Genomic DNA, 115,343 nt, shown 5'->3' with positions numbered 1-115,343 from the left:
GAGCCTGCTGCCGGCGATGTCGGACAGCACCGGCCCGTTCCACAGCGACAAGGCCTCGCTGAGCAGGCGCGACCGTTCGGCCGGCTCGAGCCCGTGCGCGCGGGTGATGAGGGTGCGGGCCCGGTGCGCGTCGATGCGGTCGCCGTCGACGCGCAGCAGGTACCCGGGCGAGCGGGTGATGATCTCGGGACCGCTGGTGCCGAAGAACTTGCGCAGCCGGGACACGTAGCCCTGGATGATGGTGCGCGCGCTGGCCGGCGGGTCGTCGTCCCACAAGGTGTCGATCAACCGGTCCATCGGGACGACCTGGTTCGGTTCGAGCAGCAAGCAGGCCAGCAGCGCCCGGACCGGCGCGCGGCCCACCTCCAGCGCGACGCCGTCGAGGTGCACCTCGAGCGGACCGAGCAGGCGGAACTCGAACCCCGCGGTCCCCTCCGAGCTGCGCTGCGACGACATGCTCACACCTGTTCCTGGACTCGTTCCTGCTCGGCGGTGCGGGCGGCGGGACCTGGCACGCCTCCTGGGCTTCCGCGCATCACCCCCCGGTGCGCGCCGCTGCGCGGCGCATTCGCCGGCAGGCGTGCAGGGCGCGCGACGGGCGAACTGCGGGGTCGCGCTCACGACGCGCGGTCAGACCGCTCGCATCCGCTCCTCCCGATCACGACTCGTTCGCCTCTGACGCCTGCGCCCGCCACACGGTAGCGATCAGACGTGCGGCCGAGACCGACGCGTTCCACACGCTCACACCAACGGAGTATGCCCGGAATGTCAGACGGGTGATCGACTCGTCCTCCTCGTCTCCGATGAACGCCTCCCGACTGGGAGAGCGGGCAAGTAAAGTCTGAGGGCGTCGATCACCCGAACGAGTGGCGTAGCAGGACGCCGCGGAAGGAGCACCACCCGTGCCGACGACGTCCGCAGTGGTCGATCGGGCGGTGGGCTGCCTGCTGGGCGGCGCCCTCGGCGACTCGCTCGGCACTCTGGTGGAGTACGCGCCGCTGGAGGACATCCGGGCCGAGTTCGGGCCGGACGGGCTCACCGAACCCGCGCCCCAGGCCCTGCTGGGGGACGCCACGCAGATGGCGCTGTTCGCCGGCGAGGGCTACCTGCACGCGTGGACGACGGGCAACAGCGGCGGACCGTGGCGACCGGTGGAGTCCACCGCCGCGGCGCTGCGCCGCTGGCTGCTGACCCAGCAGGAGGACAAGCCCGCTCCCGGTGCCACCGGGCTGCTCGCCGAACCCGAGCTCTACGTCAGCCGCGCACCCGGCCTGACCAGCCTCCGCGCGCTCCAGGAACCCGAGCTCGGCACACCGGACCGGCCGCGCAACAGCTCCAAGGGCTGTGGCGGCCTGGACCGCAGCAGCCCGATCGGCTTCTCCCCCACCGCCGAGATGGCGTACCAGCTGGCGTGCCAGTGCGCGGCGCTGACGCACGGCGGCGTCGGCGGCTGGTCCTCGGCGGGAGCGATGGCGCTGATCGTGCACCTGGTCGCGGTGCAGCAGCGCCGGTTGCCCGCTGCTGTCGACCAGGCCGCCGGTCGCGTGCTGCGCGAGGACTTCGAAACCGCCAACGCCCTCGCCGAGGCCGCCACGCTGGCCCGGCTCGGGGCCAGCGTCGGGCACATCGAACGGCTCGGCCAGGGCTGGGTCGGGCCGGAAGCGCTGGCCATCGGCGTCTACTGCGCGCTGGCGCTGCCCAAGCCGGAGCAGTTCGCCGACGCGGTCCGGCTGGCGGTCAACCACTCCGGCCACAGCGATTCCACCGCCGCGGTCACCGGCAGCATCCTCGGCGCCCGCCACGGCACGGCCGTGCTGCCCCGGAGCTGGCTCGCCCGACTGGAACTCGCCGACGTCGTCGAACGCATCGGCCACGACCTCGGCGCCTCCTGCTCCGGGGAACCGTTCAACGAACGGCGCTACCTGGGCATCGCCCAGGGTCCGGCGCAGGTGCCCTGACGGTTCAGGCCGGGACCGGCGCGCGCGACGCGTGCGCGAGCCGGCGGCTCCCGATGGCGCGGCACGCCAGGTAGATCACGAACGAGATGACGGTGACGAAGGCGCTCACCGGGGCACCTGGGGCCAGCGACAGCAGGATCCCGCCCAGCACCGCGACTTCGGCGAACACGACGGCCAGCACGGTCGCGCGGACCGGGCTCGCCGTCACCCGCGCGGCGGCCGCGCCCGGCGTCACCATCAGCGCCAGGACCAGCAGCGCACCCACGGTGTAGACGCCCAGCGCCGTCGCCACGCCGACCAGCACCGCGAACAGCGGGGTCAGCACGCGGGTCGGCACGCCGCGCGCGGTGGCGACGTCGGGGTCGACGCTGGCGAACAGCAGCGGCCGGTAGACGACGGCCAGCACCAGCAGCACGACCACGGCGCAGCCGCTGAGCAGCAGCACGTCGGAGGAGTCGACCCCGACGATCTGCCCGACGAGCAGGCTGAACTTGTTCGCGGTGCGCTCCGGGTTCAGCCACAGCAGGAACACGCCCACGCCCAGGCCGAACGAGAGGATCGCGCCGATCACCGAGTCGCGCTCGGTGTTCTTCTGCCCCAGCAGGCCGAGCAGCAGCGCGGCCACCACAGCACCGGCCAGCGCACCGACTCCCACGCTCGCGCCGACCAGCAGCGCCGCGGCGGCGCCGGTGAAGGCGAGCTCGGCCGTGCCGTGCACGGCGAAGGACATCTTGCGGGCGACCACCAGCGGCGCCAAGCACCCGGACACGAGGCCGAGCGCGGCCGCCGCCAGCAACGCCTGCTGCACGAACGGGTAACCGAGCAGGCTGATCATGGTGTCGAAGTCGAACACCCTGCTCAACGACTCACCGACGTCGCTCACGCTTCTCCCGCCCCCAGCACGTGGTGGTCGTCGTCCTCGGCTCCGGCCACGACCAGCCGTCCGCCGACGCGGGCGACCTCGATGTCGGTCCGGTAGAGCTCCGAGAGGGTCCCGGAGTTCATCACCTCGTCCGGCGTGCCGATCCGGAACCGGCCGTCGACGAGGTAGAGCACCCGGTCGACCAGCGGCAGCACCGGGTTGATCTCGTGCGTCACGAACAGCACGCCCGCGCCGCTCCGGCGGGCCTGCTCAGCGATCAGCCGGGAGACCTTGCGCTGGTGCGCGAGGTCCAGCGACAGCAGCGGTTCGTCGCACAGCAGCACCGACGGGTCGCCGACCAGCGCCTGCGCCACCCGCAGGCGTTGCTGCTCACCACCGGAGAGCAACCCGACGGGCATCGCCGCGTACTCGGTCGCCTCGACCGCGCGCAGCGCGTCGGCGACCCGGCGCTTGCGCTCCCGGCGACCGCTGAAACCCAGGCCCCAGCGGTGCCCGTCGAGGCCGAGGCCGACGAGGTCGCGGCCGCGCACCGTGACGTTGGCGTCCAGCGCCCGCTGCTGCGGGATGTAGCCGATCCGGTCGCTGCCGCGCCGCGCCGGGCCCCCTCCGATGTGGACGGAGCCAGCGTTGAGCTCCTGCAACCCGAGCAGCACGCGCAGCAGGCTGGTCTTGCCCGAGCCGTTCGGGCCGAGCACGGCCACGAACTCGCCGGGAGCGACGTCGAGGTCCAGCCCGGACCACAGGGTCCGCTCGCCGTAGGCCAGCGTCGCGTCGCGCAGCGACACGGCCGGCGACCCGGTACCGGCCTCGACGGCGGGTGCGGTGTCCGCGAGTTGTTCCGGCGTCATCCGAGGGCCCCTTGCAGAGCGGTGATCTGGGCGTCCATCCACTGCACGTAGTTCGTGCCCGGCGGCAGCGTCTCGGTCAGCTCGACGACCGGGATGCGCTGGGCTTCGGCGGCGGTGCGCACGTTGCGGGTCACCGGCGATTCGGTTTGCGGGTTGTAGACCACGGCGGCGGCCTGGCGGGCGTTGACCGCGTTCTGGACGTCGGCCACGGCGGCGGCAGACGGGTCGGTCTCGGCCTCGATGGCGTTGACGAACGACGGCGGGGTCACGTCCCGGAGACCGGCGGCCTCGATCACGTAGTGCGCGACCGGCTCGGTGACGATCACCGGCGCCCCCCGGTGCGCTGCGGCGATCTCGCCGACGCGACCTTCCAGCCCGGCGACCTGCTGCTCGAACGCAGCGGCGTTGGCCTCGAACTGCTCGGCCTTGGCGGGCTGGATCCTGCCGAGCTCGGCGGCGACCTCGTGGGCGACCTCGCGCACCACCTGCAGGTCGTACCAGACGTGCTCGTTGACCGAGTGGTCGTGCCCGGCGTGCTCGCCCTGCGCCTGCGGCTCCGCGGCGTGCGCTCCCCCGGCGTGCTCCCCGCCCTGCGGGGAAGCGCCGGCGTGCTGGTGCTGGGCGTCGACCGATCGCACGGTCGGCGTGCCGGTCTGGCCGAGCACCTGGTTCATGAACTCGTCGTAGCCGCCCCCGTTGACCACCACCAGGTGCGCGTCGCTGATCTTCGCGGCGTCCTGCGGGCTGCTCTCGTAGGAGTGCGGGTCGGCCCCGGCCTGGCTGATGATCGGTTGGACCTCGACGCCGTCGCCTCCGACGGCCTGCGCGACGCTGCCCCACACGCTCGTGGAGGCCACGACGTGGACCTTGTCATCAGGCCCCGGCGCGGCGGGCTGACCCGAGGAGCAGCCGCTCAGCGCCACGGCGCCCACGGTCAGTCCGGCTAAGGCGGTCACAGCGGTGCGGCTGCGGACGGTCATGGATGGCACTCCCGGGTGATCAAGTGAGGGCGCTGCCGGGCGACCCCAGATGCGAACGGTAACGGGAACCGTTGTCATCTTCAGTCTAAGCACCCTCCACCGGAACGCTCCAGCCCCTGGCGTACTTCCGCCGTCGAGGTGCCTCGCACGCAGCAACAACGCCCCCGCCCGGGAACCGGACGAGGGCGTTGACGCGATCACCGCCCGCAGGGGGCGGCGGCGGTCGAGTCGAGATCAGGCAGCCAGGCGGGCACCCGTTCCGGGGTGGAACAGGTGGACGTCACCCGCGTCGCGGAGGGCGACCTTCACCTTCTGGCCGAGCGCCGGAGGCGTGCGCCCGTCGGCGCGGACGACGAAGCGCTCCGAGGAGCCGCCGACCGTGATCGAGCCGTGGATCAGCGCGTCCGCACCCAGCTCCTCGACCAGCTCGACGGTCATGTCCATGCCGTCGCCCGAGGTGAGCTCCAGGGCCTCCGGACGGACGCCGAAGGTGACCTCCTCAAGATCGCCGGCCGCGGACAGCACGTCGCGGGACAGCGGGACCGTGGTGCCGTCGAGCACCGCACCGTCGCTGCTCAGCGGCACCGTCTTGAGGTTCATCGCGGGCGAGCCGATGAAGCCGGCGACGAAGGCGTTGGCCGGGTTCTCGTAGAGCTCGCGCGGAGTGGCCACCTGCTGCAGCAGACCGTCCTTGAGCACCGCCACGCGGTGGCCCATCGTCATCGCCTCGACCTGGTCGTGGGTGACGTAGATGGTCGTGGTGCCCAGGCGCTTCTGCAGCGCGGCGATGTTGGCGCGGGTCTCCACGCGCAGCTTCGCATCCAAGTTGGACAGCGGCTCGTCCATCAGGAACACGCTGGGTTCGCGGACGATCGCACGCCCCATGGCGACCCGCTGGCGCTGACCACCGGAGAGCGCCTTGGGCTTGCGGTCGAGGTACTTCTCGAGGTCGAGCATCCGCGCGGCCTCGGTCACCTTCTCGTTGATGACCGACTTGGGCGTCTTGCGCAGCTTCAGCGCGAAGCCCATGTTCTCGGCGACCGTCATGTGCGGGTACAGCGCGTAGGACTGGAACACCATCGCGATGTCGCGCGCCTTCGGCGCAGTGTTGGTGACATCGTTGCCACCGATGGAAATGCCGCCTTCGTCGACGTCCTCGAGCCCGGCGAGCATCCGCAGCGCCGTGGACTTCCCGGAGCCCGACGGCCCCACCAGGACCAAGAACTCGCCGTCGGCGACGTCCAGCTCCAGCTGGTCAACCGCCTTCACCGGCGGACTGCCCGGGTAGACCCGGGAGGCGTTGACGTACGCGACCTCAGCCATAAGTGACACCCTTCACTACAATCGGTCCAGGAGAAAGTAACCTGTTGACGGCGTGGCGTCACCCCTCTGAACGTTCAAACCTCGGAGAGTGATCACCCCGCGTCGCTCCGTGTTCGCGGTTCGAACATCAGTGGGACGTAAGTCATGCTCGCTTCACCCTCGGGTTCTGAACCGTTACGGTTCCTCCATGGCGCGGTCAACGAATGCCCGGCGGCCTGCGACTCTTGCGTCGCTCGCTGCGGAACTCGGGGTTTCCCGGACGACGGTGTCGAACGCCTACAACCGTCCGGACCAGCTGTCCCCTGAGCTGCGCAAGCGCGTCCTGGAGACAGCGCGGCGGCTCGGCTACCCGGGACCCGACCCGGTCGCACGCTCGCTGCGGACCCGCAAAGCGGGCGCGGTCGGCCTGTTGCTCACCGAGAACCTCTCCTACGCCTTCCGCGACCCGGGTGCCGTCGGCTTCCTCGAAGGACTCGCGCTGGCCTGCGAGGACGCCGGACAGGGCCTCACCCTCATACCGGCCAGCCCGGAGCGCGAGGACGTCGCGGCCGTGCACCGCGCCGGTGTCGACGGCTTCGTCGTGTACTCCGTGCCCGAGGACGACCCGCACCTGGCGGCCGTGCTGGAACGCCCCGTGCCCGTGGTGGTCTGCGACCAGCCGCGACTGGACAACCTGGACTGGGTCGGCCCGGACGACCGCAGGGCCATCAAGACCGTCGCCGATCACCTGATCGGGCTCGGCCACCGGCGCATCGGCGTGCTGTGCATGCGCCTGGCGCGCGGCCGCAACGACGGTCCCGCCAGCGTGCAGCGCCAGGCCAACGCCAGCTTCCACGTGCAGAAGGCCCGCTTGACCGCGCTCGCCGAGGAGTTCAGCGAGGCCGGGGTCGACTGGACGACGGTGCCCGTCGTCGAGCGCTTCGACCACACCCTGGAGTCCGGCGCCTCCGCCGCAGCGCAGGCGCTGGAGATCGACCCGGAGATCACCGCGCTGGTGTGCACCTCGGACATCCTGGCGCTGGGTGCGCTTCGCGAGGCCCGCAACCGCGGGCTGCGCGTGCCGGAAGACCTCACGATCACCGGCTTCGACGGCATCCCGGACGCCGAACGCGCCGGCCTCACCACGGTCCGCCAGCCGTGGCTGGAGAAGGGCCGCGCAGCAGGTCGGCTGCTGCTGGAGACCAGCGAGCCGAGCCGTCCGCGCCACATCCAGCTCGAGACCCAGCTCATCGCCGGTTCCACGTCGGGACCGCCGCGCTCCGGCGAGGAGTTCTGGTTCGGCCCGTGACGCGGTGTGACCCGAGCGCGGTGGAGATCAGGTTCCCGATCGCCACCGCGCTCGCGCCGGGTCAGTAGTTGGTCCACTCGCCCTGGGCGTAGTCGAGGATCGTCGGGTGCACCAGGGTCGAGGGCTGCAGGTCCGGGAGGCGGCCGCGGTCCGGCGGGAACGTCTGGGCCGCCCGGAGCGTGGCCGCGTCCAAGGAGCGCAGCGGTGGGGCGTCGGCGGGCAGCCGGGGTTCCGGGGGCGTCGATCCTCCGGTGACCAGGTGGAACCCCCACTCGCCGAAGGCCGGGACGGAGACCTCGTAGGGCGTGGTGGCCAGGCCCAGCGAGCGCAGCGTCGCCTCGACGCACCAGTAGGCCTTCGGCGCGAAGTACGGCGACCCGGCCTGCACCACCATCCGCGCCCGGTCGGTCATGGCCTGGTGGACCAGGCCGTAGAACTCGGCGGAGTACAGCTTCGCGGTCGCGGTGGAGTCGGCGTCGGGCATGTCGACGAACACCACGTCGTAGCGGTCGCGGTTCTCCCGCAGCCAGCTGAACGCGTCGGCCGGGATCGCGCGCACCCTCGGGTCCCGCAACGCGTCGTGGTTCAGCGACGAGACGCGCTCGTCGTCGCGGGCCAGCGCCAGCACCGCCGGGTCGAGGTCGACCAGCGTCACCTCGTGAACGTCCGGGTAGCGCAGGACCTCCCGCAGCGCCAGGCCGTCGCCGCCGCCGAGCACCAGCACCCGCCCGCGCGGCCCGCTCATCGCCGGGTGCACCAGCGCCTCGTGGTACCGGTACTCGTCGATCGAGCTGAACTGCAGGTCCCCGTTGAGGAACAGCCGCGTGTCCCGCACCCCGCTCAGCGACACCGACTCGGTGAGCACCACGTCCTGGTAGGGCGTGCGCTCGGCGTGCACCACGGGTGCGGAGTACAACGCCTGACGGGCGGTGACCTCGAAGTCGTCGGCGTAGGCGTAGGCGGCCAGCAACAGCCCCGCGACCAGCGTCGACGCGCCGATCAGCAGCAACCGGGCCCGCTTGGACAGCTCGCGGCGGAACACCGTGAGCACCAAGCCCAACCCGGCGGCGGCGTTGAGCATCCCGACCAGCAGCGCCCCCTGCACCTGCCCGAACAGCGGCAGCAGCAGGAACGGGAAGGCCAGGCCGCCGACCAGGCCACCCACGTAGTCGGCGGCGAACAGGTCGGCCACCGCCGAGCCCGCGTCCTGGCTGCGGATGCGCTGCAGCAGCACCATCAGCAGCGGGATCTCGGCGCCGATGAGCAGGCCCAGCACGAGCGCGGTCGCGATCAGCGCGGGCAGGTACAGGCTGAGCCACGCGAACGCCGCGTAGAGCCCGAGCACGCTGAGCCCGCCGAGCAGCGCCAGCACCAGCTCGATCCCGGCGAAAGACGCCGCCGCCCACGGCTGCAGGGGTTTCGCGGCCAGCGCCCCGACGCCCATCGCGAACACCATCAGCGACAGCACGATCGAGGCCTGCCCGATGGTGTCGCCGATCAGGTAGCTGCCGAGCGCGACCAGCGCGAGCTCGTAGACCAGTCCGCAGGCGGCGCAGACGAACACCGCCACCAGCACCGCGAACCGCGCCGTGCGGTGGCGCCGCGCCGGAGGCGAACCCTCCTGCGCCGGGGCGGTTTCGGTCGTCGTCACCGGAGCATCAGTAGATCGCGGCGGCGATCAGGACCGCGATCACCAGGTGCGCGGACGCCGACACCCAGGTCGCCGGGTGCATGTCCGGCGAGGACAGCTCGTCGCCGAGCTTGCCGGGCGTGATGGTGTCGACGAGCAGGAACGACAGGCTCATCAGGACCAGCCCGAGCAGCCCGTAGGCGAGCGTGCCGACCAGGCCGAGCAGCAGGTCGTTGGAGCTCGCCATGATCGCGGTGGTGAGGATGATGCCGACGCCGAGCAGCCCGGAGACCAGCAGCAGCGCGGCGTTCGGGTTGCGGCTGACCCAGATCAGGTCGCGCAGCTTGCCGGGCGTGGCGAGGTCGACGAGCACGTAGCCGAGGGCCATCATCGCCACGCCGATCACCCCGTAGGCGACCGCGGCGAACAGGCCGGCGAGCAGTTCGTTGAGCAAGGTGGTGTGCCCTTCCGTGTCGTGAGTGCGTCAGCGCGGCGGCCCGGCCGGAGCCGCGCGCGGAGGTCGAGGTGCTGTGGCGGGACCGCGCGTCACTTGCCGACTCCCGGCCCGCCGCCCCGGAAGGTCTCGCCGCGCGTGGAGCTCCAGCCCCACACGTGCGCGACGTGGCTGTGGTAGCGGCGGTAGGCGCGGTCGGCGTCCATCACGTGGATGACCGATCCGGTCCGCTGCGGCTGGATGATCACCGCGTCGTCGGAGTAGCGCAGGTAGACGCCCGAGGAGTCGGTGGTCTGGGCCTGCGGCCGCCACTTGGCGGTGATCTCGGCGGCGACGGTCCGCGGCGGCTTCGGGCTGGTGTAGGCCTCGTTGTCGTCGTCGCCGGCGATGTCGAGGTGCGCGGCGCGGGTGTAGTTCTGCTGGACGTAGCCGCGCGGCCCGCCGCCACCGGCGAAGATCATCACCAGTCCCACGATCAGGGCGATCACCACGGCCGCGCCCGCGATGACGAACCAGTACCTGGATTTCATCGATCAATCCGCCGTCGGGTAGATGAACACGTCGTAGCGGCCGAGCTTCTCGCCCGCGGTGGCCTCCCACGCGGCGCCGCCGTAGGACTCGAAGCCCAGCAGCGCGCCGTCGGAGGACTCGTAGTCGTGGTAGCGCACGGTGCCCTCGGCATCCAGGCCCGTGGTCGCCTCGCTCCGGAAGCTCGCCGAACCCGACTCACCCGAGCGGTAGGTGCGGCCCTCGTGCTCGAGGGTCGGGGCGCCCGGGGCCCCGACGCCGGTCACCGGAGTCCACATCGTCAGGACCAGGTCCGGGTCCTCCTCGACCCCCAGCCACACCTGGGCGCCCTTGGAGTCGTCGAGCAGGTGCTCCGACCAGCTCCAGCCGCCCTCGTCGAGGCGCAGGCTCCCGCGCACGGTGTAGGTCGTCGAGCGGATCTCCACGATGTCCCCGGCCTTGAGCCCGCGAGGATCGCCGCGCAGCGAGTCCTGGTCACCCGTCCCGAAGGGGTCCTGCGGCGCTGCAGCGCCCGACTCCCCCTGCCGCTCCGCGCCCCGTGCCCGCATCCCGAGCACCACGGCGACGACCGCGACCGCGATCAGCAGCAGCACCAGCACGACCAGCAACGCCGTCATCGCGCCCCCTCTCCACGTGATGTCGCGCTGAGGCTAACCGCAGCAGATCACCCGAGTGGCCCAAAAACTCCGAAACGTGACCAACAGAAAGCGTAGAGGGCCGCCCACCGGGTGGTGGGCGGCCCTCGTCCGGAGGTGGATCAGGCGGACAGCAGCTGGGCGCAGCGGATGAGACCCAGGTGCGAGTACGCCTGCGGGTGGTTGCCCAGCGAGCGCTCCGCGATCGGGTCGTACTCCTCGGACAGCAGGCCGGTCGGGCCCGCGGTGTCCACGATCTGCTGGAACAGCTCCTCCGCCTCGGTGCGGCGACCGGTGAGCAGGTACGCCTCGATCAGCCACGCCGCGCACAGGTGGAAACCACCCTCGTCACCGGGCAGGCCGTCGTCACGCCGGTAGCGGTAGACGGTCGAGCCGCTGCGCAGCTCCGCCTCGATGGCGGTGACCGTGGCGCGGAACCGCTCGTCGGCCGGGTCGATCAGACCCGACAGTCCGACGTAGAGCGACGCCGCGTCCAGGTCGGACCCCTCGTAGGCGGTGGTGAAGGCCTGCACGTCGGGGTGCCAGCCGTTCTTCACCACGTCCTCGGCGATCTGGTCGCGCAGCGAGAGCCAGCCGTCCTCGACGTCGCGGCCGTAGGCCTCGGCGATCTTGATGGCGCGGTCCAAGGTCACCCAGCACATCACCTTGGAGTAGACGTGGTGCCGCGGCGCGTCGCGCTCCTCCCAGATGCCGTGGTCGGGCTCGAACCAGCGCTTGCTGACCGCGTCGGCCATCGCCGTGACCAGTTCCCAGTCGTTGTCCCGGACCGTGCCGGTGGCCTGCGCGAGGTGTGCGATGAGCTCCACGACCGGACCGAACACGTCGAGCTGGACCTGCTGGTCGGCGAGGTTGCCGACGCGCACCGGACGCGAACCGGCGTAACCCGGCAGGCTGTCGATGACCGCCTCCGGGCCCAGGCCCGCTCCCTGCAGCGAGTACAGCGGGTGCAACCGCTCCGGACCGGGAACGGTCTCCAGCACCCGGTGCAGCCAGTCCAGGAACGCTTCCGCTTCGGCGTTCGAACCCAGCGTGACGAGCGCTTGGGCGGTCATCGCGCCGTCCCGCAGCCAGCAGTAGCGGTAGTCCCAGTTGCGGACGCCGCCGATCTCCTCGGGCAAGGAGGTGGTGGCGGCGGCCATGATCGCTCCGGTGTCGGAGTAGATGAGGCCGCGCAGCGTCAGCGCCGAACGGGCCACCAGGTCGCGCTCGACCTCCGGCAGCGACAGCTTCTCCATCCAGTCCGACCAGTACGCCTCGGCCTCGGCCCGGCGAGCGCCCTCGTCGGTGGGCGTGAGGTCTTCGGTGCCGCCGCGCATCTCCAGCACCACCGGCTCACCTTCGGTGAGCTCGATGACGGCCTTCGCCGACTGGTGCATGCCGTCGGAGGTGATCTCCCAGTTCACGCCGGGCGAGTAGAGCACCATCGGTTCGGAGGTGCCCTGCACGCGCAGACCCCCGGCCTCCGGGGTGATCCGCACCGGCACCTGCCCGAACTCGGGACGTGGCGCGAACTCCACCGAGACCGTGGTGCTGCCGCTGATGACGCGCACCAGGTCGGTGCGGTGGCTGTCGGTGCCGTGCGCGAGGTAGTCGCTCACCAGGAGCCGCGACCAGCGGGTTTCCACCGTCATGGTGTTCGGCACGTAGCGCTGGCCCAGCGGCAGCGGGCTGCGCTGACCGCTGTTGCCCACGGCGTGCGGGCGGATGCTGAAGTGACCGGCCGCGGGACCGCCGAGCAGGTCGGCGAACACCGCCGCCGAGTCCGGGCCGGGGTGGCACATCCAGGTGACCCGCGCGTCCGGCGTCAGCAGCGCGATGTTGCGCTCGTTGGACAGCATGGTCAGCCGCTCGATGGGCGGGGCCTGCTCGCCGTAGAGCCAGGTGCGCCGCTCCTCCATCAAGAACGCCAGCACGGTGGCCACGTCGGTGGTGCTGTTGATCCGGTGCGCGGCCAGCGATTCCCCGTCACCCACCTTGATGCCCAGGTCAGGCCCCTGCAGCCGGGCGAAGGCCTTCTCGTCGGTGACGTCGTCGCCGAGGAAGATCGCGGCGGTGGCGCCGACCTGGTGGCGCAGCGCGTCGAGCGCGTTGCCCTTGTCGGTCTGCACGACGGCCAGCTCGATGACGGCCTTGCCTTCGGTGACCTCCACCCCGTCCCACGTGGCCGGTCCGGTGCGGACGGCGTCAATGACGTCGTCGGCCACCTCCTGCTCGGCGCGGCGGACGTGCACGGCGACGCTGGCCGGCTTGGCCTCCAGCGTCACGCCCGTCTTGCCGCGCACGATGTCCTGCACGGCGACCTGCAGTTCGGTGCGCAGCTGGGTGGCTTCGGGTTCGAGGCCGTGCACGAAGCCGACGTCGAACTCCGAGCCGTGGCTGCCGACGAGGTGGACCTCGGCGGGCAGGCGGGACAGGGTCGCCAGGTCGCGCAGCGCGCGGCCGGAGATCACCGCCGTGGTGGTGGCGGGCAGCGCTGCGAGCGACCGCAGCGCGTGCACCGATTCGGGCAGAGGTTTGGCCTGGCTCGGATCGGCCACGATCGGTGCGAGCGTGCCGTCGTAGTCGCAGGCGACCAGAAGTCGAGGTGTCCGCGCGAGCTGCACGATCACGCGGCGCAGCTCCGCAGGCAGGGCTTCGGCGGTCAACGCCAACTCCTCAGGGGCGGGTCAAGTCTGGATGGATCGATCCGGTTCGCCGCGGCGATGACCGTGTGCTGGCGACCGGTTCTGCTCAGTATCTCCGACGTCGCCCGATCCGTGTTCTGGACCGGAGACCGTCAGCTCTCCACGGAGGGAGCGCCCAACGCCTCGAGGAACGACCGCGCCCAGCGGTCGACGTCGTGCGTGAGCACTTGCCTTCGCAGAGCGCGCATCCTACGGCGACCCTCCGCCTCGTCGATCTCCAGGGCGGCGAGCAGCGCGTCCTTCACCCCATCAAGGTTATGAGGATTCACCAAGAACGCACTAGTGAGCTCGGCGGCGGCCCCGGCGAACTCGCTGAGCACGAGTGCACCGCCCAGGTCGTGGCGGCAGGCGACGTACTCCTTGCACACCAGGTTCATCCCATCGCGCACCGGCGTGACCACCATGACGTCGGCCGCGGCGTACAAGGCGACGAGGTCCTTCTTGTCCACCGAGGTGTGCAGGTAGTGCACGGCCGGGTGACCGACCCGTCCGAACAGGCCGTTGATCCGGCCCACTTCGCGCTCGATGTCCTCGCGCATCTGCTTGTAGTGCTCGACGCGCTCCCGGCTCGGCGTCGCGACCTGGATCATCGTGACGTCCTCGGCCTTGATGTGGCCTTCGGACAGCAGCTCGTGCATGGCGTGCAGCCGCACGTCGATGCCCTTGGTGTAGTCCAGGCGGTCCACCCCGAGCATGATCTTGCGCGGGTTGCCGAGGTCCGCGCGCAGCTTCTTGACCCGCTGCTGGACCTCCTTGCTGCGCGCGAGCCGGTCCAGCTCGGTGGAGGCGATGGAGATCGGGAACGCGCCGACCCGCACCGTCCGGTCGCCGACCTGCACGACACCGGGCCGGTTGCGCACGCCGACCTGACCGCGGCTGGGTTCGAACCCGGCGAGCCTGCGGGCCAGCCAGAGGAAGTTCTGCGCGCCGCCGGGCCGGTGGAACCCGACCAGGTCCGCGCCGAGCAGACCGCGCACGATCTCGGTCCGCCACGGCAGCTGCATGAACAGCTCGACCGGCGGGAACGGGATGTGCAGGAAGAAGCCGATGCGCAGGTCGGGCCGGAGCTCGCGCAGCATCGCCGGGACCAGCTGCAGCTGGTAGTCCTGCACCCAGACGGTCGCGCCCTCGGCGCTGACCTCGGCGGCGGCCTCGGCGAACCGGCGGTTCACGCGCTGGTACGTGTACCACCAGGAGCGGTCGAACACCGGCGGCACGACCACGTCGTGGTAGAGCGGCCACAGCGTGGCGTTGGAGAAGCCCTCGTAGTACTCCGCGAACTCGTCCGCCGACAACCGGACCGGGTAGAGCTGCATCTCCTCGTCGTCGAAGGGATCGACGTCGACGTCGGCAACGCCCGGCCAGCCGACCCACGCGCCGCGGCGGGCGCGCAAGAACGGCTCCAGCGCGGAGACCAGCCCACCGGGGCTGTGCTTCCACCGCTCGGTGCCGTCCTCCAACCTCTCCAGGTCGACCGGAAGCCGGTTGGCGACCACGACGAAGTCCGCCCGGTTGCTGCTCCTGATGGGCCCGTCGCCCTTGCTCACCGGAAACCCTCCCGCCGTGTACCACGTGTTGTTGCGAGGCTACTCAACCGACCGCGTCGTCGCGTGCTTCGAGTGGACCAAACACACCTGCGTGTTGCGGTCCGGACGGGGCCCGGCGCCCCGCTGCGGTCACCGTCGCCGCAGGTCGGCGATCAGTCCAGCCGACGTCTGCTGGGGCGCAACGGCCCGGACAACCTCGGCCCGGAGATCCTGCGCTCCAGCCGGCCGAGCCGGCTGCGCACCGGCTGCGCCAGGTACTCACCGAGCACCACGCCCGCGCCGAGCGCGAGCCCGGTGGCCACCGCCAGCATCAGCGTCGCCACACCGGTCGGGCTGCTCAGCACCGACAGTTCGAACAGGCCTCGGTAGGTCGCCAGGCCCGGCAGCAGCGGAGCCACCGCGGAGACCGCGATGACCAGCGCCGGGATCCGCAGACGGCGGGCGACGATGCCGCCCGCGAAACCGACGACCGTGGTGGCCACGGCCCCGGCCAGCACCGGGTTCACCTCGACGCCGCCGGGCACGGTCAGCGTCGCGTGCACCCCGGCGGCCAGACCACCGCCGATGCCCGCGATCAGCAGCGGGCGCGGTGGCGCGTAACTGGCGAGCGCGAAGCACGCGGAGGTGGAGGCACCGGCGAGGATCTGAACCGACAGCAGCAGCGCGGGCGTGCTCACCTGCGCTCGCCCTAGCGATTGCGCGTCGAGCCCGGCGACGCTGTCGCCGCCGATGCGCAGTCCGATGTAGAGCGCGAACACCACGCCCGCGATCAGCCCGGCGGTCATCATCGCCAGCTCGGCGATCCGCCCCGCCGCGGTGACGTTGTAGCCGGTGATGGCGTCCTGCATGGAACCGACGACGGTCATCCCGGAGAGCAGGACGATGATGCTCGCGGCGATCGCCAGCGGCGGATCGTGCAGCATCCCGGCCGCGTAGGCGCCGAGCGCGAGGCTGGTGGCGATCGCGCCGCCGACCGCCTGCTGGAAGAAGAACGGCAGGGCCCGCCGGTTCAGCAGCCGCCCGATGCGGTCGACCAGCGCGGTCGTGCCTGCGGCCACCATGGGCAGGTACGGGTCCTCGCCGCCTCCGAGCAGCACGGCCAGCGAGGCGGCCATGCCCGCCCAGGCGAGCGTGGCGACCCAGCGCGGGAAGGGGTGCGGGGCGGTGGTGATCCGGTCCAGCTCGGCGTAGGCGTCGTTGGCGCTGATCTCGCCGCCGGTGATCCGCCGCAGCAGCTTCTCGACGTCGGCGAGGCGGGTGTAGTCGATGGAGCGGTTGCGCACCACGCGCAGCGAGGTGATCGGCGGCTGCTCGGTGCCGCGGTAGCAGGAGACGGTGATCGACGTGTAGATCACGTCGACCTCGCAGTGCGGCAAACCGTAGGCGCTGACCACGCCGATGATGGTCGCGGTGACGTCGGAGGCACCGGCGCCGCTGGCCATCTGCACCTCACCGATGCGCAGGCCGAGGTCCAGGACCAGGTGGACGGTTGATTCCTCGGGAAGCGAAGGCCCGTAGACGACGTTGCGAGAACCCGGGACGATCGTCTGCTCGGGGTCGCGCCGCCGCAGCACACCACGCGCGCGCTGCGTGATTCCCACCGCGGTCTTTCCTTCCTGCCGCACCCCGCGGACGGGGCGCCGCCGTGGCTGATCTTCCCCTCGGGCATCGCCTGTCATGAGCGGACCGTTGCACTCGGCATCTGTGGCTTCCATCACTGGTCGTGGGCGCACGCCGCGGCCGCTTCCCCAGGCGAGCGCGGCGACGCTTACGATGTTCGCGCACGCCACGTTCGTGCGTCGCCGCTGTAGCTCAGCCGGTAGAGCGCCCGCCTTGTAAGCGGATGGTCAGGGGTTCGAATCCCCTCAGCGGCTCCGAGCGTACCTGACCAGGACTTTTGAACGTCCAGGTACGCCTGTGCCTGTTCCGCCACAGCCATCCGGGTGAATTCTGGTCCCGAGACCAGCAAAAATGTAACGCCAGACCGACAACATGCGATTATGTTCGTCCTTTCGTTGCGCTGAAGATCGCGCGCGAAGGCGTGGCTGGACACCGGACTACCCCGACCTATACCGTCCGTGCGATGTCGATCGTGAATTCTGGTGGGGTTGCTGTGCGCATTGTCGTTGACGATCTGACAGGTCCGGAGATCGAGGCTTTCCTGCAGGGCCACATCAGCGAGATGCGCGCCGTGTCCCCACCGGGGAGCACCCACGCGCTGGAGCTGAAATCCCTGCGACGACCTGGGGTGACGTTCTGGTCCGCGCGCGAGGGGGGCGTCGTGCTCGGCTGCGGCGCGATCAAGGAAATCGATCTTGAGCACGCCGAGGTCAAATCAATGCGGACGGATCCCTCCCACAAGAATCGCGGAATCGCGTCGCAACTCCTGAACCACATCATCGCCGAATCGAAACTCATGGGCTACACCCGTCTGAGCCTCGAAACCGGCGCCTCCGACTTCTTCGAACCGGCCCGGCGGCTCTACCTCAAACACGGCTTCAGCTACTGCGAACCCTTCGCCGAATACCGGGAGGACCCGCACAGCCTCTTCATGACCCGCACCCTCTGACCGGCCCGCACCCCAGCGCTCTCACCCGACCGGCCTAGAAGCCCCCGGCCCCGGCGTGGGACTCGGCTCAGGATCACCGCACGTTCGAGGCGAGGCTGCTCACGCGGCAGACGCTGCTCCAGGTGCAGGACTCAGCCCGCACCGCCGCAGGTTCTGAGCGGCGTCGTGGCGAGCACACCGCGCGCCGCGTGGCACCGTGCACCAGAAGCGGCGCACGGAGGCGCTGAGCCGCCGCGACCCCCCTTCCGTGGGTCCCCGCTACCCACATCGCCACGGGGAGCACTCCGGCACAGGATCCACGGTGTTCCAGACGCGGTTGGTGCTCGTGCGGCGCATGATGGGTCCCGTGCGTGGCGAGGTGACGCTGACCGACCGGTTGTTCCGGGTGGCCATGTGGCTCAAGGGGCTGGACGCCGTGAGCCAGTTGCTCGGCGGCGTGCTGCTGATCTTCCTCCCACCGCGAGCGCTCACCCGGATCGCGCACGGCATCGTGACCCGCGACCTGCTCGGCCCGCCGGCCGGTCCGCTCGCCGGGCACTTCGAGGAGGCGGTGCAGCACTTCGTCGGCGGCGCCCGCGCCTTCGTGATCTGCTACCTGCTGATCCACGGCGTGATCAAGCTCGGCCTGGTCATCGCGCTGCTGCGGAGGGAGGTCCGCTGGTACCCGGTGGCCATCACCGCGCTGGGCCTGTTCGTGGTCTTCGAACTGCTGCGCGGCGTGCAGACGGGCTCGCTGGTGCTGCCGCTGCTGACGATCATGGACATCGTGATCATCGTGCTGGTGGTCAAGGAGTACCGCGAGATCCGCCGAGAACCCACCTGACGCACTGGAGTCCGCGCGCGATGAGATCCGCGTGCGCCGAATTCCGCTGGGAAGTACTGGGAACCGCCCTCTCGCACATTTCCCACCGAATGGCGAGTTGTGCTCAAGCAATGGACAGCTTCACTCGGTGGAGTGAAGGTCGATTTCGGTCCTCGCCCATCCGCGAACCGAAGGAGACCCACGTGTCGCTCGTCCGCACTCTCGCCGGACTCGCCGGTGCCGTGATCGCAGGCGGCCTGCTGGCGGTGCCCGCGCAGGCAGATACCGCTCCGCAGGACGTCCAGCCGTACATCATCGACGGCCGTGAGGTGGACAGCGCGCCGTGGGCGGCCCGGCTGTTCGTCGACGACCAGGAGACCTGCACCGCGTCGATCATCGCGCCGGAGTGGGTCCTCACCGCTGAGCACTGCGTGGCCGACGCCGCCGACGGCAACGGCCTGAGCTTCAACATCGGTGACGTCGACCAGACCAAGGGCGAGCACGCCAGCGCCATCCCCGGTGAGGTGCACGTCCACGACACCGCCGACATCGCGCTGGTCAAGATCGACCACGCGGTCCAGACCTCCTACGCGCCGTTGGGCGACCCCGGCGCGGTCAACGTCGGCGACACGGTCCAGACCTACGGCTGGGGCGCGACCTGCACCGACAAGCCCGAGATCGAGTGCCAGGCGCCCATCCTCAAGGTGGCGGACGTCAACGTGACCGCCGTCAACGGCGAGTGCACCGACTACCGCGGCGGCCAGGCCGTGTGCGCCTCGCGCGGCGACGGCATCCCGGCTGGCGGCGACTCCGGCGGCCCCATGTTCGCGGGTGACGTGCAGGTCGGCGTGGCCTCCACCAGCGACCGCGCGACCTCGACGGCCTACGTCAACATCACCGAGTACCGCGACTGGATCTCCGGCCTGGCCGGCGTCTGATCGACCACCCGGAGGGGCCCGGACGCAGGCGCGGGCCCCACACCGAGCGGGCGCACCCGCCGGGGAGTGACGACCCCGACAGGTGCGCCCGTTCGCTTGCCTTTTCGATCGGGTCCGAGCAGTATTCACGACACCGGAAGATTTCCTGTCGAACACCGATCAACCCCCGACAAGTTCGACGTTTCCGCAGGTCAGGTCGAGCCGAAAATTGTCCTGCAAATCCCCGGCGATGCGGGCTAGCACCGGCTCTGACGGCCAATCAACGTTTCTGTAGTGCTTCTCACGTGTAAAATCCTGAATCGCCTGGTAGATGCAGGAAGAAAGGCCTGAGAACCTGACGCGTTACGGATGTTCTGTTAAGTTGGCAAAACATGACCGGCGATAAACCGAGCCATAAACACGAAGATCGAAATGGCGGAAGCGGTTCAGCCGGACGGTTGGAGATCGACGCTCCGGTCGTCGCGGACGGCCCTGAGCTCTACCGGATCACTCGCGATTCGGCAGTGCTCGATGTGAACTCGTCCTACGCATATCTCCTGTGGTGTAGGGACTTCTCGCAGACCTCCGCGGTGGCGCGTGTCGACGGTGCGGTCGTGGGGTTCGTGACCGGGTTCATCCGGCCCGACGCCCCGGACACCCTCGTGGTGTGGCAGGTCGCCGTCGATGCCTCCCAGCGCGGTGGTGGCGTGGCGGGCAAGCTGCTGAACCACCTGGTGGACCGCGTGGTGGCGCGGGGCGTTCGCTTCCTGGAGACGACGATCACACCGGACAACACCGCATCGATCAAGCTTTTCAGCGCACTGGCGCGCGACCGAGCAGCAGAGATTCACAGCAGCGAATTGTTCACCGCTGACCTGTTCCCCGACTCCCATCTCGGGGAAGACCTGTACCGCATCGGGCCGTTCGACGCCGCCTGAGGCTGCCACCCCACCTTTGCTCGTCCTGAAGCGCCGGGCGCCAGTCGCGCCACGGCGGAACGGAGGATCCGTGAACGACATCTTCGCCAGCCTCGAATCCGAGGTCCGCAGCTACAGCAGAACCTGGCCGACCACGTTCGACCGCGCGGTCGGCAGCTACCTCTACGACGAGGACGGCACCGGGTACCTGGACTTCTTCGCCGGGGCAGGTGCGCTCAACTACGGGCACAACAACCCGCTGCTGAAGCAGAAGCTGCTGGACTACATCGCCCGCGACGGCGTGACCCACGGTCTCGACCAGGCCACCTTGGCCAAGGCCGAGTTCCTCGAGACCTTCAACGCCAACGTGCTGCAGCCGCGTGGACTGAACTACAAGGTCCAGTTCCCCGGCCCGACGGGCACCAACTCGGTCGAGTCGGCGCTGAAGCTGGCCCGGAAGATCACCGGCCGCGAGTCGATCATCAGCTTCACCAACGCCTTCCACGGCATGACGCTGGGCTCGCTGTCGGTCACCGGCAACTCGATGAAGCGCGGCGGCGCCGGCATCCCGCTGGTGCACGCCACGCCGATGCCCTACGACGACTACTTCGACGGCCAGGTGCCCGACTTCCTGTACTTCGAGCGGATGCTCGAGGACAGCGGCTCGGGCCTGAACGAGCCGGCGGCGGTCATCGTGGAGACGCTGCAGGGTGAGGGCGGCATCAACTCCTCCCGCCCGGAGTGGCTGCGCGGCCTCTCCGAGCTGTGCCAGAAGCACGGCATGCTCCTCATCGTCGACGACGTGCAGATGGGCTGCGGCCGGACCGGTCCGTTCTTCTCCTTCGAGGAGGCCGGCATCCAGCCCGACATCGTCTGCCTGTCGAAGTCCATCGGCGGCTACGGCATGCCGCTGGCCGTGACGCTCATCAAACCGGAGCACGACGTGTGGGAGCCGGGTGAGCACAACGGCACCTTCCGCGGCAACAACCCCGCGTTCGTGACCGCGAGCGAGGCCTTCCGCCAGTACTGGGCCGACGACTCGCTGGAGAAGTCGACCATCGCCAAGGGCGAGCGGGTCGGCCAGGTCCTCGACGAGATCGTCGCCGAGCACGGCGGGGCGATGGCCAAGGGCCGCGGCCTGGCCCGTGGCCTGGGCTTCGAGGACACCAACGTGGCAGGCAAGATCTCCAAGGCCGCCTTCGACCGGAAGCTCATCCTGGAGACCTCCGGTCCGTCGAGCGAGGTCGTCAAGATCATGCCGCCGCTGACCGTCTCCGACGAGGAGCTCGAGAAGGGCCTGGACATCATCCGCGACTCCGTGCGCGCGGTCTTGGCCTGATTTGACGGAACCCCCGCGGGTCGGGAGGGTGAGAAGGGGCCGTGGTGAACGGCTCTCACCCCCCGACCCCGCACGTCGTGCGCCCCGCCGCGCCCGAGTGGCGCGGCCTCGCGCGATGCACCAACCGAAGACCTACTGGAGGAAAAACGTGATCGTCCGGCACCTCTCGGAGATCGAGGACACCGAAGCCGACATCAAGACGGAGAACTGGCGCAGCAAGCGCATCTGCCTGGCCAAGGACAAGCTCGGCTTCTCGGTCCACGAGACCACGCTGTACGCCGGCACGGTGAACGACTTCTGGTACGCCAACCACATCGAAGCCGTGTTCATCACCGAAGGCGAGGGCGAGGTCGAGGACAAGGCGACCGGTGAGGTCCACAAGCTCGCGCCGGGTTCGATCTACGTGCTGAACAACTCGGACAAGCACCAGGTCCGTCCGAAGACGACCATGAAGACCGTGTGCGTGTTCAACCCGCCGGTCACGGGTCGAGAGGTGCACGACGAGAACGGGGTCTACCCGCTCATCGTCGAGGACGACGAAGAAGTCGCCAGCTAGAGTTAGGTGACGCGCGCGGCGGGTACCCGGTATCAGGGCACCCGCCGCGTTGTCTGCACCACCAGGGATTTCCCCGCGCGTGGACGTGGGGGACGCGGGCACTGGACGTGTGCCGCTTCTCAACGAGGAACCGAGAAATGGCGGGCGGTGCCAACCAGGCATCGACCCGCTCCGGCGGGAATTCGCGAAGGAGGCGCATCCCATGACCGTCGCTGATCTGAGCACCACGGACCGCTACCCGACGCGTGGCTCCGATTCGGCGTTGATCGATCGGACGGATCCGACCGTGTGGCCTGGTGTTTCCACCGGCCCGGCGACGCGCGAGGAGCTCGCCGCTCACGACGCCAAGGGCTTCCACGTGGTCGAGGGGCTGCTGTCCCCGGCGGAGGTGCAGACCTACTGGCAGGAGCTGGAGCGGCTGACGCGCGACGAGGACGTCCGCAACGACGAGCGCACCATCGTCGAGCGTACGTCCGACGAGGTCCGCTCCATCTTCGAGGTGCACCGGATCAGCCCCCTGATCGGTGAGCTGGCCCGCGATCCGCGGGTGCTCGACCGCGCCCGGCAGATCCTCGGCTCGGACGTCTACGTCCACCAGAGCCGGATCAACTACATGCCCGGGTACCGGGGCACCGGCTTCTACTGGCACTCGGACTTCGAGACCTGGCACGCCGAGGACGGCATGCCGGCCATGCGCGCGGTGAGCATCTCCATCGCGCTGACCGACAACTACCCGTTCAACGGCGGCCTGATGATCATGCCAGGTGCGCACCGCACCTTCGTCTCGTGCGCCGGCGAGACGCCCGAGGACAACTACAAGTCCTCTCTGAAGAGCCAGGAAGTGGGCGTTCCGTCCGAGGACGACATCACCAAGCTCGCCTACGAGCACGGGATCGAGCAGTTCACGGGCCCGGCGGGCTCGGCGCTGTGGTTCGACTCCAACTGCATGCACGGGTCGGGCAACAACATCACGCCCTACCCGCGGTCGAACATCTTCATCGTGTTCAACAGCGTCGAGAACGCCCTGGTCGAGCCCTACGCGGCCAAGTCGCCGCGGCCGAGCCACATCGCCTCGAGGGACTTCACCCCCTTGACGCGGTGATCGGATCAGCGCAGAACGCCCGGGCGGTTCGAGCCGCCCGGGCGTTCTCGTCCCAGCACCAGGACCGTCCGACGTGACCGGTCACCCGGGACGCCGCTGCCCTCACCGCACGGGGTGTGCTGCGAGGACCGCGCCGACCTGCGCCGCCACCTCCGGCTCGAGCAGCGGGTAGCGGCCGCCCGCCACGAAGCGCTCGGAGAGTTCGAAGGTGATGACCTCGCCCTCCGCCAGGAGGTTCGCCGTGCCCTGCGGGTTCGTGGCGACGTTGTCCGGGTGCGTGATGGTGATGTCGGAGTGCGTGGCCGCGAAGTACGGGCTGGCGAACTGGCTGAAGGAGTCGCCGACCAGGCGCACCGGTGCGGTGATCATGCCGGGCTTGGGCGGCGAGGTCAGCCGCAGCGGTTCGTGGAAGTCGCTGGGCTTGAACCGCGTGCCGTCCTCCCCCCCGTCGGGCGCGAGCGCGTAGGCCTGGATCTGGACCTCGCGGTCCTGCCCCAGCAGGTCCGGGATGTCCGCGCTGTGCGGGTACTGCCGCGACGGCCGCATCTCCCAGGTTCCGGTGATGCCCGGCGACAGCCGTTCGGCGAGCTGGTAGACCATCGTCGCGCCGCCCTCGTGGGTCCAGTGCGTGTCGATGTCGTGGTAGACCGGGTGCCCGATGCGCTCCGCCGTGCGCCGCAGCGGTCCGCGCAGGTCGATCGCACCGGTGGCCTTCGGGACCTCGCGCCAGAACTCCTCGCGCGCCGCCACCGAGCAGTCCTCGCCAGGGTAGTCCTCCGGCAGGTGCTCCGGGTGCACGGTCGACTTGTCCGGGGCGATGACCAGCTGGAACGTCCGCCCAGACGACTCGACCACCTTCCGCCAGGCGCGCAACCCGGCGATGACCTCGTCGGTCGTGCGGGTCGGCACGCAGCGGTAGGACACGTCGTGGCCGAGGTACAGCCACCCGTCGCGGCCCTCGATGACCGGCGGGAACACGCTCTCGTCGATCGGCGGCTTGGCGTCCCGCTGTCCCGCTCCCACCGGCGAGCCGTGCGAACCGCCGGCCAGCGGCGCCGGTTCGCCGAACACTCCCCTGCTGATCCCGCTGACCGCCTGCACCGCGGCCTTGCGGAACGGGAGGTGGTCGGTGGCCCAGCCGCTCAGCCCGGTGAAGAACCCGAAATCCGCCGTGACGCTGGGGAGTTCGGCCAGCGGCCGGTTCTCCAGCTGCTCCGGGCGCGCGCCGAACAACCAGCTGCTCACCGGAGCGCTGAAGAACGCCAGCGCGCAGATCAACGCCAACAGCTGGCGACGGCCGTGGCGAGGCCGGTGCAACGGGTGTTCCCGCGGCAACCACGCCTCGTGCACCGGCGGCAGCTCAGGTGACCTCACGTCGCTCACGTCCTCCTAGAACTGGTAGTACAGGAACGGGCTGAACGTGCCGGTGGCGACCAGCAGGCCGGAGTAGCCCAGGCCCGCCGTCAGCACCGCGGCGCGCAGGGCGTAGGCCTCGCGGGTGCGGACCGACTCCAGGAACGGGCCGGTCCCCGATCCCGCCGGAAGCAGCACCACGACCAGCGCGACCAGCAGGAAGAAGGTGCGCTGGTGGGTCACCGACGCGGCGACGACGTCGGTCAGCCCGGCCAGGTCCGGCACCAGCATGTGCCCCAGCATCCCCAGCGCGCTGCCGAGGTCCGGCGCGCGGAAGAACACCCAGCCGACCACCACCAGCAGCATCGTCAGCGCCCGACGGCCGAGCCGGGTCCGCCAGTCCGCCGGCGACACCGACCAGCCGAAGCGGCGTTCCAGGACCAGCAGCGCACCGTGGAAGAGCCCCCACACCAGGTAGGTCCACGCGGCACCGTGCCAAAACCCGGTCAGCACGAAGATGATCGTCAGGTTCCGGTAGGTCGTCGCCGTCCCGGCCCGGTTCCCGCCGAGCGGGATGTAGACGTAGTCGCGGAACCAGCGCGACAGCGACATGTGCCAGCGCCGCCAGAACTCGGTGATCGTCACCGACGAGTAGGGCCGCGCGAAGTTCTCCGGCAGCCGGAAACCCAGCATCCGCCCCACACCGATGGCCATGTCCGAGTAGCCGGAGAAGTCGAAGTACAGCTGCGCGGTGTAGCCGATCGCGCCCAGCCAGGCGATCGCGAACGTCATCTCGTGCGCGGGGGTCGCGAAGCACGCGTCGACCATCGGGGCCACCGTGTCGGCGATGACGACCTTCTTCGTCAGGCCCCAGGCGAAGCGCGGGAACCCGGCCGCGATGTCGTCGAGGCGGTGCGTGCGGCGCTGCGGCAGCTGGTCGGCGATCTCCCGGTAGCGCACGATCGGCCCCGCCACCAGCTGCGGGAACATCGCGATGTAGGTGACGAACGAGACCGGGTCGCGCAGCGCCGGGCGTTCGCCCCGGTAGATGTCCACCACGTACGAGATGTGGTGGAAGGTGTAGAAGGAGATCCCGATCGGCAGCGCCAGCTGCAGCACCGGGTAGTCGCCGCCGAACCAGCGCGCCAGCACGGCCAGCTGCTCGGTGGCGAAACCCGCGTACTTCCAGACCAGCAGGACCGCCAGGTCGAACGCGATCACGCCCACCAGCAGCCACTTCCGGCGTTCCCGCTGGCCCGGCCACTCGTGGCCCGGTTCCAGGCGAGGACCTGCCAGGAAGTTCACCGCGATGCACGCGAGCAGCAGCACCGTCGTGCCGCCCGCGCCGCTGGCGTAGAAGACGAGGCTCGCGATCGCGACGACGAGGTTGCGCCCGCTGCGGGGTGCCACCAGGACGACCGCGAGCACGGCCGGCAGGAAGTACCACAGGAACAGCGGTGAAGCGAACGACATCGACGGGCCTCGGTTGCGGGAGGCCCACGCCTCCTCGGTTCAGGTTGCCGGAGGAGGAGCCTAGCCGAGGTCAGCGCGCCACAGGCCCCGAACGGGCCCGGCTCTCAGGTACTGCGCCGCGAGAACCCGCGGAACGGGCCGGAGCACAGCGGTGCCCCGGCCCGAGGTCGGCGGGTGGGTGAGGTTCCCGAACCCGTCAGCGGATCCGGCGGCGCCGGGCGACCTCGGCGAGCACGACACCGGCCGCGACCGAGGCGTTGAGCGACTCGACGTCGGTGGCCATCGGGATCGACACCGTCTGGTCGCACGTGTCGCGCACCAGCCGTGACAGGCCCCGGCCCTCCGATCCGACGACGACCACCAGCGGGCCGGTGGCCAGCTCAAGCTCGTCGGAGGTGATGTCGGAGTCGGCGTCCAGGCCGACGACCATCAGTCCGGCTTCCTTGTAGTCCTTCAGCGTGCGCGTCAGGTTGACGGCCTTGGCGACCGGCAGCTTCGCCGCCGTGCCCGCGCTGGTCCGCCACGTCACCGCCGTGATCCCCGCACTGCGCCGCTGCGGAACGACCACGCCGTGCGCGCCGAACGCGGCCGCCGAGCGGATCACCGCGCCCAGGTTGCGCGGATCGGTGACGCCGTCCAGCGCCACGATCAGCGGTGGCAGGCCCGTGTCCTGCGCGGCCCGGAGCACCTCGTCGGGGTGCGCGTAGTCGAACGGCGGTACTTGCAGGGCCAAGCCCTGGTGCACCGCGCCGCTGGTCATGCGGTCGAGCTCGACGCGCGGCACGTCGACCACCGGGATGCCGCGGTTCTCGGCCTCGCGGACCGCCTCGCCGACCCGGTCGTCGACGTCGATGCCCTGCGCGACGTACATGCCGGTGGCCGGAACACCTGCGCGGACGCACTCGACCACCGGGTTGCGACCGGCGACGAGCTCAGGCGCGTTCTCGGCCGCGGCCTGGCGCTTGGCGCGCTGCTGCTCGGCCTTGGCACGTTGCTCGGCGCGCTTCTTCGCCGGGTGCGAGACGCGGTCCTCCGCCTTCGGCGTGGGCCCCTTGCCCTTGAGACCGCGGCGCCGCTGCCCGCCGGACCCGACGACCATGCCCTTCTTGTTGGTCTTGCGCACGCCTCCGCGACGCTTGTCGTTGCCGGCCACGAGTTACCCGTCTTTCAATGTCCACGTCGGACCGTCGGGGGTGTCCTCGACGGCGATCCCGCCTTCCTGCAGGCGGTCCCGCAGCAGGTCGGCGGTGGCGAAGTCGCGCTCCGCACGCGCCTTCTGGCGCTGTTCGAGCACCAGGCGCACGGCCTCGCCGAGCGCCTCGTGCACAGCGTTGCCGCTGCCCTCGGCCCACTGCGACGACAGCGGGTCCAGGCCCAGCACGCCGGTCATCGCGCGCACCGACGCGGCGGCGGCGCGGGCCGCCTCGTCGTCACCGCGGTCCAGCGCGGCGTTGCCCTCGCGGACCGCCGCGTGCACGGCGGCGGTGGCCTGCGGGGTACCCAGGTCGTCGTCGAGCGCCTCGGCGAACTCGGCGGAAACCGCACCCGGCTCGACCGAACCGGTGCGGTCGGCGACCTTGCGGACGAAGTTCTCGATGCGGCCGTAGGCGGCGGCCGCTTCCTTCAACCCCGCCTCGGAGAACTCGAGCGTGGACCGGTAGTGCGGGGTGACCAGGTAGTAGCGCAGCTCGACGGCACGCGCGCGCTCCAGCACCGACGGGATGGACAGCACGTTGCCGAGCGACTTCGACATCTTCTCGCCGCTCATGGTGACCCACGCGTTGTGCATCCAGTACTGGGCGAACCCGTCACCTGCCGCGTTGGACTGCGCCAGCTCGTTCTCGTGGTGCGGGAACACCAGGTCCAGGCCGCCGCCGTGGATGTCGAACTCGCCGCCCAGGTAGAAGGTCGCCATCGCCGAGCACTCCAGGTGCCAGCCCGGCCTGCCGTGGCCCCACGGCGTCGGCCAGCTCGGTTCGCCCGGCTTCGCGGCCTTCCAGAGGGTGAAGTCGCGCGGGTCGCGCTTGCCGGAGGCCAGCGACTCGCCCTGCTGCACCTCGTCGAGGCGCTGCCCGGACAGCCGTCCGTACTCCTCGCCGTAGGAGGCGACGTCGAAGTAGACGTCACCACCGGAGGCGTAGGCGTGCCCTTTGTCGATGAGGCGCTGGACGAGGTCGATCATCTGCGTGACGTGCCCGGTCGCGCGCGGCAGCGCCGACGGCGGCAGGCAGCCGAGCCGGTCGTAGGCCGACTCGAAGGCGCGCTCGTGCGTGGCCGCCCACTCCCACCACGGCCGGCCCGCTTCGGCCGCCTTGGTGAGGATCTTGTCGTCGATGTCGGTGACGTTGCGCACCAAGAGCACGTCGTAGCCCTTGTGCAGCAGCCAGCGACGCAGCACGTCGAAGTTCAGCCCGCTGCGGACGTGGCCAACGTGCGGAACACCCTGGACGGTGGCACCACAGACATAGATCGACGCCACTCCGTCGCAGCGCGGGTGGAACTCGCGCGTCGTGCGGGTCGCTGTGTCATGCAGGTGCAGGCTCACGCCCCTGATGGTACGGGGAAGCACTTCAGGGCAATCACGACAGGCCGGTTGTCGTCAAGGCCGGTCCGGAGCCGGCGAGGTCAGCGCAGCAGGTCCCCGACCGCGTCGATCAGGCCGGTCGGCCGCTCGCTGGTGGGGACGGGGTCGACGATCGCGACCTGGCACCCGACCGCCGCCGCACCGCCGTCGGCCTCCACGCTGTCCCCGACCATCAGCGCCTCCTCCGGCGCGACGCCGAGGCGCTCGCAGGCCCGCAGGAAGATCTTCGGATCGGGCTTGATCACCTCTTCGAGGTACGACAGCAGGAACTCGTCGACGTGCTCGGTGATGTCGAGCCGGTCGAACGCCGGACGGATGTCGAAGGCGATGTTGCTGATCACGCCCACCTTCACGCCCTGCTCCGACAGCCGGCGCAGCACCTCGGCGGTGTCCGGGTACGGCGTCCACTGGTCGGGGTCGATCAACCGGGCGTACAGGCCGTCCGCCTGCGGGTCCGGGACACCGGAGCTGCGCAGCACCTCGACGTAGACCTTGCGGTGCAGCTCGGGGTCGAGGTCGCGCTTCTCCCAGGCCTCGACGAACTCCGCGCCGAGCTCGACCACCTGGCCGGACGGGGCAGTCATCCGGCGCATGACCTCGGCCTGCGCCGCGAGGTCGAAGCGGCCCCCGTCGGCGTCGGTGAGGTCGGCGTACCAGGACGCGTTCTCCTCCAACCGGAAGAGGGTGCCGGAGAAGTCGAAGATCACCGCGCGCAGAGTCACACGAGCAACGGTATGCGGGCGGGACGCGCCCGACACGCGCCTGCGGTCAAGGTCACGACCGCCGAGGGCGAATTCCCCCGTTCGCCGCCCTGCGCGAGCCGGAGCCGCTGCTCCTTCCGCCGCGCGAGCCGACCGGACTCAACCGCAGCGCGGGTTCCGCTTCATCGGGACGACGATGGCCGCGACGCTCGCCGCAGCGCTCAGCCACAGCAGCAGGACCGCCAGCGCGAGGTCGAGCTCGCCGCCCAGCGACCAGAGCACCACCGACACCGGCCACAGCACCACCGGCTGCGCGACGAGCAGCCGACGCAACCACCGGTTCCGCTCGATCACCATGGTCCGAGCATCCCGCGCCGGGGCCCGGTTCAGAAGGGGGCGGCCCCCGAGTTCACCCCGATTCCGGGTCAGTGACACCCCTGTGCCGCTGCTGCGTCGGTCAGCGGAAGACCAACGCCGTCGCCACGGCCGCGACACCCTCACCGCGCCCGGTCAGACCGAGCCCGTCGGAGGTCGTGCCGGACACCGACACCGGCGCACCGATCGCCTTCGACAGCACCTCCTGCGCTTCCTCACGGCGCTTGCCGATGCGCGGGGCGTTGCCGATGACCTGCACGGTCGCGTTGCCGATGGCGTGTCCGGCGGCGGCGATGCGGTTCCGGACCTCCGCCAGCAGCTCGGCACCGTGCGCGCCTGCCCAGCGGTCGTCGCCGGTGCCGAACACCGCGCCCAGGTCACCCAGGCCCGCGGCCGACAGCAGCGCGTCGCACAGCGCGTGGGAGGCCACGTCACCGTCGGAGTGGCCGGCGCAGCCGTCCACACCCGGCCACTGCAGCCCGGCGATCCAGCAGTCGCGCCCGGCCTGCACCGGGTGCACGTCCACGCCCTGCCCGACGAACGGCAGACGATCACTCACTTCGCGGAACTCTCCTCGGCGGCCAGGACGGCCTCGGCGACCGCCAGGTCGAAGGCGGTCGTGATCTTCAGGGCATCGGGGTGGCCGTCGACGGTGTGGACCTTGCCGCCGACGCGCTCGACCAGCCCGGCGTCGTCGGTGGCGATGTCGCCCGCGGCGGCGTAGGCCTGCCGCAGGACGTCGATGTTGAAGCCCTGGGGGGTTTGCACCGCGCGCAGCGGTGCGCGGTCGACGGTCTTGACGACCGTGCTCGACCCGTCGACCTCCTTGATGGTGTCCGTGACGGGGAGCACGGGGACCACGGCGGGCGCACCGGCCTCCACCGCGGACACGACGTCGCGGATCACGCTCGCCGGGGTGAAGCACCGCGCGGCGTCGTGCACCAGCACGACGTGCGCGTCCGGCGCCACCTCGCCGGCCGCACCGAGCGCCAGGCGCACGGAGTCCGTGCGCTCGGCTCCACCCGGCACCACGTGCGCGTGCGGCAGCGCGGCGAGCTCCGCCGCCACGACCTCGACCTGGTCGGGCGGCGCGGCCACCACGACGTGCTGCACGCAGCCCGAGCCCAGCAGGCCTCGAACCGCGCGCAGCAGCAGGGACTCACCTCTCACCGGAACCAACGCCTTGGGCCTGTCCAGCCCCAGCCGCACCCCACGGCCAGCCGCGGGGACCAGCGCGACAACGCTCACGCTACGAAGCCGTTCCGATGATCACACCGCTGTGGCGAGGACTTCGTCCAGCAGCGTCTCCGCCTTGCCCTCGTCAGTGCCCTCCGCCAGCGCCAACTCGCTGACCAGGATCTGACGGGCTTTCGCCAGCATTCGCTTCTCGCCTGCGGACAGGCCACGATCCTTCTCGCGTCGCCAGAGGTCGCGCACCACTTCGGCCACCTTGTTCACGTCGCCGGAGGCGAGCTTCTCCAGGTTGGCCTTGTACCGACGAGACCAGTTCGTGGGCTCTTCGGTGTGCGGGGCCCGCAGCACGTCGAAGACTCGATCCAGACCCTCTTGACCAACGACGTCCCGAACACCGACGATCTCGGCGTTGTCCGCGGGAACGCGCACCGTGAGGTCACCCTGCGCGACCTTGAGGACGAGGTACTGCTTCTCCTCGCCCTTGATCACTCGAGTCTCGATTGCTTCGATGAGCGCGGCACCGTGGTGCGGGTAGACGACGGTCTCTCCGACCTTGAAAACCATGTGTCCTCTGCCCCTTTCGCTACCCCCACTTTAGCACGTAGGGCAACCGGGCCTCGACCGCCTCACCAAACGTAATCGCAGGTCAGAGCGTGGACAGGACTTGACAAGAAGCGCTCCGACGTGCAAGGCAGCACCTTTCGGCCCTGTGAAACCGTCCATGGTGGACCGTCCGGTCGGGTGGTCATCGCGGCCGGTCGGAGGCCCGCGATGCGTAGTTCGGCAAGCCCCTGCGCAGCCCCCGGCAGGCGGGGATTAAGCTCCACGTGGTTGTCCGGCAATCAGGAAGGGACGCTGCAACCGTGAGCCGCCCTCAGCACCTCAAGGCCGTCCGCCTGCGGTTGATCCCGGCCGCACTCGGACTCGGCGCCGTCGTCGCCCTCGCCGGCTGCAGTGCCGGTCAGGTCACCGAGACCGACACGCAGGTTGCCGCCGTCAACGGCGGTAGCGGTGACGCGAAGCAGGTCGCCGTCCGCAACGCCACGCTCGCCTTCCCGCCCCAGGGCGCGTTCTACCGCGCGGGCTCCTCGGCCCCGGTCCAGGTCGTCCTGAGCAACGAAGGCCCGAACGACAAGCTCGTCCAGGTCTCCAGCCCGTACGCGGCATCGGGCCAGGTCAGCGGCACCACGGATCTTCCGAGCAACACCGCCCTGCACGCCACTGGCCCGTCGGCGCAGCCGGCGAGCACCGGCGAGCGCACCGTGCAGATCACGCTGAACGGCCTGAAGCAGGACATCACCCCCGGCGTGACCATCCCGGTGACCTTCGTGTTCGCCCAGGCCGGCCAGGTCACGGTGCAGGTGCCGATCGGCGAGGACCACCACCCGCGTCCCGAGCACGGCAGCCCGGTCCCCGGCGGCGGCCAGCACGCCGGCGGCGGTCACTGACCCAGCAGAACTCGACTGGAGCCCGGGGCGGCCACCGCCCCGGGCTCCAGCGCGTCCAGGCCCCTTCGCGCACCCCCGGACCGGCTCCGGCCATGACGAGCCGGACGTTCTTCGCGGTGGTCCAGGTCACCCGCCGAGGCGCGCCCGCGAGTCCGCAGCCGTGATCGTCGGGGCGGGTGGATAGCCTCCCGGCGTGCCTTCCAAGACCTCCCGTTCTTCGCGCCCCGCCTTCCGCTGCGCCGATTGCGGCCACGAGGTGGCCAAGTGGGTGGGCCGGTGCCCCGGCTGCCAGGCCTGGGGAACGATCGAGGAGGCCGCACCCGCCCGGCCCGCGCTGGCCAAGGTCTCGGCCGGGGCGCCGAGCACTCCGGCGCGGCCGATCGCCGAGGTCGACCTGGACTCCGCGCGCTCGGTCTCGACCGGCATCGGCGAGCTCGACCGGGTGCTGGGCGGCGGGATCGTGCCCGGGGCCGTGGTGCTGCTCGCGGGCGAGCCCGGTGTGGGCAAGAGCACACTCCTGCTGGAGGTCGCGCACCGCTGGGCCTCGGGAGCCTCACCCGGAGCGTCGCTGTACGTCACCGGCGAGGAGTCCGCGGGCCAGGTGCGGCTGCGGGCCGAGCGGACCGACTCGGTGCACCCCGAGCTCTTCCTGGGCGCTGAGAGCGACCTGTCGTCGGTGCTGGGGCACGTCGACGCGGTCAAGCCCGGCCTGCTCATCGTCGACTCCGTGCAGACCGTCCAGTCCCCGGACGCCGAGGGCAGCCCGGGCGGCGTGACCCAGGTGCGGGCGGTGACGACCGCGCTGGTGGCGCTGGCCAAGGAGCGCGGGCTGCCGGTCGTGCTGGTCGGGCACGTCACCAAGGACGGCGCGGTCGCCGGTCCGCGCGTGCTGGAGCACCTGGTGGACGTGGTGCTGCAGTTCGAGGGCGACCGGCACTCCTCGCTGCGCATGCTGCGCGGCGTGAAGAACCGGTTCGGCCCGTCCGACGAGGTCGGCTGCTTCGAGCAGCGCGACGACGGCATCGCCGAGGTCCCGGACCCGTCGGGCTTGTTCATCAACCGCCAGGAAGCGGCCGTGGACGGCACCGCGGTCACGGTCATGGTCGAGGGCAAGCGGCCGCTGCTGGTGGAGATCCAGGCGCTGCTGATGAAGACCGAGATGGCGATGCCGCGCCGGTCGGTGAGCGGCCTGGACTCGGCGCGGGTGTCGATGATGCTCGCGGTGCTCGGCAAGCACGGCCACATCCCGACCGGCTCGCACGACGTGTTCGCCGCGACGGTCGGCGGCACCAAGATCGGCGAGCCGGCCGCGGACCTGGCCATCGCGATGGCGGTCGCGTCCTCGCAGACCGGACGCCCGCTGCCGCCGAACCTCGTGGTGATCGGCGAGGTCGGGCTGGCGGGCGAGATCCGCAGGGTCAACGGCGTCGGACGCCGTCTGGCGGAGGCCGCACGCCTCGGCTTCGACCGGGCGCTGGTGCCGCCGGACCCGGGACCGGTGCCCAAGGGCATCAAGGTCACCGAGGTAGCGACGATCAAGGACGCCCTGAAGCTGGTCCGCCGCCGCAAGCAGGCATCCGGCTGAAGACTCCACGAGCACCGGCGAAGCCGCGTCCGAGCCTCCTGCGCCCGCGCAGCCGCGTTCTGCGTTCGAACTCGCGCGAAGTTCGAGGCCCGGAGTTCCTCGTCGGACTTCGCGCGAAGTTCGAACGTGGGACTCAGTCGGCACCGCCGCAGCTTCGCCAGCGGCTTCGTGGCGAGCACGCGGGGACGTGGACCGAGACGGAGACGCGGAGACGCGGAGACGCGGAGACGCGGAGACGCGGAGACGACGCTCCCAGGAGCGGCGAGGGGCGTCCACGGATCCGGTGTGCTCTCCCCTTCCGTTCCTCCTACCGGCACCGCTGAGCGGGGCGGTTCTGCGAACGCCTCAGGGCACGACCCGGAACGGGACGGGTGCGCTGGTGAGCGAGGTGAGCCTGGCGACGGCCACGTAGTCGCCGGGTGGGACGCGGTCCTGCCGGGCGACGCAGCCGGGCGCGGAGGTCAGGCCGGCCCACAGGACGTCGTTGCGCACTGGTTTCCCGGGTTCGAGGACGGGCTGCTCGTTGGTCGACTCGGCGTAGCAGTCGTTGCTGGACCAGACGTGCCGTCCGGCCGGAGTGGTCACCTCGATCTCACGGAGCATCCGGTTGAGGTCGCGCAGGCACGGGCGCGGGCTGGTGTTGGTGACCACGCCGGCGAGCGCGATCCGCTCGCCCACCCGGAACTCGGGTTGCCCGGCCTCGGCGGCGACGCGCATCGCCTCGTCGGGGCAGGCCTGCGGACTGCTGTCGGCGGCCACCGCCACGGGTTGCCCGGGTGCTCCGGCCGCCTTCCGCTCGACCGCGTCCGGCTCGCCGGAGCGGCCCGCCAGCGCGACCACGCCCCACACGAGCGACGCCACCACGACCACTGACATCGAGATCGCCACCGCGCGGCGACGCCAGTACACCGCGGGCGGCAACGGACCGTTCGGATCAAACACGAAACTGACACTAACCCGCGTACTAGGCCGAACAGGCTTGCCGATGATCGCCCGATGGGGCGTATCCGCTGCTGCGGACGGTGATCACCGGCCTTCTTCCGGGCGATCACCGGCCGCCTGGCAGTATCTGGAGACGCCATGAACAGTCCCACCACCACCGCCGACACCCGGCTCGACCTCGACGCGCTGGCCGACTGGTTCACCGCCACCGCGCGCCCGCTGCCCTGGCGCGCTGCGGGCGTGACCGGCTGGGGTGTGCTGGTCAGCGAGACGATGCTGCAGCAGACACCGGTCAACCGCGTGCAGCCGATCTGGGAGGAGTGGATGCGCCGCTGGCCGCGTCCTTCCGACCTGGCCGCCGAGTCGCAGGGAGAAGTGCTGCGCGCGTGGGGCAAGCTCGGCTACCCGCGCCGCGCGCTGCGGCTGCACGAGGCCGCGGCCACGATCGCCGCCGAGCACGACGACGTCGTTCCGTCCGACGTGGACACCCTGCTCGCGCTGCCCGGCATCGGCTCCTACACCGCCCGCGCGGTGGCGGCCTTCGCCTACGGCAAGCGCGCTCCGGTCGTCGACACCAACGTCCGCCGTGTCGTGGCCCGGGCGGTGCACGGCGCAGGGGACGCGGGCCCGCCCTCGACCAAGCGCGACCTGGCCGACGTGGACGCCCTGCTGCCCGCCGAGGACCGGCCCGCCGCAACGCTGTCGGCGGCGTTGATGGAGCTCGGGCAGGTCGTGTGCACGGTCCGCTCGCCGAGCTGCGAGCGGTGCCCGATCGCCGCCGACTGCGCGTGGCAGCACAACGGGCGCCCGGCCTACGCGGGTCCGCCGAAGAAGGTCCAGAAGTTCGCGGGCACCGACCGCCAGGTGCGCGGCAGGCTGCTCGACGTCCTGCGAGGCGCGACCGGACCGGTCACCCGCGAGCAGCTCGACGCGGCCTGGGACGAGGCCGGTCAGCGCGACCGGTGCCTGGACTCGCTGCTGGTGGACGGCCTGGTCGAGCAGACCGACGACGGGCGGTTCGCGCTTCCCGGGGAGTGCTGATGGCCGACGCGCTGGTGTGCCACTTCGACGAGAAGACCGAGTCGCAGATCCAGGACCTGCGAGAACGCCTCGTCACAGCGGGGATTCCCACTGCCGGCACCCGACCGGGCGTGACGTTGGCGCTCGCCGGCGGCATCCCGGACCGCACGCGCGCGGCGCTGCGCTCGGATCTGGAGCTGCTGTCCGTCCCCGACCTGTGGCTGCACACCTTGGGCACGGTGCCCGGCGACGAGCGGATGCTGCTGCTGAGCGCGGTCGTCGACACCGAGCTGCTGGCGGTGCACTCGGCGGTGCACGACGTGCTGGCCGGCAAGGTCAAGAACCCGTCGGCCTACTACTTCCCCGGCGCCTGGATCCCCTGCTGCGTGCTGGCCAAGAACCTGGACGACGACCAGCTCGCCACTGGGTTCGCGACGCTGCTCCCACCCGAACCGGTGCGAGCAGCGGTCCGCGAGCTCGCGGTCCTCGACACCCGCACCGGCGAATCCGACACCCTCGTGCGGACCGGGTAGTCCTTCGGGCGCACCGCCGGATCGGCTCCACGGCGGGAGTTCGCGCGCCCCGCACGACCGAGCCGGGCTGATGCGAACCCGCCGCTGAAGTTGCCGAGACTGGATCTAGCGGCCACTTTGGACGTGCATCACCTCCACTACGCGAAGGGGAGGGTTCATGTACGTCCTCGGCGCGGGAATCCTCGCCCGCGGGATCGCCGTGAGAGGGCCTCGCGGCGTCGTCTTCGCCAACCTGGACTTCCGCGTCGAACCCGGCTCGCTGACCGTGGTGGCCGGGCCCAGCGGTTCCGGGCGCACGTCGCTGCTGCTGGTGCTGAGCGGGCGGTTGCGGACCATCACCGGCGAGCTGGACGTGGACGGTCTCCCGCTGCCGCGCAAAGCGCGCATGGTGCGCAAGCTGATCCGCCCGGCGCGGATCCGCCCCGGCTGCGAGCTGGAGGAGCGGCACCGGGTGCGGGAGGCGATCACCGAGCGTCGGCTGATCAGCGGCACCAACAAGGCTTCCGTCGAGCTGGGTCTGGAGCTCGTCGGGCTCGACGTGGACCGCTCGCTGCTGATCGGTGAGCTGCCGCCGGAGGAGCGGTTGCTGCTGGCGGTCGGCCTGGCTGCCGCCCCGGCGCCCGCCGGGATCGTGGTGGACGACGTCGAAGCCGGGCTCACCCAGTCCGGCCGGGCCCGGGTGTGGGCGGCGCTGCACGAGGTCTCGCGCATCGGGATGACGGTGATCGCCAGCTCCACCGACCGGCCTGCCGGGGACGTGGACGTGGTGCGGCTGCCCGCGGGCCGGTCCTACGACCCGACCGCGGAGATCCCCCTGCCGGAAAAGGTCGGCAGGTGAAGGCCGTTCGGCTCGCGTGGCTGGAACTGCGGCGCTTCCGCGGACCGCTGCTCCGGCTGGTCCCGCTCGTCCTGGTCCTGGTACCCCTGCTGTACGGGTCGCTGTACCTGTGGTCGAACTGGGACCCCTACGGCAAGCTCGACCGGGTTCCGGTGGCGGTGGTCAACAACGACCTGCCGGTGGACCGGAACGGCGAGCACCTCGACGCGGGCGTGCAGTTCCTCAGGCAGCTCAAGGTCAACGACGTCTTCGACTGGCGGTTCGTGCGCGGCACCGAGGCACGTCGCGGGCTCGCCGAGGGGCGCTACTACTTCATCATCGAGGTGCCGACCGACTTCAGCGCCAAGCTCGCGGCGGCCGCCGACGGAAATCCGCAGCGCGCGGCCGTGCGGCTGACCAAGAACGACGCGAACGGCTTCATCGCCGGGATCATGGCCGACACCGTCAAGGTCGAGCTGCAGAACCAGGTCAACGCCGCCGCGCACGCCAGCTACGCCCGCGCCCTCTACGGCGAGCTCGGCCAGGTGCGGGAGAAGCTGCAGGCCGCGTCGGAGGCGTCGAAGAAGCTTGTGGACGGCACCGCGCTGGGCCAGCAGGGCACGGCAGCGCTCACCCGCGGGCTCGGCGGAGTGCGGGACGGCACGAGCCTGGTCTCCCACGGTGTCCGGGACATCTCGCAGGCGACCGCTCAGCTGGACCGGCAGCTGGGCAGCGTCGCCGACTTCACCTCCGGCCAGCTGCCGGGCGCGGTGAACTCGTTGGTCAACGCCAGCAGCGTGGCCGTCGGTGGCCTGTCCTCGATCTCCACCGCCACGGCCGTGCTGGAACAGCAAGCGGCCGAAGGGTTCTCAGCGGTGCAGCGGCTCGGCGCCGCGCACCCGGGCCTGCGCGGTGATCCGACCTACCAACAGGCGCTGGCCACCTCGGGCCGGGTCGCCACCGGGGTTGCGGCGGCCGACGCGCAGGCGCGCGAGGCGTTGCGCACCGCCGAGGAGGCGAGCCGGCGGGCGCGGGCGCTGCAGGCGAGCATGGGGCCGTTGCAGGAGCGGGTCCGCTCGATCACCGCGCCGGTGGACACGCTGCACTCGGGGACGACGCAGGTCGCGTCGGGCTCGCAGGGCATCACGGGAGGGCTGAACTCCCTGGTGGCGGGCAGCAACGTGCTGCAGACCGGGGCCGGTCAGCTCCACGACGGCTCGCTGGGCCTGAAGGGGGTGGTCGACGACGCGCTGGGCAAGATCCCGCCGACGAACCCGACGGAGGTCGCCCGCGCGGCCGACGTCCTGGGGTCACCGACCGAGATCCGCACGGACAACCTCAACCCCGCCCACGTCTACGGGCGCGGCCTGGCGCCGTTCTTCTTCGGGATCGCCTTGTGGGTGTTCGGGTTGTTCGCGTACCTGCTGCTCAAGCCGGTGAACCAGCGCGCGATGGCGGACCGGGTCAACCCGTTCACCGTCGCCCTGGCCGGGCTGATCCCCGCCGCGGTGCTGGGGGTGGTGGGCGCGCTGGTGCTCTTCGCGGTGGTCAACTTCGGGTTGGGGCTGGACCCGGTGAGCGTGTGGTGGACCCTCGGGCTGCTGTCGCTGTCCGCGGTGACGTTCGTGTCGATCGACCACCTGCTGCGCACCGCGCTGGGCGCGGTCGGCGGTCTGCTGTCGCTGGTGCTGCTGGTCGTGCAGCTCACCGCGTCCGGCGGGCTGTACCCGGTGGAGACCGCGCCCGGGGCGTTCCGGACGATCCACCCGTTCCTGCCGATGACCTACCTGGTCGACGGGTTGCGGGTGACGATCTCGGGTGGCTTGACCGAGCACTTGCACCGCGACCTGGTCGTGCTCGGGAGCGTGCTGCTGGCCGTAGTGCTGCTGACGACGCTGGTCGTGCACCGGCAGCGCACCTGGACCGTGGGGCGGCTGCACCCGCAGATCGAGCTCTGAGCGCGACGGGTGTGCACGCGGACGCGGTGCCTGGTGGCGACACCTCGTAGTCTGGGCCCATGGCTGTTGTGAAGATCAACGCGATCGAGGTCCCCGAAGGTGCCGGCCCGGAGCTGGAGAAGCGTTTCGCGTCCCGGCACGGCTCGGTCGACGACGCGCCCGGTTTCCTGGGCTTCGAGCTGCTGCGCCCGGTGAAGGGCGACAACCGCTACTTCGTCTACACGAAGTGGGAGACCGAGGAGGACTTCCAGAACTGGGCCAACGGCCCGGCCAAGGAGGCGCACGCCGGCGAGCGCAAGAACCCGGTGGCGTCCGGCTCCAGCCTGCTGGAGTTCGAAGTCGTCCTGGGGTCGCAACCGGAGAAGTGAGTCAGCCGGCGACGCGCAGGGTCGTGAACACGGCCCTGTGGTCGCTGCCGGGGACGTCGACGACCTCGTAGTCCGCCGGCAGCACGCCACCCGAGGACAGCACGTGGTCGATGGTCACCGGCGGCGCCGTCCAGCCCGACGGCCACGTCGGGGTCAGCCCCTCGCCCAGCACCCCCGCGGCGTCGACGTAGCCGCGGCCGATGAGGTCCTTCAGCCGCGTGTGGTCGAGGGTCGCGTTGAAGTCGCCCGCCAGCACCCGCGGACGGCCGGCCAGCGACGGTTCCGGCAGCGCGACCATGTCCCGCGCCCACACCGGCGTCGTGTCCGCCCCCATCGGGTAGATCGGGTGCACGGCCACGAACTCGACGTCCCGCCCCACCGGCAGGTCCACCAGCGCCGACGGTTGCGCCAGCGTGGTCCTGGGCACCAGTGCGAGCTCGCGCAGCGGGTAGCGGGAGACGATCCCGGTCCCGTCGGCCAGCGGTCCCGCGTGCAGCACCCGGTTCGGCAGCTCCGCGAACAGACCTGCCCGCTCCAGCTCGGCGACCAGCTCCGGGGTGAGCTCCTGCAGGCTGAGCACGTCCACCCGCCGGTCGCGGACCTGCTCGACGATCGCGGCGGCCTCGGCACGGCCGAAGTAGGCGTTGACCGACAGCACCCGCAGCGGCTCGCCCTGGGCGCTGACCTGGTCCGGAAGCGCCCGCGGCGCGACGGTCCCGGCCAGCGCCGCCGTGGCCAGCAGCGCGACCAGGACGTTCAGCCAGCGCCGCAGCAGCAACGCGACCAGCACCAGCACGGCCCCGACGACCACGGCGTACTGGGCCAGCGCGGTCAGGGCGACCGTGTAGCGGTCGACGTCGAGTTCCACCACCGGCAGTGCCGCCCAGCAGGCGAAGCCCAGCGTGAGCAGCGACAGCACAGCGGTCGCGCACCCGCCCCCGGGCTTTCGCACGACCTCGTCCACAGGCTCCTCGACCACCTCGTCGACCATCCGCGTCATCGCCGCCTCCGCCTTCCACTGGCACCACTCGACCGCCAGGACGTCTGACGACCGGAATGGTTGTGCGACCAGCCTGCCAGGGATCACCGGACACGCCGTGCGTGCGGCAGCTCACAACCGAACCGGGCGAAAGTCCTCGTTCCGCTGGAATCATGGGGTGGAACGGACATTCGACATCGGAGCTCACCCCGCATGGACCTGACGACGGCCGCCACACCCGCCCAGCCCACCGGCTTCACCGCCTGGGTGATCGGGGTGATGGAGACCCTCGGTGGCCCCGGCGCCGGACTGGTCATCGCTCTGGAGAACCTGTTCCCGCCGATCCCCTCCGAGCTCATCCTGCCGCTGGCCGGGTTCACCGCCAGCCAGGGCACCATGACGGTGCTCGGCGCGATCTTGTGGACCACGCTCGGGTCCCTGGTGGGGGCGCTCGCGCTCTACGGCCTCGGCGCATCCCTGGGCCAGGAGCGGACGCGGGCGATCGCGGCGAAGCTGCCGCTGGTGAAGCTCTCCGACATCGACAAGACCGAGGCGTGGTTCGCCAAGCACGGCGTGAAGGCCGTGTTCTTCGGCCGGATGCTCCCGCTGTTCCGCAGCTTCATCTCGCTGCCCGCCGGCGTCGAGCGGATGCGGCTGAGCACGTTCGCCCTGTTCACCACGTTGGGCAGTCTCGTCTGGAACACCCTCTTCGTGCTCGCCGGTTACCTGCTCGGCCAGCACTGGTACCTCGTCGAGGAGTACGCGGGCCTGCTGTCCCGAGCCGTCGTGATCACCTCGGTGCTCACCGTCGCGGTCTTCGTGGCCCTCCGCATCCGGAACAACCGCCGCGAGCAGACCTTCGCCGAAGCCCCCACGGTCCAGTTCGCCCGCGTCACCGCGGAGCAGCCCACAGAGGAGATCCACCGCATCCGCTGAGGTCTCGCTGCTCGGCGCGGGCGCCGCTCAGCGGCGCGAGCGCAGGAACCTGATCGCCTCCCACGCGCAGCTACGCTGGCCGACGCACCGATCACCCCCTGCGTTCCGGCCACGAGTCACAGGGATCGGGCCACGCGGCCGAGCCGCGCCCACTCCCGACACCACCACGCGCTCCCACAGCGGCCACGAGCACGAGCGGCAGCAGGGCGCAGGAGGGCCCATCCCGAGCGCGCGGGACCGCTGACCCGGTCTCGGAGCTCCCGAAGGGGTTCGGAGCTCAGGAGGGTCGGCCTCGCGAAGGCAGCCGGAAGACGCTTCCCGCCGACGGGCGGGCACGCATCACCGCGGTCATCGGCGGCCAGCCGGTGATCGGACGACGGATCAACAGGCCACGCGTCCGAGCCGCGCGTACTCCCGACACCACCACGCAGCTCCCAGAGCTCCCACGAGCACGAGCACGAGCGGCAACAGGGAGCACGAGAAGGGCTCAACGTGGGCGTGCGGGATCGCAGGCCTGGTCTGGCACCTCGCGAACGGCATTGGCTCGCGGAGGGGCTCCGGCCTCGCGAAGGCGGACGGGAGACGCCTGCCGCCGACGGTCGGCAGGCGGACGGACCACTGCGGGGATCGAGCCACGTGAACCCCGGTGATCCGCTTCTGCTCACCGGGCGTTCCGGACCACGAGGGTGCGGTGGCGGCGTGGCTGCACCCTCGTCTCGGATGGACGGCGCCGTTCCAGGGCGGCCGCAGCTCCGGCGGGCGGTGCGGCCACGGCCTCCTGCGGCCGTGGACGCCCGGGCGGAGTCGGCTCACTCCGTCCGGGCGCCGCTTCCGGGCTGGCCGTCGGGGCGTCTGGTGCACGCGAACGGCCCCCGCACTTGAGGTGGTGCGGGGGCCGTTTGCGCGGTCCTGGATCAGGACTCGGTGTTGCCACCGTTGTTCTGCTGGTCCTCACCGTGGGCGGAGACGCCGACCGGCGGGGCGTCCGGGACCTCGGACGGCTTGGTCTCACCGCGGAAGGTGAAGTGGGCCTTGTCGTCGGGCCCTTCGCCGTCCCAGCCTTCGACGTCGACGATGACGATCTGCCCCGGCTCGACCTCGCCGAACAGGATCTTCTCGGACAGCTTGTCCTCGATCTCCCGCTGGATCGTCCGACGCAGCGGCCGCGCACCCAGCACCGGGTCGAACCCGCGCTTGGCCAGCAGCTTCTTCGCCGTGTCGGTGAGCTCCAGGGACATGTCCTTGCCCTTGAGCGCCTTCTCCACGCGGCCCGAGAGCAGGTCGACCATCTGGACGATCTCGTTCTCGGTGAGCTGGTGGAAGACGATCACGTCGTCGATCCGGTTGAGGAACTCAGGCCGGAAGTGCTTCTTCATCTCCTCGTTGACCTTGGACTTCATCCGCTCGTAGTTGGACTCAGCGCCCTGACCACTGGAGAAGCCCAGGCCGACGGCCTTGGAGATGTCCTGCGTGCCGAGGTTCGAGGTGAAGATCAGCACCGTGTTCTTGAAGTCCACCGTGCGGCCCTGGCCGTCGGTGAGGCGGCCGTCCTCCAACACCTGCAGCAGCGTGTTGTAGATCTCCTGGTGGGCCTTCTCGATCTCGTCGAACAGGACCACGGAGAACGGCTTGCGGCGGACCTTCTCGGTGAGCTGGCCGCCCTCCTCGTAGCCGACGTACCCGGGCGGGGCACCGAACAGCCGCGAGGCGGTGTAGCGGTCGTGGAACTCACCCATGTCGATCTGCACGAGCGCGTCGTCGTCGCCGAAGAGGAACTCCGCGAGCGCCTTGGACAGCTCGGTCTTACCGACACCGGACGGGCCGGCGAAGATGAACGAGCCGGACGGGCGCTTCGGGTCCTTCAGACCGGCGCGGGTGCGGCGGATCGCCTGGGACACGGCCTTGACCGCGTCGTCCTGGCCGATGATCCGCCTGTGCAGCTCCTGCTCCATGCGGAGCAGACGCGTGGTCTCCTCCTCGGTGAGCTTGAAGACGGGGATGCCGGTCCAGTTGGCCAGCACCTCGGCGATCTGCTCGTCGTCGACCTCGGCGACGACGTCCAGGTCACCGGCCTTCCACTGCTTCTCGCGCTCCTCCTTCTGGCCGAGGAGCTGCTTCTCCTCGTCCCGCAGGCGGGCGGCCCGCTCGAAGTCCTGCGCGTCGATCGCGGACTCCTTCTCGCGGCGGACCTCGGCGATCTTCTCGTCGAACTCGCGCAGGTCCGGCGGAGCGGTCATCCGGCGGATGCGCATCCGGGCACCGGCCTCGTCGATCAGGTCGATCGCCTTGTCCGGCAGGTACCGGTCGTTGATGTAGCGGTCGGCCAGGCTGGCCGCGGCCACCAGCGCGGAGTCGGTGATCGACACGCGGTGGTGCGCCTCGTAGCGGTCCCGCAGACCCTTGAGGATCTCGACGGTGTGCTCCAGCGACGGCTCGCCGACCTGGATCGGCTGGAAGCGGCGCTCCAGAGCCGGGTCCTTCTCGACGTACTTCCGGTACTCCTCGAGCGTGGTCGCACCGATCGTCTGCAGCTCACCGCGGGCCAGCATCGGCTTGAGGATGCTGGCGGCGTCGATCGCGCCCTCGGCGGCACCCGCACCGACCAGCGTGTGGATCTCGTCGATGAACAGGATGATGTCGCCGCGGGTCTTGATCTCCTTGAGCACCTTCTTCAGGCGCTCTTCGAAGTCACCGCGGTAGCGGGAGCCGGCGACCAGCGAGCCGAGGTCGAGCGTGTAGAGCTGCTTGTCCTTGAGCGTCTCCGGGACCTCGCCCTTGACGACCTGCTGCGACAGGCCCTCGACGACGGCGGTCTTGCCGACACCGGCTTCACCGATGAGAACCGGGTTGTTCTTGGTGCGCCGCGAGAGGACCTGCATGATCCGCTCGATCTCCTTGTCCCGGCCGATGACCGGGTCGAGCTTGCCCTCGCGCGCCGCCTGGGTGAGGTTGCGGCCGAACTGGTCCAGCACGAGCGACGACGACGGGGTGCCCTCCCCGCGACCGCCGGCCTCGGCGGGCTCCTTGCCCTGGTAGCCGGACAGCAGCTGCAGGACCTGCTGGCGAACGCGGTTGAGGTCCGCACCGAGCTTGACGAGCACCTGGGCGGCGACGCCCTCGCCCTCGCGGATCAGGCCGAGCAGGATGTGCTCGGTGCCGATGTAGTTGTGGCCGAGCTGCAGCGCCTCCCGCAGCGACAGCTCCAGCACCTTCTTGGCCCGTGGGGTGAACGGGATGTGTCCGCTGGGGGCCTGCTGGCCCTGGCCGATGATCTCCTCGACCTGCTGGCGCACGCCCTCAAGCGCAATACCCAGCGACTCCAGCGCCTTGGCGGCGACACCCTCACCCTCGTGGATCAAGCCCAGGAGAATGTGCTCGGTGCCGATGTAGTTGTGGTTGAGCATCCGGGCCTCTTCCTGGGCCAGGACAACCACCCGCCTCGCGCGGTCGGTGAACCTCTCGAACATTCGCACTCCCTGACTGCTGCGCCGGCGGTCTAGTTCCGGGACACGGCTTTAGCGCTACGCCGCGATCCACGACGGGTTCAGCACTCTTGGGGACCACTGTAGTAGCCAACCCCGGTCGCGGTCCGTGCCCGCTGCGCCACATTCTTGCGCGGCACACTGCCCAACGGCGCGTTGGCCTGCAGGATTCCTGTTCTCGGGGCCGTTCCGCTCAGCGCGAACAGCTCCGGCCGAGTCGTGACGCACCGTGCTCGAGCTCAGGACTCGACCCCTCCTCCGACTCGCCGTCCCCCGATCGGGACCACCATGGGAGTACCCGCCACCGGGTCCTGAATCACGCGGGCACGGAGGTCGAAGACGTCGGCGAGCAGCTCCTCGGTGAGCACGTCGCCCGGTTCACCCGACGCGACGACGCTGCCGTCCTTCATGGCGACGAGCCGGTCGGCGTAGCGAGCGGCCAGGTTGAGGTCGTGCAGCACCATCACCACGGTCCGGCCGCTCTCCTCGTGCAGCCTGCCGACCAGCTCCAGGACGTCCACCTGGTGGGACAGGTCGAGGTAGGTGGTCGGTTCGTCGAGCAGCAGCAGGTCCGTGCCTTGCGCCAACGCCATGGACAGCCAGGCGCGCTGCCGCTGGCCGCCGGAGAGCTCGTCGAGGGTGCGGTCGGCCAGGTCACCGATGCCCGTCATGGCCAGCGCCTCGGCCACCGTCGACTCGTCGTCGCCGGACCACTGCCGGTACCAGGACTGGTGGGGGTGTCGGCCGCGCGCGACCAGGTCCGCCACCGTCAGGCCCTCCGGCGCCACCGGGGACTGCGGCAGCACGCCGAGCACCCGGGCAACCTCCTTGGTCGACATCTTGTGGATCTTCTTGCCGTCCAGCAGCACCTCGCCGCGCGCCGGTCGCAGCAGGCGACCGAGGGCGCGCAGCAGGGTGGACTTGCCGCACCCGTTCGGGCCGATGACGGCCGTGATCGAGCCGCTGACGGCCTCGAAGTCCAGCCCGTCGGCGACGACCCGGTCGCCGTAGGCCAGCTTGAGGTCCTGTGCCCGCAAGCGGGCGGTGGCGGCCGGTGCCTGCTCGGTGTGGGCAGAGGTGGACGCGGTCATGCTCGGACCTCCCGGTACCGACGGACGAGCAGGTAGATCAGGTACGGGGCGCCCAGGATCGCGGTCACGACACCGACCGGCATCTCCAGGGAGCCGAACGCGGTCCGGGCGATCACGTCCGAACCCACCACCAGCGCCGCACCGAGGACCGCCGAGGTCAGCAGCGGTGGGCGCGAGGTGCGCGCGACCCGCAGCGCGATCTGCGGAGTGGCCAGCGCGACGAACTGGATCGGCCCGGCCGCCGCGGCGGCGATCGAGGCCAGCGACACCGAGGCGAACAGCAGGAAGCCCCGGGCCAGGTCCATCCGCACGCCCAGGCCCCGCACGGTGTCGTCGTCGAACTGCAGCGCACCCAGCACGTGGGCGCCGACCAGCGCCAGCGGGACGAGCACGGCCAGCGCGACGCCGGTGGGCACGACGTGCTCCCAGCCGCGGGCGTTGAGGCTGCCGGTCAGCCACACCATGGCGCGACCGGCGTCGTTGACGTCACCCACGGTCAGCAGCCAGTGGACGGCGTTGCCCGCCAGTGCGCTGACGCCCACGCCGACCAGCACCAGCCGGTAGGAGTCCACGCCGCGCCGGTAAGCCATCAGGTAGACCGCGATGCCCGTGACCAGACCGCCGACGAGCGCCACCACCGGCAGCCCGTAGTCGGACAACGCGCCGGACAGGCTGCCCGCGGTCCCGGCGAACACGATCATCGCGACTGCCGCGCACCCGGCGCCCCAGGTGATGCCGAGCATGTCCGGGCTGGCCAGGGGGTTGCGGACGAGCGCCTGCATGAGCGCGCCCGCCAGGCCGAGCGCGGCGCCGACGAGCAGCGCGGTCAGCCCGCGCGGCATCCGCAGCTCCCAGATGATGATCGACTGCGCGCGGCCGCCGCCGCCGAAGAGCGTGCTGAGCACCTCGGCCGGGCTGATCTGGTACTCGCCGATGCCGACGTCGAGGACGAACACCGCCAGCAGCACCAGCAGCCCTCCGGCCAGCGCCAGCAGCGGTCGCAGCCGGAAGACCCCGGAGAACGGGCCGACCCGGAGCGGTCGCCGCCCGGCGACCCGGTCGACCGGCCGGTCCTGAACGGTCGCCGTCATAGCCGCACCAACTTCCGGCGTCGCACGAGCGCGATGAAGAACGGGGCGCCGACCATCGCCAGCATCACGCCCACCTGCACCTCGGCAGGCCGGGCGACGATGCGGCCGAGCACGTCGGTCAGCAGCACGAGCGAGGAGCCGAGCAGCGCGGCGAAGGGCAGCAGCCAGCGGTAGTCGGCACCGGTGAAGTAGCGGGCGACGTGCGGCACGACCAGACCGACGAAGCCGATCGGCCCGCAGACCGCGACCGCGGCCCCGACCAGCACGCTCACCGCGGCGATGCCGGTCCGCCGCGCCCAGGCCACCCGGTGGCCCAGCGACGCGGCCACGTCCTCGCCCAGGGACAGCGCGTTGAGGCTGGTCGCGTTGGCCAGGCCCAGCGCCAGTCCGAGGGCCAGGAACGGCGCGACCTGGGGCAGCACGGAGGCGTCGGTGATCGCGATCGACCCGATCCGCCAGAAGCGGTAGGTGTCCATCGTCTGCTGGTCGGTGAGCACCAGCACGGAGGTGATCGCGTGCAGCAGCGCGCTGATCGCCGTGCCGGCCAGTGCCAGCGTCACGGGCGTCGCGCCGCCACGGCCGATCGAGCCGATGGCGAACACCGCCACCGCGCCGAGCAGCGCACCGGCGAAGCCGAACCAGATGAAGCCGAACAGGGTGCTGATGCCGAACGTGTAGACGGCGAGCACGACGCCCAGCCCGGCGCCCTGGGTGATGCCGAGGATGCCGGGGTCGGCGAGCGGGTTGCGGGTGTGGCCCTGCATCAGCGCGCCGGCCAGGCCCAGCGCGGCACCGGCGAGCACGCCGGCGAGCGTGCGCGGGATCCGCAGCTCCCGGATGATCAGGTCGTTCTCGGTCCCGGTGGGGGCGAACAGCCCGCTCCAGACGTCGGTGACCGGGATCGTCTTGGCGCCGATCGCCACGCTCAGCACGGCGCTGGTGACGAGCACGGCCAGCAGGACCCCGAGACCGGTGAGCCGGCGGGAGCGCCTGCGCGTGAGGCGCTCGTCAGGTGCGGCGGACGCGGTCTCCGACGTGGGCGGCTCGGCGAGAGCCTCCGTTCGAGCCACGTCCCACTCCCCTTCGGTGTTCACCCGGACGTGCCTAGGTTAGGACAACCTAAGCCGCACCGACAGGGTGGGTGGGATGTTCACCGTCACAGCCGAGGCGGCAGCAGTTCTTCCGCATCGGGCCCGGGAAAAGGTGAACACCTGTGCGCGAACGGCCGCGCGAGCCGTGATGCCTGCGATTCCGCAGTAGTTGATCAATCGGTTCACACGGGAAAATCAGTTGTCCGAACGCGACAAGAGGCGTTTACCGGACCCCGACAGCCCGGCAAACGCCTCTCGAACGCGACTTCAGTTCGCCTGGTGGTACTGCTCGACGATGTCGGCCGGGATACGACCGCGGTCGGAGACCTTCAGGCCGCGCTTGCGCGCCCATTCCCGAATGGCCTGGTTCTGCTCGCGGTCGGCGCTGGTGGATCCGCCGCCGCTGGAACGCGAACCGGAACCCGGGCGCGGACCCGGCTTCTTCCGGCCACCGGCACGCCGCGCGTTGGAGACGTAGTTGGCCAGCGCCTCCCGCAGATCCTCGGCATTGTCGGAGGAAAGGTCGATCTGGTACGAGACCCCGTCCAAACCGAACTCGACGGTTTCGTCGGCCTGACCACCGTCCAGATCGTCGACAAGGGTGACAGTGACCTTCTGCGCCATCTTCGAAGTCCTCCCCGAGCAAAAAACTGTGCATTAGCGGGACAGCAACCATCTGCCGGGAGCGGAAACCCCCTCGCCAGAACGCCAGCCGCACTTGGGCAAGCACGCCAAAAGCCGTCGCCGACACATTCTGAGGTCAGGTTAGCGCAGCAACTCCGATATTGCACTCATCCGGTCCACAAAATTCTGATGAGCCACCCTGATCGGGTCATTCCGGGCGGACCAAGGGGAAGAGGATCGTCTCCCGGATACCGAGGCCGGTCAACGCCATCAACAACCGGTCGATACCCATTCCCACGCCTCCGCTGGGGGGCATTCCGTACTCCAGAGCGCGGAGGAAGTCCTCGTCGACCGGCATGGCCTCGTCATCTCCGGCCGCCCCGAGCTTGGCCTGCTCCTCGAGCCGCTGGCGCTCCACGACCGGATCCACCAGTTCCGAGTAACCGGTCGCCAGCTCGAAGCCGCGGACGTAGAGGTCCCACTTTTCCGCGACGCCCTCCTTCTCGCGGTGCTGCCGCGTGAGGGGCGAGGTCTCGACCGGGAAGTCGCGGACGAAGGTGGGGGCGGTCAAATGGTCACCGACGGCGTGCTCCCACAGCTCTTCCACGAGCTTGCCGTGACCCATCTTCGGATCCACCTGCAATCCGAGCGCGTCCGCGTGCTTGCGCAGCGCCTCGACGGGCGTTTGCGGGACGATCTCGGATTCGAGCGCCTCCGACAACGACTCGTACATCGTGAGCGTCGCCCACTCGCCGGAGAGGTCGTACTCGGTTCCGTCGAACCACGTCACGACCTGCGAACCGGTCACTCGCTCGGCCGCTTCCTGGATGAGCGCCCTGGTCAGATCGGCCATGTCGTTGTAATCGGCATAGGCCTGGTAGAACTCCAGCATCGCGAACTCGGGCGAGTGGGAAGAATCACTGCCCTCGTTGCGGAAGTTCCGGTTGATCTCGAAAACCTTCTCGATCCCACCGACAACACAACGCTTCAGGTACAACTCCGGCGCGATGCGCAGGAACAGGTCGATGTCGAAGGCGTTGGAATGCGTGGTGAACGGGCGTGCGGCAGCACCGCCCTGCAGCGTCTGCAGCATCGGGGTTTCGACCTCGACGTAACCGCGCTGCTCGAACGAAGTGCGCAGGGACCGCTGCACCGCGGCGCGCGTGCGCACCGCTTCGGCCGCCTGCTTGCGCACGATCAGGTCGACGTAGCGCTGCCGGACGCGCATTTCCTCGCCGAGTTCCTTGTGCATGACCGGCAGCGGGCGCAGCGACTTCGCCGCCATCCGCCATTCATCGGCCATCACCGAGAGCTCACCGCGCCGGGAGGTGATGACCTCACCGTGCACGAAGACGTGGTCCCCGAGGTCGACTTCGCCCTTCCAGGACGTCAGCGACTCCTCGCCGACCTGCTTGAGGCTGAGCATCGCCTGCAACTCGGTGCCGTCGCCCGCGCGCAACGTGGCGAAGCACAGCTTGCCGGTGTTGCGCAGGAACATGACGCGTCCGGCGACACCGACCTGCTCACCGGTCGCGGTGTCGGGTTCCAGGCCCTCGTGGGCGGCGCGGACCTCCGCGAGCTCGTGCGTGATGGGCAGCGTCACCGGGTACGGGTCGATTCCGGCGGCGAGCAGGCGCTCCCGCTTCTCCCGCCGGATCCGCATCTGTTCCGGCAGGTCTTCGACGCCGTCAGCGCTTGCCGGGGGATTGGAACGATCCTGGTCAGTCACGCGCAACAGGGTACGTAGTCGCGGCGATCCCGCTTCCAGCGGCCTGCTCAGCAGCGCAGGTCGAGACGCCCGCGCGCTCGACGACCGGCGCTCAGCGGAAGTTGCGGTCGTAGACCAGGCGCAGTCCCAGCAAGGTGAGGTCCGGGACGTGGTGGGTGATCGTGGCGGACTCGGAGAACACCAGGGGCGCCAGGCCTCCGGTGGCCAAGACCGTGGTCGGACCGCCGTGGGTGGCCTCCAGCTCGTCGACGATGCGGCGGACGAGCCCGTCGACCTGCCCGGCGAACCCGAACAGGATTCCGGACTGGAGGCATTCGACGGTGTTCTTCCCGATCACCGATCGGGGCCGGACCAGCTCCACCTTGCGCAGCTGGGCCGCACGGGAGGCCAGCGCGTCCAGCGAGATCTCCACGCCGGGCGCGAAGGCGCCACCGAGGAACTCGCCCTTGGCGGAGATCGCGTCGATGTTCGTCGAGGTGCCGAAGTCCACGACCACGCAGTTGGTGGCGTGCAGGTGGTGCGCGGCGAGCGTGTTGATCACCCGGTCCGCGCCGACTTCCTTCGGGTTGTCCACCAACAGCGGCACCCCGGTCCGCACGCCCGGCTCCACGACCACCCGGGGCACGTCGGTCCAGTAGCGCTCCAGCATCACCCGCAGCTCGCGCAGGAGGGCGGGCACCGTGGACAGCGCCGCGATCCCGGTGATGTGCTCCGCGTAGTCGCCGAGCAGGCCGCGCATGGTCAGCGCCATCTCGTCCGCGGTCATCCGCGGTTCGGTGCGCATCCGCCAGTCGCGGACCAGCGTCGCCGCCAGGTCCGGCGGGTCATCGACGTCGTCGTAGAGCCCGAGCACGATGTTGGTGTTCCCGACGTCAACGGCCAGCAGCACGAGCGATCCCTTCGCACGAGGAGCACAGGGCGGGCGAGGACCGGGGGTGCTCCCCGCTCACCTCGCGGAGCGGCCGGCACCGCCACGGGTTCGGCGCGCACCGGCACGCATCGGGAACGGCGCGCGGAGTCCCCGGAACCGCTGCGCCCACCCCTTCCGGGGTTCCTCCCGCCCGGACTGCCCTGCGGGGCACGCGACCACCAGGCAACCGGGTCAGCTCTCCGGCTGCTGGAGGAGGGCGTCCAGCTTCGCCGCGTCGTCGGTCTCCGCGTCGGCCTGGGAGGTGAGCAATCCCGAGCCCGCCGGAGCGTGCCCGGGGTTGGTGCCCAGCTCCACCGGCTTGTTGTCGGCGTCGACGAAGATCACCTTCGGCTTGAAGGACCGGGCCTCCAGCTCGTCCATCACGCCGTAGGCGATGAGGATCACGATGTCACCGGGCTCGATCAGGTGCGCGGCGGCACCGTTGATCCCGATGACGCCGGAGCCGCGCTCGCCGGTGATCACGTAGGTCTCCAGCCGGGCCCCGTTGGTGACGTCGACGATCGCCACCTGCTCGCCCTCGAGCAGGTCCGCGGCCTCCATCAGGTCCTGGTCGACGGTCACCGAGCCGACGTAGTGCAGGTCGGCCTGGGTGACGGTGGCCCTGTGGATCTTGGACTTCAACATCGTGCGGAACATCGCTGACCTCCTCAGGGCCCGGTTCACTCGCCGAGCAGGACCAGTGCGTTGTCGATCAACCGGGTGGAACCGACCTTCGCGGCCACCAGCAACCGCGCCTCACCGGAGGCCGGGGCAGGCCCCAACTCCGGGTCGCGCAGCTCCAGGTAGTCCGGCTCCACCAGGGGTTCGGTGGCCAGCACCTCGCGCGCGGCCGCGAGCACCGCCTCCGGACCACCCGAGGCGGCGTGCGCACCGGCGGTCAGCGACGCCGACAGCGCCAGGGCCGCGCGCCGCTGCTCCTCGTCCAGGTAGGCGTTGCGGCTGGACAGCGCCAGGCCGTCGGACTCGCGGACGGTGGGGATGCCCTGGACCTGCGAGTCCAGGTTGAACTGCCGCGCCATCTTCCGGATCAGCACCAGCTGCTGGTAGTCCTTCTCGCCGAAGAACGCCAGGTCGGGGCGGACGATGGTGAGCAGCTTGAGCACCACGGTGAGCATCCCGTCGAAGTGCCCCTTGCGGCTGGCGCCCTCCAGCTCCTCGCCCAGCGGACCCGCGTGCACCGACAGCTCGCGGCCGTCGGCGTACATGCCCTCCACCGTCGGCGCGAACACCAGGCCCACGCCGGCTTCGCGGCAGGCCTCGACGTCGGACTCGAACGTGCGCGGGTAGCGGTCGAAGTCCTCGTTCGGCCCGAACTGCAGCGGGTTGACGAAGATCGACACCACTACAACGGCGTTGATGTCCTGCTTCGCCCGCTTGATCAGCTCCAGGTGACCGCGGTGCAGCGCGCCCATGGTGGGCACCAGGTGCACCCGGCGCCCGGTCGCCCGCAGCGCGCGGGTGACCTGCGCCAGCTCCGCCGGGTCGGAGTGCACGGTCAGCTCGCCGCGCTGGTAACCGGGGTTGTTGGTCATCGTCGACTCCACATCGTCGCCGCGGGGCCGCGGTCAGGCCTGTTCCTCGTCGAGGGCCTCGCGCACGCGCTCCGCGACGTCGTCGCGCAGCAGACCGCTGCGCTCGGACCGGTACGCCGTGCGGCGGGCGAGTTCGCGGTACCCGGGCACCACGTCCGGATCGGCGTCCCCCAGCGCCTGCAGGTGCCGACGCACCGTCCCGGCGTCCCCGCGCACCACCGGGCCGGTGTAGGCGCGGTCGCCCAGCCGGAGCGCGTTGTCCAGCGACGCCGACAGCAGCGGCGCCATCACCCGGCCCGGCACCTCCACCCCGGCGTCGCGCAGCAGCTGCTGGCACTCGTTGACCAGCGTGATCAGGTGGTTCGCGCCGTGGGTGAGGGCCGCGTGGTAGAGCGGGCGGGATTCCTCCGGGATGCGCACCGGTTCCATGCCCAGCTCGATCGCGATGCTCTCGGCGACGCTCCAGCCGGTGATCTCGTTGGCGGTGATCACCATGCAGGCGTCGGAGAGCCGCTGGACGTCCTCGGTGCGTCCCGTGAAGGTCATCGCCGGGTGCATCGCCATCGGCAGCGCGCCGATCGCGGCGGCCGGTTCGAGCGCGGACACGCCCTGCGCGCCCGACGTGTGCACGACCAGCTGGGAGGCGTGCAGCGCACCGGCGGACACCAAACCCCGCACCATGCCGGGGATCGCGTCGTCCGGGATGGCGAGGACCAGCAGTTCCGCGTCCTGGGCGACCTCGTCCGGCGGCTTGATCGGCACGCCCGGCAGCAGCTCCTCCGCGCGGCGGAGCGAGGCGTCCGACACGCCGGACACCGCGGCGACCTCGTGCCCGACCCGCTGCAACGCGGCGCCCAGCACGGCACCCACCCGACCCGCGGAGATGATGCCCACGCGCAGTCGAGGGCCCGTGGGTTCAGCAGACATCGCCACGTGTTCCCTCCAAGAACCGTTCCAGTCCCGCTACCGGGTACCAGACAGCGCCGCGAGAGTAGCCCCAACACGGGGTCCCGGGGCTACACCGCGACGGCAAAGGTGGCGAGAACCACGCGATCGAGCCCCGCTCACCGACGCGGTTTGGGGACGCGGCGGGTGAGCTCGTCGAGGTTGATCTTCGCGGTCTGGATGGCCTCCTGGCGGCCGGCCGCCGAACGACGGGCCTGCTTGAGGTCTTCGACCAGCTTCTCCCGGCGAGCCCGGCGGGCGGCGCTGGTGGTGCGACCGGCCTCCGAGCGGTGCTGCAGGAACGCGAGCTCGGTGACCGCGATCTGGTAGTCCCGCACCGACTTCGCGGCCTGGGCGCCCGCGCGCTTCTTGACCTTGCGCAGCCAGCCCTGCCTCCCGGTCAGGCTCGCCAGCAGCTCGACCTCGCTGCGCGCGATCAGCCCGGCCCGCTCCAGCTTCGGCAGCTGCTCGATGACGATGCGCTGTTCCCGCTTCCGCTGCCAGATGCTCAGCGCGAAGGTGCCGAGGAACACCGGCACCATGATCAGGAAGTAGACGTTGATGAACCCGGTGCCGCCGAGGAACGTCGCCGCGTTCCACACCGCGTGCAGCAGCACCGCCACCACGTAGCCACCGACGAGCCAACCGAGCTGCTCGATCCGGGTGCGCGCGCCCCACGCGAAACCGACGGCGATGCCGAACATCGCGGTGAACAGCGGGTGCGAGAACGGCGCGAGCACGCCCCGCAGCACGAACAGCGCCACGACCGCTCCCCCGGTCACGCCGCCGTCGGCGAAGGCCTTGCCGAAGTAGAGGATGTTCTCGGTGAAGGCGAAACCGGCGGCGGTCAGCGACGCGTAGACGATGCCGTCGACCAAGCCGTTGAAATCGGCGCGGCGGCGCATCCACAGGCCGACCACGAACACGGCCTTGGCGGCCTCCTCGACCACCGGTCCCACCACGGCGGTCAGGAAGAAGCGGTGGTCCGCCTGGCCCAGCAGGAGGTTCGCCACCGACTGCGAGGTGGTGTTGAGCAGCAGCGAGCAGGCGGTGGCACCGCCGGCTCCCCACAGGAACGCACCGATCATCAGCATCGGCGGTTCGGGTTCCCAGCGGTCGATCCACACCGTCGCAGCGACCACGATCCCGACCGGCAGCAGCGCGGCGGCCGCGCCGAACACGGCGGGCAGGGCACCCACCCGGGAAGTCGTGATGCCCAACATGACCAGCCCGATCATGCCGAGCAGGAGCAAGCCGGCGATGGGCCAGCCGACGGCGTGGTGCTTGCGGCTCTGCAGCCGCCGCGCGCGGGAGAGGTCGGCGATCGGCGCCGCGTGATCGTGACTCGACACGCCCCAGACCCTAGAGAACGCGATTCGCGGCTGCCCCCGTGGTCACCTTCTCGCAACCTCAGGAACGACGACGGCGGCGGCGCTGGCCGTCCGGCGAACCCCCGTAAGCAGCGAGGAGGTCGTTGACCGAGGTTCCGGCGGTGTGCGCACCGGCCGGGTCGGGCGCGGTCGGCCGCTGGTAGGCCGACCGGTCCGGGCGGCGAGGGGCCGAGGTGTTCGGAACCGGTTGTCCCGCCGGCTTCTTCGACGCGGGCTTCGACTGGTCGTGCACCGGGACTTCGCCGGAGAGCTTGGCCATCACGTCGGTCTTCGCAGCGGCGGCCGGGACCGGCTGCTGCTTCTTCGGCTGGACCGGCTGCTGGATCGTCCGCGGACGCTGCTGGAGGACCGTGCCCTCCCCTTGCGGCGGCCGGTCCGGCAGCGAGCGGACCCGGGTGGACTCGGCGCGCAGCGCGACCCGCTCGAAGAGCACGTCACCGCCGATCACCTGCTCGAGGGTCGTGCGCAGCTTGGTCAGCTCGGCCTGCAACGCGCGGATCTGCGCATCGGACTGCTCGGTCGCCTGGCGCCGCGCCTCCGCCTGTGCTTCGAGCTCGTGCTCGCGACGGGCGGCGATCTCGCGCTCCAGCTCCAGCTCGTAGATCCGCTGGCGGTCGGCCGCCACCTGCTCGGTCTCGGCGACCCGGTGGCGCAACCGCGCCACGGCGAAGGCGCCCAGCAGAGCGGCCCACAGCGCAGCGATCAGGCCGAGGCGGAGCAGCCGGGCGTCGTCGCTGAGCACCAGGACCGACGTGGCGGCCGCGGCGAGCACGAGCGCGCCTCCCCACAGGACGTGGGACCGCCCGGTGTCGGGGTCGGTTTCGTTCGTGCCGCGCTCGGACATGACGACCACCGTACAAGGCGGTTATCTGTTCGAGACCTCAAGGTGCACCGAACCGTTCACGCATTGCCCGGAGCGACGCAAGGGCCGCTGCGCCGAACAGAGCAGAACTTGTTGAGGGATCGCGTTGGTCAGCAGTGCGCGCAGCAGAACCCGAGCGGCTCCGCGGACTCCGTGCGCCGCTCCTGATGAACGCCGGTACACGCCGTCGCGGCGTGCTCGCCACGAAACCGCTCAGAACCTGCGGCGGTGCCGGCTGAGTCCCGCACCGGGGGAGAACAGCTCCGCCCGTGCCTGAACTCCCAGCCGCGACTCACTCTTCCTCGTCGTCCTCGTCCGGCTCGTCCGGGTTCCGGAGGCAGTGCTCCAGCCACAGGCCGGCGCCGATCAGCGCGGCCGCGCTGACCAACCCGATGACGGCGGCGACGGTGTCCGACTGGGCGGCGTTGACCGTGCCCAGCATCGGCAGCAGGTAGCCGAGCAGGCCGATCCACCCACCGGCCATGATCGCGCCGGCCAGCGACGACGCCTTCGCCAGCGCCACCGCGCGCGCCGCGGTCAGCGCCTCGACGGGTTCCACCCCGGGTTTGCGCTGGACGCGGGGTCGCAGCACGAAGGCCAGCACCACGTCCACGGCAGCGATCAGCAGCAGCGTCGCTCCCGCCAGCAGCGGCAGCGGCGGGAGATCCCCGTACACCGGACCGCAAGCCAGGAACACCACCGCAGCGGCCACCAATCCCCCGGTGACCAGCTGCCCGGGCTTGGTGAACGTCATCTCCTCAGTACGTCGCGGCGACACACCCCCAGCATCCCACCTCACGCGCCCCACCGACCGGCTCCCCAGGCGAAGGCCACTCCTCCCCTGCCCACCCACCGGTCACGCAGTCCGCAGCCTCCGAGGGTGCAGCCAACGTCGCGGCGAACCGCAGTCGCGGGTCCGTGCGTCACCGCGTCGGACACGATCCGCTCGGTCGGGGCACCACGTGTTCGCCCCGGACCCCCGGTCGCCCGAAGATCACCGCGGATCTCCCGACCCCGACAACCGCGGGGTCCTGAGCGCGACAGGAACCCGGCGGTAGCGCTTCGGCTGCCTGATCACCTTGAGGGCGGGCCGTGGACAGCACCGGGCGGAGGGACGCGCGACGGGAGTGTCGGAGCCCAGGCACCCCCGTCTTCTGTGGAGGGGCGGGGTCCTTAGAGGAGGAGGTCCTCGCGGAGGCGCACGCCGTCGACCTCCGACCGCGGCAGGGCGGCGAGGAGGTCCGCGACCGGCCCGTGGCCCGGGAGCTGGGCGTCGGGCTCCACCGCCAGCCACGGGATGAGGACCGTGGCGCGCTGGGGGGTTCCCGGGTGCGGGAGGAGGAGGTCGGGGTGGCTGCTGCGGACGTCGTCCACCGTGACGACGTCGACGTCGAGGGTCCGGGGCCCCCAGCGCTGCTCGCGGACCCGCTCGGCCTGCTGCTCCAGCGCCTGGGCGCGGCGGAGCCAGCCCCACTCGTCGACGTCCGAGGACTCCACGATGAGGACTGCGTTGAGGAAGTCCGGCTGGTCCGTGACGCCCCACGGGGCGGTCTCGTAGACCGGGGAGGCGGCGACGAGGACGTCGGAGAAGCCCTCGACGGCCACCCGCAGGTAGCTCAGCCGGTCGCCGAGGTTCGAGCCGAGGGACAGGACCGCTCGGCTCACGCCGGCACCACGTTCCCGCGACCGCCCCGCCGGGAGCGGCGGATGGTGACCGCGACGTCGGCGAAGCTCAGCGGGATCGGCGCGTGCGGCTTGTGCAGCGTGACCTCGGTGGCGTAGGCGCGCTCGTCCGCCATCACCCTGTCGGCGATCTCGGCGGCCACGGTCTCGATCAGGTCGCGCGAGGGACCACCGACGATCCCGGCGGCCATCTCGGCGAGCTCGCCGTAGTGCAGCGTCTTGTCGAGGTCGTCGTTCGCCGCCGCGTCGGCGAGGTCGATCCAGACGGTGATGTCGACCTTGAACAGCTGGCCGTCCTGCTTCTCGTGGTCGAAGACGCCGTGGTGACCGCGGACCTCCAACCCGGTCAGCGTGATCCGGTCAGCCACGGCGATCACCCCCGCTGCGCCACGCAGCCGTCACCGCGACCGCGTCCAGCGAGCGCTGCACGTCGTGCACCCGCACGCCCCACGCGCCCCGGTCGGCCGACAGCGCCGAGACCACGGCGGTGGCCGTTTCGCGGCCGTCCGGCGGACGCGGCGTGCCGTCCCCGTCGGCCAGCAGCGCGCCCAGGAACCGCTTGCGGGAGGCCCCGACCAGGACCGGGAACCCCAGGTCGACGAAGCTGTCGAGGTGGTGCAGCAGCTGCCAGTCGTGCTGCGCGGTCTTCGCGAAGCCCAGGCCCGGGTCCAGCACGATCGCGTCCTCGGAGACGCCCGCGCGCACCGCCGCGTCGACCTGCCGGAGCAGCTCCTCGCGGACGTCGGTGACGACGTCGTCGTACTCGGCCAGCGCGTTCATGCTCTTGCTGTGCCCCCGCCAGTGCATGAGCACCCACGGCAGGCCGGTGTCGGCGGCGACGTGCGCCATCTCGGCGTCCGCCAGCCCACCCGAGACGTCGTTGATCACCGAGGCGCCTGCGCCGGCCGTCACGGCGGCGACCTTGGCGCGCGTGGTGTCCACGCTGACCGGCACACCCGCCGCGACCAGCTCCTGCACCACCGGCAGCACCCGCTCGACCTCAGTGGCCGCGTCGACCCGCTCGGAACCGGGCCGGGTGGACTCGCCGCCGACGTCGATGATGTCGGCGCCCATACGGTGCATCTCCACGCCGTGCGCCACCGCCGCGTCGCGGTCCAGGTAGCGCCCGCCGTCGGAGAAGGAGTCGGGCGTGACGTTGAGGATGCCCATCACCGCGCAGCGCGGCGGGTGGGGCAGCTTGGCGTGCATCAACGCCCCCTGATCAGCGACAGCGCCTCGGACCGCGACGACGCCGAGCTGCGGAAGATGCCGCGCACGGCCGACGTCGTGGTCGTCGACCCGGCCTTGCGCACGCCGCGCATGCCCATGCACAGGTGCTCGGCGTCGATCACCACGATCACCCCGCGCGGCTCCAGCCTGCGCACCAGCGCGTCAGCGACCTGCGAGGTCAGCCGCTCCTGCACCTGGGGGCGCTTGGCGTAGAGGTCGACCAGGCGGGCCAGCTTGGACAGCCCGGTCACCCGGCCCTGCTCGTTCGGGATGTAGCCGATGTGGGCCGTGCCGTGGAACGGCAGCAGGTGGTGCTCGCACTGCGAGTACACCGGGATGTCGCGCACCAGGACCAGCTCTTCGTGGGCCTCGTCGAAGGTCTTGTCCAAGACCTCGTCGGGATCCGTGTAGAGCCCCGCGAACAGCTCGCGGTAGGCGCGCGCCACCCGCTGCGGCGTCTCCTTCAGGCCGTCGCGGTCGGGGTCCTCACCGGCTGCGACGAGCAGCTCCCGGATCGCGGCCTCGGCGCGGGCCTGGTCGAACTGTGGCATGTGGAAAGAGCCGTCGGGGCGGGAGTTCCCCGCCCCGATCGGCTCGTCGACCGCACTGGTCACTGTTGCTGTCCTCCACTGGCTCGGCAGCGCGCGGCGGGCGCTGCGCCCGCCAGTATCAGCGGCCGTTGTTGCCGCTGCCGTTGTCCCTGGCCGAATCCTGACCCTCAGGCCTCTCGGACTGCGTCTCGCCCTGCTCGGAGGAGGGCTGCTGACCGCGTTCCCAGGAGGGGGTCCAGTTGTAGTTCGAACCGGACGGGTTGGTGGCCGGGGTCCACCCAGGTGGAGCACCGTAGTTCGGCGGGACCGCGGAGGGAACCTGCTGGCCGGACTGCGGCTGCTGGATCTGCACCGTGCCCTGGTTGGCGCCGGCGCCCGCCGGTGCCTCCTCCTGGACCTGGGTGCCGTTCTGCTGCGCACCGGTGCTCGACGCGGACGGGGCCGGCATCGGCTCCTCCTTGACCGGGGGCCACGGCTCGCCGCGCTCCTTGGCCAGCTCGCCCGGGGTCTTCACCGGCGGCTTCTCCGACGGGGTGCGCCCGCCGAAGTCGTTGAACGCGGTGATCCGCGGCCGCTTCTCGACCCGCGAGAAGATCCGCTCCAGGTCCTTGCGGTTGAGCGTCTCCTTCTCGATGAGCTCGAGCACGAGGTCGTCGAGCACGTCGCGGTAGGTGTTGAGCACCTCCCACGCCTCGGTGTGCGCGGCCTCGATGAGCCGGCGCACCTCCTCGTCGATCTCGTGCGCGACCTCGAGCGAGTAGTTCGGCTGCTGGCCGGCGGTGCGGCCCAGGAACGGGTCGCCTTCCTCCTTGCCGTACTTGACCGCACCGAGGCGGGCGGTCATGCCGTACTCGGTGACCATCGCACGGGCGATCTTGGTCGCCTGCTCGATGTCGCTGGAGGCGCCGGTGGTCGGCTCGTGGAAGACGAGCTCCTCGGCGGAACGACCACCCAGCGCGAACACCAGGCGACCGATCATCTCCGAGCGGGTCATCATGTCCTTGTCGTCCTCGGGGACGACGAGCGCGTGACCGCCGGTGCGGCCGCGCGGCAGGATCGTGAGCTTGTAGACCGGCTCCAGGTCGGGCATCGCCCACGCGGCCAGGGCGTGTCCGCCCTCGTGGTAGGCGGTGATCTTCTTGTCCCGCTCCGAGATGATCTTGCTCTTGCGGCGTGGGCCCCCGACGACGCGGTCCACCGCCTCCTCGAGCGCGGCCGAGTTGATCAGCTGGCCGCCTTCCCGGGCGGTGAGCAGCGCGGCCTCGTTGACCACGTTCTCCAGGTCGGCACCGGAGAAGCCGACCGTGCGCTTGGCGAGGCCCTCCATGTCGACGTCCTGCGCGAGGGGCTTGCCCTTCGAGTGCACGCCCAGGATCGACTTGCGGCCGCGCAGGTCGGGCGCCGAGACCGGGATCTGCCGGTCGAAGCGGCCCGGGCGCAGCAGCGCGGGGTCGAGGATGTCGGGGCGGTTCGTGGCGGCGATCAGGATGATGCCGCCGCGGGAGTCGAAGCCGTCCATCTCGACGAGCAGCTGGTTCAGCGTCTGCTCGCGCTCGTCGTGACCGCCGCCGAGGCCGGCGCCGCGCTGGCGGCCGACCGCGTCGATCTCGTCGACGAAGATGATGCAGGGCGCGTTCTGCTTGGCCTGCTCGAACAGGTCGCGCACGCGGGAGGCACCGACACCGACGAACATCTCGACGAAGTCGGAACCGGAGATCGAGTAGAAGGGCACACCGGCCTCGCCCGCGACCGCGCGGGCCAGCAGCGTCTTACCGGTGCCGGGCGGGCCGTAGAGCAGCACGCCCTTGGGGATCTTCGCGCCCAGGGCCTGGTAGCGGCCCGGGTTCTGCAGGAAGTCCTTGATCTCGTGGAGCTCCTCGACGGCCTCGTCGGCGCCGGCGACGTCGCCGAACAACGTCTTGGGCATGTCCTTGGTGAGCTGCTTGGCCTTGGACTTGCCGAAGTTCAGGACGCGGTTCCCGCCGCCCTGGACGTTGTTCATCATCCACATCAGCAGCAGCACGAGCAGGCCGATGGGCACGAGGTAGAAGAGCATCTGCACCCAGAACGAGTCCTGGGTGACCTTGGTGTTCCAGTTGGGCACCTTGGCGTTGCGGATCTCGCCCACGACCTGCTCGGTCGAGCCGGCGGGGTAGTTCGCGATCAGCTGGTTGCTGCCCTGGAAGTTCTGGCCGTCGCTGAGGGTCAGCCGGACCCGCTGCTCCTTGTCCTCGATGGTCGCTTCTTTGACCTTGCCCTGGGCGATCTGTTCCAGGGCCTGCGAGGTCGAGACTTCGCGGTAGGCGCGAGTCTCGTCGAAGAGCACGCTGAACGCGTAGATCAACAGAAACGCTGTCAGGATCCACAGCAGCGGGTTGCGGAGCAGGCGCTTTCGGTCCATTCACTTGCGGCCGACGGGCGGCCTCGACCCTCCCTGACTGTTACTTCGGGTGACGGCTGCTGATGCGGACACCCACCATCAACCCCTTCAGACCAGCGTACCGGCCGATGCGCGGGCACGACCATGCCGCGCCCAGCACAGGGCGCCCAGCCTACTAGGATCGCCCCGCCGCACGAGGGCGGGACGATCCACATCCGCGCATCACACGCCCGAGGTGTAAACCTTCGGATCGAGCGTGCCGATGTAGGGCAGATCACGATAGCGCTCTGCGTAGTCGAGGCCGTAGCCGACGACGAACTCGTTCGGGATGTCGAAGCCCACGTAGCGCACCGGGACGTCCACCTGCACGGCGTCGGGCTTGCGCAGCAGCGTGCAGACCTCCAGCGACGCGGGGTTGCGCGACGCGAGGTTCTTGAGCAGCCAGGACAGCGTCAGGCCGGAGTCGATGATGTCCTCGACGATCACCACGTTCTTGCCCGCGATGTCTCGGTCGAGGTCCTTGAGGATCCGCACGACACCGGACGACGACGTCGACGAGCCGTACGAGCTGACCGCCATGAACTCCAGCTGCGCCGGCTGAGGCAGCGCGCGGGCGAAGTCGGTCATGAACATGACCGCGCCCTTGAGCACGCCGACCAGCAGCAGATCGCCGCCCTGCTGGTTGTCCTCGTCGACCTGCTTGGCCAGCTCCGCGACCTTGTCCTTGATCTGCTGCTCGGTGATGAGCACAGAAGCGATATCGCCGTCGTACACGGCTCGGCTTCCCCTCTTGTCGGATCAACAATTCCCCAAGCCGGAGACCCGCCCCGACGCTGATGCCGGTGCACCGTCAGCCATTCGGCGGCTTGCGGCCCGCCGTCTCCACCCGAAGCCTGCCATGCGCTCGTCGCAGCACAAAGTCACCGGGCAACGCCGGGCCACCCTGCCCCCGCCAGTCGGCGACCAGCCCGTCCGCCGCCCGCAGGTGCGCATCGGTCATTTCGGGCACCCCCTCCTCGGCGAGCCAGTCCCGCAGCACACGCCGCCGGACGGCCGCGGGCAGCGGCCGCAGCTCGGCGCAATCGAGGCCGTGATCGGCGCGGACGCGGCTGAGCTCGGTCTCGGCGACCTCCTCCAGCGCGTCGCAGTCCTCGCGCAGCTGACGGGCCGTGCGGGCCAGCGCTTCCGCCACCCCGCCCTGCAGGACCTCCTCCAGCAGCGGCAGCACCTCTGTGCGCAACCGCACACGGGCGAAGCGGGCATCGGTGTTGTGCGGGTCGTGCCACGGTTCGAGGCCCTGGGCCCGGCAGGCGGCCTCGGTGGTCGTGCGTCGGACACCCAGGAACGGCCGCGCCCACGGCGGGTCCAGCGAGCGCATCCCCGCGATCGACCGCGCACCGGACCCGCGGCCGAGCCCGAGCAGCACGGTCTCGGCCTGGTCGTCGAGGGTGTGGCCGAGCAGCACCAGCGATCCACTCGGGCGCTCGGCCCGCAGCGCCACGTACCGGGCCTTGCGGGCCGCCGCCTCCAGACCGCCCATCCCGTCCACGTCGACCTCCACGACCTGCGCGGACATCCCGATGGCGGCCAGCTGCTCGACGGAGCGGGCGGCGATCGCGTCGGAGCCGACCTGCAGGCCGTGGTCGACCACGATCGCCTGCGCCTCCACCCCGGCCTGCCGCGCCACGTGCGCGGTGGCCGCGGCGAGTGCGAGCGAGTCGGCACCCCCGGAACAGGCCACGACCAGCGGCGATCCCTTGAACGGCGCCGCGTCGGGCGAGGCCAGCGTCCGCCGCACGGCAGTGCGGGTCTCGCTCACAGCGGGATCAGGCGGCATCCTCCGATTCTCCCCGGCACCCTGGAGCGCGCGCGTCAGGCCGGTCAGCCGTGGACCCGCCGGATCCAATCGGCCGGCACGCGGATCTCCGCCCTGGTCGGGAGGTTGTCCGGGTGCGCCCACACCGCGTTGAAGCCGGTCATGCCGATCCGCTCGACCACCTGGGCGGTGAAGGCCGCGCCTTGCGCGTACTGGCGGATCTTGGCGTCCACGCCCAGCAGGCTGCGCAGGATGCGGTCCAGCAGTCCGCCGCCGTTGCGGCGGTCGGTGAACCGCTGGCGGATGGTGCCGACGCTCGGCACGACCTGCGGGCCCACGGCGTCCATGACGTGGTCGGCGTGGCCCTCCAGCAGCGTGGAGATCGCGATGATCCGGTCCAGCGCGGCCCGCTGCTCCGGTGTCTGCAGCAGCTCGAGCACGCCGAGCATGCCCGGGCTCGAGTCGCTCCGCCGGGCCGTGCGGGCCTCGCGCACCACGTTCGGCAGCCTGGTCAGCAGCTCCGCGGTGCTGCCCTCCACCTGCGAGAGCAGCTGTCCGAGACCGGCGGTGAAGTGCTCCCGCAGCCACGGCACAGCGTTGAACTGCAGCCGGTGGGTGGACTCGTGCAGGCACACCCACATCAGGAAGTCGTCCGCGGGCACGCCCAGCGACCGCTGCGCGGCCACGATGTTCGGCGCCACCAGCAACAACCGCCCGCGCTGGCCCTCGACGCGGGACTCGCCGTAAGGGTCGAACTGGCCGAGGACCTTGCCGCCCAGGTAGGCCAGCACCACCCCGGCCTGCACCCCGGCGCTGCGCGTGCTGATCTGCCCCAGCACGTCGCCGCCGGGCAACGCGGGCATCTCCACGGTGGACAGGGCCGCGCTGGTGAGCTCGGAGAGGCCGAAGGCCGCCCCGCGCACCCAGTCGGGACGGTCCACCACGTCGCCCTCGACGGCGGGCAGGTCCAGGCCCAGACCGGTCTGCTCGCGGACGTGCTCTTCGGCTTCGACGCTGAACCGCCGCAACGAGCGCACAGCTCGCTGGGCGTCGGCGCGCGGCACTTCCGGCCCCGGCTTCATCAGCCGGACCGCGGTGCCCACGGCGACGTTCCAGTCCAGCGCCTTGGGCGCCCCGACGGCGGGAGTGGCGTTCACGACGTCGACGGTACCCGCCGGAGCACCCGTCGGGCAGGGCTCGCGGGCCGCGACCTGCCCCTGGAGTCGCTGTTCCCGCTGGTCAGCGGCAGCCGCAGCCGCGGAGGGTGCCGGCGAGCTCATCCAGCGCCGGTCGCGCGACCGAGGAGCTGGTGCCGTTGGACATCATCGCGAAGACGAGCAGCCTGCCGTCCTGGGTGAGGACGCTGCCGGCGAGGCTGTTGGCTCCGTCGAGCGTGCCGGTCTTGGCCCGCACCCAGCCCTTGCCCGGGCTGCTCTGGTACCGGTCGGCGAGGCTGCCGCTGCCGCCCGCGACGGGGAGGCCCGGTAGCAGGTCGCGCAGCTTCGCGGAGGCCTGCGGCAGCACTCCGTCCGGCCCGGCGGGCGCGGTCGCCTTGTGCAGCAGCTGCCCGAGCAGCTTCGGCGTGATCCGGTCGTCCAGCGACAGCCCGCTGCCATCGGCCATCGTCGTGCCGGTGACGTCGATCCCGTTGCGCTGCAGCACCTCGCGGACCGCCTCGGTGCCTCCGGAGAACGACGGTTCCTTGCCGGTGGCGATGGCGACCTCGCGGGTCAGCGCCTCGGCCAGCACGTTGTCGGAGTGCAGCAGGACGTTCTCCACCAGCTCGGACACCGTCGCCGAGCGCACCTGCCCCAGCACCTGCGCGTTCGCCGGGGCGTCGCCGGGTGCCGCGGTCGCCGCGCCCAGCCTCGTGGCGAGCTCCTGCCCCGCCTGCAGCGCGGGGGTGGAGGTGCGCGGGCTGTAGTCCTTCGTGGGGTCGACCCGGCCGCCGTCGAGCATCACCGGCTCCACCGGCGCGTAGAAGCCCGCCGCCACGTCCTGCGGCAGCCAGCCCGACGCGGCCGTCGGGCCCCGGTAGCGGCTGGTGTCGACCAGCACGGTGTTGACGTTGCCGCCGGACGCGGCCTTGACCTGCGCGACCAGGTCGTCCAGCTTCGGCGCACCCTCGTACACCGATTCCTGGTCGCCGGACAGCGATGACAGCGTCGGGTCGCCGCCACCGACCAGCACCACGGTGCCCGGCTGGCTGCCGCGCACGACCTTGGTGGTCAGCCGCGCGTTGTGGTCGAGCGTGAGCAGCGCAGCGCTCATCGCCATCAGCTTGCCCGTCGAGGCAGGAGTCAGCGGCTGGCTCGGGTTCTGCTGCCACAGCACGTCACCGGTGCGGGCGTCCATGACGACTCCACCGAGCGTGCCCAGCGCCGGGTTGCTCGCGGGCCCCGCGAGCGCCGAGCTGATGCCGGACTGCGCGGGCCTCGGTGCGTTCCGCCCGAGCGGCTTGATCTTCGGGTCGAGCCGGACGGGCGCGGGCGGGTCGGCGATCTGCGCCTTGCTCAGCGCGTCGACCAGCGACGGCCCGAACGCGACCGACACGCCCAGCAGCACGACCAGGCCGATCGCGATGCCGATCAGCGGGCCGCGGCCCTTGCGGTCCCTCGCCGCCGCGACGGGCTGCCGCTGCATCGGGATCTGCTGCGGCACCGCCCGCGAGGCGTGCCGGTCGGACGTGTCCGCGGGCTGGTGGGGCGCGGCGAGCCCGGTGAAGTCGTCCGGGCTCGCGTAGGCCTGCTGCGGTTGCTGCCGTTGCGGCGGCTGCGGGAGCGGCGGAGGGGGCGCGAGGCCTGCGCTCTGGTCGGCCTGCGGCGTGCCCAAGCCGGCGAAGTCGTCGGCCGAGGCCGTCCGCGGCTCGTCGACGTCGATCCGGTCGATCCACTGCGTCCGCTCCGCCGAGGTCTCCGCCGGAGCCGAGGTGCGCAGGTCCTTGAGGTCGATGCGGGTCGTCTGCTCGGCAGCGGACTCCGGCGGCTCCGCCTCCCGCCCCCGCTCCGCCAGGGCGTCGTCGAGCGCGGCCCGGGAGATCTGCTGGGTCGTCTCCGTGGGCCGTTCCTCCGGCTCCTCGTCGTCCAGCTCGTCGACGACCACCGGGGTGAGCATCTGCGTCTGCTCACCTGGCCACTCCGGCCCCGCGACGGTTCCCGAAGCCGGCGTCGCGTCGTCATCGACATCGACACCGTCGAGATCGGCGCCGCTCTTGGTGCGGGTGCCGGACTCGGTGGCCGTGCTGGTCCCGGTCGCCGTGGCAGCCCCGGTGCCGGTGGCGGCACCGGGGTCGGTGCCCTCCTCGTCAGCGCCGGACCCGGTCGCGGCACCAGCGCGGGTGTGGGTGTCGGGAGCGGCACCAGCGTCGGTCTCGGCGTCTGCCTCCGACCCCGTCTCGGGGCGGGGATCGGTCTCGGGGGAAGTTCCCGTGGGAACCTCCCCACCCGCCGTGGGCGCTTCCTCAGCGGCCACGTCCTCGTCACCGGCGGGTTCCGCTGCTGCTTCAGCCGGGCGGTCGGACGTCTCAGTGGAGACGTCGCCACCCGCAGCGGCGTCGACGTCGACGGCCTCGTCCTCGTCACGAGCAGGTTCCGCCGGAGCCTCGGCGGCTTCGCGCTCACCCGCGGACCCGGCCTCGGCGTCACCCGAGTGACCGGTGAGAACCCCGGCACCTGACGCGGACTCACCGGTGGCGTCCGCGTCCTCCTCACCAGCGGATTCCGCTTCCGCCTCGGCGGAGGGGGCGGACGTTCCAGACGGACCTCCCGCTCCCGCTCCGCTCGCCGCGGGGTCCTCGGACTCGTGTTCGGCGTCCCGCGCCTGGGAGTCGGCTCGAGAGGTCTCGTCCTCCGGCCGTCCGTCGCGGGAGTCGTCGGCTTCGGTCGTGTCGCCCTGAGCTGCCGGGGTGCCCTCGTCCCGTTCAGGAGTTCCGGCGTCAGCGGCCTCTGCCTCGGCGGACGTCGCTTCGTCGGACTCGGCTCCGACCGGCTGGTCGTCCGCGGACCCTTCACCGGAGGGCTCCCCGCTCCCGGGCTCCTCACCAGCGGTCTGGTCACCGGCAGAGCCCTCGCGGTCCGCCTCGTCGCTGGCCGACTCCTCCCCAGCGGACGCCTCGCCACTGGACCCGTCATCAGCGGAAGGCTCGTCACCGGACTTGCCCGTGGCGGACTGGTCGTCGGCAGGCGGCTCCGGAGGGGCTCCGGCCTCGGTGGTCGTCTCCTGCTGGTCAGCCTGCGGCTCGTCCGTGGACGTCGACGAGGTCCCGGACTGGTCGTCGGTGGGCTCCTGCCCGGAGGGTCCCGGAGCAGAGCCCTTCTGATCAGCGGCGTCGGCTGAGTCGGCGGCCGTCCCCGGTTCCGCCTTCGTCGCGAACTCGGCGGAGTCGTCCGCCTCGGGACCGGTGAGCTTCTGGGTCGTCGAGACCGCGTCCGCGAACGCGGTCTCCGAGAGCTTCACCGAGCCGGTGGACCTGCCCGAGCTGGAGGAACCACCAGAGCCCGAGTCCGGGTCAGAGCCGGTCGCCCCGTCGGAGCTGGTCTCGCCTTTGCTCGTGCCCGCACCCTCGGAGCAGGTGGACTCGGCGGCACCGGAGGCCTCGCTCGGGCCCGTCGCCCCGCCGCCTCCGGCAGACCCGTCGGCCGAGGGGGCGCCACCCTCGGTGTCGTCGAACAGGCTTCCCGCGACGCGGACCGTGGCGGTCGGGGCGTCCGCGGATGTGGTCTTGGTCCCAGACCCCGGGGTGCTCGAACCGGCCTGGCCCGATCCAGGTGCGGCTTCTCCGGTTCCGGCGGCGTCCTCGCCTCCGCTGCTCACCATGTGCTCCGCCGGGTCGTTCGCGGGCGGGGTGTTCTCCGACGTCTCAGCAGCTCCCACCGGGGACGGCGCAGCGGTGCGCGGCCTGTCGTCCTGGTCCGGCGAGCTCGCCCGGACGTCGCTCTCAGACACCTCACCCCGGGTGTTCTGGGGTTCGGGCACGTGCTCCTCCTCGACTGGAGATCAGACTGCCAGATTGCGAGCCATCGCACTGCGGTGGGGCCTGGAGACCGAGCGTGGTCCACACTAGACGTGGTCGCGCGCGCGAGCGTGCTTCTGCATCCGACGCAAGACGAGTGAGGAACCGCGTGGACTTCGACGTCACGATCGAGATCCCCAAGGGGAACCGGAACAAGTACGAGGTGGACCACGAGACGGGTCGTATCCGTCTCGACCGGACGTTGTTCACCGCCACGCAGTACCCGGCCGACTACGGGTTCGTCGACGACACCCTGGGTGAGGACGGCGACCCGTTGGACGCGCTGGTGCTGGTCCAGGAGCCGACATTCCCGGGCTGCCTGATCAAGTCGCGCGCCATCGGCATGTTCCGCATGCGCGATGAGAAGGGCGGCGACGACAAGCTGATCTGCGTCCCTTCGGACGACCCGCGCCAGGAGCACCTGCGGGACGTCCACCACCTCTCCGAGTTCTACAAGCTGGAGATCCAGCACTTCTTCGAGGTGTACAAGGACCTGGAGCCGGGCAAGAGCGTGGAGGGCGCCACGTGGGTCGGCCGTGCCGAGGCCGAGGACGAGATCAAGAAGTCGTACGAGCGCGCCAAGGAAGCGGGGCACTGAGGTCGCTGCCCGCACCACCGGAAGACCCTCCTCGCGGATGCGTGGGGGGTCTTTTCGTGCCTGACGAGTTCTCCACAGTTGTGGACAACTTCGTCCACCCCTGTGGAGAACTGGGGACAAACCTGGGGACGGACGCTCACCGGTACCGCATCTTCCCTGGTCGCGGGACTGTCCCCAAGGGCGAGCCGTCGACCCTCCGCAGTACCACCACGGGCTCCGCGGACGCGTGCCTTCCACAGCCGCGCACGTACGGCCGCCGTCTCGGTGGTTGGTAGAACCACCCCATCTCGACCTTCGCGCGCGCCACCGCGCGCTGGCGCACCACGATCCGCCGGACCCGTCGCGCCACTCCCAGGGCCGCGATCCCCGCCGCCGCGGCCAGCACCCACCAGGTCATGTCACTCCTTCCTCCGTGGGAAGGGATGCCCCCCGTTCCGTTCCATGACGACCTCTCGGCGGAGATCACCCTGATGGCCGTAAATTCAACGACCGTTGATTTCCGGAGCGCGGCGGGGTTACGGTCGGTCCACGCACGAGGAGGTGGTCGCCGTGCCGGTGCTGCGGCTCGACGAGGTCCACGCGGGGATGGCCGAGGTGGTCGGCGGGAAGGCGGCCAACCTCGGCGAACTGATCGAGGCCGGGTTCCGCGTCCCACCCGGCTTCGTGATCACCACCGAGGTCTACGGCGAGGTCTGCCAGGTCGACGACCTGCTCGACGACCTCCCCGGCTCGGCCGGCCACATCCGCGAGCGGATCTGCGGCACGCCCCTCCCCGCGGAGCTGGTCAGCGCGATCACCGGCGCCCACGCCGAGCTCGGCTCAGGTCCGGTGGCGGTGCGGTCGTCGGCGACGGCCGAGGACCTGCCGCACGCGAGCTTCGCCGGCCAGCAGGACACCTTCCTCAACGTCGTCGGGACCGAGGAGCTGCTGTCGGCGGTCCGCCGCTGCTGGGCCTCGTCGTGGTCCGACCGAGCGGTGTCCTACCGCGCGGCGAACGGAGTCGAGCACGCCTCAGTGCGGCTGGCGGTCGTGGTGCAGCGGATGGTCGACGCCCACGCCGCCGGGGTGCTGTTCACCGCCAACCCGGTCACCGGGGACCGGTCGGAGTGCGTCATCGACGCCAACACCGGGCTCGGCGAGTCGGTCGTCTCCGGCTCGGTCACCCCGGACCACTTCGTGGTGTCCGGGAGCCGGGTGACCACGCGCCTCGGTGACAAGCCGACCTCCGTCCGGCCCGCCGAGGGTGGTGGTGTGCGGACCGTCGGCCAGGACTCCGAGGTCGCGTCGGTCAGCGAGGAGCAGGCCCGCGAGCTCGCTGAGCTCGGGCGTGCGGTCGCCGAGCACTACGGCGCCCCGCAGGACGTCGAGTGGGCGATCGGCGCCGACGGGGTCTGGCTGACCCAGTCGCGACCGATCACCACGCTCTTCCCGCTGCCCACCCAGGTCGAGGAGGGGCTGCGGCTGTACTTCTCGGTCAACGTCGCCCAGGGCGTCTACCGGCCGCTGACACCGATGGGCGCCGCGACCACCGGCCTGCTGGCCACCGGCGTGCTGCGCGAGCTCGGGCTCCGCGCTCCAGGCGGGCGGCCCCGTCCACTCCGGACGGTCGACGGGTGGCTGTTCCTGGACATCACCGGCACCACCCGGAACCGGATCGGTCGAGCCGTGCTGCCCCGGATGCTGGCGGCGGCCGAGGCGCGCTCCGGGCGCGTCTACGAATCCCTGCTGGAGGACCCACGCTTCGCACCGGACCGGGGCGTGCCGTGGCGCGTGCTGGGAGCGCTCGCGCGATTCCTGGCGCGCAACCGCCTCCCCCTGGCGCTGGCCGCGGTGCTGCGCGATCCCGCCCGCGCCCGGGAGGAGGCGTTCCGCCGGGTCGACCAGCTCCGCGCCGACCTCGCTGCACCGGAACCGAGGACCGCGCGGGAACGGCTCGACGCCGCCCGGGACGCGCTGCTGCGGGTGACCGCACCGCGCATGGCGTGGGTGGCGCCGCGGATGATGCCGATCCTGCTGCTCGGCCGACTCCTGCCGACATTGGTGCGCGCGAGCGAGTCGGAGATCCACGCGGCGCTCTCCGGGATCCCGCACAACATCACCACCGAGATGGACCTCGAGCTCTGGGCGCTCGCGCAGCACACCGGGCCCGACGTCGGCGACCTCGCCACCCGCTACCGGGACCGTGCGCTGCCCGCCGAGGTCCTCTTCGGACTGGACGACTTCCTGGCACGCCACGGCCACCGCACGGCCACCGAGATCGACGTGGGCGTGCCGCGCTGGTCGGAGGATCCCGCCCCGGTGCTGGCGGCGGTGCAGAGCTACGCGCGCACCGGCGGCGCCGGGCACGACGCCGCGCAGCGGTACCGGCGGAGCGCCGACGAAGCCGAGGTGGTGGTCAGCGAGATCGTGTCCCGGCTGCCCAACCGGCTGCACGCCAGGGTCGCGGAGTTCCTGCTCGACCGCGTGCGCGGCCTGGCGGGGATGCGGGAACTGCCGAAGTACTGCGCGATCCTCGGCATCGCCAGCGCTCGCGAGCACCTTCGCGCGATCGGCGAGGAACTCCACGCACAGCGAGCGGTTCTCGATCCCGATGACGTGTTCTTCCTGGACTACGAGGAACTCTCGAAGACCGTCGATGGTGCCGACCAGCGCGATCTGATCGCCGAGCGGCGCGCCACCCACGAGCGCGAACTCCGCCGGAAGCACCTGCCGAGACTGCTGCTCTCCGACGGCACCGAGCCGGAAACCACGATGACGCAGGCGGTTTCGGAGAAGTCGTTGCGCGGGACGTCGGCCTCGGCGGGCACCGTCACCGGCGTGGCACGGGTGATCCGCGATCCTGCAGGAGCACACCTGGACGTCGGCGAGGTCCTCGTCGCCCCGTCCACGGATCCGGGGTGGACACCGCTGTTCCTCTCCGCCGCGGGCCTCGTCATGGAGATGGGCGGACCCAACTCCCACGGCGCGACGGTCGCGCGCGAGTGCGGAATCCCCGCAGTGGTCGGCGTTCCGGACGCCACCGCCCGGATCACCGACGGGCAGACCATCACGGTGCACGGCGCCACCGGCACCGTCGATCTCTGACCACAGAGGACGGTGGCACGTGAAGAGGGCGGTGCGCGACGGGAAACGCGCACCGCCCTCGGGGACACATCCTCGCCGGGAGGGGCGTGGCGAGGTGTGACGTCGTTGTACTGGGGGCTCATCACCCGGTTCGTCCGGCGGGGAAGGGGAACGCCGACGCGTCAACGGGTGAGCCGACGTGGGGGATCAGCTGCCGAGCTGGGTGGTGCTGCCGAGCGGGCCGTGTGACACGACGTCGCTGACGACGGGCAGTCCGCCGGTCAGGCCGCCGACCGGGTCGCTCTTGCCGGTGGGCAGCGGAGCACCGCCGAGCTCGGTGTTGCCCTCGAGCACGTTGCTCACGGTGTCACCGACGACGTTGGTGGGCAGCTGCTGCACGGGCTGCGCGGGCTTGGTCTGCGGGGCGCTCTGGGTGGCCTGGTCCAGGGTGCCGGTGAGGGTGGTGGGCAGGGCGTCGGTCGCACCGGTCTTGCCGACGGGCAGCGAGTCGGCGACCGGCAGACCACCGGTCACGTCGGTCACGGGGCCGAGGGCGTCGAGACCCGGCAGACCGCTCTTGCCCGCCGGGAGCGAGCCGAGCACCGGAAGACCGCTGGCCACGTCGGCCACCGGGCCGAGGGCGTCGAGACCCGGCAGACCGCTCTTGCCCGCCGGGAGCGAGCCGAGCACCGGAAGACCGCTGGCCACGTCGGCCACCGGGCCGAGGGCGTCCAGGCCCGGCAGACCGCTCTTGCCCGCCGGGAGCGAGCCGAGCACCGGAAGACCGCTGGCCACGTCGGCCACCGGGCCGAGGGCGTCCAGGCCCGGCAGACCGCTCTTCTCCGCCGGAAGCGTGGAGCCGACCGGGAGCGGGGCCTCGTCCAGCGCGGAGGCCGGGTCGAGGCTGTGCGTGTGACCGGTGCTGGCGTTCTGCACCGCGTCGACGACCGGCTGGGCCACACCGGCGACCGGGGTGCCGCTGACCACCTGGCTGACCGGGTCGCCGGACCGGCCCGTGAGCTGCTGCTCGAGCGGGACCACGTCACCCACGGTCTTCTGCGCCGAGGCGACGGTTCCGGCCGCGTGGAACACGGTGTTGGCCACGCCGTTGTCGGTGGGCAGCGATGCCGGCAGCTGCGGGGACTCGGCAGCTGTGGCCGTGGTCGCGAATCCGACGGCGCCGGCACCACCGGCCAGTACGGCGGCCGCCGCTGTGAAGGTGCGCTTCATCGCAATGCTCCTCTCTGCACAGGCCGAGTCCTGTGCGTGCGGCGGAGATTACGGAAGAAACACTCACCACTGTTCAGCGATCACATCAGCCACGAATATCAACAACGGGTGATCGACTAGCCCAGCCCGTTCCTCACGAACGAGGGATGGCCCACCGATCTTGATTACTGCTTGAGCCCGTCGTTGACTGCCGACGGCAACCGTCGGGCCCGCTCGGCGCGCAGCGCCTCGACCGCTTCGGCGAACTCGGCGTACGCCTCCCGCTCCGAGTCGAACCGCCGGTAGCGACCCACCCGCAGTTCCACCGATTCGTACTCGCGCTCCAGCGCGTCGGCGGTCTCCTGCCAAGAGGCGCTCCGGTCGCGGTGCTTGGCGTAACCCGCGTAGGCGGCGGAGATCGCCACCAGCAGACCCAGCCCGATGGCGAACCACCGGACTTCCGCGACCGAAGCAGCGGCCGCCGTCGCGGTCGCGGCGATGATCGAGCCGCCGATCACGACGGTCTGCAGCGCGCTCTCCTTCCAGCGGTCGCTGCGGGCCTCGTGGCGGTAGCGCTCGATCAGCTCCGGCAGCTGCGCCCGGTAGCGCTTGTGCGCGTCCAGCAGGTCGCCGGTGCCCAGTTCGTCCAGCAGGTGTTCGCGGTGCGCAACTTCGAGTGCGCGCAGGTCGGTGTCCACCGCGCGAACCTTAAAGTGCTGCCGGTACACGTACACGGCTGCCACGCCCGCGGAGACCGCGGTGACCACGAAAGTCACCGCTGCGGGCACCACCGAGGGAGATAACGCCAGCAGCGTCACCCCCACCGCCGTCAGCAGCAGGTTCCCGGGCACGGCCCACACGAGCAGCAGCCGCTGCACGATGCGCGCCCGGTAGAGCTCTTCAGAGCGCTGGGCGATCCGACGCTCCCAGTCCCCCTGCTGGCGATCCTCGGCGAGCACCCCACCGCCGATGATCCCGGCCGTATCCACTCGCTCCATCACTCGTCCTTCCAGCGCGTTAGTGCGATCGAAGTGTCTCCCGGAGTTCCACGACAATCGGCCAGGAGGGTGACTCTCGACTGGTCTTTTCGAACCATTGCCGACTGCGCCGAGTGATCACCGCTGGACGAGAGCGCCGCAGAACTCGCAATACCCGGCAGTGATAACAGTGAGTGGCGCGATGCCGGGAAGTGCTGCGCGGTTCCGGGTCAGGACACTGTGGCAGCGCCACCGGAACCCCGGTCAACCGGGTGGGCTGAACGGGGTCCGGCGGCACGCCGGGTGCGCTGGAACTTCCGCGAGAGGTGCGGATCGGCTCGATCCGCGAATCGTCCCTACTCCGGCCAATCGGTCAACAACCGCTCCTCTCCGTAGAAGGAGACGGGGTCGACCGGTTCACCCCCGACCTCGATCTGGAAGTGCAGGTGCGGTCCGGTGGACTGGCCGCGGTTGCCCATGGTGGCGATGAGATCACCGGCTTGGACCTCCTGGCCCTCCTGCACTTGCGACGAATCGATGTGCCCGTAGGTGGAAACCGTGTCGTCGGGGTGCGCGACCCGGACCCACAGCCCGTAGCCGCTGGCCGGTCCGGAATTGATGACCGTGCCCGCGGAAGCCGCGCGGATGGGTGTGCCGATGTCGTTGGCGATGTCGACGCCCTTGTGCATCTCGCCACCCCGCATCCCGAAGCCACTGGTGATCACGCCGCGCGTCGGCGCGAGCCAGGGTGCGGGCCGGGGAGCTGGTCGTCCGGATTCGATCTGGGGTAGTGCGGTGAAGTGCGTGACCTGTTGCGCCGCTGGGATATTCCGCTCGGGGTGGGCATCCTGCACAGCGATCATCGCGGTGGTGGTTCCGCCGGCGCAGAGACCGGCTGCGAGCAGGACGCTGAGGACATCATCGGTGACGGGTCTTTTACGCAATGCCATTGTGCTTCACTCCTGGCACCGCGGGCTCTTCGTGATCCGCGGCTCGGTGAATTCCGGTGGCATACGCCGGGCCACTTTTGATCCGGCGTCGGGGCAGCCCGAGAAAGATTGGAGCCGAGCACGTCGGCAAGCGCATTTCCGAATGCGCGTCAACGCATTTCAACTTGTGTTCACCGGGACCGGCTGAGCAATGCCGAATTCCGCCACAAGAATCGGCACGAACACGCAGTGTCCGCCCCTGTCACGAATCGCGGTGAACCGCCCGACAGCGGTCCTGCTCGGTCCGGGGACGGGACACGGACGGTGCACGGGGGTGAAGGAATTTCCGATCCGAGGCCCCGAACCCCGTACCACCCGACCGAGAGTCACCCGATCAGGCCTAAACCGGCGGCCTTCACGGCGCGTCGACGCGTTCGTAGGCTGACGATCAGGTTGAGCACCAGGAGGGGCCAGATGGACGAGGACCGGATCGAGACGCGAGCGGTGCACGGCGGCGAGCGCCGCCCGGGGCCCGAAGGCTCCGTGGTGTACCCGATCTACCAGGGCACGGTGTACTCGGTGCCGTCCGGAACCGACTACCACGACCTGCGCTACATCCGGCTGAACTCCACGCCCTCGCAGTCCTACCTGCACGACAAGCTCGCCGCGCTGGAGGGCGCCGAAGCCGGGCTGGCCACCGCCTCCGGGATGGCCGCCATCACCACCGCGCTGCACAGCGTCCTGCGCAGTGGGGATCACCTGCTGGTGGGCGACTGCCTCTACGGCGGCACGCACGACTTCCTCACCCAGCACGCCGCCGACTTCGGCTGGACCTTCACCTTCATCGACCCGCACCGCCCGGAGACCTGGGAGGCCGCGCTCACCGCGAAGACGAAGGCAGTGCTGGTCGAGAGCATCACCAACCCGCTGGTCCGGGTCGGCAGGCTGCCGGAGGTCGCGGCGTTCGCGCGGGCGAACGGGCTGGTCAGCCTGATCGACAACACCTTCGCGACGCCCGTGAACTTCCGCCCGGTGACCGCGGGTTTCGACCTGGTGCTGCACAGCGCGACGAAGTACCTCAACGGGCACTCCGACATCGTCGCCGGCGCCGTCGTCGGCGACGCCGAGCACGTCGAGCGGGCCCGGACCACCTCCAACCACTTCGGCGGCACGCTCGACCCGCACGCCGGGTTCCTGCTGGCCCGCGGCCTGAAGACGCTGGCGCTGCGGGTCCGCGCGCAGAACGAGAACGCCCTGCGGCTGGCCGAGTTCCTCGCGGACCGGCCGGAGGTCGCCGAGGTCAACCACCCCGGCCTCGCCTCGCACCCCGACCACCAGCGGGCCTCGGAGCTCTTCGACGGGTTCGGCGGGATGCTCAGCATCCGGCCGGCGGGCGGGGTCTCCGCCGCGCAGAAGCTCATCGACGCGGTGCGGCTGCCGTTCGACGCGCCCAGCCTCGGCGGGGTGGAATCGCTGATCACCCGCCCCGCAGCCACCTCCCACGCGGGCATGAGCCCGCAGGACCGGCTGGCCCTCGGTGTCACCGACGACCTGGTCCGCATCAGCGTGGGCGTGGAGAGCCCGGAGGACCTCGTCGCGGACTTCGAACAGGCCCTCGGGACGCTCTGAAGGCCTTGCTGAACTGGGGTGTTGGCGAGTTGTCGCAGAAGGCGTCCGGCTGCGGACCGCGTCGGTAAGTTCGGCCGCGTGACTCCTCCGCTCGGCGGGGCTTTCGGCCCGTACTACACCGTGGGTGAGGTCGACGACCACGACGAGGTCGTCCCGATCGTTCCCAGTGATCAACCGTTCGTCCCGCCGACCGCCGTCGAACGAGAGCTCTGCGCCGCGCTCGCCGACGGGGACACCGGGTCCTACCTGCGCGTGCTCGCCACCGTCGGCGCGTACCACCCGGTGGCACTGGTGCACGCGCACCGCGACCCGGCGAAGCGGCAGGTGGTGACCTCGAGGCTGGGTGACGGCCGGACCGCGACCTTCGTCTACACCCAGGACATGCTGCCGCGCCCGCACCCGTACCTGGTCTACGAGTTCGCCTCGATCCGGACGCTGGCGGAGATCGTCCCCGCGGAGGTGGAGGTCCTTGCGGTCAACGCGAACACCCCGTGCGAGCTGTACCTGGAGGTCACCGACCACGACCGGGAGCGCTGGAAGGAAGCTCACGAACGCCGCGACGCACCAGGCCTCGGCGGCCACCGGGTCGTCACCCGGCACAGCACGGGTTGCGAGCCGACGGAGCTGCTGCACGGCCTGGCCTGCGGCGCCCACCTCTGCTACCTCAACGGCGACGCGTGGAACAACCTCGACTGGCACGGGTTGGGCTACAGCGGTGAGGTGGAGCGGCTCGCCGAGGGCTGGGGCGTGGAGGCGCGCCAGGACTGGATCACCCTGCAGAACCGGTTGCTCAACTGCGACGTCAGCACCTCGGACTGGGACTTCGTGCTGGGCGCGCGGAACTTCCTGCTCAGCACCGAGGGCCCGCTGGTGGGTCCGCAGCGGTGGCGGGAGTGCGTGGACACCACGATCCGCAACAACATCGCGGCGAACGTGCCGGGCGCGTCAGCCGAGCGCGGCGGGAGTCCGGAGGTGGACTCCTACGCGGACTTCTTGTGCGGGCTGGTCGGCACGATCGTCCGGTACGAGGCCCGGTTCCGCGCCGACGAGCTGCTGCCGCCGGACGGGTACGTGCGCACGGTCGCCGCCTGGGACCTGGGGCGGGCGTCGACGATGGCCCGCTGGGGCCGGGGTGCCCGCTACGCGACGCAGGCGGAGATGTACGAGGCGCTGGACCTGGTCAGCCGCGAGACCCGGTCGCGGTACGGGTCGTGGGCGGAGTTCTCCGTCGGCTACGTCCTGGGCCGCTGCCTGCACTTCGACGACGAGGCTTTCGGCCCCACCTACACCGACGTCCTGGAGGCCCACCGCGCGCTGCTCGCCGAGGGCGACAGCCCCTGGCGGGCGGTGCCGTTCCACCTGCCGGAGTGAGCGGCGGATCACTCCGGCTCTGCCGGGTCGAGCAGGAGCGCCCTGATCTGGGGGTTTCACCGATCTGGCGAGAAGTCGACAAGATCGATGCAGGTTCCCCGCGCTCGGAGGGTCACCTGATCGGGTGGTTTTGTCTAAGATCGGCGGGTCCCGCGATGACCCGGCTGCATTGGATCGACGTTGAGCGAGCAACCGAGCACGAGATCCGGCCACGGGCTCTGGCTGTCCCGAGCCGCCCTGGGGTTCGTCGCCCTCGCCGCGCTCATGGGTTGGGGCGCCAGCTTCGTCGGACTCCACGCCTACGGCCAGGAGCAGATGGTCGGCTTCAGCTACTGGACCGCGTGGCTGATCCCGGCGACCTTCGACGGTGCCGCCTTCGGCGCCACGCTGATCACCTACCGCGCGTCGATCTACGGGCGGAGCGCCGTCCGCGGGCGGCTGCTGATGTGGATCTTCACGGCGATCTCCTCGTGGATCAACTGGATCCACCAGCTCACCCCGGAAGCACGCCTCGTCGCCGCGGGCCTGCCGGTCGCGGCCGTCGCGGTCTTCGACGTCGTGCTCGCCGAGCTGCGCGCGGACTTCGAGGAGCGGCACGGCAAGCGCCGCCTGCGGCTGCGCCCGGGGTTGCTCGTCCTGCGCTGGCTCGTCGACCGCGACGGCACGGCAGGCGCGTTCCGCCGCCAGGTCACCGACATCCCGGTCTCGGAGATCGCCGGCCTGGGCAAGCAGGACGAGGTGCGGGTCGCGCCCGCACCGGAACCGGCACCGGTGCCCGCACCGGTCGCCGCGGCCGCGGCGGCTCCTGCACCCGCACCGGAACCGGCTCGCGCGGAGACCACCAACGGCGCACCCCAGCCACCCCGGCCCACGCAGGAGCTCCCGCGCCAGGAGGGGGAGGAGCCCGCGCCGGAACCGGTCGCTCGCGAACCCGAGGAGCCGGCCACCGCGCCGGAGGAGCCCGTCGACGACACCCGGTCGGAGGCGGTGGAGCCCGAGGGGGAGAACCACCCGAGCTCGTCCGAGCAGACCCTCACGCTGCCACCGGTCCCCGCGGACCCGCTCAGCGACGAGGACAAGCGGACCTTCGCCCGCCGCGACTACCGGCTCTCGCTGGAGGTCGGCGAACCGATCACCGGCGCTCAGCTCGGCCACCGCTACGGCTTCTCCGAGCGCTGGGGCCGCCGCCAGATCGCCGCGGTCCGCGTCGAGATGGAGCAGGACGAGGAGGAACGGGACCTCGTGCCGGCCAACTGACCCGGCCGATCAGGCCGTGAGGGCCTGCACCAGCGCCTTCCGGTGCTGCCGGGTCTGCTTGGGCATGTTCCACCCGAGCACGCCGACCGGCCGGTCGTCGCGGTGGTGCAGCTCCACGAACCGCCGCGAAGCCCGGTCCCCCTCCACGACGGTCACCTCGTCGTCGGGCGAGAGCACGCCGTGCACGTGGATCTTCGCGTCGAACTGGTCGGTCCAGAAGTACGGGACCGGACGGTGGGCGCGGTCCGCGCCGAGGACGTTGTCGGCGACGGTCATCGCCTGCTCACCGGCGTTCGTCCGGTTCTCCAGGCGCAAGGCGCCGAAGTCGGGGTGCTGCCAACGCGCCACGTCACCGGCCGCGTAGACCCCCTCGGCGGCGCGGCAGCGGGAGTCGCAGACCAGGCCGCGCTCGACCTCCAGCCCGCTGCCCTCCAACCAGCCGGTCACCGGGTCGGCGCCGATCGCCACCACGACGACGTCGGCGGGGAGCACCTCCCCGGTGGCCAGCCGCACCCCGCTGACCTCGCCCGCCTCCGCGACGAGACCGTCGACTGCGACCCCCAGCCGCAGTCGCACACCCTCGTCGACGTGCAGCCGCCCCAAGGCGGCAGCCGCCGCCGAGCCGAGCTGGGCTGCCATCGGGGCGTCGAGCGGACCGGTCAGCGTCACGTCGAGACCCATGCCCCGCGCGGTCGCCGCGATCTCGCTGCCGAGGACGCCCTCCCCGACCACCACCAGCCGCTCCGCCGACAGCAGGTCCGCGCGCAGGGCGGTGCCGTCGTCCAGGGTGCGCAGCACGTGGACCCCGGCGAGCGGCTCTTGGCCGGGGAGTCGGCGCGGCTGCACACCGGTGGTCACCACGATCGCGTCCGCCCGCAGTTCCCGGCCGGACGCGGTCCGCACGGTGCGCGCGGCAGCGTCCAGCGCGACCGCCGGATCACCGAGCAGCAGCTCCACGTCCAGCTCCGCCAGCGCTTCCGGGCTGCGGAGACGGGTTCGCTCGGGTTCCCACTGCCCCGCCAGCACCTGCTTGGACAGCGGCGGCCGGTCGTAGGGCAGGTGCTGCTCGGCGCCGAGCAACGTCACCGCGCCGTCGAAGCCCTTGCGCCGCAGCGCGTCCGCCGTGGTCACCCCGGCCGCCGAGGCACCCACGACCAGCACTGCGCCCACGCCCTCGTCCTCCCGGCTCACTCCGCGACCGGTGCCAGCCACAGGCCGGTGAGCGCGTCGATCACGTTCTGGGCGGTCTCCTCCCAGGTCAGACGGGCTGTTCCTTCCGCGAGGGCGCGTTCCTGCTCGGCCATCATGTGCACCAGCACGTGCCGGGTCATGTCGTTGCGGACGATCTTGGCGCGCAGCGGGAGTTCGGGGAGGCAGTCGTTGAGGCCGTCCATGATCCGCATCAGCGTCGGCCCGGTCAGGGCCTCGGCGACGACGAGTTCGCGCAGCGACGGGTCGCTCATCAGCTGCGCGGTGAAGCGCGCGAGCGTCGAGCCGCGCAGCGACGCGTGGTGCTCGACCGACGGGAGCACCAGGCAGGCGAGCCAGTCGCGGACCTCGCGGGAGTCGTCGCACTCGGCGACCAGCTGCTGCCGGCGCACCTCGATCGGCTCGGAATGCCTGCTCACGATGGCGCGCAGCAGGTCGGCCTTCGTCCCGAAGTGGTACCCCACGGCCGCGTTGTTGCCCTGACCGGCGGCTTCGCTGATCTGCCTGTTGGAGACGGCGAAGACGCCCTGCTCGGCGAAGAGCCGTTCGGCGACGTCGAGGATGCGCTCCTTGGTGGCGTTGGCCCGGGAGGTCGCGGCGTTCATGGGGGCAAGCCTAAGTCACGTGACTGATTCTTGGCCAGCCAGCAGGGCTGCGTACCGCTCCAGGTCGACGTTGCCGCCGCTGATGATCACCCCGACCCGCTTGCCCGCGATCTCGGCGGCCGCGTTCCGGGCGGCGGCGAACCCGAGGCAGCCGGTGGGCTCGACGACGATCTTGAGGTAGGTCGCGAACAACCGCATGGCCTCGACGAGCTGGTCGTCGCCGGCGGTGCGGACGTCGTCGACGGCCCGCCGGATGATCTCGAAGGTGTGCACGCCGAGGTGCTGCGTCTGCGCCCCGTCCGCGATGGTCCGGGGCGCGTCGATGTGCACGATCTCCCCGCTGCGCAACGACCGCAGGCCGTCATCGCCGGCCTCGGGCTCGACCCCGAGCAGCAGGCAGTCGGGCGACAGCGCCCGGGTGGACAAGGCCGTCCCGGACAGCAGGCCGCCTCCGCCGAGCGGCACGAACAACGCGTCGAGCTCCCCGACCTCCTCGAAGAGCTCCTTGGCGGCGGTCCCCTGCCCAGCGATCACGTCCGGGTGGTCGTAAGGCGGGATGAGCGTCAGCCCCTGCTCGTCGGCCAGCTTCCGACCGATCTCCTCGCGGTCCTCGGCGTACCGGTCGTAGCGCACGATCGTCCCGCCGTATCCGCTGGTAGCGGACACCTTCGCGGCCGGAGCGTCGTGCGGCATCACGATCGTCGCGGGCACGCCCGACAACCGGCAGGCCAGTGCGATGGCCTGCGCGTGGTTCCCCGACGAGTAGGTCACCACCCCGCGCCGCCGCTGCTGCTCGGACAGCTCGGACACGGCGTTGAAGGCTCCCCGGAACTTGAAAGCCCCCATGCGCTGGAAGTTCTCGGCCTTGAAGACGACCTCGGCGCCCACGAGCTCGTCGACCAGCCGGGACCGCAGGACCGGCGTCCGGTGGGCGACGCCGTCCAACCGCTCCGCGGCCTTCACGACGTCCTCGAACCCCACGACCATCCCGACCTCCCCGAACGTCACCGCGAGCCCTGACCCCGGATGATTCTGCACCACGACCGGCTGGGCAGGAACGGCCCGCGATCACCGGAGGTTCCCGAGTTCGGCTTGACTTCGACTTCAGTCGAAGTCGGAAGCTGGCCCCATGTTCACCGAGGACGAGATCGCCTACATCCACTCCCAGCCGCTGGCCCGCATCGCGACGGTCTCCCCGGACGGGCAGCCCGACGTCGCCCCGGTCGAGTTCGAGTTCGACGGCCACCACCTCTACGTCGGCGGGATCACCCTGACCCGCACCCGCAAGTACCGGAACGTCCGGAACGGCCAGGAGAAGGTCGCCCTGGTCATCGACGACCTGGCCGCCCTCCAGCCGTGGACACCCCGCTTCCTCCGCGTCCACGGCACGGCGGAGATCACCCGGCGGGAAGGAGCCGTTCTCGGCTTCGGCCCGTACCTGCAGATCAGCCCCACCACGTCGTGGAGCTGGAACCTGTCGGGGACTCCGATCACCGACGCCGAGACTGCCAAGTCGATCCCCACCCGGCGCACCGAACACGCACCCGTCGGATGACGCTACCCCGCTAGGTCCGGAACAAGCCGGTGGGACAGGACGAACGCCGGACACCGGCGCGGCTGGGCGCGCCCTGGGGAAGACGGCGACGGACCGGCAGGAGTCGCGTACCGGCCTGAACAGGGCGGCTGAGACGGGAACTGGGACGAAACGAAACCGGCCACCTTCCGAGATCGGAAAGTGGCCGGTCACGTGGAGCCGCCTGCGGGAATCGAACCCGCGACCTACGCATTACGAGTGCGTCGCTCTGGCCGACTGAGCTAAGGCGGCAGCGCGTGGACAAGTGTAGCGGGCGGCCTCCGCGCACTCGCCGGGGGTCCGGTGATCGATGACAACGTTGGCGAGACGGCGCTCCGAACGTCACCCACCACCGATCTGATCGTTGGTACAGCTGCTGAGGCAGTGACGCCAATCACGGAGGATGGGATGCGCGCGTTCCACCGGCTCTGCGCCTGCACCGCGACGGCCCTGGTGATCGCCGGGATGTCGACGCCCGTGGCGGTGGCCCAAGGTTCGTACCCCACGACGCCGACGCCGCATCCCGTCGATCCCGACCAGCCGCCCGGGTGGGTCGCGCAGGACAGCCCACGCCCGGTCATCGGCGACGCGGGGACCATGCTCGGCGTCCTGCGGGTGCTGCCCGCGACGGTGCCCGGCGACTCGTTCTTCAACGACCCCGGCTTCGAGGACCAGCTGCCCAAGCAGTCCGTGCTGGAAGCAGGCATGGGCCGGGCCGTGGCGCAGGTGAACTCCGAGTCCCTCTTCGCGCACGAGCGCTCCATCGCCGAGGCTTCGCCGGCCGGCGTCGCGATCACCGGCCACATGCCGCAGCTCCCCGGCGTGGGGCTCGCGCAGACCGCGCTCGCCGACCACGAGGAACCGACCTCGACCTCCCTCGCGCCCCCGGCCTCTCCCGCCGACCAGCTGGTCAAGCTGAGCGGCCTCAACGGCAGCGTGCACGCGAGGTGGAACGAGCAGACCGGTCCGTGCGGGGTGGCTCCCCTGTCCGACGCGCGCTACGCGATGGGCCAGGGCTCGGTCGTCCAGCTCCCCGGGCTCGGCGGTGCCCTGGTGGACGTGCCGTCGGTCGCCGAAGCGCACTCCCACGTCCGGCTCGCGGATGTCCCCGGGCAGGCACGCACAGCCGTGGTCTCGACGTCGGAGCTGCAGATCTCGCAGGTGAAGCTGCTCAGCGGCACACCGCAGGAGATCTCGATCGAGGTCGTCGGCCGTCCGAAGCTGGTGGCCACGGCGACCGGCGACCCCGCGACCTCCCGCGTGGACTACACCGCTCCGGTGCTGCGGATCAGCCAGGCCGGCAAGGAGATCGCAGTGCTCGACGTCGCGAACCCGGTCCAGGACCTGCCGATCCCGCCGATCCCCGGCCTCAACCAGCAGCTCCTGGACCTGGGCGTGCTGCGGATCAGCGTCGGCGAGCTCGAGGACCAGTCGCAGGGCGAGGAGGTCAAGGGCACGGCACGGCTCTTCGACCTGAAGCTGCTCGACGGCACCAAGCTCGGGCTGCCCGCGTCGCTGGCGCAGATCTCGTTCGGCGAGCAGGTCGCGCGGGCCGTGGCACCCGCCGGCGGGGTCGACTGCGCACCACCTGCCGCCGGTGCGGTCGGCGACGGCTCGGACGTCACCCCCGTCGCCCACCAGCAGGGACGCACCCCACCGCTGGCCTTGACCAGCGGCAGCTACTTCGCGGTCCCGATCTTCTGGACCGGCGCGGCGCTGCTGCTGCTCGGTTCGGTCCTCGTCGCCGCCGTCCCCCGCCGAGGCACCAAGCACTGACCGGACCCCGACCCGCCGACGGCCCAGGCCAGGCTCGTCGGAAGGGTTCCTGCCTCGAGTGCCGACCGGTGGCGTGATCAGCTGGAACCTGCGGCCATGTCGCGCGCTGGTCGCCTTCCGCCTCCGTCGGTCCACACCCGCCATCGCGTCGGTCCTGGCGGGAGCTGCCGTCGTCGGAGCCTTAGGCGGTCTCGAGGACGACCGGGGGAGGAAGTGGCGTTCGCGAGAGCACCTCGCTGGACGGGGGCTACGAGATCACGATGGCGGACCCACGTCCGGCCTCCGACGTGTGGTCCCCGGACTTGGGACGTGGAGATCACCATCACCAACGACGCGGACCAACCTGTGCCCGTGTCCGAGCTGGAGATCCGTTTCGCCGGTCGCGGCGACCAGCCCTCGGAACCGTTCGGACCCGAGTACGACCGTTGGCGCGAAGTGGTCATCGCTCCCGGTGACTCCTTCCGCGACCGCGTGCGGTTCGTCGGCAACCGGAGCGGCGAGCATGCGAGCCGGCATCGGCGTCGCCGAGTCGAGCGAGCTCTACGCCTCGGGGATTCGGGCCGGGCGCCCGAGCCGGGGGTACGAGCTGTGACCCGCGACCAGGCACGAGCGAGGTCGTCAGGGCCTCAGCTGCGACCGCTCAGCCCGTGAAGAGGGTGGCGAGCATCGACTCGACCGCGATGAGCGGTTTGACGTTCTGGGACAGGGCCGTGCGGCACTCGAGGACCGCTTCCAGGCGGCGGAGGGTCGACTCCGACGTCCACTCCGCGGCCGCCTTCTGCGAGGACCGGGCGAAGTCCGGGTGGTTGAGGGCGGACCGCGATCCGGCCCGGAGGACCAGCACGTCGCGGTAGAAGCCGGCGAGGTCGACCAGCGCCAGGTCCAGGGCGTCGCGCTGCGACCGCGTGTTGCGGGACTTCTGGCGCTTTTCCAGCTCCTTCAGCGCGGCGTTGGCGCCCCGGGTCGCCGCTGCCGTGCCCTTGCCGGTCCCACCGGCGCCCATCGCCGTCTTGAGCTCTTCGCGCTCGGCCTCGTTGCGGTCCTCGTTGGCGGTGACCGCCTCGGTCTCGGCGAGCTTGACCAGGCCGGACGCCGCGGTGAACAGGTCACCGAAGCGCTGCAGGCCGAGCGGGATCCGGAGGACCGACTCGCGGCGCTCGCGGGCCTGCTCGTCGATCGCCAACCTCCGTGCGCGGCCGATGTGCCCGCCGCACACCTCCGCCGCCCACTCCGCGAGCTGCGGCTCGATGCCGTCGCGCTCGCGCAGCACCTCGGCGATCGCGTCGGTCAGCGGCGTGCGCAGCTGCACGACGCGGCACCGGGAGCGGATCGTGACCGTCACGTCCTCGGGGTGGTCCGACGGCGCGCACAGCAGGAAGACCGTGCGCGGCGGCGGCTCTTCGACCGCCTTGAGCAGCGCGTTCGCCGCGCCTTCGGTGAGCCGGTCGGAGTCCTCGATGAGCACCACGCGCCACCGGCCGGTGCTCGGCCGACGCGCGGCGGCCTGCACCAGCGAGCGCATCTCCGCCACCGAGATCGACAGGCCCTCCGGCACCACGAGCTTCACGTCCGCGTGCGTGCCGTGCAGCACGGTGCGGCAGGCGGTGCACTGCCCGCAGCCGAGGACGTCCGGGTCCTCGCACTCGAGAGCGGCCGCGAAGGCGCGCGCCGCGATCGAGCGGCCGGAACCGGGCGGGCCGGTGAACAGCCACGCGTGGGTCATCGCGCCGGGCGGCACCGGTTCCCCGTCGACCTGCTTGCGGGCCGCGGTGGCCGCCGCGTGCAACGTGGCGACCGCGTCCGGCTGGCCGACGACCTCCGCCCACACCCCGGTCGCGGGTACCTCCGGAGCGCCGGTGGGCATCGCGTCAACTCCCTCGTGCCGAGCTATCGGGTCACGACTCTACGATGCCGCACCGACGTGGCCGTCAGGGCTTCGAGGTGGTCGACTTCGACGACGACGTGGTCTTCTTGGCCGCCGTCTTCGTGCCGGTCGACTTCTTCGCGGTGCTCTTCGACGCCGTCGACTTCGACGTGCTCCCGGAGGCCGACTTGGAGGTCGACTTCGAGCTCGAGGACTTCTTGGCGGGTGCCTTCTTCTTCGCGGGGGCCTTGGCCCGCCGCTCCGCCAGCAGCTCCACCGCGCGGTCCATCGACAACTCCTCCACCGTGTCGCCCTTGCGCAGCGACGCGTTGGTCTCGCCGTCGGTGACGTACGGCCCGAAGCGCCCGTCCTTGATCACCAGCGGCTTGCCGGTGTCCGGAGCTTCGCCGAGCTCGCGCAGCGGAGCGGCGGCGGCCCGACGGCCCCGCTGCTTGGGCTGCGCGTAGATCTTGAGCGCCTCGTCGACCGTGATCGTGAAGATCTGCTCCTCGGTCTCCAGCGACCGCGAATCCGTGCCCTTCTTCAGGTACGGGCCGTAGCGGCCGTTCTGCGCCGTGATCTCGTCTCCGGACTCGGGGTCGACGCCCACCACGCGCGGCAGCGACAGCAGTTTGAGCGCGTCCTCGAGCGTCACCGTGTCCAGCGACATCGACTTGAGGAGGCTGCCGGTGCGCGGCTTGGACTTGTCGCCCTCGGGCAGCACCTCGGTCACGTACGGGCCGAAGCGACCCTCCTTGGCGACGACCTCGTGCCCGGTGTCCGGGTCCGTGCCCAGGCTGCGCCCCTCCATCGGGGTGGCGAACAGCTTCTCGGCGATCTCCACCGTGAGCTCGTCCGGCGGCAGGTCGTCGGGCAGGTTGGCCCGCTGCGCCGTCTCGTCCTCGAGCGTGCGCTCCAGGTAGGGCCCGTAGCGGCCGACCCGGACGTAGACGGTGCGCCCGGCGTCGTCGTCGAACATGGGGATCGAGTTGATCGCGCGCGGGTCGATCTCCTCGACCGACGAGCCGACCAGCTTCTTGAGGCCACCGGCCCGGCCGATCGAGTCGCCCGGCCCGACCTCGCCGCCGAAGTAGAAGCCCGACAGCCAGCGGGTGCGCTCCTCGCGCCCCTCCGCGATGCCGTCCAGCTCGTCCTCCAGCGCGGCGGTGAAGTCGTAGTCCACCAGCCTGCCGAAGTGCTGCTCCATCAGCCCGACCACGGCGAAGGCGATCCACGACGGGACGAGGGCGGAGCCCTTCTTCCACACGTAGCCGCGCTCCTGCACGGTGCTGATGATCGACGCGTAGGTCGACGGGCGGCCGATGCCCAGCTCTTCGAGCGTCTTGACCAGGCTGGCCTCGGTGTAGCGCGGCGGCGGGTTGGTTGTGTGGCCGTCGGGGTCCAGCTCCGGCGCCGTGACCGGCTGGTCCTGCGCGAGCTGCGGCAGCCGCGACTCGGCGTCGTCGGCAACGCCGCCGGCCTCGGAGTCCACGGCCTCGACGTAGGCCTTGAGGAAGCCCGGGAAGGTGATGGTGCGGCCCGACGCGGCGAAGGTGCACTCCTCGCCGCTGGAGGCGGTGCCGCTGATGCGCACCGACAGCGTGGTGCCCTTCGCGTCGGCCATCTGGGAGGCGATGGTGCGCTGCCAGATCAGCTCGTAGAGCTTCCAGCCGTCGATGTCGTTCGACAGCTCGTTGGCGACCTCGCCGGGGGTGCGGAAGCTCTCGCCCGCCGGGCGGATCGCCTCGTGCGCCTCCTGCGCGTTCTTGACCTTGCGGTTGTACTGCCGCGGCTGGGGCGAGAGGTACTGCTCGCCGTAGAGGTCGCGTGCCTGGTTGCGCGACGCCGCGATCGCCGTCTCGGACAGCGTCGTGGAGTCGGTTCGCATGTAGGTGATGTAGCCGTTCTCGTACAGCCGCTGCGCGGTGCGCATCGTGCGGTCCGCCGAGAAGCGCAGCTTGCGGCCGGCCTCCTGCTGCAGCGTGGAGGTCATGAACGGCGCGTAGGGCTTCCGCGTGTAGGGCTTCTCCTCGGCGCTGGAGACACGCAACTGGGCGTCGGTCAGCGCCTCGGCGAGCTGCCGGGCCTCGGCCTCGGTGAGCACCCGGGTGTCGGAGTTCTTCAGCCTGCCGTCCGGACCGAAGTCGCGGCCGGTGGCGAGCTTGGCCCCGTCGACCGAGACCAGGCGGGCCCCGAACCGGCGCGGCGAGGCGTCCTCCCCGGCGTCCATGGTCGCGGCGATGTCCCAGTACTCGGCGGAGACGAAGCGGATGCGCTCCCGCTCCCGCTCGACGACGACGCGGGTCGCCACGGACTGCACGCGGCCCGCCGAGAGCTTCGGCATGACCTTCTTCCACAGCACCGGGCTGACCTCGTAGCCGTACAGCCGGTCGAGGATGCGGCGGGTCTCCTGCGCGTCGACGAGGTCCTGGTCGAGGTCGCGCGGGTTGGCGGCCGCGGCCTGGATGGCCGACTCGGTGATCTCGTGGAAGACCATCCGGCGCACGGGCACCTTGGGCTTGAGGGTCTCCAGCAGGTGCCAGGCGATGGCCTCGCCCTCGCGGTCACCGTCCGTCGCGAGGTAGAGCTCGTCGACCTGCTTGAGGGCGTCCTTGAGCTCGGTGACCGTCGACTTCTTGTCCGGGCTCACCAGGTACAGCGGCTCGAAGTTGTTCTCGACGTCAACGCCCAGCCGCGCCCACGCCTGGCCCTTGTACTTCTCCGGAACGTCCTTGGCGTTGCGCGGTAGATCGCGGATGTGCCCGCGCGAGGACTCCACGATGAAGTCAGAGCCGAGGTAGGAGGCGATCTTCTTGGCCTTCGCCGGTGACTCGACGATCACCAAGCGCCGGGTGCCGGAGCCGTTCCCGTTGGGAGACCCCGAAACCCGACCGGCCCCACCGCCGGCCTTCTTCGTTCGTGTCGACCCAGCCAACGCTTACCTGCTCTCTTCTTCCGGAAGCATCCCTTGCACCCGGCGCCCATCCGTACGTGCCCCTGGAGTGTGCGCGCTGCACGGTTGACCGTGCCGCACCGGGAAGGCACAGGGTTGCACATAACACGCCGATGTTCGTCGACGTCTTGTTGTACGAACGTATCGGGTTACTCAGGTGTTCCATTCCGTGACCTGGCGTGATGTGCGTCAACCCGGTCAGGAGACGAGCGGAATCATTCCCTCGATCGCACCATCGGGCAGCGGTCCTACCAGCTCAGCGAGCCTGGCGAGCCGCCGTCGGCCGGTCACGCGCAGCGCCGGCCCGCCCGCTCGAGCCCCGACGCTCTTGGTCGGAAGGCCGCAGCCGCGGAGCGCTTCCGCGAGCGGCTCGTGCGTGGCGGGGGCGTGCGGGTCGAGTCCGAAGCGGTAGCCGTTCGCGTCGGCGGTGCCGGAGGTGAGCGCCCAGATCCGCAGGGCCCAGCCGTCCGGGACGAAACCCGCCGGGACCGACTTCACCGCCCCGCGCAGCCAGTGCGCGGCCAGGCCGGTGAGGTCGGAGCGGAAGGCGGTCCGGACCAGCGGACGTCCCTCGTCGGAGCGACCGAGCTCGGCCTGCACCCCTCGCTCGGCGCACGCGGCGAGCAGGCAACGGGCGCGCCACTCGGCGTCGACGACCACCGACAGCCGCGCCGCGGTCCCGCGGCCGAACCCGACGGCCTGCCCGGGTCCGCACAGCATGCCCGCGAGGTCGGCGACGTCCGCCCGCCGAGCCTCTGCCGAGTAGAAGGACAGCTGGTCCACGATCCCGGATGCTAGAACAGCAGTTCGAGATTATCCACCAACGTAACCCGATCGATTGAAGCCCGACGCCAGGCGGACACGATCACGACCCTGCTCAGGGCGGGCTGGAAACCTCGATGGTCGGGTGTTCCGGAAGAACCCGCGCCGACCAGGCGCCGGAGAACCCCGGTGATCAGGCAACGGACCTCCAGGTCCCGCAGCACGGAGGCGCCGGGGACCGTTTGCCCCACCGCGGCCCCAGGGGTGGTGGGGCGACCCCGGTGATCGGGGAGCCGGATCACCCGGGATCCGGCACCCCGACGGCACCAGTGGTGCCGAGCGCGCGCCGACCACCGCCGTGACCTGAGTGGATGACGGCGGTGGTCTTCGGCTTCTTTCGCTGCAGTCGGAGGATCAGCCCGGCTGGGCCGGGGCCGGGGCCGGCTGACCGGGGGCCGGTTGGGCCGGGGCCGGGTTGAAGAACGGCTGGCAACCCGGGGCCTTCTTGGCGGCCTCGGCCAGCTGCGGGTTCTTCTCCAGCGCTCCGAACTTGCTGTTGAGGTCGACCTGGGATGTTTTCTGGAGCTCGCCCTGGAGGGCCGTCATGCCCTCGGTGAACTTCTGCTTGTCGTTCGGGTCGACCTGGTCGGCCTTGGCCCGGGCGCCCTCCAGGACGTCCCGGATCTGCACGAAGCCGTCCGCGATTCCCTGGCTGACCTGGTCCCCGCCCTCGATCGGCGACGGCGGCAACTCCTGGAGCCCGCGGACGGTGCCGTCAGCGGTCTTGGTCGCCGTGTCGAGCCGAGCGACCACCGAGTTCTTCATCGCTTCGGTGTTGGCCTTGTCCACCGCGGGCAGGTTCTTCTGCGACGCGGAGAAGTCGTTCACCAGTCCGCACAGGCGGCCTGCCCACTCGATGCCCTCCGGTCCCGCCGCTGGCGGCGGAGCCGGGGCCGGTTCGGGTGCCGGTGCCGTTCCGCAAGCGCTCAAGGCCAGGGGGACGGCCGCGAGCGCCGCGAGGGACGTCGCACGGAACCTCATCACGAACTCCTCACATCGATCGGAGTAGCTCTCGCTGTGCGCTCGGACTCTCTCGCACCACCGCACCTCCCGGTCGAAGCGGGGTCGCCGGCCGCGGCGACGGCCCTGGGCACAGCGATGGGCGCCACCCGGACCGGGTGACGCCCATCGTCGAGGCCGATCAGGCGGGAGCGCCGTTGACCGTCTTGTCCTCAGCGGGCTCGTCCGCGATCGCGGTCGAGCGCCGCTTGGAGATCACCACGGCACCGATGATCACGGCGGTCGCGACCACCGCGATGCCGATCCGCACCACCGGGTTGGCGGCGTCACCGACGGTGAAGTAGACGACGGCCGGTGCGATCAGCACCGACACCAGGTTCATCACCTTCAGCAGCGGGTTGATCGCCGGTCCGGCGGTGTCCTTGAACGGGTCACCCACGGTGTCACCGATGACGGTGGCCTCGTGCGCCACGGACCCCTTGCCGCCGTGGTAGCCGTCCTCCACCAGCTTCTTGGAGTTGTCCCAGGCGCCACCCGAGTTGGCCAGGAAGATGGCCATCAAGGTGCCGGTGGCGATGGCACCGGCCAGGTAGCCGGCCAGCGGACCGACGCCCAGCCCGAACCCGACCGCGATCGGCGCCAGCACCGCCAGCAGACCCGGCGTGGCCAGCTCCCGCAGCGAGTCGCGGGTGCAGATGTCGACCACCCGGCCGTACTCCGGGCGCTCGGAGCCGTCCATGATCCCCGGCTTGTCCTTGAACTGGCGCCGCACCTCGTAGACCACGGCACCGGCCGCGCGCGACACGGCGTTGATCGCCAGCCCGGAGAACAGGAACACCACCGCAGCACCGATGACCACGCCCACCAGGACGTTCGGCGCGTAGACGTAGAACTCCGCCGCGGACAGCTGGCTCGCCACGTCGGCCAATGCGGCACCGATGGCGTCGGTGTAGGAGCCGAACAGCGCGGTCGCCGCCAGCACGGCCGTGGCGATCGCGATGCCCTTGGTGATCGCCTTGGTGGTGTTGCCGACCGCGTCGAGCTCGGTGAGGATCTTCGCGCCCTCACCTTCGACGTCACCGGACATCTCCGCGATGCCCTGCGCGTTGTCGCTGACCGGGCCGAAGGTGTCCATGGCGACGATGACGCCGACGGTGGTCAGCAGACCGCAGCCGGCGAGCGCGATCGCGAACAGCGCCACCGGCAGCGAACCGGACAGCAGGAACGCGCCGAACACGGCCGCGGCGATGATCGCCGCGGTGTAGACGGCTGACTCGAACCCGACCGACAGACCGGTCAGGATCACCGTGGCCGCGCCGGTCAGCGACGACTGGCCGACGTCCTTGACCGGGCGGTGCTCGGTGGCGGTGAAGTACCCGGTCAGCTTGAGGATGACCACCGCGAGCAGGATGCCGATGACCACGGCCAGCAGCGCGACCAGCGCCGGGCTGCCCGGGGTGGCCCGGACCTCTTCCGACACACCGGAGAGCTCGGCGAAGGTGCTCGGCAGGTACAGCGTCGCGGCGATCGCGCACAGCACCGCCGAGATCACGGCGGAGATGTAGAACGACCGGTTGATCGCGGTCAGCGCGCTCTCACCGGAGCGGGCCTTGGTGATGTAGACGCCGATGACCGCGGTGAGCACACCGATGGCCGGCACGATCAGCGGGAACAGCAGGCCGTGCGCGCCGAAGGCGGCGGTGCCCAGGATCAGCGAGGCGACCAGGGTCACCGCGTAGGACTCGAACAGGTCAGCCGCCATGCCGGCGCAGTCACCCACGTTGTCGCCGACGTTGTCGGCGATGGTGGCGGCGTTGCGCGGGTCGTCCTCGGGGATGTTCTGCTCGACCTTGCCGACGAGGTCGGCACCCACGTCGGCGGCCTTGGTGAAGATGCCGCCACCGACACGCATGAACATCGCCAGCAGCGCGGCTCCGAAGCCGAAGCCCTCCAGCACCCGCGGGGCTCCGCCCGCGTAGACCAGGACGACCAGCGCGGCACCGAACAGGCCGAGGCCGACGGTCATCATGCCGACCACACCACCGGTGCGGAACGCCACGCGCATCGCCTTCTCCCGGCCCTGGCCGGGCTCGCGGGCGGCGGCGGCCACGCGCACGTTCGCGCGGGTGGACAGCCACATGCCGAGGTAGCCGATTACGGCCGAGAAGGCGGCGCCGAACAGGAAGAAGATCGACCGGCCGATGCGCTCGCCGACGGTCTCGGCAGGCAGTGCGAACAGCACGAGGAACACCACGACCGCGAAGATCGCCAAGGTCCGGAACTGCCGGTTCAGGTAGGCCGACGCACCTTCCTGCACGCCCTGTGCGATGTCCTGCATCTTCGCGGTGCCCTGCCCTGCGGCGAGCACCTCCTTGATCAGGACGTAGCCGAAGGCCAGTGCGGCCAAAGCGATGACCATGACGGCACCGACGACTGCGTAGTCGATGCCTGCGAGCTCAATACCGGTGGCTTGTTGGGCGAGGTCCATCCGGGATTGCGAGCTCGGTGGTGCAGCGCCCTGGGCCCAGCCGTGCTGGACCGGGGTGAGCAGGGACATCCGTCCTCCTGGGTTGTGCTCGGTTCTCACACCGGCGGCCCCGCACGCTCAAAACCGGGCCCCGATGCGCGGTAGGCGGCCCCGCCCGGTACGGCCCGTGGTCGTTCGCTGGCCGTCCGTGGCGACGTCGTGGCTCGGGAGTCTATTCAGACCCCGAGTGGCTTACCTCACGGTGTGATACGCAACTCGTAGCGACGTGCACATCTGTTACAAAATGATCGATTCAGAGGGCACCTTGATCCCCTGATCGGACATATTTCAATTTGGACCGAACGGGTGACGTGAGGTATGGCGTGTCGCCCCTTGATCGGCAAGGACTCCTCCGCCTCGCGGAACACCCTCCGAGGTTGCCCCGATGGGGCGATGCCCTGAGGCGCCCAGGCAGCGAGGCGAGGCGCCACCACCTGCGACCGCCCCGCACTGCCCACGTCCACGCCCCGGGCCCTGAGCGGAGGTCGCGCGACATGTCGTTCGCTGCGGTAACGACGAGGCGGGTGAGGCGCGGGGTGCGCGTGCTGACTCGCGGAGGGGAACACCCGTGCGGCTGCGGATCAGGTCTGTGCAAGGCTGAAGCCGTGCGCGAGCAGGACAGGGGACGCCAGCTGCTCGGCCGAGTCCTCGCCGGGATCCCGGCCGACGAGTCGCCCGTGACGCACGTCGAGCACCGGCCGGCCCGGCCCGCCCAGACCGCCGACTGGCCGAAGTGGGCACCGCCCGAACTCGTCGAGGCGTTGCGGTCGCGCGGGGCGGACGAACCGTGGATCCACCAGGTCGAGGGTGCAGAGGCCGTGCACGACGGCGAGAACGTCGTCGTCGCCACCGGCACCGCGTCCGGCAAGTCGCTGGTCTACCAGCTGCCGGTGCTCTCGCGGCTGCTCAGCGACCCCAAGGCCACCGCGCTGTACCTCTCGCCCACCAAGGCGCTGGCCGCCGACCAGCTGCGGAGCATCTCCGAGCTGGACCTCCAGGGCGTCCGCGCGGCGAGCTACGACGGCGACACCCCGCAGGCCGAGCGGGACTGGGTCCGCCAGCACGGCCGGTGGGTCTTCACCAACCCGGACATGCTGCACTTCGGCGTGCTGCCCTCGCACGGGCGCTGGGCGCAGTTCTTCCGGCGGCTGACGCACGTCGTGATCGACGAGTGCCACACCTACCGCGGCGTGTTCGGCTCGCACGTCGCGCTGTTGCTGCGCCGGCTCCGCCGGATCGCGAACCGCTACGGCTCGGACCCGGTGTTCGTGCTGGCCTCGGCGACCGTCTCGGACCCGGGTGAGCTCGCCGAGCGGCTGACCGGGGTGCGCTGCCGCGCGGTCACCGAGGACGGCTCGCCTCGCGGTGCGCGCACGGTCGCGCTCTGGGAACCACCGCTGCTGGACGACCTGATCGGCGAGAACGGTGCCCCGGTGCGCCGCAACGCCGGCTCCGAGGCGGCGCGGATCATGACCGAGCTGGTGGTGGAGGACGCCCGCACGCTCGCGTTCATCCGCTCCCGGCGCGGCGTCGAACTCGCCGCGCTGGCCGCGCAACGCTCTCTGTCCGAAGTGGATTCCTCACTGTCCCGCCAGGTCGCCGCCTACCGCGGCGGATACCTGCCGGAGGACCGCCGCGAGCTGGAACGCTCGCTGATGAACGGGGAACTGCGCGCAGTGGCCACCACCAACGCGCTGGAGCTGGGGGTGGACATCTCCGGGCTCGACGCCGTGGTCGTCGCCGGGTACCCGGGCACGCTGGCGTCGTTCTGGCAGCAGGCCGGCCGCGCCGGGCGCGACGGGGACGGCGCGCTGGTGGTGTTCGTGGCACGCGACGACCCGCTGGACACCTACCTGGTGCACCACCCGCCCGCCGTGCTGTCCCGGCCGGTCGAGGCGACCGTGCTCGACCCCGCCAACCCCTACGTGCTCGAACCGCACCTGGCCTGCGCGGCCGCCGAGCTGCCGCTGACCGAGGAGTCCTTCGAGATCTTCGGCGGCGAAGCGGCGCGCCACGCGGTGGAGGCGCTGACCGCCGACGGCGTGCTGCGGCGTCGTCCGCACGGCTGGTTCTGGACCGAGCGGGAACGACCGCACCGCACGGTGGAGCTGCGCGGTGCGGGCGGTCCGCCCATCGCCGTCGTGGAAGGTGAGTCCGGGCGCATGCTCGGCACGGTCGACCCGGAATCGGCGTGCTCCACGGTGCACCCGGGGGCCGTGTACCTGCACCGGGGCGAGTCGTTCGTGGTCGACGAGCTCGACCTGGACACGGCGATCGCGCTGGTGCACGAGGAGAGCCCGGACTGGACGACCACACCGCGCAACGACGTGGACATCTCGGTGCTGCGCACCCTCTCCAGCAGGGACACCGGAGCCGGGGTCACGGTCCACCTGGGCGAGGTCGAGGTGACCTCACAGGTCATCGGTTACCTGCGGAAACGACCCACCGGCGAGGTGCTGGACCAGGTCCCGCTGGACCTGCCCGCGCAGACGCTGCGGACCCGCGCGGTCTGGTACACGGTGAGCCAGGAGCTGTTGATGGGCAGCGCGCCGGGGGGCGCCGGGCTGGAACCGGCGCGCATCCCCGGCGCGCTGCATGCCGCCGAGCACGCGGCGATCGGCCTGCTACCGCTGTTCGCGACCTGTGACCGTTGGGACATCGGCGGGGTCTCAACCGCTCTGCACGCGGACACCGGGGAGGCAACGGTGTTCGTGCACGACGGCCATCCGGGAGGGGCCGGATTCGCCGATCGCGGTTTTGCCGCATTGGTCCCGTGGTTGGCCGCGACGCGGGAAGCGATCGCTTCCTGCGACTGCCCGGCCGGATGCCCGTCCTGCGTTCAGTCGCCCAAGTGCGGGAATGGCAACGAACCGCTGGACAAGGCGGGGGCGGTGGCTGTTCTCGACGCGGTGTCGGCCGTGCTTCGGGGCAGCACCGGCAGTCCGGGTGGGCTGCCCGACCAGGCACGATGAGCACAGTTCGGGGCTGCGTGCTCGCGGGAAGTCGTGCCGGTCGGGACGGGGTGCCCTGGGCGCGGAAACCGGACTGTTCGGTGCATCACGGCCGTGCAGGTGTCACCTGCTCGCTGCGAGAAGTTCCGCCACGTTCTCCGGTTGGTGTTCGATCTCCAGCGCAGTCCGGAGCGCGTCCTGGACGAACTCCGGGCTGGGCAGCTGCCAGGCGCACACCTCGGGCTTGACCCTCCAGTGCACCGCCCCGCCGGGGTAGGCCGACGGCGGCAGCGGAACCCAGCTCCCCTTGCCGTGCAAGCGGATCCCGCGGTCTTCGGCCAGCTCGCCGTTGAGCCGGCCACCAGGGGCCATCAGGAAGAACCAGCTGCCGCTCGGGGTCGCCACGATCGGCACCGGGAACCCTCCGGCACGCAGCACCTTCGCGGCCTGCCTTCCGGTGGCGGTGTCGACCTCGATCGCGTCGACCTGGTGGCCGGTGGCCAGGAGCAGGTTGTACGGGTGCTCGTCCCACCAGGCCATGACCTCGGCGAGGTCGGCGCCCAGTCGCTCCTGCCAGTCGGCGTGGGCCGGGGTCGGGCCGTGCGGCTCGGTGCCGCGAGGGCCGACCCACTCACCACCTCGGGGGAAGGTTCCGGGCAACACCGACCAACCACGCGACGCTAGGTCGATCGCCTGCACGCGCAGGTCGATCCGGCTGCTGGTCAGCCCGGCCGGGTGGGCCGGGACGCCGCGGAAGGCGCTCTGCCACCTCTCCGCAGACCATTGCATGTGCTCCGCCTCCTTGTTCAGCGGTGAGCGGTCTCGTGCGCCCTGGGGTCGACCGGTCGGATTTCGGGGTTCCGACCGATCCCCTGACCTCCTTGTCAGGTGGACCCCGGTTCGTGGCGAACCTGGGCTCGCCGCTCACACATCCCAAGAAACGGCATCGGGCACGGGGGCGTACAGCCCCGTTGCGACGACCGGTCGTTCGGCGGCGACGAACGTGAAAGGGCGAACACACGCGCTGAAAGATCGCGACCTGCCCGGGTCCGTCCAGGTGACGGTCCGTCGACCGCTCCTCCGCGACCCGGACCGTTCACCGACCGTTCGTCGTACACCCGGTGTGATACGCGCGGCTCACCCGGCCGCGGGCCCGGCGCGAGCCCGTGCGCTGGGCGGTTCCCCGCCGACCAGCGGTCCCGGCAGCTCGGCGACGACCTCGACGCGGACCTCCCGACCGGTCAGCGCGCAGCCGGTCAACCGGCTCCGCATCCCCTTCGCCACCCGTTCGGCGTGCGCGCAGGCGCCTTCGGGGCCACCGATCGCGTGCGCGGCGGCGGCCAGCGCGGCGAGGTCGGCGGCACCCTCGGCGCGGTGCCGGGCTGTGGTGACCGCACCGAGCTGGATCAGCCACCACAGCAGGACCAGCACGACGAGCGTCAACACCGCGGCGAGCACCGACGCCGAGCCCCGGTCGTTCACCGGACCTCCCCGGGTTCGAGGACGGCCACGGCCCCGGCGCGCAGCCAACCCGTGCTCACCTGGACTTCGACCTGGTCACCGCGGAGCACGTGGTCGTAGCGCGCACCGACCGGCGCGATCATGCGCACCGCCCGCTCGGCCCGTGGCGCATCACCGCGGGCGAGCAGACGGGCGGCCTCGACCGCCGCGTCCTGGCAGCGCAGCTGCCCCAGCACGGCCGCGGCACCGGCCAGCAGCAGCCCGAAGACCGCGACCAGAGAGCAGACTCCCAGCGCCGCCTCGACGGTCACCGACCCGCGGTCGTTCACGTGCCGGCTCCCTGCAGTCCGCGCTGGACGAGCTCGGTCAGCGCCGTCTCGACCGATCCGCTCGTCACCACCGCGTACAAGGTGGTCGCGAACGCCACCGCGGCGAGCGTGCCGACCGCGTACTCCGCCGTGGACATGCCGTCGTCCCCGGCCAGGGCGCCCACCAGCCGCCGGATCAGGTTCCGCATCTTCCTCCTCCTCATCATCATCCGTCTACAATGGATCGATCGGGAGCCGGTCGAGCATGCCGAGCACGACCGGGACCACTCCCAAGCACAGGAACGCCGGCAGGAAGCACAGCCCGAGCGGAGCCGAGATCCACACGGCACAGCGCTGGGCTCGCGCCTCGGCCAGCTCCGAGCTGCGCGAACGGGACCGTTCGGCGAGTTCGGCCGCCACGTCGGCGAGCGCGCTGCCGGTGCGCGCGGTTCTCCGGGCCGCACGAGCGAGTTCGGCGGTGTCGGGATCGCGCAACGCCGGTTCCCACGCGGTGGCCGCGTCCGAGCCGAGCGCGAGGTGCTGGGCGACCCCGTCGAGCGTTCGCCGCGCGGTGCCGCCCACTTCGACGGCCACCGCCCGCACGATCACCGGAACCGGCAGGCCGGCCCGCATCCCCACGGCCAGCAGGTCCCACCCGGCGGCGAGCACCAGCGGGTCGGCTCGCTCCTCCCGCAGCGGGCGGGTCCTCCGGAGCGCGCGTGGTCGGGGCCGGTGCAGCCGGTACCGGGTGGTGGGCACCGGGAGCAGCAGCACCGCCGCAGCCGCCGAGAGCAGGGCGAACACCTGGCTCACCAGCGCACCACCGATCGCGTCAACCGGGAGCTCCACAGGACGCCTGTGGTCAGCAGCGCGACGCCGAGGAGCAGCAGCAGCTGACCGGCCGCACCGCTGCCGAAGGCGGCGAGCGGTGCTGCCCCGGCGGCCTGACCGAAGGTCAGGCCCAGTGCCGGGAGCACGGCGAGCACGCCGGCGGTGGCGCGGGGACCGGCCATCTTCGCTGCGACCGACCGGCGGAACGCCGTCCGTCGCTCGACGTCGTGGCGCAACGAGTCCAGCAGTTCCGCGAGTGCGACACCGTGCCGCTCGGCCAGCTCCCAAGCCCGGACCAACCGGTCCACCTGGGCCCGTGGTCGTCCGGTGAGCGCGCTGACGTCGCCGCCGAGCCGCGCGGTTGCCGCCAGGTCCCGGAAGATCCCCGACACGCCGGGGCCGGCGTCCGCCGCGGCCCCTTCGGCCGCGGCGGCGGGATGTGCTCCGGCCCGCAGCTGCGTCACGAGCAGCCGCAGCGCGTCGGCGAACTCCTCGTCCAGCGCGAGTTCCCGCTGCTCGGTCCGACGTTCGCGGAGGTACCGCCCCGCCAGGAGGGTCAACGCCATCGCCGCGCACAGGCCTGCCGGACCTGCGAGAACCCATCCGGCGAGTCCCGCCGCCAGCGGCAGCAGGCGTGTCGGGCTCGGCAGCCCGAGTGGTGCACGCACAGCTCCGGGGAGCCGGTGGCGGTTGGTGGCGATCGGCCAGCAGACCAGCCCGGCGGCCGCGAGCAGGGCGCTGGTGATCAGCACGGCAACGCACCTCCCCGGGCCTCCAGCAGCTCCGCGAGCTCGGTCCGCCCGACTCCCCACCCCTCGTCGGCGTCCCAGGCGGGGCGAACGCTCACCTGCTCTCCCGATCGGTGCAGCACGCCGATCGCCGCGAGACGTCGGCGCCGCACCTGCAGCACGACCTGGACCGCTGCGGCGAGCTGACTGTGCAGGGCCTCGCGCGAGAGGCCGCCGAGCGCGGCCAGCGCCTCCACCCGAGCCGGGACTTCGCGCGGCGAGTTGGCGTGCAGCGTGCCGCCACCTCCGTCGTGCCCGGTGTTGAGCGCGGCGAGCAGCTCGCGCACCTCGGCGCCGCGCACCTCGCCGACGACGAGCCGGTCCGGTCGCATCCGCAGCGCCTGCCGCACCAGGTCGCGCACGCCGATCTCGCCCGCACCCTCGACGTTCGGTGGCCGGGTCAGCAGACGCACCACGTGCGGGTGCCGGGGCCGCAGCTCGGCGGCCTCCTCGACGCAGATGATGCGCTCGCGGTCGGGGACCTCGCCGAGCATCGCCGCCAGCAGCGTCGTCTTGCCGCTGCCGGTGCCGCCGGTGATCAGGAAGGCGAGCCTGCGCGTCACGATCTCCCGCAGCACGGCGCACATCCGGTCGTCGAAGGTCCCGGCCCGGTGCAGCGCGGCGAGGTCGTGGGCGGCGGGCCGCAGCACGCGCAGTGAGATGCAGGTCCCGTCGCCGGCGACCGGGGGCAGCACGGCGTGCAGGCGGACCGCGCGTGCGCCGCGTTGCGGCAGCCAGGCGTCGACCCACGGTTGGGCGTCGTCGAGCCGCCGCCCCGTGGACATCGCGAGGCGTTGCCCGAGCCGGCGCACCGAGTCCTCGTCGGGGAAGCGCACCCGCGCCCGGCGCAGGCCGTCGCCGCGGTCGACCCAGACCTCTTCGGGTGCGGTGACCAGCACGTCGCAGGTCTCCGGGTCGTCCAGCAGAGGTTCCAGCACGCCCGCGCCGGAGCACTCCTGCTGCACGAGGCGCAGTGCGGAGAGCACGTCGGCGTCGGCCACCAGGCCGTCGGACTCGGCGCGGACGGCATCAGCGACGGCGGCGGGGTGCAGCGCGGAACCGTTGCCCACCAACCGGTTCCGCACACGGGCCAGCAGTTCTCCGTCCACGGTCATGACGAGCCTTCCTTCCTCCGGCCGCAGAACGGCAGGACGGCATGGCCGATCGAGCGCGGATCGGCCTTCGGGGTGTGCGGATGTCAGCGCCTGGTCGGCGACTCCACGGCGGCGAGTTCGGTGAGCGCGGCGTCGGCCGCGGTCGCGAGCGGACTGCGCCGGTGCGCCGCGGAGACGAGGTCGCCGCGGTCGACGGCGGCGGCCAAGCGCGGCTGTGGTCGCATCGTGGCGAGCACCGGCGCACCGGCAGCGCGCGCCACGTCACGCGGTCTCAGACCGCCCGGGGACGGGCCACGCACCACCAGCCGGACCGGGCATCCGGCACGTTCGGTCACCGCGGAGACGACCCGCGCCGCCGCCGCGCAGGCGCGCACTTCTGCGGGCACCACGACGACCGCCAGCTCGGCGTCACCGAGGACCGGGCCATCGGCCGAACTCGGACTGCGCGGCAGGTCGCAAACCACCGTCGCGCCCGACCTGCGCCCCGCACCGAGCACCGCGCGCACGCCTTCGGGCGTCAGGCCGCTCGGAGGCCGGTCGCGGTCGCAGGCCAGGACGGCGAGCTCACCCGGCCCCACGCGCTTCTTCGGCAGGGCTCGGCGCAACGTCGCGGACCCGAGCCGACCGGCGCCGACCGACAGCCCGGACCAGCGCAGCCCCTCCTCGCGCTCCAACCCGAGCGCGAGGTCCAGGCCGCCACCGAGCGGATCGCAATCGACCAGCAGCGATCGGCCGCCGGAACGGGCGGCGACGACGGATGCCGCAGTGGCCAGCGCCGACGCACCCGCGCCTCCGCAGCCGCCGAGGACCGCCAGCACGCGCCCCTCACCCACCGGCGCGTCGACGGCGTCGGCGAGCAGCTCGATCAGCTCGGGTTCGTCCGCGGGCAGGGTCAGCACCCGCTCGGCCCCGATGCCGAAAGCCGTCCGCCACACGCTCTCGTCGGTCGCCCGGCACACCAGCGCGACACCGCGCCTGCGTGGCAAGGCCCGGTCGGCGCAGGTCACCGCGGTGGGCTCGTCGAGCAGCACCAGCGGCGCCGTGCGCCACGCCGTCGGCAGCAGCCGTGGCGCGCGCTCGAGCTCGCTGCCCGAGGCGGCCGCGAGGCGGGTGACCTCCTCCGCGAGTTCGGCATCGCGCACCACCAGCAACGGGTGCGCGTTTTCGGGGGTGGGCGGTTGGGCGGCGAACATGTCGGCTCCCCGGGATCAGGACTTTTCGGAGGAAAAACCACTTCCGGGTCGGCCGGAAGAAGGAGCGTTGTGCCGCGAATGGCCGCTCGTCGTCCAAAATGACCGGGTGCCGGGCCGATCTCCAAGCGATTTCTGAAATCTGTGGAGGAACCCCTTCGCTGTGGACAACTCCGCCGACCCGAAAGGGTTACGCGAGGTCGCACCGGAACCGGCGAATTCACTTCTCGTTGGCCCGGAAACTGTTGCGCGGGCACGCACTTCGCGCAGGTGGGAGCTGGATGCGGGACGACCCCCGCCAGGGGGGAGGGGCGGGGGTCGTCGTAGTTCAGCTCCGGGGGGTCGAGCTGAACTGGTCCGGTCATGCCGGACTCCCACCACTCTATCTCGCAGATCCCCTGCAATGCCTCCCGTCCATTTGAGGGAACGCCTTTGCTCTCAGTGCCCGATACCTGGCGAAATCCATTCATTCGTGGCAATAAACCCATCCCGACGGCGAGCAACGTTCCTGGCGCCGCACGGTGCGTGAAAGATCGCTTTCGTTCGGAACGTCATCGTGCGGGCCGCCTCGCCGGCCGGGGACACCCGGGAGGTTTCGGCCTGGGAATGCTGCAGGCGAACGGCTCGTATGCTGTCGACGTGACTGAGCCCGCGAACCCCGCCGCCGCTTCCGGACGCCGCGTGGCCGCGTTCTTCGACCTGGACAAGACGATCATCGCCAAGTCGAGCACGCTCGCCTTCAGCCGTCCGTTCTTCCAGGAAGGGCTGATCAACCGCCGTGCGGTGCTCAAGAGCGCCTACGCGCAGTTCGTCTTCATGCTCGCCGGCGCCGACGCGGACCAGATGGACCGGATGCGCGCCCACATCACCTCGCTGTGCACCGGCTGGGACGTCGAGCAGGTCAACGCCATCGTCGAGGAAACCCTCCACGACATCGTCGACCCGCTCGTCTACAAGGAGGCGACCCAGCTCATCGCCGACCACCAGGACCAGGGCCACGAGATCGTCGTGCTGTCGGCGTCCGGGCAGGAAGTCGTCGCGCCCATCGCCAAGCTCCTCGGCGCCGACCACTGGTTCGGGACCCGCATGGTCGTCTCCGAAGGTCGCTACACCGGTGAGGTGGACTTCTACTGCTCCGGGGAGAACAAGGCGGTCGCCGCGCGGGAGCTGGCCGAGAAGCACGACTTCGACCTCAGCGAGTCGTACGCCTACACGGACTCGCTGAGCGACATGCCGCTGCTCGAAGCCGTCGGCCACCCCACCGTCATCAACCCGGACCGCGGGCTGCGCAAGGAAGCGGTGCAGCGCGGCTGGCCGACGCTGACCTTCGAGCACCCTGTCTCGCTGCGCGCCCGGATCCCCACCCCGTCACGCGCGGCCGTCACCGCCGCGGGCGTCGGGATCGGGGCGGTGGCCGCCGCCGGCGCCACCTGGTGGGGCCTCCGCGCATGGCGTCGCCGTCGGTGAACGAATCCGCTGGTGACCAGGGCTGTGGTTCGCCCTGAAGAACCCTTGCAGTGAGGGGCATCACGGTCTACAAAGGGAGGTGCGGACCCTGGTTGGCCAGGGACGTTACGGAGGAGAAGTAGCGTCCACCCCGACTCAGGCTCCGCGCGCGAGACTTGGAGAACCCACGCGTCGCCGCAGATAAGGCTGTCGTGCACAGGGTTGCGTACCGGGACGCCGGACGCCTAGCCCGAAAGTTACGACGAACAGCACGCTTGGTAACCCAAGTGCTCGCGCGAGGGGGCGGCGCCCGACCAACGGGCGCCGCTCTTTTGCGCGCGAACCCCGGTGCAGTCCCGGAACCCTCCCTTCCGCTGGTGCGCGGGGGAACAGCAGCGCATCACCCTTCCTGCGCAACCACCTTGGAAAACGCGGCCGCACGCACCGATCATGAACGTTGACCTCCACAGTGACGGTGAGTAATTTGCTAGTTCCAACACGTTCATGGTGAACAGTTCTCGGTGGGAGGCCGACGTGGCATTGCGGACCCGAACTCGACGTGCCTTCATCGCGTTGAGCGCACTGGCCGTCGGCGCCACCGCGCTGACCACCACCGGAAGCGCCTGGGAATCCCGCGCCCGGAGCGCGGACGAACTGCTGCGGGAGATGACGCTCGAGGAGAAGGTCGGGCAGCTGTTCGTCACCTACGCCTACGGCCGCACCGCCGACACGCCGGATCCCGTGAACCGGGAGGAGTTCGGCGTCGACACCCCGGCGCAGGTCGTGGAGAAGTACCACCTCGGCGGGATCATCCACTTCACCTGGTCGAACAGCCTCTACGAGCCGAAGCAGATCGCCGAGCTGTCCAACGGGTTGCAAAGCGCCGCCACCGGGTCCGGGGCCCGGGTACCGCTGCTGATCTCCACCGACCAGGAGCAGGGGCAGGTCACGCGGATCACCGAGCCGGCCACCCAGCTGCCCGGCAACATGGCGCTCGGTGCCGGGCGCAACCCGCAGGACGCCGAGCGGTCGGCGGCCATCACCGGCACCGAACTGCGGGCCATGGGACTGAACATGAACTTCGCGCCGAGCGGTGACGTCAACGTCAACCCCGCGAACCCGGTGATCGGCGTGCGTTCGTTCGCCTCCGACCCGGCACTGGCCGCCGAGTTCACCGCCGCCCAGGTGCGCGGGTACGAGGACGCCCAGCCCGCGGGCGAGGGCGTGTCGGCCTCGGTCAAGCACTTCCCCGGCCACGGCGACACCAACACCGACAGCCACACCGCGTTGCCCGTCATCGAGCACGACCGCGAGCAGTGGGAGCAGCTGGACGCACCCCCGTTCAAGGAGGCCATCGCCGCCGACGTGGATTCGGTGATGAGCGCGCACATCGTCGTCCCCAAGCTCGACGACTCCGGTGAGCCCGCGACGCTGGCGCCGAACGTGCTGACCGGGATGCTGCGCCAGGAGCTCGGCTACCAGGGCGTGGTGTTCACCGACTCGCTGCAGATGGAGGGCGTCCGCCAGCAGCACCCCGACGCCGAGATCCCGGTCCTGGCGCTGCAGGCCGGCGCGGACGTGATGTTGATGCCGCAGAACCTGCAGGTCGCCATCGACGGCGTGATCGCCGCGGTCCGCGACGGGCGGCTCACCGAGCAGCGCATCGACGAGAGCGTGTCGCGCGTGCTCAAGCTCAAGGAGTCCCGCGGTGTGCTGGCCAACCCGTTCGTCGACGTCTCCGCTGTCGACTCGGTCGTCGGCAACCGGCAGCACCGGGCCGAGGCCCAGCAGATCACCGACCGCACCACGACGTTGCTGCGCAACGACGCAGCGCTGCCGCTGAAGTCGCCGGGCCGGGTCTTCGTCACCGGCGCGACCGAGAAGGGCACCGCGGCGCTGTCGGACTCGGTGCGAGCGCGCGGCGCGCAGAGCTCGGCACTGGCCACCGGGCTGCAGCCGACGCAGGAGCAGATCGACCAGGCCGTCGCGCAGGCGAAGTCGCACGACGTCGCCGTGGTGCTCACCAGCGCCGCGTGGAACCAGGACAACGCCGGTCAGCTCGACCTGGTGCGCGCCCTGCAGCAGACCGGCAAGCCGGTGGTCGCCGTGGCCACCCGCGACCCCTACGACGCGGCCTACGTCGACGTCCCGGCCTGGATCGCCAGCTACTCGGACAAGCCGGTCGCCATGGAGTCGGTCGCCAAGGTCCTCTTCGGCGAGAACGCGCCTGCTGGGAAGCTGCCCGTCGCGGTCCCCGAACCTGGTAGGCCTGGAAGCGACAGGTACCCCTTCGGATTCGGACTGACCTGGTGAACCACATGAGCGGAATGGGCAGGCGGCGCTTCCTGACCGCCTCGGCGCTGACGGCCTCGGCGGTCGGCGTGGCTTCCAGCGCGGCCTGCGCGGCCAAGCCGGCGCAGCTCGCGCCCGGGAAGGTGCGCACCGGCGCGGACGTGCTGGCCGGGCGGGGCTTCTCCGACCTCGCCGGGCGCAGGCTCGGCATCGTCACCAACCCGACCGGCGTGCTCTCCAGCCTCGACCACCTGGTGGACGTGATGCACGCGCGCGGCGGGCTGGACATCGCGGCGGTCTTCGGCCCCGAGCACGGGTTCCGGGGTACGTCGCAGGCAGGCGGTTCCGAGGGCGACTACCGCGACCCGCGCACCGGCGTGCCGGTCTACGACGCCTACGGCGTCGACGAGGGCAAGCTCGCCGAGCTGTTCCGCAAGGCCGGCGTCGAGCAGGTCGTCTTCGACATCGCCGACGTCGGCGCGCGCTTCTACACCTACATCTGGACGATGTACAAGGCCATGCAGGCCGCGCAGCAGCTCGGCCTGGGGTTCGTGGTGCTGGACCGGCCCAACCCGGTGGGGCCGCTGGTCTCCGGGCCGACGCTGGACCCGCGGTTCGCCTCCGGCGTCGGCGAGCTGCCGATCGTGCAGCAGCACGGCATGACCGTGGGCGAGCTGGCCCGGATGTTCGACCGCGTGCACCTGCCCGCCCCGCTGCCCGAGCTCACCGTCATCCGGGTGGAGGACTGGGAGGGGCGCACCGCCGACACCGGTCTGCCGTGGGTTCCGCCCAGCCCCAACATGCCCACCCCCGACACGGCCGCGGTGTACCCGGGCACGGGACTGTTCGAAGGCACCACCTGGTCCGAGGGGCGCGGCACGACCCGACCGTTCGAGATCATCGGGGCTCCCGGCGTGGACTGGAAGTGGGCCGAGGAGCTCAACGGGCTCTCGCTGGAGGGCGTCCGGTTCCGCGAGACCTACTTCGTCCCGACCTTCTCCAAGCACGCCCAGCAGACCTGCGGTGGCGTGCAGCTCCACCGCACGGGTGATCTCGACCCGATCCAGGTCGCGGTTGCGATGTTGGTCACAGCCCGGCGGCTCTACCCTCAGCTGTTCGGCTGGCGCGACGATGGGATGGTCGACAAGCTGTCCGGCTCCGACGAGCTGCGCGGCATGGTGGACGCAGGTGCCGACGTCGGCGAGATCACCGAATCCTGGCGGCAGGACGTCGTCGACTTCCGCCGGCAACGCGATCCGTACCTGCTGTACCGCTGAGGGGGGCTCATGGGCAAGACCGTTCTGGCGGCCGTGGCGCTGCTGTCGCTCACCGCGCTGACCGGGTCGTCCGCAGCGGCCACGGGACGCGCTGCGGGCCACTTCGACCGCCCGCAGGACGGGTTCGCTCCCGCCGAGACGCTGCTGCAGGACGGCACGCCCTCCGGGATCGGGCTCGACCCGGAACCGATCGACGACGCCTGGCGGAAGCTGGCGGCGTGGACCGAGAAGACCCCGGACCTGGAGCACCCGATGTACGCCGGGGCCGTGGGTCTGCTCGCGCACGACGGCGTGGTCGTCAGCCGCACCGCTGCCGGTGAGCAGCTGCGCTACGCCGACGGCCAGGGCACCGAGCTGCCCCCGCAGGACCGGGAGCCGATGCGGACCGACACGATCTTCGACGTCGCCTCGATCAGCAAGCTGTTCACCTCGATCACCGCGCTGCAGCTCGTCGACGACGGCACGATCTCGCTGGACGACCCGGTCGCCGAGCACCTGCCCGAATTCGGCACCAACGGGAAGCAGGACATCACCGTCGAGCAGCTGCTCACCCACACCTCCGGGCTGCAGGCCGAGGTCAAGCTGTGGAAGCTGCCGCCGGAGCAGCGCGTTCCGTCGATCATGGCGCTGACCCCCGAGCACCCGCCGGGCACGCACTACGAGTACTCCGACCCGAACATGATCACCCTCGGCCTGCTGGTCGAGCGGGTCACCGGGCACCCGCTGGACCAGGTGGTCCAGCAGTGGATCACCGAACCGCTCGGCATGACCGACACCGGCTACAACCCGCCGGCGTCGAAGCTGCACCGCATCGCGGCGACCGAGTTCCAGTCCGACCCGCCGCGCGGCATGGTGCGCGGCCAGGTGCACGACGAGAACGCCTGGGCGCTGGGCGGCGTCGCCGGTCAGGCCGGGGTGTTCTCCACCGCCGACGACCTCGCGACGCTCGGCCAAGCGCTGCTCAACGGTGGCGCCTACGGCGGCACCCGCATCCTGTCCGAGCGCGCCGTCGAGAAGATGCTCACCGACTACAACACCGAGTTCCCGGGCAACGCGCACGGTCTCGGCTTCGAGCTCGACCAGCGCTGGTACATGGCCGGGCTCAGCGCTCCGCGCACCGCCGGGCACACCGGCTACACCGGGACGTCGCTGGTCATCGACCCGGCCTCGCGGTCGCTGGCGGTGCTGCTGACCAACCGGGTGCACCCGTCGCGGGAGTGGGGGTCCAACAACCGCGCCCGCCAGGAGCTCGCGCAGGGCCTGGCCCGCGCCCTGGCGGTGTTCCCGCGCCAGGGACGGGACTCGTTCCACGCACCCCGGAACGCGACGCTGACCACCGAGCCGCTGGGTCCGCCCGAGGGGCCGCTGGAGGTGTCCTTCAACGCGTTCGTGGACACCCAGCGGGACGCCGACGGCGCCGACTCGCTCGTCGTCGAGTCCAGCACCGACGGGGTCAACTGGCGCCCGGTGCCGCTGACGGCGTCCGGCCCCGGCGCGCCGGAGGGACCGCAGCAGGCGCTGGCGGGGTACGGGCACCGGTCCTGGTGGAAGGTCAGCGGCCAGGTGCCGTCCGGGCCGGGCGACAGGGTCCAGCTGCGCTGGCGGTACGCCGTCGACGACCAGTACGAGGGCCGGGGCGTGAACGTCGACGGCCTCAAGGCCAGCGACGACCACCGCACGCTGCTGGACTCCGAGCGCGACTCCGGCCGGCTGCAGCTGCAGGGGTGGGCCCCGGCCCCGCGGTGAGCACCTCATCTACGTGGCCGGGAGCACCAGCTCCCCGGTCCGGTCGGTGCTCACGCACAGCGAGCAGATGACCTTCCCCGGTTCGGCGCTGGCCAGCACGTCCGGCCGCTCGAAGTCCTGCAGGCAGTAGTCGCAGGTGTGCGCGGTCGCGGCCGGGGTGCCGTCGGCGTCGAAGCGGGGCTCGGCGATGCCGTCGTCGGTGCGGCGCAGGTAGTACCGGCCGCGGGTCACGACGGCCATCACCGGCGTCAGGACCACCGCGATGAGCACGGCCGCGATCGGTGAGAAGGGCTGGACGGCGTCGCCGAAGGTTCCGAAGTACATCGCGATCGAGAGGATCGCCGAGGCCAGGAAGGCCGTCACGCCCACCGGGTTCACCGCGTGCAGCATGCCGCGGCGGAACTCGGGCTCCACCGGCGACCGCCGCAGCACGAACTTGTTGATCACGATGTCGGCGGCCACCGTGCACACCCAGGCGATCGCGCAGTTGGCGTAGAAGCTCAGCACGGAGTTGAGGAAGGCGAACATGTTCGCCTCCATCAGCACGAGCGCGACCGCGAGGTTGGCCAGCACGAAAGTGATCCGGCCCGGGTAGCGCTTGGTGACCCGCGTGAACGAGTTCGTCCAGGTCAGCGAGCCGGAGTAGGCGTTGGTGACGTTGATCTTGACCTGGCTGAGCACCACCAGCACCACGGCGAGCGGGACCGCGAGCCACCAGGGCGCGAACAGCTCGTAGATGCCCGTGAACTGCTGCACCGGTTCGGTCGCCGCGGCTCCGGCCGCGCCCATGATGAAGAACGCGAGGAACGCCCCGGTGGCCTGCTTGACCGCGCCGAACACGACCCAGCCCGGGCCTGCCACCAGCGTCGACAGCCACCACGAGCGCTTGTTGGCCGCCGTGCGCGGCGGCATGAACCGCAGGTAGTCGATCTGCTCGCCGATCTGCGCCATCAGGGACAGCGCCACGCCCGCGCCGAGCACCACCGATGCGGCGCTGACGCCCCCGCCCGCCTCGCCGGTGAAGGCCAGCCAGCGGCTCACCGAGACCGGGTCGACGACCACCAGGTAGCCGATCGGGCCGACCATGAGCAGCAGCCACAGCGGGGTCGTCCACACCTGCAGCGCGCTGAGCGTCTTCATGCCGTGGACGACGAGCGGGACCACCACCAGCGTCGTGATCAGGTATCCCAGCCACAGCGGCACCCCGAACCCGACGTGCAGGCCCTGCGCCATGATCGCGCCCTCGGTGGCGAAGAAGATGAACGTGAAGCTGCCGAAGATGACGCTGGTCAGCACCGAGCCGTAGTAGCCGAACCCGGCGCCGCGCGTGATCAGGTCGAGGTCGATGTTGTAGCGGGCGCCGTAGTAGGCCAGCGGCGCACCGGTCGCGAAGATGATCACCGCCGCGAGCAGGATCCCCAGCAGGGCGTTGACCGTGCCGTAGCTCAGGCCGATGCCGGCACCGATGGAGAAGTCGGCGAGGTAGGCGATGCCGCCCAGCGCGGTCGTGGCCACCACGCCGGGTTTCCAACGGCGGTAGCTGCGCGGGGCGAACCGCAGGGTGTAGTCCTCCAGAGTTTCCCGCACGGCTTGGTCGCGCGAAGTGCCCTCGCGCGGTGGGTCGACGACCATCCCGTCCCTCCTCTGTCGAACGCGCGTGCGTCCGGCAGTGTCCGCGCGAGATGTTTCGGGCAGTTGCGAGGCGCGTTCCAGCCAGATGACGGCGTCGCGCGGCGGGCACGCGCCGAGGAGGTGTAGATGTCGATCTCGACGTTCGGGTCGTTGGTCCCCACCGAACATCCGACGAGTCGTGCAACCTGGACACAGGCACGACCCGTCTACCCGACGGACCTTGAAGAGATGTGTTGACCTGCACGAGAACCAGTTAGTAAGTTTCCCACATGGCCACTTCAGAGATCTCCACTGAATCGAGCGAGGGAAGCCCCCTCGTGAAGATTCGCTCGCTGCTGCCCGGACTCGCTCGGGCCGAGCAGCGCGTGGCCAACATCGTGCTCGCCGACCCGGCCTCGATCTCGCGCCGCAGCATCACCGAAGTCGCCGAGGCCGCCGGGACCAGCGAGACGACCGTGACCCGGTTCTGCAAGGCCATCGGCGTCGGCGGGTACCCCGACCTGCGCATCGCCCTGGCCGCCGACACCGCGCGCACGTCCACCCGCGACCGGGAGCTGGGCGGTGACATCCGCCCGGACGACAGCATCGGGCAGATCATCTCCAAGGTCGGTTACGCGGATTCCAAGGCCGTCGAGGAAACCGCCGGCCAGCTCGACCCGACTTCGCTGAACGCGCTGGTGGACGCCGTGTCCGGCGCCCGGCGCATCGACGTCTACGGGGTCGGCGCCAGCGCCTTCGTCGCCCTGGACCTGCAGCAGAAGCTGCACCGCATCGGGCTGGTCAGCTTCGCCTGGTCGGACACCCACAACGCGCTGACCTCCGCCGCCGTGCTGCAACCCGGCGACGTCGCGATCGGCATCTCGCACACCGGCGCCACCACCGAGACCGTCGAGGCGCTGCGCGAGGCCAAGCGGCACGGCGCCACGACGGGCGCGATCACCAACTTCGCGCGCTCGCCGATCACCGAGATCACCGACCACGTGCTGACCACCGCGGTCCGCGAAACGACCTACCGGTCCGGCGCCATGGCCAGCCGGATCGGACAGCTGACCGTGATCGACTGCTTGTTCATCGGTGTCGCGCAGCGGCACCTGGAGCAGACCAGAACGGCGCTGGAAGCGACGCGCGAGGCGGTCTCCGGACATCGCCTCGGCAGTCGCCCCGATCGGCGCCGGCACAAAGAGGCGTGATGCGCGCTCTCCAGGCCGGCCTCGAACAACCGAATCAGGAGGCATGATTTGAGCCGGGATCACGCGATCCGCGTCGCATCACCGACCGAGCAGACCAACCCCCACACCCGCGACATCGACCTGCTGCCGACGCTGGACATCCTGCAGCTGCTCAACCGCGAAGACCGCACGGTGCCCGAAGCGGTCGGCCGCGTGCTGCCGGAGCTGGCGGAGGCCGTGGACCTCGCGGTGACCGCGCTGCGTTCCGGTGGCCGGGTGCACTACGTCGGCGCCGGCACCTCGGGCCGGCTGGCCGTGCTCGACGCCGCCGAGCTGATCCCGACCTTCAACGCCCCTCCGGACTGGTTCATCGCCCACCAGGCGGGCGGTCCCGAGGCCTACCAGCAGGCGGTGGAGAACGCCGAGGACGACGAGGACGCCGGCGCTCGCGAGATCCGCGCGCAGGGATCGGACAAGGACTTCGTGCTCGGCCTAGCCGCGTCCGGCCGGACGCCCTACGTGCTCTCGGCCCTGGCCGCGGCGAAGGAGGTGGGCGCGACCACCGCGCTGCTGACCTCGAACCCGAACCCGGGTGAGGTCCCGGCCGACGTGGTCATCGCGGCCGACACCGGCCCCGAGCCGATCAGCGGGTCGACCCGGATGAAGGCCGGCACCGCGCAGAAGCTCGTGCTCACCGCGTTCTCCACGACCGTGATGATCAAGTTGGGGCGGGTGTACTCGAACTTCATGGTCAGCATGCTGGCGACCAACGCCAAGCTGCGCGGACGCACGATCAACATCCTGCAGGAGGCCACCGGTGCCTCCGAGAGCGCGTGCGCCGAGGCGCTGACCGCGGCGGGCGACGACCTCAAGACGGCCCTGGTCCACCTGCTCTCCGGCGCCGACGTCGAACGGTCCGCGGCCGCCCTCGCGGTGGCCGACGGCCAAGTCCGCGACGCGCTGCGCGCCCTGGAGTCCTGAGCACGAGGCCGCCGGCGCGGGAACCGCGTCGGCGGCGTCAGGCCATCGACTTGGCGATGACGGTGAACGCTTCGGTCATGAGGTCCCAGAAGCGCTCCCGGTCCAGGGTGGTCGGGACCAGGGCGTTGCGGAACTCGGGCGGCGCCGAGAAGTCGGTGACCGTCATGCCGGACGTGTAGCGCCCCTGCGTCTCGACGTCCACGCGAGCGGGGACGGCGTCCATCAGGCCCGGGTCGATGACGTGCGCGACCGCGCACGCGTCGTGGATCGCGGGCCCGAGCTCCTGGTAGGTGGGGAACCGCCCGTAGAAGTCGAGGCACGGCGTGAGCAGCTCCGACTCGAGCCTGCCGAGTCCTACGAACCGGCGGCGGACCTCGGCGTTCGCGCGGGCCTGGTGGGTGAGGTCGAGCCCGACCATGACCGTGGTCCAGCCCGCCTCGAACACCACGGCCGCGGCCTCCGGGTCGGCCATGACGTTGAACTCGGCGGCCGGGGTCCGGTTGCCGCGCGTGTAGGCGCCGCCCATGATCACGAACTCGGCGGCCCAGTCCACGATCCGCGGTTCCTTGCGCACTGCGAGCGCGATGTTGGTCAACGGGCCCGTCGCGACCAGGCTGATCTCGCCAGGAGCGGCGGCCAGCGTCTCGATGATGAGGTCCACCGCGTGCCGGGGGTCCAGCTCGGTGGCGGTCGCGGGCAGCACGACGTCGCCCAGACCCATCGCCCCGTGCACGTTGCCGGCGTCGATGCCCTCGCGCACCAGGGGCCGGCCGGCACCCCGCGCCACCGGCGCGGTCATGCCGTAGAAGTCGCGCAACCGCAGCGCGTTCTCGGTGGTGAACTCCAGCGGGACGTTGCCGCCGACCGCGGTGATGCCCACGACCTCCAGCCGCGGATCACCCTGGGCCAGCGCGAGCGCCAGGGCGTCGTCGATGCCGGGGTCGCAGTCGATGAGGACCTTCTTCACCGTCATCCCTCCTGGACGGCGTCGGCGATCGACGCCGCCTCGCGAGCACCGGCCTCCAGCGCCGAGCAGCAGTGGACGACCCAGGCGGCGACCGCGTCGGGCTCGCCGGTGGCGAAGCCCAGGGCGCGCTCGGTGTAGTCCTCCTGCCTGCGGAAGTAGGCGACCTCCGGCACGACCAGGCCCTTGGGGTCCAGTCCGCTGCCGATGACGGCCAGCCTCGCGGCAGCACGCGCGATGACGCCGTCGGCCTGGCCGAACGGGGTCAGCGCGAGCAGCTCGCCGTGCACCACGGCCGCCAGCACCGGGCCGGCGCCGTGCGCCTTCGGCTCGATGACGATCTCGCTGAGCAGGTCCAGACGCTCGGAGATCACCGGGTCGGCCTGCGGGCGGCCGAGCTGCTCGGGGTCGTCGACGAGATCGCTGGCGGCGAGCAGGTGCATCCGGGCCAGCGCCTGCCGGGGCGCGCGCTGCCAGGTCGGCAGCAAGGTGCCCATGGCTTCGGCGACGCGCAGCGAACCGGCCAGCAGCGGGTCGCTGACCTCGCCGGACTCCGGGATTTCGGTGGCACCACCGGCGACTGCGGCCGAGGCGCGGGCCGCGCGCACCGAGGCTTCGGCGGCGGTGGTCGGCCAGCCGCGCCGGTTGGCCGGGTGCCGGTGCACCTCGTCGATGGCGGCGCGCGCAGCGGCCACCGCGTCGGCGACTCCGTCGAGTTCCAGCAGCGGTGCCAGCGATGGCGTGTCGTTCACGGTCCAGACGCTACCGGCCTGCGCTGCGAGCCCCGACGAGCGGCCCACGTGCGAGTTGTGCCACAGTGGCGATCGGATCGCACCCGGTGAACCCAGCGTCAGCGCAGCACAACGCTCCGGGTCCGACGTCGGACCTAGGACGTGGCAGTGCTGATCAAGTCCGATGTGACCGATTGGTCTGAACCAATAAAGCGAAACCTCTGTTGCAGTGAGCGAGATCGCACTACGGTTCTTCTAGCACTGCATTCACATCTCCAGGGAGGTTCTGAGCAATGAGCCAGCCCGACGGGCAGAGCAACACGCTCGACAACCTGCTGACGGAAAGCAGGACATTCCCGCCGTCTGAGGAATTCGCGGCGCAGGCCAACGCCACGTCGGCGCTGTACGAGCAGGCCGAGGCCGATCGTGAGGCGTTCTGGGCGGAGCAGGCC

98 protein-coding genes and 2 tRNA genes (1 of these 100 running past the window's edge) are annotated in these 115,343 nt (G+C 71.1%); 32 read left to right on the top strand and 68 right to left on the bottom strand.

All coding sequences use genetic code 11. The features are described 5' to 3' along the window. Positions 1–456, bottom strand: partial view of an AfsR/SARP family transcriptional regulator gene (locus EIL87_RS10905; RefSeq protein WP_125090114.1) — the 5' portion only. It extends 2,358 nt beyond the left edge of the window; only the first 456 of its 2,814 coding nucleotides appear in the window; the start codon lies at positions 454–456; the stop codon falls past the left edge of the window. A 446-nt stretch (positions 457–902) separates the two neighbouring features. On the opposite strand from EIL87_RS10905, the gene EIL87_RS10900 reads away from it, so the two are divergent. Further along, positions 903–1,958, top strand: coding sequence for an ADP-ribosylglycohydrolase family protein (locus EIL87_RS10900; RefSeq protein ID WP_125090113.1), 1,056 nt, complete (start codon positions 903–905; stop codon positions 1,956–1,958). Positions 1,959–1,962: 4 nt separating this feature from the next. On the opposite strand, the gene EIL87_RS10895 is transcribed toward EIL87_RS10900, so the two are convergent. The 4 genes from EIL87_RS10895 to EIL87_RS10880 form a co-directional block, all read right to left on the bottom strand. Beyond that, positions 1,963–2,793, bottom strand: a complete 831-nt coding sequence (locus EIL87_RS10895; RefSeq protein ID WP_407690535.1) for a metal ABC transporter permease — start codon at positions 2,791–2,793, stop codon at positions 1,963–1,965. A 44-nt stretch (positions 2,794–2,837) separates the two neighbouring features. Beyond that, on the bottom strand, positions 2,838–3,689 hold the full coding sequence (locus tag EIL87_RS10890; protein ID WP_125090111.1) for a metal ABC transporter ATP-binding protein: 852 nt from the start codon (positions 3,687–3,689) through the stop codon (positions 2,838–2,840). Further along, on the bottom strand, positions 3,686–4,669 hold the full coding sequence (locus EIL87_RS10885) for a metal ABC transporter solute-binding protein, Zn/Mn family (RefSeq protein ID WP_125090110.1): 984 nt from the start codon (positions 4,667–4,669) through the stop codon (positions 3,686–3,688). The genes EIL87_RS10890 and EIL87_RS10885 overlap by 4 nt, the downstream gene beginning before the upstream one ends. 234 nt (positions 4,670–4,903) lie before the next feature. Beyond that, positions 4,904–5,992, bottom strand: coding sequence for an ABC transporter ATP-binding protein (locus EIL87_RS10880; protein ID WP_125090109.1), 1,089 nt, complete (start codon positions 5,990–5,992; stop codon positions 4,904–4,906). A gap of 187 nt (positions 5,993–6,179) precedes the next feature. On the opposite strand from EIL87_RS10880, the gene EIL87_RS10875 reads away from it, so the two are divergent. Continuing rightward, positions 6,180–7,280 carry a LacI family DNA-binding transcriptional regulator gene (locus tag EIL87_RS10875; RefSeq protein WP_125090108.1) on the top strand — a complete coding sequence of 367 codons (1,101 nt, stop codon included), beginning with the start codon at positions 6,180–6,182 and terminating at the stop codon, positions 7,278–7,280. A gap of 61 nt (positions 7,281–7,341) precedes the next feature. Here the strand turns inward: EIL87_RS10875 and EIL87_RS10870 are convergent, their stop codons facing one another. The 7 genes from EIL87_RS10870 to EIL87_RS10840 all read right to left on the bottom strand — a co-directional run bounded on the left by EIL87_RS10870 (position 7,342) and on the right by EIL87_RS10840 (position 16,380). After that, a complete protein-coding gene (locus EIL87_RS10870) occupies positions 7,342–8,931 on the bottom strand; it encodes a polyamine aminopropyltransferase (RefSeq protein WP_125090107.1) in 1,590 nt (529 codons plus the stop codon). 7 nt (positions 8,932–8,938) lie between these two features. After that, positions 8,939–9,364, bottom strand: coding sequence for a DUF350 domain-containing protein (locus EIL87_RS10865; RefSeq protein ID WP_125090106.1), 426 nt, complete (start codon positions 9,362–9,364; stop codon positions 8,939–8,941). Between the two features lie 92 nt (positions 9,365–9,456). After that, the gene (locus EIL87_RS10860; protein WP_125090105.1) at positions 9,457–9,894 is read right to left on the bottom strand and encodes a DUF4247 domain-containing protein; all 438 of its coding nucleotides are present in this window, start codon (positions 9,892–9,894) and stop codon (positions 9,457–9,459) included. A 3-nt stretch (positions 9,895–9,897) separates the two neighbouring features. Further along, positions 9,898–10,509: a DUF4178 domain-containing protein gene (locus tag EIL87_RS10855; RefSeq protein WP_125090104.1), complete on the bottom strand. Its 612-nt coding sequence runs from the start codon at positions 10,507–10,509 to the stop codon at positions 9,898–9,900. Positions 10,510–10,649: 140 nt separating this feature from the next. Then, positions 10,650–13,193 carry a trehalose-phosphatase gene (otsB, locus tag EIL87_RS10850; RefSeq protein WP_125090103.1) on the bottom strand — a complete coding sequence of 848 codons (2,544 nt, stop codon included), beginning with the start codon at positions 13,191–13,193 and terminating at the stop codon, positions 10,650–10,652. A gap of 131 nt (positions 13,194–13,324) precedes the next feature. After that, the gene (locus EIL87_RS10845; protein WP_199740360.1) at positions 13,325–14,779 is read right to left on the bottom strand and encodes an alpha,alpha-trehalose-phosphate synthase (UDP-forming); all 1,455 of its coding nucleotides are present in this window, start codon (positions 14,777–14,779) and stop codon (positions 13,325–13,327) included. A gap of 152 nt (positions 14,780–14,931) precedes the next feature. Next, positions 14,932–16,380: a threonine/serine exporter family protein gene (locus EIL87_RS10840; protein WP_125090102.1), complete on the bottom strand. Its 1,449-nt coding sequence runs from the start codon at positions 16,378–16,380 to the stop codon at positions 14,932–14,934. Positions 16,381–16,580: 200 nt separating this feature from the next. Here EIL87_RS10840 and EIL87_RS10835 point away from each other — a divergent pair. The 8 genes from EIL87_RS10835 to thpD all read left to right on the top strand — a co-directional run bounded on the left by EIL87_RS10835 (position 16,581) and on the right by thpD (position 22,981). Continuing rightward, positions 16,581–16,653 (top strand) — tRNA-Thr (locus EIL87_RS10835). 209 nt (positions 16,654–16,862) lie between these two features. Continuing rightward, positions 16,863–17,348 (top strand): GNAT family N-acetyltransferase, encoded by a 486-nt coding sequence (locus tag EIL87_RS10830; protein ID WP_199740359.1) that lies wholly within the window; start codon positions 16,863–16,865, stop codon positions 17,346–17,348. Positions 17,349–17,649: 301 nt separating this feature from the next. Continuing rightward, positions 17,650–18,171, top strand: a complete 522-nt coding sequence (locus EIL87_RS10825; protein WP_233576173.1) for a DUF2127 domain-containing protein — start codon at positions 17,650–17,652, stop codon at positions 18,169–18,171. A gap of 182 nt (positions 18,172–18,353) precedes the next feature. Beyond that, positions 18,354–19,088, top strand: coding sequence for a S1 family peptidase (locus EIL87_RS10820; protein WP_125090101.1), 735 nt, complete (start codon positions 18,354–18,356; stop codon positions 19,086–19,088). Positions 19,089–19,525: 437 nt separating this feature from the next. Further along, positions 19,526–20,005 carry a diaminobutyrate acetyltransferase gene (ectA, locus tag EIL87_RS10815; protein ID WP_233576178.1) on the top strand — a complete coding sequence of 160 codons (480 nt, stop codon included), beginning with the start codon at positions 19,526–19,528 and terminating at the stop codon, positions 20,003–20,005. 70 nt (positions 20,006–20,075) lie between these two features. Next, positions 20,076–21,323 carry a diaminobutyrate--2-oxoglutarate transaminase gene (ectB, locus tag EIL87_RS10810; protein WP_125090099.1) on the top strand — a complete coding sequence of 416 codons (1,248 nt, stop codon included), beginning with the start codon at positions 20,076–20,078 and terminating at the stop codon, positions 21,321–21,323. Between the two features lie 148 nt (positions 21,324–21,471). Then, entirely contained in the window at positions 21,472–21,879 is a 408-nt protein-coding gene (locus tag EIL87_RS10805) for an ectoine synthase (protein WP_125090098.1), read from the top strand. 202 nt (positions 21,880–22,081) lie between these two features. Then, positions 22,082–22,981 carry an ectoine hydroxylase gene (thpD, locus tag EIL87_RS10800; protein ID WP_125090097.1) on the top strand — a complete coding sequence of 300 codons (900 nt, stop codon included), beginning with the start codon at positions 22,082–22,084 and terminating at the stop codon, positions 22,979–22,981. 102 nt (positions 22,982–23,083) lie between these two features. Here thpD and EIL87_RS10795 read toward each other — a convergent pair whose 3' ends face one another. From EIL87_RS10795 to EIL87_RS10755, 9 genes are all read right to left on the bottom strand, one after another. Further along, positions 23,084–24,364 (bottom strand): alginate O-acetyltransferase AlgX-related protein, encoded by a 1,281-nt coding sequence (locus tag EIL87_RS10795; protein ID WP_199740358.1) that lies wholly within the window; start codon positions 24,362–24,364, stop codon positions 23,084–23,086. A gap of 6 nt (positions 24,365–24,370) precedes the next feature. Continuing rightward, a complete protein-coding gene (locus tag EIL87_RS10790; protein ID WP_125090096.1) occupies positions 24,371–25,807 on the bottom strand; it encodes an MBOAT family O-acyltransferase in 1,437 nt (478 codons plus the stop codon). 196 nt (positions 25,808–26,003) lie between these two features. After that, entirely contained in the window at positions 26,004–26,960 is a 957-nt protein-coding gene (gene rlmB, locus EIL87_RS10785; protein WP_125090095.1) for a 23S rRNA (guanosine(2251)-2'-O)-methyltransferase RlmB, read from the bottom strand. A gap of 3 nt (positions 26,961–26,963) precedes the next feature. Then, positions 26,964–28,352 carry a cysteine--tRNA ligase gene (gene cysS, locus EIL87_RS10780; RefSeq protein ID WP_125090094.1) on the bottom strand — a complete coding sequence of 463 codons (1,389 nt, stop codon included), beginning with the start codon at positions 28,350–28,352 and terminating at the stop codon, positions 26,964–26,966. A gap of 80 nt (positions 28,353–28,432) precedes the next feature. After that, positions 28,433–29,113, bottom strand: coding sequence for an HAD family hydrolase (locus tag EIL87_RS10775; RefSeq protein ID WP_125090093.1), 681 nt, complete (start codon positions 29,111–29,113; stop codon positions 28,433–28,435). Positions 29,114–29,251: 138 nt separating this feature from the next. After that, positions 29,252–29,449, bottom strand: coding sequence for a hypothetical protein (locus EIL87_RS10770; RefSeq protein WP_125090092.1), 198 nt, complete (start codon positions 29,447–29,449; stop codon positions 29,252–29,254). A gap of 100 nt (positions 29,450–29,549) precedes the next feature. Beyond that, positions 29,550–30,026, bottom strand: a complete 477-nt coding sequence (gene ispF, locus EIL87_RS10765; RefSeq protein ID WP_199740357.1) for a 2-C-methyl-D-erythritol 2,4-cyclodiphosphate synthase — start codon at positions 30,024–30,026, stop codon at positions 29,550–29,552. Continuing rightward, positions 30,023–30,715: a 2-C-methyl-D-erythritol 4-phosphate cytidylyltransferase gene (ispD, locus tag EIL87_RS10760; RefSeq protein ID WP_125090091.1), complete on the bottom strand. Its 693-nt coding sequence runs from the start codon at positions 30,713–30,715 to the stop codon at positions 30,023–30,025. The genes ispF and ispD overlap by 4 nt, the downstream gene beginning before the upstream one ends. A 21-nt stretch (positions 30,716–30,736) precedes the next feature. Then, positions 30,737–31,225, bottom strand: a complete 489-nt coding sequence (locus EIL87_RS10755) for a CarD family transcriptional regulator (RefSeq protein ID WP_009947449.1) — start codon at positions 31,223–31,225, stop codon at positions 30,737–30,739. Positions 31,226–31,524: 299 nt separating this feature from the next. Here EIL87_RS10755 and EIL87_RS10750 point away from each other — a divergent pair, with 299 nt between their 5' ends. Further along, entirely contained in the window at positions 31,525–32,109 is a 585-nt protein-coding gene (locus tag EIL87_RS10750) for a copper chaperone PCu(A)C (RefSeq protein ID WP_233576172.1), read from the top strand. Positions 32,110–32,302: 193 nt separating this feature from the next. Further along, positions 32,303–33,694 carry a DNA repair protein RadA gene (gene radA, locus EIL87_RS10745; protein WP_125090090.1) on the top strand — a complete coding sequence of 464 codons (1,392 nt, stop codon included), beginning with the start codon at positions 32,303–32,305 and terminating at the stop codon, positions 33,692–33,694. A gap of 345 nt (positions 33,695–34,039) precedes the next feature. Here the strand turns inward: radA and EIL87_RS10740 are convergent, their stop codons facing one another. Further along, positions 34,040–34,636 (bottom strand): hypothetical protein, encoded by a 597-nt coding sequence (locus EIL87_RS10740; RefSeq protein WP_125090089.1) that lies wholly within the window; start codon positions 34,634–34,636, stop codon positions 34,040–34,042. 138 nt (positions 34,637–34,774) lie between these two features. Between EIL87_RS10740 and EIL87_RS10735 the strand changes: the two genes are divergently transcribed. The 5 genes from EIL87_RS10735 (at position 34,775) to EIL87_RS10715 (ending at position 39,332) form a co-directional block, all read left to right on the top strand. Then, positions 34,775–35,677, top strand: a complete 903-nt coding sequence (locus EIL87_RS10735; protein ID WP_125090088.1) for an HhH-GPD family protein — start codon at positions 34,775–34,777, stop codon at positions 35,675–35,677. Next, positions 35,677–36,189, top strand: a complete 513-nt coding sequence (locus tag EIL87_RS10730) for a 2'-5' RNA ligase family protein (RefSeq protein WP_125090087.1) — start codon at positions 35,677–35,679, stop codon at positions 36,187–36,189. Before EIL87_RS10735 ends, EIL87_RS10730 begins: the two co-directional genes overlap by 1 nt. A 157-nt stretch (positions 36,190–36,346) precedes the next feature. After that, positions 36,347–37,027 (top strand): ATP-binding cassette domain-containing protein, encoded by a 681-nt coding sequence (locus EIL87_RS10725; protein ID WP_125090086.1) that lies wholly within the window; start codon positions 36,347–36,349, stop codon positions 37,025–37,027. Beyond that, complete coding sequence (locus tag EIL87_RS10720; protein ID WP_125090085.1) at positions 37,024–38,964, top strand: YhgE/Pip domain-containing protein; 1,941 nt, start codon at positions 37,024–37,026, stop codon at positions 38,962–38,964. The genes EIL87_RS10725 and EIL87_RS10720 overlap by 4 nt, the downstream gene beginning before the upstream one ends. 59 nt (positions 38,965–39,023) lie before the next feature. Next, complete coding sequence (locus EIL87_RS10715; protein ID WP_125090084.1) at positions 39,024–39,332, top strand: antibiotic biosynthesis monooxygenase family protein; 309 nt, start codon at positions 39,024–39,026, stop codon at positions 39,330–39,332. 1 nt (position 39,333) lies between these two features. On the opposite strand, the gene EIL87_RS10710 is transcribed toward EIL87_RS10715, so the two are convergent. Next, entirely contained in the window at positions 39,334–40,332 is a 999-nt protein-coding gene (locus tag EIL87_RS10710; RefSeq protein WP_233576171.1) for an endonuclease/exonuclease/phosphatase family protein, read from the bottom strand. Positions 40,333–40,524: 192 nt separating this feature from the next. Here EIL87_RS10710 and EIL87_RS10705 point away from each other — a divergent pair, with 192 nt between their 5' ends. After that, positions 40,525–41,247, top strand: coding sequence for a DedA family protein (locus EIL87_RS10705; RefSeq protein WP_125090083.1), 723 nt, complete (start codon positions 40,525–40,527; stop codon positions 41,245–41,247). A gap of 914 nt (positions 41,248–42,161) precedes the next feature. On the opposite strand, the gene EIL87_RS10700 is transcribed toward EIL87_RS10705, so the two are convergent. The 22 genes from EIL87_RS10700 to dacB all read right to left on the bottom strand — a co-directional run bounded on the left by EIL87_RS10700 (position 42,162) and on the right by dacB (position 68,650). Continuing rightward, on the bottom strand, positions 42,162–44,714 hold the full coding sequence (locus EIL87_RS10700; protein ID WP_125090082.1) for an ATP-dependent Clp protease ATP-binding subunit: 2,553 nt from the start codon (positions 44,712–44,714) through the stop codon (positions 42,162–42,164). A gap of 254 nt (positions 44,715–44,968) precedes the next feature. Further along, complete coding sequence (locus EIL87_RS10695; protein WP_125090081.1) at positions 44,969–45,820, bottom strand: ABC transporter ATP-binding protein; 852 nt, start codon at positions 45,818–45,820, stop codon at positions 44,969–44,971. Further along, positions 45,817–46,911, bottom strand: a complete 1,095-nt coding sequence (locus EIL87_RS10690) for a FecCD family ABC transporter permease (RefSeq protein ID WP_125090080.1) — start codon at positions 46,909–46,911, stop codon at positions 45,817–45,819. Before EIL87_RS10690 ends, EIL87_RS10695 begins: the two co-directional genes overlap by 4 nt. Then, positions 46,908–47,870, bottom strand: coding sequence for a FecCD family ABC transporter permease (locus EIL87_RS10685; RefSeq protein WP_407690534.1), 963 nt, complete (start codon positions 47,868–47,870; stop codon positions 46,908–46,910). The genes EIL87_RS10690 and EIL87_RS10685 overlap by 4 nt, the downstream gene beginning before the upstream one ends. Positions 47,871–48,269: 399 nt before the next feature. Beyond that, complete coding sequence (locus EIL87_RS10680) at positions 48,270–48,626, bottom strand: histone-like nucleoid-structuring protein Lsr2 (protein WP_125090078.1); 357 nt, start codon at positions 48,624–48,626, stop codon at positions 48,270–48,272. Positions 48,627–48,834: 208 nt separating this feature from the next. After that, positions 48,835–50,289 (bottom strand): lysine--tRNA ligase, encoded by a 1,455-nt coding sequence (lysS, locus tag EIL87_RS10675; protein WP_125090181.1) that lies wholly within the window; start codon positions 50,287–50,289, stop codon positions 48,835–48,837. A 157-nt stretch (positions 50,290–50,446) separates the two neighbouring features. Then, positions 50,447–51,244: a type III pantothenate kinase gene (locus EIL87_RS10670; RefSeq protein ID WP_125090077.1), complete on the bottom strand. Its 798-nt coding sequence runs from the start codon at positions 51,242–51,244 to the stop codon at positions 50,447–50,449. A gap of 213 nt (positions 51,245–51,457) precedes the next feature. After that, the gene (gene panD, locus EIL87_RS10665; protein WP_125090076.1) at positions 51,458–51,922 is read right to left on the bottom strand and encodes an aspartate 1-decarboxylase; all 465 of its coding nucleotides are present in this window, start codon (positions 51,920–51,922) and stop codon (positions 51,458–51,460) included. 23 nt (positions 51,923–51,945) lie between these two features. Further along, a complete protein-coding gene (gene panC, locus EIL87_RS10660; protein WP_125090075.1) occupies positions 51,946–52,818 on the bottom strand; it encodes a pantoate--beta-alanine ligase in 873 nt (290 codons plus the stop codon). Positions 52,819–52,851: 33 nt separating this feature from the next. Next, positions 52,852–53,745, bottom strand: a complete 894-nt coding sequence (locus EIL87_RS10655) for a Rossmann-like and DUF2520 domain-containing protein (protein ID WP_125090074.1) — start codon at positions 53,743–53,745, stop codon at positions 52,852–52,854. A 137-nt stretch (positions 53,746–53,882) separates the two neighbouring features. Further along, on the bottom strand, positions 53,883–55,115 hold the full coding sequence (locus tag EIL87_RS10650; RefSeq protein WP_233576170.1) for a PrsW family intramembrane metalloprotease: 1,233 nt from the start codon (positions 55,113–55,115) through the stop codon (positions 53,883–53,885). Positions 55,116–55,173: 58 nt separating this feature from the next. Then, the gene (locus EIL87_RS10645) at positions 55,174–55,998 is read right to left on the bottom strand and encodes a DUF6779 domain-containing protein (protein ID WP_233576169.1); all 825 of its coding nucleotides are present in this window, start codon (positions 55,996–55,998) and stop codon (positions 55,174–55,176) included. Between the two features lie 310 nt (positions 55,999–56,308). Beyond that, complete coding sequence (locus EIL87_RS10640) at positions 56,309–56,770, bottom strand: DUF3180 domain-containing protein (RefSeq protein ID WP_125090072.1); 462 nt, start codon at positions 56,768–56,770, stop codon at positions 56,309–56,311. Positions 56,771–57,189: 419 nt separating this feature from the next. Further along, the gene (gene folK, locus EIL87_RS10635; RefSeq protein WP_125090071.1) at positions 57,190–57,681 is read right to left on the bottom strand and encodes a 2-amino-4-hydroxy-6-hydroxymethyldihydropteridine diphosphokinase; all 492 of its coding nucleotides are present in this window, start codon (positions 57,679–57,681) and stop codon (positions 57,190–57,192) included. Then, positions 57,678–58,067 carry a dihydroneopterin aldolase gene (folB, locus tag EIL87_RS10630; RefSeq protein WP_125090070.1) on the bottom strand — a complete coding sequence of 130 codons (390 nt, stop codon included), beginning with the start codon at positions 58,065–58,067 and terminating at the stop codon, positions 57,678–57,680. The genes folK and folB overlap by 4 nt, the downstream gene beginning before the upstream one ends. Then, a complete protein-coding gene (folP, locus tag EIL87_RS10625; protein ID WP_125090069.1) occupies positions 58,060–58,908 on the bottom strand; it encodes a dihydropteroate synthase in 849 nt (282 codons plus the stop codon). Before folP ends, folB begins: the two co-directional genes overlap by 8 nt. Next, a complete protein-coding gene (folE, locus tag EIL87_RS10620) occupies positions 58,908–59,480 on the bottom strand; it encodes a GTP cyclohydrolase I FolE (protein ID WP_199740356.1) in 573 nt (190 codons plus the stop codon). The genes folP and folE overlap by 1 nt, the downstream gene beginning before the upstream one ends. A gap of 118 nt (positions 59,481–59,598) precedes the next feature. Continuing rightward, positions 59,599–61,881, bottom strand: coding sequence for an ATP-dependent zinc metalloprotease FtsH (ftsH, locus tag EIL87_RS10615; RefSeq protein ID WP_125090067.1), 2,283 nt, complete (start codon positions 61,879–61,881; stop codon positions 59,599–59,601). Positions 61,882–62,082: 201 nt separating this feature from the next. Next, positions 62,083–62,634: a hypoxanthine phosphoribosyltransferase gene (gene hpt, locus EIL87_RS10610; protein WP_125090066.1), complete on the bottom strand. Its 552-nt coding sequence runs from the start codon at positions 62,632–62,634 to the stop codon at positions 62,083–62,085. 76 nt (positions 62,635–62,710) lie between these two features. Beyond that, on the bottom strand, positions 62,711–63,697 hold the full coding sequence (gene tilS, locus EIL87_RS10605; protein WP_125090065.1) for a tRNA lysidine(34) synthetase TilS: 987 nt from the start codon (positions 63,695–63,697) through the stop codon (positions 62,711–62,713). A 44-nt stretch (positions 63,698–63,741) separates the two neighbouring features. Continuing rightward, positions 63,742–64,833: a zinc-dependent metalloprotease gene (locus EIL87_RS10600; RefSeq protein WP_233576168.1), complete on the bottom strand. Its 1,092-nt coding sequence runs from the start codon at positions 64,831–64,833 to the stop codon at positions 63,742–63,744. An 82-nt stretch (positions 64,834–64,915) separates the two neighbouring features. After that, positions 64,916–68,650, bottom strand: a complete 3,735-nt coding sequence (gene dacB / locus EIL87_RS10595; protein ID WP_125090063.1) for a D-alanyl-D-alanine carboxypeptidase/D-alanyl-D-alanine endopeptidase — start codon at positions 68,648–68,650, stop codon at positions 64,916–64,918. Between the two features lie 146 nt (positions 68,651–68,796). On the opposite strand from dacB, the gene EIL87_RS10590 reads away from it, so the two are divergent. Both EIL87_RS10590 and EIL87_RS10585 read left to right on the top strand, forming a co-directional pair. Further along, positions 68,797–69,285: an inorganic diphosphatase gene (locus EIL87_RS10590; protein ID WP_125090062.1), complete on the top strand. Its 489-nt coding sequence runs from the start codon at positions 68,797–68,799 to the stop codon at positions 69,283–69,285. Positions 69,286–69,834: 549 nt separating this feature from the next. Further along, positions 69,835–72,369: a PEP/pyruvate-binding domain-containing protein gene (locus EIL87_RS10585; RefSeq protein WP_233576167.1), complete on the top strand. Its 2,535-nt coding sequence runs from the start codon at positions 69,835–69,837 to the stop codon at positions 72,367–72,369. Positions 72,370–72,555: 186 nt separating this feature from the next. Here the strand turns inward: EIL87_RS10585 and EIL87_RS10580 are convergent, their stop codons facing one another. The 3 genes from EIL87_RS10580 to EIL87_RS27415 form a co-directional block, all read right to left on the bottom strand. Next, entirely contained in the window at positions 72,556–73,578 is a 1,023-nt protein-coding gene (locus EIL87_RS10580; RefSeq protein ID WP_125090061.1) for a hypothetical protein, read from the bottom strand. Positions 73,579–73,742: 164 nt separating this feature from the next. Further along, positions 73,743–74,555, bottom strand: a complete 813-nt coding sequence (locus EIL87_RS10575; RefSeq protein WP_125090060.1) for an SLATT domain-containing protein — start codon at positions 74,553–74,555, stop codon at positions 73,743–73,745. A gap of 335 nt (positions 74,556–74,890) precedes the next feature. Beyond that, positions 74,891–75,223: a M23 family metallopeptidase gene (locus EIL87_RS27415; RefSeq protein WP_407690533.1), complete on the bottom strand. Its 333-nt coding sequence runs from the start codon at positions 75,221–75,223 to the stop codon at positions 74,891–74,893. A 714-nt stretch (positions 75,224–75,937) separates the two neighbouring features. Here EIL87_RS27415 and EIL87_RS10565 point away from each other — a divergent pair. From EIL87_RS10565 to EIL87_RS10555, 3 genes are all read left to right on the top strand, one after another. Beyond that, entirely contained in the window at positions 75,938–77,092 is a 1,155-nt protein-coding gene (locus EIL87_RS10565; RefSeq protein ID WP_125090058.1) for a trans-sulfuration enzyme family protein, read from the top strand. Positions 77,093–77,170: 78 nt separating this feature from the next. Next, positions 77,171–78,463: a DUF1266 domain-containing protein gene (locus EIL87_RS10560; protein ID WP_125090057.1), complete on the top strand. Its 1,293-nt coding sequence runs from the start codon at positions 77,171–77,173 to the stop codon at positions 78,461–78,463. Positions 78,464–78,643: 180 nt separating this feature from the next. Then, entirely contained in the window at positions 78,644–79,720 is a 1,077-nt protein-coding gene (locus EIL87_RS10555; protein ID WP_125090056.1) for a DUF2637 domain-containing protein, read from the top strand. Positions 79,721–79,729: 9 nt separating this feature from the next. Here the strand turns inward: EIL87_RS10555 and EIL87_RS10550 are convergent, their stop codons facing one another. Genes EIL87_RS10550 through EIL87_RS10540 form a run of 3 tightly spaced genes read right to left on the bottom strand, consistent with a single transcriptional unit; the run spans position 79,730 to position 82,521 of the window. Beyond that, positions 79,730–80,890 (bottom strand): NAD(P)/FAD-dependent oxidoreductase, encoded by a 1,161-nt coding sequence (locus EIL87_RS10550; RefSeq protein WP_199740355.1) that lies wholly within the window; start codon positions 80,888–80,890, stop codon positions 79,730–79,732. A gap of 17 nt (positions 80,891–80,907) precedes the next feature. Further along, entirely contained in the window at positions 80,908–81,534 is a 627-nt protein-coding gene (locus tag EIL87_RS10545; protein ID WP_125090054.1) for a TetR/AcrR family transcriptional regulator, read from the bottom strand. A 15-nt stretch (positions 81,535–81,549) separates the two neighbouring features. After that, the gene (locus EIL87_RS10540; RefSeq protein ID WP_125090053.1) at positions 81,550–82,521 is read right to left on the bottom strand and encodes a threo-3-hydroxy-L-aspartate ammonia-lyase; all 972 of its coding nucleotides are present in this window, start codon (positions 82,519–82,521) and stop codon (positions 81,550–81,552) included. Between the two features lie 142 nt (positions 82,522–82,663). Between EIL87_RS10540 and EIL87_RS10535 the strand changes: the two genes are divergently transcribed. Beyond that, positions 82,664–83,089 carry a PPOX class F420-dependent oxidoreductase gene (locus tag EIL87_RS10535; RefSeq protein ID WP_125090052.1) on the top strand — a complete coding sequence of 142 codons (426 nt, stop codon included), beginning with the start codon at positions 82,664–82,666 and terminating at the stop codon, positions 83,087–83,089. A 193-nt stretch (positions 83,090–83,282) separates the two neighbouring features. On the opposite strand, the gene EIL87_RS10530 is transcribed toward EIL87_RS10535, so the two are convergent. Further along, a tRNA-Thr gene (locus EIL87_RS10530) sits at positions 83,283–83,359 on the bottom strand. A gap of 156 nt (positions 83,360–83,515) precedes the next feature. Between EIL87_RS10530 and EIL87_RS10525 the strand changes: the two genes are divergently transcribed. Beyond that, the gene (locus EIL87_RS10525) at positions 83,516–84,883 is read left to right on the top strand and encodes a hypothetical protein (RefSeq protein WP_125090051.1); all 1,368 of its coding nucleotides are present in this window, start codon (positions 83,516–83,518) and stop codon (positions 84,881–84,883) included. A 640-nt stretch (positions 84,884–85,523) separates the two neighbouring features. Here the strand turns inward: EIL87_RS10525 and EIL87_RS10520 are convergent. The 5 genes from EIL87_RS10520 to EIL87_RS10500 all read right to left on the bottom strand — a co-directional run bounded on the left by EIL87_RS10520 (position 85,524) and on the right by EIL87_RS10500 (position 93,970). Next, positions 85,524–86,747: a DNA polymerase III subunit delta' gene (locus EIL87_RS10520; RefSeq protein WP_125090050.1), complete on the bottom strand. Its 1,224-nt coding sequence runs from the start codon at positions 86,745–86,747 to the stop codon at positions 85,524–85,526. Positions 86,748–86,811: 64 nt separating this feature from the next. Next, the gene (topA, locus tag EIL87_RS10515; RefSeq protein WP_125090049.1) at positions 86,812–89,592 is read right to left on the bottom strand and encodes a type I DNA topoisomerase; all 2,781 of its coding nucleotides are present in this window, start codon (positions 89,590–89,592) and stop codon (positions 86,812–86,814) included. Positions 89,593–89,898: 306 nt separating this feature from the next. After that, on the bottom strand, positions 89,899–90,483 hold the full coding sequence (locus EIL87_RS10510) for a hypothetical protein (RefSeq protein WP_125090048.1): 585 nt from the start codon (positions 90,481–90,483) through the stop codon (positions 89,899–89,901). A gap of 393 nt (positions 90,484–90,876) precedes the next feature. Beyond that, on the bottom strand, positions 90,877–91,503 hold the full coding sequence (locus EIL87_RS10505; protein WP_125090047.1) for a hypothetical protein: 627 nt from the start codon (positions 91,501–91,503) through the stop codon (positions 90,877–90,879). 160 nt (positions 91,504–91,663) lie between these two features. Continuing rightward, entirely contained in the window at positions 91,664–93,970 is a 2,307-nt protein-coding gene (locus tag EIL87_RS10500; protein ID WP_199740364.1) for a sodium-translocating pyrophosphatase, read from the bottom strand. A gap of 644 nt (positions 93,971–94,614) precedes the next feature. Between EIL87_RS10500 and EIL87_RS10495 the strand changes: the two genes are divergently transcribed. After that, a complete protein-coding gene (locus EIL87_RS10495) occupies positions 94,615–96,981 on the top strand; it encodes a DEAD/DEAH box helicase (protein ID WP_233576166.1) in 2,367 nt (788 codons plus the stop codon). A gap of 102 nt (positions 96,982–97,083) precedes the next feature. Here the strand turns inward: EIL87_RS10495 and EIL87_RS10490 are convergent, their stop codons facing one another. From EIL87_RS10490 to ssd, 8 genes are all read right to left on the bottom strand, one after another. Next, a complete protein-coding gene (locus EIL87_RS10490) occupies positions 97,084–97,749 on the bottom strand; it encodes a bifunctional DNA primase/polymerase (RefSeq protein WP_125090044.1) in 666 nt (221 codons plus the stop codon). A gap of 348 nt (positions 97,750–98,097) precedes the next feature. Beyond that, complete coding sequence (locus tag EIL87_RS10485; protein ID WP_125090043.1) at positions 98,098–98,442, bottom strand: Rv3654c family TadE-like protein; 345 nt, start codon at positions 98,440–98,442, stop codon at positions 98,098–98,100. Beyond that, positions 98,439–98,750, bottom strand: coding sequence for a TadE family type IV pilus minor pilin (locus tag EIL87_RS10480; protein ID WP_125090042.1), 312 nt, complete (start codon positions 98,748–98,750; stop codon positions 98,439–98,441). The genes EIL87_RS10485 and EIL87_RS10480 overlap by 4 nt, the downstream gene beginning before the upstream one ends. Continuing rightward, on the bottom strand, positions 98,747–98,938 hold the full coding sequence (locus tag EIL87_RS10475; RefSeq protein WP_125090041.1) for a DUF4244 domain-containing protein: 192 nt from the start codon (positions 98,936–98,938) through the stop codon (positions 98,747–98,749). Before EIL87_RS10475 ends, EIL87_RS10480 begins: the two co-directional genes overlap by 4 nt. 25 nt (positions 98,939–98,963) lie before the next feature. After that, positions 98,964–99,542, bottom strand: a complete 579-nt coding sequence (locus EIL87_RS10470) for a type II secretion system F family protein (RefSeq protein ID WP_233576165.1) — start codon at positions 99,540–99,542, stop codon at positions 98,964–98,966. Next, entirely contained in the window at positions 99,539–100,312 is a 774-nt protein-coding gene (locus EIL87_RS10465; protein WP_233576164.1) for a type II secretion system F family protein, read from the bottom strand. Before EIL87_RS10465 ends, EIL87_RS10470 begins: the two co-directional genes overlap by 4 nt. Beyond that, a complete protein-coding gene (locus EIL87_RS10460) occupies positions 100,306–101,457 on the bottom strand; it encodes a TadA family conjugal transfer-associated ATPase (RefSeq protein ID WP_199740362.1) in 1,152 nt (383 codons plus the stop codon). Before EIL87_RS10460 ends, EIL87_RS10465 begins: the two co-directional genes overlap by 7 nt. Positions 101,458–101,546: 89 nt before the next feature. Further along, a complete protein-coding gene (gene ssd, locus EIL87_RS10455; RefSeq protein WP_125090039.1) occupies positions 101,547–102,656 on the bottom strand; it encodes a septum site-determining protein Ssd in 1,110 nt (369 codons plus the stop codon). A gap of 603 nt (positions 102,657–103,259) precedes the next feature. Here ssd and EIL87_RS10450 point away from each other — a divergent pair. From EIL87_RS10450 to EIL87_RS10435, 4 genes are all read left to right on the top strand, one after another. After that, on the top strand, positions 103,260–104,120 hold the full coding sequence (locus EIL87_RS10450) for an HAD-IB family hydrolase (RefSeq protein WP_125090038.1): 861 nt from the start codon (positions 103,260–103,262) through the stop codon (positions 104,118–104,120). 483 nt (positions 104,121–104,603) lie between these two features. Next, positions 104,604–106,412 carry a glycoside hydrolase family 3 protein gene (locus tag EIL87_RS10445; RefSeq protein WP_125090037.1) on the top strand — a complete coding sequence of 603 codons (1,809 nt, stop codon included), beginning with the start codon at positions 104,604–104,606 and terminating at the stop codon, positions 106,410–106,412. 14 nt (positions 106,413–106,426) lie between these two features. After that, on the top strand, positions 106,427–107,668 hold the full coding sequence (locus EIL87_RS10440) for an exo-beta-N-acetylmuramidase NamZ family protein (RefSeq protein ID WP_125090176.1): 1,242 nt from the start codon (positions 106,427–106,429) through the stop codon (positions 107,666–107,668). 9 nt (positions 107,669–107,677) lie between these two features. Further along, entirely contained in the window at positions 107,678–109,414 is a 1,737-nt protein-coding gene (locus tag EIL87_RS10435) for a serine hydrolase domain-containing protein (protein WP_125090036.1), read from the top strand. A gap of 9 nt (positions 109,415–109,423) precedes the next feature. On the opposite strand, the gene EIL87_RS10430 is transcribed toward EIL87_RS10435, so the two are convergent. Next, positions 109,424–111,046 (bottom strand): purine-cytosine permease family protein, encoded by a 1,623-nt coding sequence (locus EIL87_RS10430; protein WP_125090035.1) that lies wholly within the window; start codon positions 111,044–111,046, stop codon positions 109,424–109,426. A gap of 269 nt (positions 111,047–111,315) precedes the next feature. On the opposite strand from EIL87_RS10430, the gene EIL87_RS10425 reads away from it, so the two are divergent. Both EIL87_RS10425 and EIL87_RS10420 read left to right on the top strand, forming a co-directional pair. Beyond that, a complete protein-coding gene (locus EIL87_RS10425; RefSeq protein WP_125090034.1) occupies positions 111,316–112,236 on the top strand; it encodes a MurR/RpiR family transcriptional regulator in 921 nt (306 codons plus the stop codon). A gap of 48 nt (positions 112,237–112,284) precedes the next feature. Further along, positions 112,285–113,196 (top strand): N-acetylmuramic acid 6-phosphate etherase, encoded by a 912-nt coding sequence (locus EIL87_RS10420; protein ID WP_125090033.1) that lies wholly within the window; start codon positions 112,285–112,287, stop codon positions 113,194–113,196. Positions 113,197–113,233: 37 nt separating this feature from the next. Here EIL87_RS10420 and EIL87_RS10415 read toward each other — a convergent pair whose 3' ends face one another. Together EIL87_RS10415 and EIL87_RS10410 are read right to left on the bottom strand one after the other, a co-directional pair. Then, positions 113,234–114,169 (bottom strand): nucleoside hydrolase, encoded by a 936-nt coding sequence (locus EIL87_RS10415; RefSeq protein ID WP_125090032.1) that lies wholly within the window; start codon positions 114,167–114,169, stop codon positions 113,234–113,236. After that, complete coding sequence (locus EIL87_RS10410; protein ID WP_125090031.1) at positions 114,166–114,912, bottom strand: Fic family protein; 747 nt, start codon at positions 114,910–114,912, stop codon at positions 114,166–114,168. The genes EIL87_RS10415 and EIL87_RS10410 overlap by 4 nt, the downstream gene beginning before the upstream one ends. Positions 114,913–115,343 lie beyond the last annotated feature (431 nt).

This window comes from Saccharopolyspora rhizosphaerae (assembly GCF_003931915.1).
Taxonomy (GTDB): Bacteria; Actinomycetota; Actinomycetes; order Mycobacteriales; family Pseudonocardiaceae; genus Saccharopolyspora; species Saccharopolyspora rhizosphaerae.
This window is presented reverse-complemented; position numbering and strand designations above follow the sequence as displayed.

Coding starts and splice junctions, on each gene's coding strand:
- EIL87_RS10895 (WP_407690535.1), bottom strand. CDS start 2,793: ATGATCAGCCTGCTCGGTTACCCGTTCGTGCAGCAGGCGTTGCTGGCG.
- EIL87_RS10890 (WP_125090111.1), bottom strand. CDS start 3,689: ATGACGCCGGAACAACTCGCGGACACCGCACCCGCCGTCGAGGCCGGT.
- EIL87_RS10885 (WP_125090110.1), bottom strand. CDS start 4,669: ATGACCGTCCGCAGCCGCACCGCTGTGACCGCCTTAGCCGGACTGACC.
- EIL87_RS10880 (WP_125090109.1), bottom strand. CDS start 5,992: ATGGCTGAGGTCGCGTACGTCAACGCCTCCCGGGTCTACCCGGGCAGT.
- EIL87_RS10875 (WP_125090108.1), top strand. CDS start 6,180: ATGGCGCGGTCAACGAATGCCCGGCGGCCTGCGACTCTTGCGTCGCTC.
- EIL87_RS10860 (WP_125090105.1), bottom strand. CDS start 9,894: ATGAAATCCAGGTACTGGTTCGTCATCGCGGGCGCGGCCGTGGTGATC.
- EIL87_RS10855 (WP_125090104.1), bottom strand. CDS start 10,509: ATGACGGCGTTGCTGGTCGTGCTGGTGCTGCTGCTGATCGCGGTCGCG.
- EIL87_RS10830 (WP_199740359.1), top strand. CDS start 16,863: ATGTCGATCGTGAATTCTGGTGGGGTTGCTGTGCGCATTGTCGTTGAC.
- thpD (WP_125090097.1), top strand. CDS start 22,082: ATGACCGTCGCTGATCTGAGCACCACGGACCGCTACCCGACGCGTGGC.
- EIL87_RS10790 (WP_125090096.1), bottom strand. CDS start 25,807: ATGTCGTTCGCTTCACCGCTGTTCCTGTGGTACTTCCTGCCGGCCGTG.
- EIL87_RS10770 (WP_125090092.1), bottom strand. CDS start 29,449: ATGGTGATCGAGCGGAACCGGTGGTTGCGTCGGCTGCTCGTCGCGCAG.
- EIL87_RS10755 (WP_009947449.1), bottom strand. CDS start 31,225: ATGGTTTTCAAGGTCGGAGAGACCGTCGTCTACCCGCACCACGGTGCC.
- EIL87_RS10735 (WP_125090088.1), top strand. CDS start 34,775: ATGAACAGTCCCACCACCACCGCCGACACCCGGCTCGACCTCGACGCG.
- EIL87_RS10730 (WP_125090087.1), top strand. CDS start 35,677: ATGGCCGACGCGCTGGTGTGCCACTTCGACGAGAAGACCGAGTCGCAG.
- EIL87_RS10725 (WP_125090086.1), top strand. CDS start 36,347: ATGTACGTCCTCGGCGCGGGAATCCTCGCCCGCGGGATCGCCGTGAGA.
- EIL87_RS10715 (WP_125090084.1), top strand. CDS start 39,024: ATGGCTGTTGTGAAGATCAACGCGATCGAGGTCCCCGAAGGTGCCGGC.
- EIL87_RS10710 (WP_233576171.1), bottom strand. CDS start 40,332: ATGACGCGGATGGTCGACGAGGTGGTCGAGGAGCCTGTGGACGAGGTC.
- EIL87_RS10705 (WP_125090083.1), top strand. CDS start 40,525: ATGGACCTGACGACGGCCGCCACACCCGCCCAGCCCACCGGCTTCACC.
- EIL87_RS10700 (WP_125090082.1), bottom strand. CDS start 44,714: ATGTTCGAGAGGTTCACCGACCGCGCGAGGCGGGTGGTTGTCCTGGCC.
- EIL87_RS10695 (WP_125090081.1), bottom strand. CDS start 45,820: ATGACCGCGTCCACCTCTGCCCACACCGAGCAGGCACCGGCCGCCACC.
- EIL87_RS10690 (WP_125090080.1), bottom strand. CDS start 46,911: ATGACGGCGACCGTTCAGGACCGGCCGGTCGACCGGGTCGCCGGGCGG.
- EIL87_RS10680 (WP_125090078.1), bottom strand. CDS start 48,626: ATGGCGCAGAAGGTCACTGTCACCCTTGTCGACGATCTGGACGGTGGT.
- lysS (WP_125090181.1), bottom strand. CDS start 50,289: ATGCGGATCCGGCGGGAGAAGCGGGAGCGCCTGCTCGCCGCCGGAATC.
- panD (WP_125090076.1), bottom strand. CDS start 51,922: ATGTTCCGCACGATGTTGAAGTCCAAGATCCACAGGGCCACCGTCACC.
- panC (WP_125090075.1), bottom strand. CDS start 52,818: ATGACCAACAACCCCGGTTACCAGCGCGGCGAGCTGACCGTGCACTCC.
- EIL87_RS10655 (WP_125090074.1), bottom strand. CDS start 53,745: ATGTCTGCTGAACCCACGGGCCCTCGACTGCGCGTGGGCATCATCTCC.
- EIL87_RS10645 (WP_233576169.1), bottom strand. CDS start 55,998: ATGTCCGAGCGCGGCACGAACGAAACCGACCCCGACACCGGGCGGTCC.
- EIL87_RS10640 (WP_125090072.1), bottom strand. CDS start 56,770: ATGACGTTCACCAAGCCCGGGCAGCTGGTCACCGGGGGATTGGTGGCC.
- folP (WP_125090069.1), bottom strand. CDS start 58,908: ATGCACGCCAAGCTGCCCCACCCGCCGCGCTGCGCGGTGATGGGCATC.
- folE (WP_199740356.1), bottom strand. CDS start 59,480: ATGCCACAGTTCGACCAGGCCCGCGCCGAGGCCGCGATCCGGGAGCTG.
- ftsH (WP_125090067.1), bottom strand. CDS start 61,881: ATGGACCGAAAGCGCCTGCTCCGCAACCCGCTGCTGTGGATCCTGACA.
- tilS (WP_125090065.1), bottom strand. CDS start 63,697: ATGCCGCCTGATCCCGCTGTGAGCGAGACCCGCACTGCCGTGCGGCGG.
- EIL87_RS10580 (WP_125090061.1), bottom strand. CDS start 73,578: ATGAAGCGCACCTTCACAGCGGCGGCCGCCGTACTGGCCGGTGGTGCC.
- EIL87_RS10575 (WP_125090060.1), bottom strand. CDS start 74,555: ATGGAGCGAGTGGATACGGCCGGGATCATCGGCGGTGGGGTGCTCGCC.
- EIL87_RS27415 (WP_407690533.1), bottom strand. CDS start 75,223: ATGCACAAGGGCGTCGACATCGCCAACGACATCGGCACACCCATCCGC.
- EIL87_RS10565 (WP_125090058.1), top strand. CDS start 75,938: ATGGACGAGGACCGGATCGAGACGCGAGCGGTGCACGGCGGCGAGCGC.
- EIL87_RS10545 (WP_125090054.1), bottom strand. CDS start 81,534: ATGAACGCCGCGACCTCCCGGGCCAACGCCACCAAGGAGCGCATCCTC.
- EIL87_RS10540 (WP_125090053.1), bottom strand. CDS start 82,521: ATGGTCGTGGGGTTCGAGGACGTCGTGAAGGCCGCGGAGCGGTTGGAC.
- EIL87_RS10535 (WP_125090052.1), top strand. CDS start 82,664: ATGTTCACCGAGGACGAGATCGCCTACATCCACTCCCAGCCGCTGGCC.
- EIL87_RS10525 (WP_125090051.1), top strand. CDS start 83,516: ATGCGCGCGTTCCACCGGCTCTGCGCCTGCACCGCGACGGCCCTGGTG.
- EIL87_RS10520 (WP_125090050.1), bottom strand. CDS start 86,747: ATGCCCACCGGCGCTCCGGAGGTACCCGCGACCGGGGTGTGGGCGGAG.
- EIL87_RS10505 (WP_125090047.1), bottom strand. CDS start 91,503: ATGAGGTTCCGTGCGACGTCCCTCGCGGCGCTCGCGGCCGTCCCCCTG.
- EIL87_RS10500 (WP_199740364.1), bottom strand. CDS start 93,970: ATGGACCTCGCCCAACAAGCCACCGGTATTGAGCTCGCAGGCATCGAC.
- EIL87_RS10490 (WP_125090044.1), bottom strand. CDS start 97,749: ATGCAATGGTCTGCGGAGAGGTGGCAGAGCGCCTTCCGCGGCGTCCCG.
- EIL87_RS10475 (WP_125090041.1), bottom strand. CDS start 98,938: ATGCGGAACCTGATCCGGCGGCTGGTGGGCGCCCTGGCCGGGGACGAC.
- ssd (WP_125090039.1), bottom strand. CDS start 102,656: ATGTTCGCCGCCCAACCGCCCACCCCCGAAAACGCGCACCCGTTGCTG.
- EIL87_RS10450 (WP_125090038.1), top strand. CDS start 103,260: ATGCTGCAGGCGAACGGCTCGTATGCTGTCGACGTGACTGAGCCCGCG.
- EIL87_RS10445 (WP_125090037.1), top strand. CDS start 104,604: ATGGTGAACAGTTCTCGGTGGGAGGCCGACGTGGCATTGCGGACCCGA.
- EIL87_RS10440 (WP_125090176.1), top strand. CDS start 106,427: ATGGGCAGGCGGCGCTTCCTGACCGCCTCGGCGCTGACGGCCTCGGCG.
- EIL87_RS10435 (WP_125090036.1), top strand. CDS start 107,678: ATGGGCAAGACCGTTCTGGCGGCCGTGGCGCTGCTGTCGCTCACCGCG.
- EIL87_RS10430 (WP_125090035.1), bottom strand. CDS start 111,046: ATGGTCGTCGACCCACCGCGCGAGGGCACTTCGCGCGACCAAGCCGTG.
- EIL87_RS10425 (WP_125090034.1), top strand. CDS start 111,316: ATGGCCACTTCAGAGATCTCCACTGAATCGAGCGAGGGAAGCCCCCTC.
- EIL87_RS10415 (WP_125090032.1), bottom strand. CDS start 114,169: ATGACGGTGAAGAAGGTCCTCATCGACTGCGACCCCGGCATCGACGAC.